The 115,343-nt window shown below is 37.0% G+C and carries 100 protein-coding genes, 2 tRNA genes, 2 rRNA genes, 1 other RNA gene, 1 pseudogene and 2 riboswitches (2 of these 108 running past the window's edge); of the genes and pseudogenes, 83 read left to right on the top strand and 23 right to left on the bottom strand.

The annotated features are described in order from the left end of the window. Positions 1–1,702, top strand: a 23S ribosomal RNA gene (locus P0092_RS07965); it begins 1,351 nt to the left of the window's first position. A gap of 176 nt (positions 1,703–1,878) precedes the next feature. After that, positions 1,879–1,995, top strand: a 5S ribosomal RNA gene (gene rrf / locus P0092_RS07970). Positions 1,996–2,123: 128 nt separating this feature from the next. Here rrf and P0092_RS07975 read toward each other — a convergent pair. From P0092_RS07975 to dapA, 3 genes are read right to left on the bottom strand one after another with little or no spacing between them, the layout of a single operon-like run. Further along, positions 2,124–2,594: an ACT domain-containing protein gene (locus tag P0092_RS07975; protein WP_004621751.1), complete on the bottom strand. Its 471-nt coding sequence runs from the start codon at positions 2,592–2,594 to the stop codon at positions 2,124–2,126. 24 nt (positions 2,595–2,618) lie between these two features. Further along, positions 2,619–3,383: a 4-hydroxy-tetrahydrodipicolinate reductase gene (gene dapB / locus P0092_RS07980; RefSeq protein WP_004621752.1), complete on the bottom strand. Its 765-nt coding sequence runs from the start codon at positions 3,381–3,383 to the stop codon at positions 2,619–2,621. A 32-nt stretch (positions 3,384–3,415) separates the two neighbouring features. Continuing rightward, positions 3,416–4,297 carry a 4-hydroxy-tetrahydrodipicolinate synthase gene (dapA, locus tag P0092_RS07985; RefSeq protein WP_004621753.1) on the bottom strand — a complete coding sequence of 294 codons (882 nt, stop codon included), beginning with the start codon at positions 4,295–4,297 and terminating at the stop codon, positions 3,416–3,418. A 91-nt stretch (positions 4,298–4,388) separates the two neighbouring features. Further along, positions 4,389–4,571, bottom strand: a riboswitch (Lysine riboswitch). Positions 4,572–4,747: 176 nt separating this feature from the next. On the opposite strand from dapA, the gene P0092_RS07990 reads away from it, so the two are divergent. After that, positions 4,748–6,388: a SpoIID/LytB domain-containing protein gene (locus tag P0092_RS07990; protein WP_004621754.1), complete on the top strand. Its 1,641-nt coding sequence runs from the start codon at positions 4,748–4,750 to the stop codon at positions 6,386–6,388. A gap of 59 nt (positions 6,389–6,447) precedes the next feature. Here the strand turns inward: P0092_RS07990 and P0092_RS07995 are convergent, their stop codons facing one another. Next, positions 6,448–7,812, bottom strand: a complete 1,365-nt coding sequence (locus P0092_RS07995; protein ID WP_004621755.1) for an aspartate kinase — start codon at positions 7,810–7,812, stop codon at positions 6,448–6,450. 263 nt (positions 7,813–8,075) lie between these two features. Here P0092_RS07995 and queA point away from each other — a divergent pair, with 263 nt between their 5' ends. The 9 genes from queA to secF all read left to right on the top strand — a co-directional run bounded on the left by queA (position 8,076) and on the right by secF (position 15,826). After that, positions 8,076–9,098, top strand: a complete 1,023-nt coding sequence (gene queA, locus P0092_RS08000) for a tRNA preQ1(34) S-adenosylmethionine ribosyltransferase-isomerase QueA (RefSeq protein ID WP_004621756.1) — start codon at positions 8,076–8,078, stop codon at positions 9,096–9,098. Positions 9,099–9,123: 25 nt separating this feature from the next. Continuing rightward, positions 9,124–10,245 (top strand): tRNA guanosine(34) transglycosylase Tgt, encoded by a 1,122-nt coding sequence (gene tgt, locus P0092_RS08005; protein ID WP_004621757.1) that lies wholly within the window; start codon positions 9,124–9,126, stop codon positions 10,243–10,245. A gap of 55 nt (positions 10,246–10,300) precedes the next feature. Continuing rightward, positions 10,301–10,576, top strand: a complete 276-nt coding sequence (gene yajC, locus P0092_RS08010) for a preprotein translocase subunit YajC (protein WP_004621758.1) — start codon at positions 10,301–10,303, stop codon at positions 10,574–10,576. 101 nt (positions 10,577–10,677) lie between these two features. After that, positions 10,678–11,082, top strand: coding sequence for a TIGR04086 family membrane protein (locus P0092_RS08015; RefSeq protein ID WP_004621759.1), 405 nt, complete (start codon positions 10,678–10,680; stop codon positions 11,080–11,082). A gap of 80 nt (positions 11,083–11,162) precedes the next feature. Beyond that, positions 11,163–11,303 carry a six-cysteine ranthipeptide SCIFF gene (scfA, locus tag P0092_RS08020; RefSeq protein WP_004621760.1) on the top strand — a complete coding sequence of 47 codons (141 nt, stop codon included), beginning with the start codon at positions 11,163–11,165 and terminating at the stop codon, positions 11,301–11,303. Between the two features lie 139 nt (positions 11,304–11,442). Continuing rightward, entirely contained in the window at positions 11,443–12,786 is a 1,344-nt protein-coding gene (gene scfB / locus P0092_RS08025; RefSeq protein WP_004621761.1) for a thioether cross-link-forming SCIFF peptide maturase, read from the top strand. A gap of 11 nt (positions 12,787–12,797) precedes the next feature. After that, complete coding sequence (locus P0092_RS08030) at positions 12,798–13,298, top strand: gamma carbonic anhydrase family protein (RefSeq protein ID WP_004621762.1); 501 nt, start codon at positions 12,798–12,800, stop codon at positions 13,296–13,298. 226 nt (positions 13,299–13,524) lie between these two features. Continuing rightward, complete coding sequence (secD, locus tag P0092_RS08035; RefSeq protein WP_004621763.1) at positions 13,525–14,853, top strand: protein translocase subunit SecD; 1,329 nt, start codon at positions 13,525–13,527, stop codon at positions 14,851–14,853. Continuing rightward, positions 14,846–15,826 carry a protein translocase subunit SecF gene (secF, locus tag P0092_RS08040; protein ID WP_004621764.1) on the top strand — a complete coding sequence of 327 codons (981 nt, stop codon included), beginning with the start codon at positions 14,846–14,848 and terminating at the stop codon, positions 15,824–15,826. Before secD ends, secF begins: the two co-directional genes overlap by 8 nt. Positions 15,827–15,940: 114 nt before the next feature. On the opposite strand, the gene P0092_RS08045 is transcribed toward secF, so the two are convergent. Further along, the gene (locus tag P0092_RS08045; RefSeq protein ID WP_004621766.1) at positions 15,941–16,225 is read right to left on the bottom strand and encodes a hypothetical protein; all 285 of its coding nucleotides are present in this window, start codon (positions 16,223–16,225) and stop codon (positions 15,941–15,943) included. 291 nt (positions 16,226–16,516) lie between these two features. Here P0092_RS08045 and P0092_RS08050 point away from each other — a divergent pair, with 291 nt between their 5' ends. The 5 genes from P0092_RS08050 (at position 16,517) to P0092_RS08070 (ending at position 20,370) form a co-directional block, all read left to right on the top strand. Further along, the gene (locus tag P0092_RS08050) at positions 16,517–16,807 is read left to right on the top strand and encodes a DUF6514 family protein (RefSeq protein ID WP_004621769.1); all 291 of its coding nucleotides are present in this window, start codon (positions 16,517–16,519) and stop codon (positions 16,805–16,807) included. A 237-nt stretch (positions 16,808–17,044) separates the two neighbouring features. After that, positions 17,045–18,862, top strand: coding sequence for a DNA primase (gene dnaG, locus P0092_RS08055; protein ID WP_004621771.1), 1,818 nt, complete (start codon positions 17,045–17,047; stop codon positions 18,860–18,862). Positions 18,863–18,887: 25 nt separating this feature from the next. Beyond that, complete coding sequence (gene rpoD, locus P0092_RS08060) at positions 18,888–19,967, top strand: RNA polymerase sigma factor RpoD (protein ID WP_004621773.1); 1,080 nt, start codon at positions 18,888–18,890, stop codon at positions 19,965–19,967. A 246-nt stretch (positions 19,968–20,213) separates the two neighbouring features. Continuing rightward, a tRNA-Asn gene (locus P0092_RS08065) sits at positions 20,214–20,289 on the top strand. 4 nt (positions 20,290–20,293) lie between these two features. Further along, positions 20,294–20,370: transfer RNA gene (locus P0092_RS08070), tRNA-Ile, on the top strand. 31 nt (positions 20,371–20,401) lie between these two features. Here P0092_RS08070 and P0092_RS08075 read toward each other — a convergent pair. Then, entirely contained in the window at positions 20,402–20,575 is a 174-nt protein-coding gene (locus P0092_RS08075; protein WP_004621774.1) for a hypothetical protein, read from the bottom strand. 131 nt (positions 20,576–20,706) lie between these two features. On the opposite strand from P0092_RS08075, the gene P0092_RS08080 reads away from it, so the two are divergent. The 6 genes from P0092_RS08080 to P0092_RS08105 all read left to right on the top strand — a co-directional run bounded on the left by P0092_RS08080 (position 20,707) and on the right by P0092_RS08105 (position 25,483). Next, the gene (locus P0092_RS08080) at positions 20,707–21,399 is read left to right on the top strand and encodes a tRNA (adenine(22)-N(1))-methyltransferase (RefSeq protein WP_004621777.1); all 693 of its coding nucleotides are present in this window, start codon (positions 20,707–20,709) and stop codon (positions 21,397–21,399) included. A 26-nt stretch (positions 21,400–21,425) separates the two neighbouring features. Then, positions 21,426–22,220 (top strand): Nif3-like dinuclear metal center hexameric protein, encoded by a 795-nt coding sequence (locus P0092_RS08085; RefSeq protein ID WP_004621778.1) that lies wholly within the window; start codon positions 21,426–21,428, stop codon positions 22,218–22,220. Positions 22,221–22,281: 61 nt separating this feature from the next. Further along, an RNA gene (gene rnpB, locus P0092_RS08090) (RNase P RNA component class A) lies at positions 22,282–22,635 on the top strand. A gap of 345 nt (positions 22,636–22,980) precedes the next feature. Continuing rightward, the gene (locus P0092_RS08095; protein WP_004621780.1) at positions 22,981–23,886 is read left to right on the top strand and encodes a tyrosine-type recombinase/integrase; all 906 of its coding nucleotides are present in this window, start codon (positions 22,981–22,983) and stop codon (positions 23,884–23,886) included. A 598-nt stretch (positions 23,887–24,484) separates the two neighbouring features. Next, entirely contained in the window at positions 24,485–24,754 is a 270-nt protein-coding gene (locus P0092_RS08100; protein ID WP_004621782.1) for a hypothetical protein, read from the top strand. Between the two features lie 3 nt (positions 24,755–24,757). Next, positions 24,758–25,483 carry an AAA family ATPase gene (locus P0092_RS08105; RefSeq protein ID WP_004621783.1) on the top strand — a complete coding sequence of 242 codons (726 nt, stop codon included), beginning with the start codon at positions 24,758–24,760 and terminating at the stop codon, positions 25,481–25,483. A 282-nt stretch (positions 25,484–25,765) separates the two neighbouring features. On the opposite strand, the gene P0092_RS08110 is transcribed toward P0092_RS08105, so the two are convergent. After that, on the bottom strand, positions 25,766–28,033 hold the full coding sequence (locus P0092_RS08110) for an AAA family ATPase (RefSeq protein ID WP_004621785.1): 2,268 nt from the start codon (positions 28,031–28,033) through the stop codon (positions 25,766–25,768). Between the two features lie 625 nt (positions 28,034–28,658). Between P0092_RS08110 and brxF the strand changes: the two genes are divergently transcribed. Genes brxF through P0092_RS08140 form a run of 6 tightly spaced genes read left to right on the top strand, consistent with a single transcriptional unit; the run spans position 28,659 to position 40,690 of the window. Beyond that, a complete protein-coding gene (gene brxF, locus P0092_RS08115; RefSeq protein WP_004621787.1) occupies positions 28,659–29,135 on the top strand; it encodes a BREX-3 system P-loop-containing protein BrxF in 477 nt (158 codons plus the stop codon). Position 29,136: 1 nt separating this feature from the next. Further along, positions 29,137–32,805, top strand: a complete 3,669-nt coding sequence (locus tag P0092_RS08120; protein WP_004621790.1) for a DUF6079 family protein — start codon at positions 29,137–29,139, stop codon at positions 32,803–32,805. A 13-nt stretch (positions 32,806–32,818) separates the two neighbouring features. Next, positions 32,819–35,371: a DNA methyltransferase gene (locus tag P0092_RS08125; RefSeq protein WP_004621791.1), complete on the top strand. Its 2,553-nt coding sequence runs from the start codon at positions 32,819–32,821 to the stop codon at positions 35,369–35,371. A gap of 1 nt (position 35,372) precedes the next feature. Then, complete coding sequence (locus P0092_RS08130) at positions 35,373–38,045, top strand: DEAD/DEAH box helicase (RefSeq protein WP_004621794.1); 2,673 nt, start codon at positions 35,373–35,375, stop codon at positions 38,043–38,045. A gap of 4 nt (positions 38,046–38,049) precedes the next feature. After that, entirely contained in the window at positions 38,050–39,990 is a 1,941-nt protein-coding gene (gene pglZ, locus P0092_RS08135; protein ID WP_004621795.1) for a BREX-3 system phosphatase PglZ, read from the top strand. Then, a complete protein-coding gene (locus P0092_RS08140; RefSeq protein WP_004621798.1) occupies positions 39,983–40,690 on the top strand; it encodes a hypothetical protein in 708 nt (235 codons plus the stop codon). The genes pglZ and P0092_RS08140 overlap by 8 nt, the downstream gene beginning before the upstream one ends. 23 nt (positions 40,691–40,713) lie before the next feature. On the opposite strand, the gene P0092_RS08145 is transcribed toward P0092_RS08140, so the two are convergent. Continuing rightward, complete coding sequence (locus P0092_RS08145) at positions 40,714–41,394, bottom strand: DNA/RNA nuclease SfsA (protein WP_004621800.1); 681 nt, start codon at positions 41,392–41,394, stop codon at positions 40,714–40,716. A 251-nt stretch (positions 41,395–41,645) separates the two neighbouring features. Here P0092_RS08145 and P0092_RS08150 point away from each other — a divergent pair, with 251 nt between their 5' ends. From P0092_RS08150 to P0092_RS08175, 6 genes are all read left to right on the top strand, one after another. Then, positions 41,646–45,182, top strand: coding sequence for an AAA family ATPase (locus tag P0092_RS08150; RefSeq protein WP_004621801.1), 3,537 nt, complete (start codon positions 41,646–41,648; stop codon positions 45,180–45,182). A 10-nt stretch (positions 45,183–45,192) separates the two neighbouring features. Continuing rightward, positions 45,193–45,972 (top strand): GIY-YIG nuclease family protein, encoded by a 780-nt coding sequence (locus P0092_RS08155; RefSeq protein ID WP_004621804.1) that lies wholly within the window; start codon positions 45,193–45,195, stop codon positions 45,970–45,972. Positions 45,973–45,987: 15 nt separating this feature from the next. Then, a complete protein-coding gene (locus P0092_RS08160) occupies positions 45,988–46,383 on the top strand; it encodes a hypothetical protein (RefSeq protein WP_004621806.1) in 396 nt (131 codons plus the stop codon). Positions 46,384–46,485: 102 nt separating this feature from the next. Then, entirely contained in the window at positions 46,486–46,608 is a 123-nt protein-coding gene (locus tag P0092_RS08165) for a hypothetical protein (protein WP_276187153.1), read from the top strand. 37 nt (positions 46,609–46,645) lie between these two features. Next, positions 46,646–46,876 (top strand): hypothetical protein, encoded by a 231-nt coding sequence (locus P0092_RS08170; RefSeq protein ID WP_004621807.1) that lies wholly within the window; start codon positions 46,646–46,648, stop codon positions 46,874–46,876. A 69-nt stretch (positions 46,877–46,945) separates the two neighbouring features. Continuing rightward, entirely contained in the window at positions 46,946–47,131 is a 186-nt protein-coding gene (locus tag P0092_RS08175) for a hypothetical protein (protein WP_040759354.1), read from the top strand. Between the two features lie 979 nt (positions 47,132–48,110). On the opposite strand, the gene P0092_RS08180 is transcribed toward P0092_RS08175, so the two are convergent. The 5 genes from P0092_RS08180 to P0092_RS08200 form a co-directional block, all read right to left on the bottom strand. Further along, a complete protein-coding gene (locus tag P0092_RS08180; protein ID WP_004621814.1) occupies positions 48,111–48,599 on the bottom strand; it encodes a hypothetical protein in 489 nt (162 codons plus the stop codon). 97 nt (positions 48,600–48,696) lie between these two features. Continuing rightward, positions 48,697–49,404: a hypothetical protein gene (locus P0092_RS08185; RefSeq protein WP_004621816.1), complete on the bottom strand. Its 708-nt coding sequence runs from the start codon at positions 49,402–49,404 to the stop codon at positions 48,697–48,699. 529 nt (positions 49,405–49,933) lie between these two features. Next, positions 49,934–50,269, bottom strand: a complete 336-nt coding sequence (locus P0092_RS08190) for a hypothetical protein (protein ID WP_004621819.1) — start codon at positions 50,267–50,269, stop codon at positions 49,934–49,936. A gap of 4 nt (positions 50,270–50,273) precedes the next feature. Further along, positions 50,274–50,684: a hypothetical protein gene (locus P0092_RS08195; protein ID WP_004621821.1), complete on the bottom strand. Its 411-nt coding sequence runs from the start codon at positions 50,682–50,684 to the stop codon at positions 50,274–50,276. A 49-nt stretch (positions 50,685–50,733) separates the two neighbouring features. After that, positions 50,734–51,420 (bottom strand): ATP-binding protein, encoded by a 687-nt coding sequence (locus tag P0092_RS08200; RefSeq protein ID WP_004621823.1) that lies wholly within the window; start codon positions 51,418–51,420, stop codon positions 50,734–50,736. A gap of 482 nt (positions 51,421–51,902) precedes the next feature. Here P0092_RS08200 and P0092_RS08205 point away from each other — a divergent pair, with 482 nt between their 5' ends. Both P0092_RS08205 and P0092_RS08210 read left to right on the top strand, forming a co-directional pair. Beyond that, positions 51,903–53,696 carry a helix-turn-helix domain-containing protein gene (locus tag P0092_RS08205; protein ID WP_004621825.1) on the top strand — a complete coding sequence of 598 codons (1,794 nt, stop codon included), beginning with the start codon at positions 51,903–51,905 and terminating at the stop codon, positions 53,694–53,696. Between the two features lie 1,074 nt (positions 53,697–54,770). Beyond that, on the top strand, positions 54,771–54,980 hold the full coding sequence (locus tag P0092_RS08210; protein WP_004621826.1) for a helix-turn-helix domain-containing protein: 210 nt from the start codon (positions 54,771–54,773) through the stop codon (positions 54,978–54,980). 564 nt (positions 54,981–55,544) lie between these two features. Here P0092_RS08210 and P0092_RS08215 read toward each other — a convergent pair. Next, positions 55,545–55,760 (bottom strand): hypothetical protein, encoded by a 216-nt coding sequence (locus P0092_RS08215; RefSeq protein ID WP_004621829.1) that lies wholly within the window; start codon positions 55,758–55,760, stop codon positions 55,545–55,547. A 165-nt stretch (positions 55,761–55,925) separates the two neighbouring features. On the opposite strand from P0092_RS08215, the gene P0092_RS08220 reads away from it, so the two are divergent. From P0092_RS08220 to P0092_RS08240, 5 genes are all read left to right on the top strand, one after another. Next, the gene (locus P0092_RS08220) at positions 55,926–56,186 is read left to right on the top strand and encodes a hypothetical protein (protein ID WP_004621830.1); all 261 of its coding nucleotides are present in this window, start codon (positions 55,926–55,928) and stop codon (positions 56,184–56,186) included. A 111-nt stretch (positions 56,187–56,297) separates the two neighbouring features. Beyond that, positions 56,298–56,825, top strand: coding sequence for a hypothetical protein (locus tag P0092_RS08225; RefSeq protein WP_276187156.1), 528 nt, complete (start codon positions 56,298–56,300; stop codon positions 56,823–56,825). 107 nt (positions 56,826–56,932) lie between these two features. Next, positions 56,933–57,967 carry a hypothetical protein gene (locus tag P0092_RS08230; RefSeq protein WP_004621834.1) on the top strand — a complete coding sequence of 345 codons (1,035 nt, stop codon included), beginning with the start codon at positions 56,933–56,935 and terminating at the stop codon, positions 57,965–57,967. A gap of 592 nt (positions 57,968–58,559) precedes the next feature. After that, a riboswitch (cyclic di-GMP riboswitch) is annotated at positions 58,560–58,643 on the top strand. A gap of 70 nt (positions 58,644–58,713) precedes the next feature. Further along, positions 58,714–59,856, top strand: a complete 1,143-nt coding sequence (locus tag P0092_RS08235; RefSeq protein ID WP_004621840.1) for a stalk domain-containing protein — start codon at positions 58,714–58,716, stop codon at positions 59,854–59,856. 160 nt (positions 59,857–60,016) lie between these two features. Continuing rightward, positions 60,017–65,422 (top strand): PKD domain-containing protein, encoded by a 5,406-nt coding sequence (locus tag P0092_RS08240; protein ID WP_081580292.1) that lies wholly within the window; start codon positions 60,017–60,019, stop codon positions 65,420–65,422. Between the two features lie 339 nt (positions 65,423–65,761). On the opposite strand, the gene P0092_RS08245 is transcribed toward P0092_RS08240, so the two are convergent. The 4 genes from P0092_RS08245 to P0092_RS08260 form a co-directional block, all read right to left on the bottom strand. Beyond that, the gene (locus P0092_RS08245; protein ID WP_004621847.1) at positions 65,762–66,421 is read right to left on the bottom strand and encodes a suppressor of fused domain protein; all 660 of its coding nucleotides are present in this window, start codon (positions 66,419–66,421) and stop codon (positions 65,762–65,764) included. 63 nt (positions 66,422–66,484) lie between these two features. Then, complete coding sequence (locus P0092_RS08250) at positions 66,485–66,991, bottom strand: GNAT family N-acetyltransferase (RefSeq protein ID WP_004621848.1); 507 nt, start codon at positions 66,989–66,991, stop codon at positions 66,485–66,487. A gap of 75 nt (positions 66,992–67,066) precedes the next feature. Beyond that, positions 67,067–67,390: an antibiotic biosynthesis monooxygenase gene (locus P0092_RS08255; RefSeq protein ID WP_004621850.1), complete on the bottom strand. Its 324-nt coding sequence runs from the start codon at positions 67,388–67,390 to the stop codon at positions 67,067–67,069. 37 nt (positions 67,391–67,427) lie between these two features. Further along, positions 67,428–67,619, bottom strand: coding sequence for an aspartyl-phosphate phosphatase Spo0E family protein (locus tag P0092_RS08260; protein WP_004621852.1), 192 nt, complete (start codon positions 67,617–67,619; stop codon positions 67,428–67,430). Between the two features lie 329 nt (positions 67,620–67,948). On the opposite strand from P0092_RS08260, the gene P0092_RS08265 reads away from it, so the two are divergent. Further along, positions 67,949–68,284: a helix-turn-helix domain-containing protein gene (locus tag P0092_RS08265; RefSeq protein WP_004621856.1), complete on the top strand. Its 336-nt coding sequence runs from the start codon at positions 67,949–67,951 to the stop codon at positions 68,282–68,284. A gap of 529 nt (positions 68,285–68,813) precedes the next feature. Here the strand turns inward: P0092_RS08265 and P0092_RS08270 are convergent. Continuing rightward, complete coding sequence (locus tag P0092_RS08270) at positions 68,814–69,413, bottom strand: toll/interleukin-1 receptor domain-containing protein (protein WP_004621860.1); 600 nt, start codon at positions 69,411–69,413, stop codon at positions 68,814–68,816. A gap of 143 nt (positions 69,414–69,556) precedes the next feature. Here P0092_RS08270 and P0092_RS08275 point away from each other — a divergent pair, with 143 nt between their 5' ends. The 7 genes from P0092_RS08275 to P0092_RS08305 all read left to right on the top strand — a co-directional run bounded on the left by P0092_RS08275 (position 69,557) and on the right by P0092_RS08305 (position 74,174). Further along, positions 69,557–70,096, top strand: a complete 540-nt coding sequence (locus tag P0092_RS08275) for a TIR domain-containing protein (RefSeq protein ID WP_004621862.1) — start codon at positions 69,557–69,559, stop codon at positions 70,094–70,096. Between the two features lie 2 nt (positions 70,097–70,098). Then, on the top strand, positions 70,099–70,773 hold the full coding sequence (locus tag P0092_RS08280; RefSeq protein ID WP_004621864.1) for a hypothetical protein: 675 nt from the start codon (positions 70,099–70,101) through the stop codon (positions 70,771–70,773). A 163-nt stretch (positions 70,774–70,936) separates the two neighbouring features. Further along, the gene (locus P0092_RS08285) at positions 70,937–71,095 is read left to right on the top strand and encodes a hypothetical protein (protein ID WP_004621866.1); all 159 of its coding nucleotides are present in this window, start codon (positions 70,937–70,939) and stop codon (positions 71,093–71,095) included. 87 nt (positions 71,096–71,182) lie between these two features. Then, entirely contained in the window at positions 71,183–71,404 is a 222-nt protein-coding gene (locus P0092_RS08290; protein WP_004621868.1) for a hypothetical protein, read from the top strand. Positions 71,405–71,959: 555 nt separating this feature from the next. Continuing rightward, positions 71,960–72,493 (top strand): hypothetical protein, encoded by a 534-nt coding sequence (locus P0092_RS08295; protein WP_004621870.1) that lies wholly within the window; start codon positions 71,960–71,962, stop codon positions 72,491–72,493. 304 nt (positions 72,494–72,797) lie between these two features. After that, positions 72,798–73,130 carry a hypothetical protein gene (locus tag P0092_RS08300; protein WP_004621872.1) on the top strand — a complete coding sequence of 111 codons (333 nt, stop codon included), beginning with the start codon at positions 72,798–72,800 and terminating at the stop codon, positions 73,128–73,130. A gap of 174 nt (positions 73,131–73,304) precedes the next feature. Next, positions 73,305–74,174 (top strand): hypothetical protein, encoded by an 870-nt coding sequence (locus P0092_RS08305; protein ID WP_004621874.1) that lies wholly within the window; start codon positions 73,305–73,307, stop codon positions 74,172–74,174. Here the strand turns inward: P0092_RS08305 and P0092_RS08310 are convergent. Then, positions 74,169–75,008, bottom strand: a complete 840-nt coding sequence (locus tag P0092_RS08310) for a tyrosine-type recombinase/integrase (protein ID WP_004621876.1) — start codon at positions 75,006–75,008, stop codon at positions 74,169–74,171. The genes P0092_RS08305 and P0092_RS08310 overlap by 6 nt on opposite strands. Before the next feature lie 323 nt (positions 75,009–75,331). Between P0092_RS08310 and P0092_RS08315 the strand changes: the two genes are divergently transcribed. From P0092_RS08315 to avs2, 8 genes are all read left to right on the top strand, one after another. After that, positions 75,332–75,601 carry a hypothetical protein gene (locus P0092_RS08315; protein ID WP_004621878.1) on the top strand — a complete coding sequence of 90 codons (270 nt, stop codon included), beginning with the start codon at positions 75,332–75,334 and terminating at the stop codon, positions 75,599–75,601. A gap of 123 nt (positions 75,602–75,724) precedes the next feature. After that, a complete protein-coding gene (locus P0092_RS08320; RefSeq protein ID WP_004621880.1) occupies positions 75,725–76,480 on the top strand; it encodes a hypothetical protein in 756 nt (251 codons plus the stop codon). 414 nt (positions 76,481–76,894) lie between these two features. After that, positions 76,895–77,425: a hypothetical protein gene (locus P0092_RS08325; RefSeq protein ID WP_004621882.1), complete on the top strand. Its 531-nt coding sequence runs from the start codon at positions 76,895–76,897 to the stop codon at positions 77,423–77,425. A gap of 161 nt (positions 77,426–77,586) precedes the next feature. After that, positions 77,587–78,237, top strand: a complete 651-nt coding sequence (locus P0092_RS08330) for a Vat family streptogramin A O-acetyltransferase (protein WP_040759365.1) — start codon at positions 77,587–77,589, stop codon at positions 78,235–78,237. 11 nt (positions 78,238–78,248) lie between these two features. Further along, positions 78,249–78,743, top strand: a complete 495-nt coding sequence (locus P0092_RS08335; RefSeq protein WP_158498425.1) for an HD domain-containing protein — start codon at positions 78,249–78,251, stop codon at positions 78,741–78,743. A gap of 11 nt (positions 78,744–78,754) precedes the next feature. After that, positions 78,755–79,396: a lactate utilization protein gene (locus P0092_RS08340; RefSeq protein ID WP_004621887.1), complete on the top strand. Its 642-nt coding sequence runs from the start codon at positions 78,755–78,757 to the stop codon at positions 79,394–79,396. Between the two features lie 235 nt (positions 79,397–79,631). Next, the gene (locus P0092_RS08345; RefSeq protein ID WP_276187160.1) at positions 79,632–80,180 is read left to right on the top strand and encodes a hypothetical protein; all 549 of its coding nucleotides are present in this window, start codon (positions 79,632–79,634) and stop codon (positions 80,178–80,180) included. A gap of 309 nt (positions 80,181–80,489) precedes the next feature. Further along, complete coding sequence (gene avs2, locus P0092_RS08350) at positions 80,490–85,001, top strand: AVAST type 2 anti-phage system protein Avs2 (protein ID WP_276187161.1); 4,512 nt, start codon at positions 80,490–80,492, stop codon at positions 84,999–85,001. A gap of 45 nt (positions 85,002–85,046) precedes the next feature. Here avs2 and P0092_RS08355 read toward each other — a convergent pair whose 3' ends face one another. Continuing rightward, a complete protein-coding gene (locus tag P0092_RS08355; protein ID WP_004621891.1) occupies positions 85,047–85,940 on the bottom strand; it encodes a tyrosine-type recombinase/integrase in 894 nt (297 codons plus the stop codon). Between the two features lie 456 nt (positions 85,941–86,396). Here P0092_RS08355 and P0092_RS08360 point away from each other — a divergent pair, with 456 nt between their 5' ends. From P0092_RS08360 to P0092_RS08410, 11 genes are all read left to right on the top strand, one after another. Beyond that, positions 86,397–87,368: a sugar-binding transcriptional regulator gene (locus P0092_RS08360; RefSeq protein ID WP_004621892.1), complete on the top strand. Its 972-nt coding sequence runs from the start codon at positions 86,397–86,399 to the stop codon at positions 87,366–87,368. Between the two features lie 42 nt (positions 87,369–87,410). Then, on the top strand, positions 87,411–88,199 hold the full coding sequence (locus P0092_RS08365; protein ID WP_004621893.1) for an SDR family NAD(P)-dependent oxidoreductase: 789 nt from the start codon (positions 87,411–87,413) through the stop codon (positions 88,197–88,199). A gap of 52 nt (positions 88,200–88,251) precedes the next feature. Then, positions 88,252–89,769, top strand: a complete 1,518-nt coding sequence (locus tag P0092_RS08370) for a xylulokinase (RefSeq protein ID WP_004621894.1) — start codon at positions 88,252–88,254, stop codon at positions 89,767–89,769. A gap of 72 nt (positions 89,770–89,841) precedes the next feature. After that, positions 89,842–90,828, top strand: a complete 987-nt coding sequence (locus P0092_RS08375) for a DMT family transporter (RefSeq protein WP_004621895.1) — start codon at positions 89,842–89,844, stop codon at positions 90,826–90,828. A gap of 265 nt (positions 90,829–91,093) precedes the next feature. Further along, positions 91,094–91,876 carry a tryptophan synthase subunit alpha gene (gene trpA, locus P0092_RS08380; RefSeq protein ID WP_276187164.1) on the top strand — a complete coding sequence of 261 codons (783 nt, stop codon included), beginning with the start codon at positions 91,094–91,096 and terminating at the stop codon, positions 91,874–91,876. Positions 91,877–92,143: 267 nt separating this feature from the next. Next, on the top strand, positions 92,144–93,478 hold the full coding sequence (locus P0092_RS08385) for an ABC transporter substrate-binding protein (RefSeq protein ID WP_004621897.1): 1,335 nt from the start codon (positions 92,144–92,146) through the stop codon (positions 93,476–93,478). 79 nt (positions 93,479–93,557) lie between these two features. Further along, on the top strand, positions 93,558–94,499 hold the full coding sequence (locus tag P0092_RS08390; RefSeq protein ID WP_004621898.1) for a carbohydrate ABC transporter permease: 942 nt from the start codon (positions 93,558–93,560) through the stop codon (positions 94,497–94,499). Further along, on the top strand, positions 94,500–95,348 hold the full coding sequence (locus P0092_RS08395; protein ID WP_004621899.1) for a carbohydrate ABC transporter permease: 849 nt from the start codon (positions 94,500–94,502) through the stop codon (positions 95,346–95,348). A gap of 131 nt (positions 95,349–95,479) precedes the next feature. Beyond that, positions 95,480–97,330, top strand: a complete 1,851-nt coding sequence (locus tag P0092_RS08400) for a sensor histidine kinase (RefSeq protein WP_199398959.1) — start codon at positions 95,480–95,482, stop codon at positions 97,328–97,330. Positions 97,331–97,343: 13 nt separating this feature from the next. After that, complete coding sequence (locus P0092_RS08405; RefSeq protein WP_004621901.1) at positions 97,344–98,981, top strand: response regulator transcription factor; 1,638 nt, start codon at positions 97,344–97,346, stop codon at positions 98,979–98,981. A 152-nt stretch (positions 98,982–99,133) separates the two neighbouring features. After that, positions 99,134–99,811, top strand: a complete 678-nt coding sequence (locus P0092_RS08410; protein WP_004621902.1) for a cell division protein ZapA — start codon at positions 99,134–99,136, stop codon at positions 99,809–99,811. A 32-nt stretch (positions 99,812–99,843) separates the two neighbouring features. On the opposite strand, the gene P0092_RS08415 is transcribed toward P0092_RS08410, so the two are convergent. After that, on the bottom strand, positions 99,844–100,035 hold the full coding sequence (locus P0092_RS08415) for a ferredoxin (RefSeq protein ID WP_004621903.1): 192 nt from the start codon (positions 100,033–100,035) through the stop codon (positions 99,844–99,846). Positions 100,036–100,211: 176 nt separating this feature from the next. Here P0092_RS08415 and P0092_RS08420 point away from each other — a divergent pair, with 176 nt between their 5' ends. From P0092_RS08420 to P0092_RS08485, 14 genes and pseudogenes are all read left to right on the top strand, one after another. Next, positions 100,212–101,069 (top strand): amidohydrolase family protein, encoded by an 858-nt coding sequence (locus P0092_RS08420; protein WP_004621904.1) that lies wholly within the window; start codon positions 100,212–100,214, stop codon positions 101,067–101,069. A 144-nt stretch (positions 101,070–101,213) separates the two neighbouring features. Further along, positions 101,214–102,074, top strand: coding sequence for a hypothetical protein (locus tag P0092_RS08425; RefSeq protein WP_004621905.1), 861 nt, complete (start codon positions 101,214–101,216; stop codon positions 102,072–102,074). A gap of 139 nt (positions 102,075–102,213) precedes the next feature. Beyond that, the gene (locus P0092_RS08430; protein ID WP_004621906.1) at positions 102,214–102,813 is read left to right on the top strand and encodes a flavodoxin family protein; all 600 of its coding nucleotides are present in this window, start codon (positions 102,214–102,216) and stop codon (positions 102,811–102,813) included. Positions 102,814–102,867: 54 nt separating this feature from the next. Further along, on the top strand, positions 102,868–103,644 hold the full coding sequence (locus tag P0092_RS08435; protein ID WP_004621907.1) for a tRNA threonylcarbamoyladenosine dehydratase: 777 nt from the start codon (positions 102,868–102,870) through the stop codon (positions 103,642–103,644). Positions 103,645–103,663: 19 nt separating this feature from the next. Next, a complete protein-coding gene (locus P0092_RS08440) occupies positions 103,664–104,344 on the top strand; it encodes a P-loop NTPase (RefSeq protein WP_004621908.1) in 681 nt (226 codons plus the stop codon). 11 nt (positions 104,345–104,355) lie between these two features. After that, positions 104,356–106,023, top strand: coding sequence for a MutS-related protein (locus tag P0092_RS08445; protein ID WP_004621909.1), 1,668 nt, complete (start codon positions 104,356–104,358; stop codon positions 106,021–106,023). 129 nt (positions 106,024–106,152) lie between these two features. Continuing rightward, entirely contained in the window at positions 106,153–106,359 is a 207-nt protein-coding gene (locus tag P0092_RS08450) for a 4Fe-4S dicluster domain-containing protein (RefSeq protein ID WP_004621910.1), read from the top strand. Positions 106,360–106,474: 115 nt separating this feature from the next. Further along, a pseudogene (locus P0092_RS08455) lies at positions 106,475–107,533 on the top strand (3-methyl-2-oxobutanoate dehydrogenase subunit VorB). Between the two features lie 21 nt (positions 107,534–107,554). After that, entirely contained in the window at positions 107,555–108,301 is a 747-nt protein-coding gene (locus tag P0092_RS08460) for a thiamine pyrophosphate-dependent enzyme (RefSeq protein WP_004621912.1), read from the top strand. Positions 108,302–108,303: 2 nt separating this feature from the next. Beyond that, a complete protein-coding gene (locus tag P0092_RS08465) occupies positions 108,304–108,837 on the top strand; it encodes a 2-oxoacid:acceptor oxidoreductase family protein (protein WP_004621913.1) in 534 nt (177 codons plus the stop codon). A 127-nt stretch (positions 108,838–108,964) separates the two neighbouring features. Continuing rightward, positions 108,965–109,642 carry an ABC transporter ATP-binding protein gene (locus tag P0092_RS08470; protein WP_004621914.1) on the top strand — a complete coding sequence of 226 codons (678 nt, stop codon included), beginning with the start codon at positions 108,965–108,967 and terminating at the stop codon, positions 109,640–109,642. Continuing rightward, entirely contained in the window at positions 109,639–112,134 is a 2,496-nt protein-coding gene (locus P0092_RS08475) for an ABC transporter permease (protein WP_004621915.1), read from the top strand. Before P0092_RS08470 ends, P0092_RS08475 begins: the two co-directional genes overlap by 4 nt. A 48-nt stretch (positions 112,135–112,182) precedes the next feature. Then, complete coding sequence (locus P0092_RS08480; protein WP_004621916.1) at positions 112,183–112,869, top strand: response regulator transcription factor; 687 nt, start codon at positions 112,183–112,185, stop codon at positions 112,867–112,869. Beyond that, the gene (locus P0092_RS08485; RefSeq protein ID WP_004621917.1) at positions 112,869–113,894 is read left to right on the top strand and encodes a sensor histidine kinase; all 1,026 of its coding nucleotides are present in this window, start codon (positions 112,869–112,871) and stop codon (positions 113,892–113,894) included. Before P0092_RS08480 ends, P0092_RS08485 begins: the two co-directional genes overlap by 1 nt. A 71-nt stretch (positions 113,895–113,965) precedes the next feature. Here P0092_RS08485 and P0092_RS08490 read toward each other — a convergent pair whose 3' ends face one another. After that, on the bottom strand, positions 113,966–115,343 hold the 3' portion of the coding sequence (locus P0092_RS08490) for a glutamine synthetase III family protein (protein ID WP_004621918.1). It continues 716 nt past the right edge of the window; the window shows 1,378 of its 2,094 coding nt (coding positions 717–2,094); the start codon falls outside the window, past its right edge — the gene reads right to left on this strand; the stop codon is at positions 113,966–113,968.

Raw genomic sequence — 115,343 nt, forward strand, 5'->3', positions numbered from 1 at the left:
GCACGAGGGTGGTAGGGGAGCTTACTGTTGTAGGTTGAAGCAAGATCGAAAGGACTTGTGGACGAAGCAGTAGTGAGAATGCCGGAATAAGTAGCGAGAGTAAAGTGAGAATCTTTACCGTCGAAAACCTAAGGTTTCCTGGGGAAGGTTCGTCCGCCCAGGGTAAGTCTGGACCTAAGCTGAGGCCGAAAGGCGTAAGTGATGGACAACAGGTTGAAATTCCTGTACTACCGTTAATCGTTATGAGAGAGGTGGGGACGCAGGAGGATAAGTCAAGCGATCAGCTGGAAAAGATCGTGCAAGCGAGGTAGATAGTCCGGTAGGCAAATCCGCCGGATGTTTCGAAGACGTGATGCGGAGGGAAAACAAGTACCGAAGTGACAGATTCCACACTGACGAGAAAAACCACTATCCAGATTAAAGGTACCAGTACCGCAAACCGACACAGGTAGGTGAGGAGAGAATCCTAAGACGAGCGGGAGAAGCGTTGTTAAGGAACTCGGCAAATTGACCCCGTAAGTTAGCGAAAAGGGGTGCCTCAAGCAATTGAGGCCGCAGAGAATAGGCCCAAGCAACTGTTTATCAAAAACACAGGTCTCTGCTAAATCGAAAGATGAAGTATAGGGGCTGACGCCTGCCCGGTGCTGGAAGGTTACGGGAATTGCTTAGGGGAAACCCGAAGGCATGAACTTAAGCCCCAGTAAACGGCGGCCGTAACTATAACGGTCCTAAGGTAGCGAAATTCCTTGTCAGGTAAGTTCTGACCCGCACGAATGGCGTAATGACTTGGGCACTGTCTCAACAACGTACCCGGCGAAATTGTAGTACTTGTGAAGATGCAAGTTACCCGCGACTAGACGGAAAGACCCCATGGAGCTTCACTGTAGCTTGATATTGGGTTTCGGTATTTTTTGTACAGGATAGGTGGGAGACTGAGAACTGGTGGCGCCAGCCATCAAGGAGTCGACGTTGGGATACCACTCTAAAAGTACTGGAACTCTAACCTGAGACCATAAGCTGGTCTAGGGACACTGTCAGGTGGGCAGTTTGACTGGGGCGGTCGCCTCCCAAAGAGTAACGGAGGCGTCCAAAGGTTACCTCAGCGCGGTTGGAAATCGCGCAACGAGTGCAAAGGCATAAGGTAGCCTGACTGTGAGAGAAACACCTCGAGCAGGTACGAAAGTAGGGCTTAGTGATCCGGTGGTATGAAAGTGGAATTGCCATCGCTCAACGGATAAAAGCTACCCTGGGGATAACAGGCTTATCTCCCCCAAGAGTCCACATCGACGGGGAGGTTTGGCACCTCGATGTCGGCTCATCGCATCCTGGAGCTGTAGCAGGTTCCAAGGGTTTGGCTGTTCGCCAATTAAAGCGGTACGCGAGCTGGGTTCAGAACGTCGTGAGACAGTTCGGTCCCTATCTGTCGCGGGCGCAGGATATTTGAGAGGATCTGTCCTTAGTACGAGAGGACCGGGATGGACGAACCTCTAGTGCACCAGTTGTCATACCAATGGCACAGCTGGGTAGCCAAGTTCGGCAGGGATAAACGCTGAAGGCATCTAAGCGTGAAACCCACCTCAAGATGAGATATCCCACTAGCAATAGGTAAGACCCCATGTAGACTACATGGTTGATAGGTCAGGAGTGTAAGCATAGTAATGTGTTAAGCTGACTGATACTAATAGGTCGAGGGTTTGACCCAAAGAAAACAGGTATTCAAAAGTAGAAGGTCTTAACCAGACAATGAGAGCTTCACATCTTCTTAGAAGAATAACATTAATCAGTTCTGAAGGTACAAAAGTATCTTAAAAAAGTTAACAAAATTGTCAGAAGCTAGTAGTATGTAAGTAATACGAAGCTTATCACAATTTTAAATTTTCTGGTGGAAATGACGAGATGGCCACACCCGTTCCCATACCGAACACGGCAGTTAAGCATCTCAGTGCCGATAATACTTGGCTGGAAACGGCCCGGGAAAGTAGGTCTCCGCCGGATTTATATGAAAACCTCAAGCTTATAGCTTGAGGTTTTGTTTTGGTTTAAGCTATTTAAAAGTTAAACCAACTCAATAAAACCCCCATGCATTAAAACACGGGGGTTCCAGATATTTCGTTAAATAGCTTTTATATATTAAATTCTTGTCTTATAGCATTAATAGCTTTATCAGCATCCTTTTCATATATGAGATAGGATATATCAACTTCGGAGGTCGTGATAAGTTTAATTTCAATTTCATTATCAGCCATTAATGCAAAAACTTTTGCAGCTACCCCGGGTTTATCTCTCATGCCTTCTCCAAAGACACTAATTTTTGTGCTGTCTGAGTCTACTTCAATTCTCAGGTTGGGAACCTTTATTTTAAATGAGTTTAAAATAGTAATTACCTTTATTATGTTATCAGCAGGTATACTAAAATAAATATTGATTTTCCCTTTATAGGGTGGACTTTGACTAATCATATCAATATTTATATTTTCGTCTGCAATTTTATTGAAAATTCCCGCTATGAGAACCATATCATTTGGAAGATTATCTACTGCCACTAATGCTACATTGTATACTGTACTGATACTTGTAACCGGTAAAATGGTCATAATAATACCTCCTTGAAGCATTAACTAGTTGGTTTCTGAAATAAGCTCCGACATTGAATACAATCCCGGTTTTTTTGATGCAATAAAGACTGATGCCTTTAATGCACCTACAGCAAATATCTCTTTTGATAACGCAGTGTGATTTATTTCTATTATTTCATCGTTTCCTGCAAAAATAACAGAGTGATCACCCACAATTGTACCTCCGCGCACGGCGTGTATACCAATTTCCTGCTTACTGCGCTTCTTTCTTCTGGAATGTCTGTCATACATATATTCATATTTATCATCAAGTGAATCATTAATAGCGTCAGCAATGGCAAGTGCTGTTCCACTTGGTGCATCAATTTTTTGATTATGATGTTTTTCAACGATTTCTATATCAAATTGGTCTTCAAGAACCTTAGCTGCCTTTTTAACCAAGTCAATAAGTAAATTGACTCCAAGTGACATATTTGCAGAGAAGAATACCGGTATTCTTCCGGCAACAGTGGTTTTAAGAGTATTTATCTGCTCTGCTGCCAAACCTGTAGTAGCCAGTACCAGTGGTAAATGCTTTTCCTGAGCATACTCTACCAAAGGTGTAAATGCTTTCGGGTTTGAAAAATCTATTATTACATCAACATCTACATTACAGTCTGTCAATGATGTAAAAACAGGGTATGGGTTATTTATATTATTATTAATATCAAACCCTGCTGCAATCTTTAATTCAGGAAAATTATCAGAAAGTCTGGTAATTACCTGACCCATTTTTCCATTGCATCCACTTAATAGTATATTAATCATTAGCTATTCCACATCCTATGTCTGTATTTTAGTTATGGCAATAAACCATACTTTACAAGTTCCGTTTTAAGTATTTCCAGATTTTTATCTGACATTTCAACCAATGGCAGCCTGCAGCCTCCTACATTCATTCCCATAAGGTTCATGGCAGCTTTAATTGGTATAGGACTTACTTCACAGAATAAAGCCTTAATAAGGTCAAGAGCTTTCAATTGCAGATTCCTGCTTCCATCAATATCACCTGAGATATATTTAGCAACAATATCATGGGTATCTTTTGGTGCAATGTTTGCTAAAACAGAGATAACACCTTTAGCACCCATAGACAAAAATGGCACTATGGCTCCATCTTCTCCGGAATAAACCGTTATATCATCTCCGCACAGGTTAATGATGTCTCCTATCTGAGAAAGATTACATTCTTTTAAACCTACAATATTATCAATCTTTGAGAGGGCCTGTATAGTTTCAGGAGCTATATTAAGGTTTGTTCTGGACGGAACATTATAAAGCACTACAGGAATTTTTATGCTGTTTGCAACCATCTTAAAATGTTCATATAAGCCCTTTTGAGTAGTTTTATTATAATACGGGGTAACTGTGAGAATTGCGTCAGCACCGACCTCCTCAGCGTATTTACTAAGCGCCACGGCGTGAACGGTGTGATTGCTTCCTGTTCCTGCAATAACCGGAATTCTTCCGTTAACCTTCTCAACAGTAAATTTGATTGCAGCCTTATGTTCCTCATCATACATGGTAGATGCTTCACCTGTTGTACCGCAAATAATAATTGCATCAGTACCTTCTTTAATCTGATATTCAATCAGTTCTGATAATTTATTATAGTCAGTACCGTCATTTGTAAATGGGGTAATAATTGCTACACCTGAGCCCGTAAAAATTGGCTTTTTCATTGTTCCCACCCTTTCATAAACAATAATATAATTAAAAAACGTCGGCAGTAACGCCGACGTCTGTTTAACCAATTATAGTAAAATATAATTAATAACAGATAGCGCTCCACCATTTCTTGAATGATGACAGTCACAAGGCTATTGACCTTGAAACCAGGCATTACGATGTTCGGGGTACAGTACTGCCTTCGGCGTATTTTCCTTTCAGCACAAATCATTAGACCCCAGAATCCTCATTGTGCTTACTAATAAAAGACGCACCTCTATCTAGCATATATTCTTTTTTTCTATAATAACATTCGTTATATCAAGTGTCAATTTATTTACATCTGATTTTTATATTATATGAACTATATTTCAATATTGTTACAATTCAGTAAACAAGGCAGGATGTACTTTTGAACTTGTCGAAGTAAGGAGAAAATGGAAAAGTGGGGGAGTTTAGTACTAATGAAAAAAATATCCTTATTTATATGCATTGTAATGATATTTATGATGCTGACCGGTTTTAACAACTTGAATACGTCGGCGGCTGAGCTATCGTTAATAAAAATAGGTCTGTATTATGGGTCAACTGCTCAGAGCCAGATTAATGTCAGCAGCGACAAAGGAGTATCATTCTGTGCGTATGATGCAAAGACAGGAAAAAATAATAATGTTTATGAATTAGCTGTCGGTCAGACAATTACATTGAGAAAAGACAGCTACTTTCTACAAAGCGGAACGAAGTTCACACCGGTCGCTTCAACCGGAAATCCAACGAGCGGGCCTTACCATATTCGTATTAATGGTACATATAATACTTATAATGATACAGTTTCACTGAGTCAAAGCTATAATAAGAAAGGTATTACTGTATATCCTGTTTATACTGATTCAGGTTGGCAAATATGGACAGGTTTTTACGCTAGTCAATCAACTGCTCAGGCAGCCATGAATACTGTTAAGTCAAAGTTAGGAGACAATACATATAACATAATTGCCGAGGCTGGTTCAAGAATTTACGGTTCAGACCAAAATGGTAAAGTCTTATTCATGTATGCGTCATCAAATAGTGTTTTAAGAGGAAGAGCAACTTCAGCAGGTAATCCAAATACCATTAAAATAGGAACGAGCTTATATCGAGGACAAGTTGAGCTTAATAGGATATCCGGCAGCGATATGACAATTATTAATGTACTGCCTTTTGAAGAATATTTATACGGTGTGGTTCCCAATGAAATGCCTGCATATTCAAATATTGAAGCATTAAAGGCTCAGGCAATAGCAGCAAGAACTTATTCTTACAAAACAATTAATAAGCATTCTAAGTACGGTTTTAATTTGTGTGCTTCAACTGACTGCCAAGCATATAAAGGATATAGTTCGGAAAATGCTAATACAACCAAAGCCATTGATGAGACACGAAATATGGTTGTAACCTATAACGGCAATCTTGTTGAAACAGTCTATTCAGCGTCTACAGGTGGCAGAACCGAGGACGTTGTAAATGTTTGGGGTAATAGCCTGCCATACTTAAAAAGTGTTGAAGACAAATATGAATCAGCGAAATCCTATAACTACAATTGGACAATGAAGTTCACTGCAGATGAGATAAGTGCAAAGCTGAAAAGTTATGGACTGGGAACTGTAACGGGCATTAAGATTACAAAGTACTCTGAGGCAGGAAGACCGATTGAAGTTGTTATAACTGGGACATTGAAGCCTGAAGGTGTTACAATCGTAAGAGATAAGTGCAGGACTTTTCTTAGTCTTCCAAGCCAAATGTATAATATTTCTTCTGATGCAAATCTAAATGTTCAGGTTAATAAAAAAATAGAAAATGTATCGTTGAACCAAATAAAAGTAATAACAAGCAGCGGGGAAAAATCTTATAATAATTCAAACCAGAAAGTAACTATTATCGGGGCAGATGGTAAAGAATCTGTTGTCTCGGCAAATACCCAGGAATATGTTTTTACGGGCAAGGGCTGGGGACATGCGGTAGGCATGAGTCAGGAAGGTGCCATGGGTATGGCAAAAGCAGGCTTTACATATGAACAAATACTGACACACTATTACACCGGAACTAAGGTTGAGATTAAGAAATAGAAAGAAACAGTTTAGATATATAAAAAGGGACTCACTAAAAATGAGCCCCTTTTTATATATTATTTGTATAACTTGTTAAGGAAAAATTCATTGTAGAGAGATATAACAGCTTTGTGTGCTTCGTTCTCTCTTACAGCAAACATCATTGTTATTTCTGATGAACCTTGATTAATCATTTCCAAACTTATGGATGCCTTGGCTAATGCAGTTGTGGCCCTTGAAGCAGTTCCTACGGTATTCTTCATACCTTCGCCAACGATTATTATCATTGCGAGGTCGTGGTCAATGGAAACATCGTCAACCTTTAACTCATCTTTGATACGGTCAATTATTTTTTGTTCTATACCTGCCTTCAGTTGGTTCTGTTTTAGTATTATAGATATGTTGTCAATGCCTGAAGGAGTATGCTCATATGAAATACCTTCATCTTCAAGAATTTGAAGGAGCTTTCTTCCGAAGCCTACTTCTCTGTTCATCATAAATTTGCTCACATAGATACAGCAGAACCCTGCATCACTTGCTATTCCAACAACATGGTTGGGTGAATAGTCTCTGGTGAGGGAAATCTTTGTTCCCGGAGCAGATGGGTTATTAGTGTTTTTTATACAAACCGGAACACCAGCCATAAAAACCGGAACCAGTGTATCTTCATGTAATACTGAGAAACCGGCATATGATAATTCTCTCATTTCACGGTAAGTCAGTTCAGGTACTGCAACAGGATTGTGAACCAGTCCGGGATGAGCTGCATACACAGCATCTACATCAGTAAAATTCTCGTACAAATCAGCCTTTAATGCTGCTGCTAAAATGGAACCGGTTATATCTGAACCTCCACGTGGGAAAGTTGCAACTTTTCCGTCTTTAGTGTAACCAAAGAAGCCCGGAAAGATAACAATTCCTTCAATACTGTTAATCATTTTAAGGTTTTCATAGGATTCAGGCAAAACCTGTGCGTTTCCGAATTCATCACTCATGAGTAACCCTGCTTTTTTAGGGGATACATATTCTGCCTTTTCGCCTATACTGTTCAAGTATGCAGCTACCAATTTGGCACTGTTATCTTCTCCGGCAGCTTTCATGGCATCCATAAACATACCTGTGTGAGAAGTATCGAGTTTAAGTCTTTCTTCTAAATCGGACTTAATCATTTTAACAATTTCATCATCAAGCCCAAGTTCATTAGCTATATCCTTGAACCTCTTTACAACAGCCTCAAGTTCTGCGTCTGCATTTCCTGTCTGCAGGTGTTTTTGTGCACAAGCAATAAGTAAATCAGTAACCTTGGTATCTGAACTATCCCTTTTACCGGGAGCAGATACTACAATAACCTTTCTCTCGCTATCAGCAAGGACGATACTGCAAACTTTTTTAATCTGTTCTGCATTAGCTAAAGAGGTTCCTCCAAATTTTGCTACCTTCATTTTGAATCCTCCATCCATTTATATTAAAAATTTACTCTCAAAACATGGGGACTTGTTGTCCCTAAGTAAATATAAGAGCATATGGAACTTCATACGATTATCTCATAAATTATACAAAAAAAGATTATGTATGGCAATAATATTTGTAATATAAACAATTATAATGTATGATATTTATTGGTTTATTTTATGCAATAAGTTTTATGATTGTTATTTATAATAAACAGACATAATAATAGAAGAAAAATTGGAGGTTATTTTAGGTGGACTTGCACGATTTCGATTATTACCTTCCGGAGGAACTTATCGCACAGCATCCCATGGAAAAGAGGGATATGTCCAGACTGATGGTGCTGAATAAGGAAACCGGAGAGATTGAACATAAATTATTCACGGATATAGTTAACTATCTGGATGAAGGTGATTGTTTGGTTCTGAACAATACCAGAGTTATACCTGCAAGGCTTTTAGGCGAAAAAGAGGGTACAGGCGGAAAGATAGAATTTGTTTTGCTCAAAAGGGTTGAAGGAGACAAGTGGGAGGTAATTTTAAGACCCGGCAAAAAGGCAAAACCGGGAAGCAGATTTGTTTTTGGAAATGGAGAGCTAAAGGCAGAAATTCTTGAAGTACTCGATGAAGGAAACAGACTTGTCAGGTTTATATATGACGGCGTTTTTGAAGAAATACTGGACAGGGTAGGTATAATGCCATTGCCGCCATACATTACTGAAAAGCTTGAAAATCCGGAAAGATACCAGACTGTATATGCCAAGGTTAATGGCTCGGCCGCTGCGCCAACTGCCGGACTGCATTTTACAAAAGAACTTTTGGATTCTTTGACTCGAAAAGGTGTAAAAATAGCATATGTAATGCTTCATGTCGGTCTTGGTACTTTCAGACCTGTGAAAGTTGACGATATAACTCAACATAAAATGCATTCGGAATACTATTCAATAAGTCAGGAAACATGTGATATAATAAACGATACACGACAAAAAGGTAAAAAAGTTGTAGCTGTTGGTACTACCAGCTGCAGGGTACTTGAAACTGTTGGGAAAAGCGGTAGGATTGCTCCCTGCGATGGCTGGACAGATATCTTCATATATCCCGGCTACCGGTTTAAAGTGGTAGACAGACTTATTACAAACTTTCATTTGCCTGAGTCAACACTTATAATGCTGGTAAGTTCTTTAGCCGGCAGAGATAATGTGATGCATGCATACAACGTAGCTGTGGAAGAAAAATACAGATTTTTCAGCTTCGGAGATGCAATGTTTATTAAATAAACTAATTAATAGAAAGGTAATTACTATGGCAGCAGTTACTTATGAATTAATAAAAACCTGCAAGCAGACTGGGGCAAGATTAGGCAAGGTGCATACACCTCACGGCTCATTTGATACCCCTGTTTTTATGCCTGTTGGTACACTTGCAACTGTTAAAGGAATGTCTCCGGAAGAACTAAAGGAGATAGATGCGAGAATAATTTTAAGCAACACATATCATTGCTACCTTAGGCCCGGCCAGGATATAGTAAAGCAGGCAGGAGGCCTTCACGGTTTTATGAACTGGGACAGACCTATACTAACGGATAGTGGCGGATTTCAGGTATTCAGTCTTAGCGGACTCAGAAAGATTACGGAAGAAGGTGTAACCTTCAAATCTCATCTGGATGGTTCAAAACATGTGTTTACGCCGGAATCAGTAATGGGAATAGAGAATGATCTCGGTGCAGATATAATAATGGCTTTTGATGAATGTGCCCCTTATCCGGCTGAATACGATTACGTTAAGAAGTCTATGGAGCGTACAACAAGATGGGCAAAGAGATGTAAGGAAGCTCATATAGATACGGAAAAACAGTCACTTTTCGGTATAATTCAGGGTGGAATGTACAAAGAGTTGAGGATAGAGAGTGCTAACCAACTAAAGGAATTGGATTTTCCGGGTTATGCAATAGGCGGTTTAAGCGTTGGTGAGCCTGCTGAGCTTATGTACGAGGTACTGGACTATACGGCCCCTCTTATGCCGGCGGACAAACCCAGATATCTGATGGGGGTTGGTACGCCTGATTATCTTATTGAGGGAGCCATGAGAGGTATTGATATGTTTGACTGTGTTCTTCCCACAAGAATAGGAAGAAATGGTACAGTACTTACAAACAGAGGCAGAGTTATAATTCGTGATGCAAAATACTCAAGAGACTTTTCAAGGCTGGACCCTGAGTGTGATTGCTATGTCTGCCGAAATTATTCAAGAGCTTATATCAGACACCTTGTCAAATGCGGAGAACTTTTGGGTTTAAGGCTTACAACCTGGCACAACTTATATTTCTTAATAAACTTGATGAAACAAGTAAGACAAGCTATAATGGATGATAGGCTCGCCAGCTTCAGGGATGAATTTTATCTGAAATATGGCTATACTAAATAATAGGATAATACAGTTTAACTGTGTTAAATAAAAATATTTACAGGAGGCTTTAGTAATGGCGGCGTTAATTCAATTAGTATTACCTATGGCTTTAATTCTGGGACTTATGTATGTAATGCTCATTCTCCCACAGAAAAAAAAGGAAAAGAAGACCCAGCAAATGCTTAATTCACTTCAAGTTGGATGGGGTGTTACAACTATCGGAGGTATAGCAGGTAAGATTATAAACATAAAAGATGACGAAATATATATCGAATCCGGTGTTGATAAAAATAAGATACTTGTAAAGCGTTGGGCAATTAAAGATGTTGTAAAGCCTGTTGAAGGCTAATAAGCAAAATATAATTAATTATAACCAACTTGTTCTAAGTGGACTACCTCAAAAATATGATATACAAAGAAGATTTTATATTATATTTTTGGAGGTACACTATGGGCGTACAGACACCTGGGATAAAAAAAACACTGGATGAACACATAAACCTGCTGCGAGTAGTAAAAGGCTTAATGATTGCTTTTCTTATAACGCTTCCGTGTTTTTTAGGGTTCGCATTGTTTTTAACATATACGGATTTTCCTGAAAAACACACCTATATTGCAGTTCTTATTACAACTGTATTGAGTGTACTGGTGGCTTCAGCTTACTCCACAAAAAATGTTAAGAGTAAAGGCTGGATGAACGGCTGCTTTGTGGGAATCCTTTATGTGGCTTTACTATACATTGCCAGCAGTCTTGTGTTCCTGAACTTTAAAGTTGATGTTCAGGTTATGTTATCAGTGGTTATTGGTGCTATTGTGGGGTGCCTTGGTGGCATTTTTGGGATTAATTTACGATAACGGTTTTCTAAAAAATGGCTTTTCAAAACTAAATAGATATGCTATAATCGGCTAAGAAAATTGATGGGGGGGACTACATAATGAAACATATAAAGACTATTAACAATGCTACTCTTAAAAATAGCCTTGCAAAAGGTGGATGTGGCGAATGTCAGACTTCTTGCCAGTCAGCTTGCAAGACATCATGCACAGTTGCTAATCAAAGCTGCGAAAATAAGTAATATTAGATATGCATATTGATTTTTCTTAATATGTATGAATTTATAAATTAGTGAAAGGTGATTTTACACTTTTCACTTTTTTAAATGTTCTAACCCGGTGTTGTATCCAGGATTTTTTAGCTTTAGGAGGTTTCTTTAAATGATTCACAAGTATACTATGTACGATACCAATATAGTCTTGGACATAAACAGCGGTGCTGTCCATGTATTTGATGATGCTGCTTTTGATGTAGTAGATTTATATAAGAATGAAACAAGAGAACAAATAGTTGAATTACTATCAGAAAAATACTCAGGACAAGTTATTGAAGATGCCTTTGAGGAAATTGCAGAACTTGAATCCAAAGGTTTGCTTTTTAGTGAGGATGTATATTCAGATGCTTTAAATAAGTGGGAAAGAAAACCGGTAGTAAAGGCTTTATGTTTACATATTTGTCATGACTGTAACTTAAGATGTAAGTATTGTTTTGCTTCCACCGGAAGTTTTGGTGGTCACAGAACCATGATGGATCTTGAAACAGGCAGGAAAGCAATAGATTTTCTGATTGAAAAATCAGCAGGCAGACGTAATTTGGAAGTGGACTTTTTCGGAGGAGAACCGCTGATGAACTTTGACGTGGTAAAAGGTATTGTTGAATATGCCAGAATCAGAGAAAAAGAATCTGGCAAGAATTTCAGATTTACTATTACTACGAATGCTGTATTATTAAATGATGAAATAAAAGACTTCATTAATAAGAATATGCATAATGTGGTTCTCAGTATTGACGGACGTAAGGAAACAAATGACAATATGAGGCCAAGAGTTGATGGCTCAGGTACTTATGAAAGAATACTTCCTAAAATTCAGGATATGGCAGAATCTAGAAATCAGGATAATTACTATGTAAGAGGTACTTTTACAAGAGAAAATCTTGATTTTTCCGAAGATGTACTTCATCTGGCTGATCAGGGCTTCAAGCAGATATCTATAGAGCCTGTTGTTGCTGCTAAAGATTCCGGTTATGACATCCGTGAACAGGATCTCCCAAAACTTTTTGAAGAGTATGAAAACCTTGCAAGAGAATATGTAAAAAGAGATAGTGAGAATTGCGGCTTTAATTTCTTTCATTTTATGATTGATTTGCAACAGGGACCTTGTGTCATCAAGAGACTTGGGGGATGCGGTTCAGGACATGAGTATCTGGCTGTAACGCCGGAAGGCGATTTATATCCTTGCCATCAGTTTGTGGGAGATGAGAAGTTTAGAATGGGCAATGTTCATGAAGGTGTATTCAATAGTGATTTTCAGAAAGATTTTCAAAAGTCAAATGTTTACACAAAAAAGGACTGCGCTGAATGTTGGGCTAAATTTTATTGCAGTGGAGGGTGTGCTGCAAATGCGTACCAATTTAATAATGATATTAATGTTCCATACAAAATTGGTTGCGAACTTGAGAAAAAGAGAGTAGAATGTGCAATCTGGATAAAAACTCAAGAATAGAGGGGTTCATTGTGATAAAGGATTTTAACAACATCACACCTAAAATCCACGAGACTGCGTTTGTTGCACCAAACAGTACAGTTATTGGAGACGTAGTTTTGGGTGAAAATACAACTATCTGGTACAATGCGGTTTTAAGAGGAGACATCGATAGTATAGTTGTCGGTGATAATACAAATATACAGGAAGGCTGTATATTACATTGCAAAACGGGTATTGAAGTGAAATTGGGTTCTCATGTAACAATCGGGCACGGGGCAATTTTGCACAGCTGCAGCATAGGGAATAATACACTTGTGGGAATGGGTGCAATAGTGCTTGACAGCGCGGAAATAGGCAACAATTGTCTTGTAGCTGCCGGAAGTGTAGTTACACCAAGGACTAAAATACCGGATGGCTGTCTTGTTGCAGGCAGTCCGGCTGAGGTTAAAAGGACATTGTCCGACCAAGAGATTGCTGAAATCAAATGTAATGCAAATGAGTATATTAATCTGTTAAAATTTTACAAATAAATAGTTTTCAGCAAAAGTGAATATCCTATAATCACAGGATATTCATTTTAAATTCATTTTATATCTTACAAAGGATGACATGTTTAATTCATTAGTTAAAATATAAACAAAATTAATTACTTAATTTGTAAATTTATGTTTAATATTGAGACTTATTTATTGACTAGCATTTTTGTAAGTTATATAATGGCGTAAGTGGATTATAATTTAAGGGGGAATACTACAAATGAGAGGAAGCAACGCGGTTAAATTTTTCTCGATATTGCTTATCATCGGAATTTTGACCTGGATAGCAGCTTATGGTTCTATCTTAGGTTTTGAAATACCAGGTGTTAAGGAAATTAGAACGGGTATTGACATTCAGGGAGGCGTGGATGCTAGACTTTACGCAGTAACAAAGGACAAAAGCAAGGCAAAAGCTGAAGACTTGGATGCTGCAAGAATTATCATAGGTAAGAGATTGGATTCTAAAAATATCTTTGACAGAGTTATCACTGTAGATAAAGATAAGGGATACATTCTAGTACAAATACCACACAAAAAAGGCGAAGCATTCGATCCACAGAAGTCAATAGAAGAAATTGGTAAAACCGCATTATTAACCTTCCAAGAGGTTGACACAAGCAAAAAAGATGCAAATGGAAACTATCTTCCAACCAATAAGATTATTCTTGAAGGTGGAGATGTAAAAGATGCCACTCCTGAAATTGATGGCGAAAATGGTGGTTATTGTGTCGCACTGAAACTTACATCAGAGGGCGGAAAAAAGTTTTCAGAAGCAACAGGAAGACTTATTGGTAAACCTATAGCAATATTTATGGATAATGATTTAGTCAGTGCTCCAAACGTTCAGACACAGATTACCGGCACTTCCGCTAGAATTACTCTTGGTGGTACTGCCAGTGATGAACAAAGAGACGAGGCTAAAAATCTCGCCGGTCTTATTAAGTCAGGTTCATTGCCATTTAAGTTAGAAGCAAGACAGGTAAATAATATAAGCCCTACCCTTGGATCTAACGCACTTAATGTAAGTATAAATGCATTTATAGTGGCACTTATACTGATTTGTTTATTTATGATTTTCTATTACAGATTACCGGGATTAATTGCAAGTATTGCATTAATTCTCCATACGGTTATGGAGTTACTGGCATTGTCCTGGACAAATATAATTGTTACTTTACCGGGTATTGCGGGTCTTGTACTGACAATAGGTATGGCCGTTGATGCCAACGTTATAATATTTGAAAGAATTAAGGATGAAATCAAAAACGGAAAGACTCTTCATGCTGCAATTGATGTAGGATTTAAGAGAGCCTTCTCAGCTGTACTTGATTCAAACGTAACTACTCTTATATCTGCCGTAGTATTATGGAAATTTGGTACAGGCCCTATACAGAGTTTTGCATATACTCTGGGAATAGGTGTTGTATTAAGCTTTATAACTGCTGTAACAGCTTCCAGAATAATGCTGAAGTCCATACAGGATATTGAAGTTGCAAAACACCATTGGTTATATGGCGTAAGTATGAGAGGAGGAAAAGCAAATGGTTAATTTATATGCTAAGAGATACTACTTTTTTATACTCTCAGCCATAATTATTTTATCAGGTGTTGCTATGTATTTAGTTGAAGGCTTTAAACTTGATATAGAGTTTGAAGGCGGAACTATAATAGAGATGAGAGCAAATGATAAAATGTTTACTGAGAAAAACACTCAGGATTTACAGACTCAAATCGCAGATTTTGTTACAAAGACATTAAATAAACCTGCAAAGGTTCAGAAGTCAACTTCATACGATGTAAATGGTGCAAACGCTAAGAGCTTTGATATAATAAAAATAAGCATAGGAAGTCAGGATACACTTTCAAACACTGAATTGACTAAAGTTGAAGAAGCAGTTGTAAAAGAGTTTAAGCTTAATGCTAAAGACGCTGTTGTAAGTGAAGAAAGTGTTGAACCGTTCATTGGTAAGGAAATAATGAATAACGGCTTGAAGGCTATTGTTATAGCTTTTGTATTGATTATATTATATGTTTGGTACAGATTCAAAGCTATGTCAGGGTTATCGGCCGGTGTATTTGCGGTTGTAGGAGTTATTCATGATGTTTTGGTAATGCTTTCTGTATATGTTATTTTCCAGATACCATTGAATGAGTCATTTATTGCGGCAATGTTGACTGTTGTTGGGTATTCTATGAATGATACAGTTATAATTTATGACCGTATCAGAGAAAACAACAGACTGCTCAGAAAAGTGCCTCTTCCTGAATTGGTAAACAGCAGTATAATCCAGACTTTAAACAGATCAATAAACACAGTTGTTACTTCCTTAATAGCAATAACTACTGTATATATATTCTCTAAAATAAACGGTATAAATTCAATGGAACAATTCAGCTTCCCGTTGATTGTAGGTATTACAGCAGGATGTTATTCATCAATATTTATTGCAAGCCCGCTGTATGTAATGTGGAAGGAAAGTCAGAAAAAGAAGAAGATTTCAGGAAAACCAGCAAAAGCTTAATAAAAATACTAGACTGTTGGACATCAGATTTGTTCAGCAGTCTTTTTTTATAGCATTGAAAAAATACGGGTTCCAATAGGAACCCGCAGGCGATAGTTAAGTTATGTGGCGAAATCACGCTTTTTTCTTGATAACGATATCAATTACAAAGGCTGCTATGAGAAACTCACATAAAAGATAAAAGCTGTTAGTGATAAATGATTTTGCTGTGCTATCAAAAATAATGCTATAGCTATTACTTGTTCTGTTAATAATAAAAAATACCGTGCCTAATATTATCAATAAAAGTGCAGCCGGAGTGGCATATTTAATCATCTTTTTTGGTAAATCAGCCATATTACATATAGCTGAACTTAACATATTAAATTTGGCTTTTTTATCTTTTTGATTACTATTCATATATTAACCCCCTAAATATTTAGACCTCTGATTAAGTAAAGAAAACTCTATAGAACATGCATATACATAGGTTATTAGATAAAAATGATTTTACGTACAAGTAAAATAGTAACACTTATAGTTTAGAACAGCAATGTTAATAATTGATAATAATCCGTTATTCGACAAAATTCATCAAGCGAGTAAAACTTTTATGTAAAGTTGGTCGAATTAGAATAAAACTTTTGTATAGTTTAATATATCCCAATATATTATAATTACCATAAAAAGATGCGAAGGAGGAGAGCAGGAATGAGAGATTATGAAACAAATCTTATTTACTCAAAAAAAGTTGTTGTCTCCGAAGGTAAAGAAAAGGAACTATATCTCAAGTACTATCTTATCGCAAGTGAACAGACTAATTCCACTACTACGTATGGCATACAAGTTATTATGGAATACGATGTGGGAGGAATTGAAAAGGCATTTATTCCGGATGTTCTTCCATCCAAAACAGGTATAAATAACCTTATTTACTTGCTGTACTCGAATTCAGTTACTCCGGTTAGCGTTTATGATGTTATATATGATTGCATAGCATAAAGATTAGTTAATTAATTGGATTATAAAGTATGTTCTAGCAGAACATGCTTTTTTTGTGCGATTTAAGGCTTTATTGATTGAATTTGTTATTAAAAATATTATTAAAAAAGAAGGATTATTAATAATAATGTCGAACACATATTAAGTGATTTTGGCTAGGTTTAAAATAAATTATAGCAGATATGTCTATAATATTTGCATATGAGTAAAAATAAGTAGATAGGGATATTGAGCATAATGGCAAATTTATTTCCAGACGACCTTATTGAAGAGATAAGAGTAAGTAATGACATTGTCGGTGTTATATCAGAATATGTCAAGCTGGAGAAGAAAGGAAAGAATTATTTTGGAAAATGTCCTTTTCATAATGAAAAGACAGCATCATTTTCTGTTGAGCCTGTAAAACAGATATTTCATTGCTTTGGATGTGGTAAAGGCGGAAACGTTTTACACTTTATTATGTCCATTGAAAATCTGGATTTTCCGGAAGCCTTGAGATTTCTTGCTGATAGAGCTAAGATTCAGATTCCGGATATAACCGAAGGTGTTCGTAATGACGAGAAAGCTGGTTTAAAAAAGGAGCTACTGGAGATAAATCTTGAAGCAGCCAGGTTTTTTAGAGACAACCTTAACAATGAAAAAAATAATATTCCAAATTCATATTTAATGAACAGGAAGATACAGAAACAAACTATAGCCAAGTTTGGTATAGGTTATGCCGAGGACAGATATGATATACTATATAAACACTTAAAGGCAAAAGGCTTTAGTGATTCATCCATTAAACAAAGTGGGCTTGTTATATATAAGGAAGAAAGTGGTAAAATTTACGATAGATTTAGAGGTAGGATTATGTTTCCAATATTTGATATAAGAGGAAATGTAATAGCCTTTGGAGGGAGAGTTCTTGATTCGTCTCAGCCAAAATACATGAATTCTCCTGAAACTGAAGTTTATCAGAAAGGTAAACACTTGTATGCCTTGAATTTTGCAAAAAGTGCTTGTTCCAAACAATTGATTTTATCAGAAGGTTATATGGATGTTATATCATTACACCAATGTGGAATAATAAACTCAGTTGCTCCTTTAGGAACAGCATTAACAGAAAATCAGGGCAGACTTTTGAAGAAGTACACTGAAGAAATAGTTCTTTCCTTTGATTCTGATTCAGCTGGCCAGGCTGCTGCATTCAGAAGCCTTGATTTATTAAATGAAATTGGCTGTAATGTTAGGGTTTTAACAATACCATCAGGTAAGGACCCTGATGAGTTTATTAAGGCTCATGGAGTTACAGAGTTTAAACAACTTGTTGATAGATCAAAAGGTTTGCTTGATTTTAAGCTTGGTTCGCTAAAAAATGATATAGATACCTCAACAAATGAAGGAAAAGTCAGGTTTCTTGATAAAGCTGTACTTATATTGGACAAAATTGACAATAATGTAGAAAAAGAACTTTATGTAAAAAAATTATCTGATGAGTTGGGAGTAAGTACACAATCAATTTTATCAGAAATAGCAAAGCAACAAAAGGAAGCAGATTCAAATTTTAAGCAACAAGTACCTAGAAGTAATAATTTTAGCCGAAATCCAATACGAAAGAGTACAGTTGTTAAGAATCAGGAAGAATGGTTGGTAAGACTGCAATTAATGCTGTTGGCAACTATATGCATCGATAATAATGTATACTTTAGCATTAAAGATGTTATTAGTTGGGACAGTTTTGAATCAGATGAAGTAAAAAATGCATTTGATTTTGCAGTGGAAAGAATTGAAAGTAAGGCAGGGATATTAACGGGTGAAATATTAAATAAACTTTCTCCCGGGATGGCAGAAAGTTTTGCAAATATAGTGCAGTCTCAGAGTATATTTGAGGATAATAAAAAAGCGGCTTTGGATATAATTAGAAAGATAGACCTGTTTAGCTTGGAAGAAAGAAAAAATCAAATAATCGAGCTTAAAAAGAGTAGTGATCTGACAGAAGGAGATGTTGAATTATTAAATCGGGAATTAAGCAGTATTGTATCGAATATAGCTATAAAGAAAAAAGGTTTGTAATTGAGCTTGAAAGGAGGGGAAATAAGTGAAACATAGTCAGGAGAGTAGAAAGGCATTACTAAAGGAACTAATAGATAGAGGAAAGCAAAAAGGAATGCTGACCTACAAAGAGATTATAGATGCCTTTGAGGAAATCGAGCTTGAGCCGGAGCATATTGAAAAAATATACGAAACCCTTGAAACAATGGGAGTTGATGTAGTTGGCGATATGGAAGCTGAAATGGAAGAGATTCAGCTAACGGACGAGGAACTTGATATTAGTATTCCGGAGGGCATAAGTATAGATGACCCTGTACGTATGTATCTTAAAGAAATTGGTAAAGTCCCTCTTTTATCAGCAGATGAAGAAATTGATCTTGCTCATAGAATGGAAAACGGTGATATTGAAGCAAAAAGAAGATTGGCCGAGGCAAATTTAAGGCTTGTTGTCAGCATAGCCAAAAGGTATGTTGGCAGAGGTATGCAGTTCCTTGACTTGATTCAGGAAGGTAATCTTGGATTGATTAAGGCAGTTGAAAAATTTGATTATAGAAGAGGTTTTAAATTCAGTACCTATGCCACATGGTGGATAAGACAAGCTATCACAAGGGCAATTGCCGACCAGGCGAGAACTATCCGTATTCCTGTTCATATGGTAGAAACTATTAATAAATTGATTAGAGTTTCAAGACAATTGTTGCAGGAGTTGGGTAGAGAGCCACAGCCCGATGAAATTGCAAAAGAAATTGGTATGTCTGTAGACAAGGTTCGTGAAATTATGAAAATTTCACAAGAGCCAGTATCACTGGAAACTCCTATAGGAGAAGAAGAAGACAGTCATTTGGGTGACTTTATTCCAGATGATGATGCTCCGGCTCCTGCAGAAGCTGCTGCATTTACTTTGCTTAAAGAACAGCTTATTGACGTGCTGGATACTTTAACTGCACGTGAAGAAAAGGTTCTAAGGCTAAGATTTGGTTTGGATGATGGACGAGCAAGGACTCTTGAAGAAGTTGGTAAGGAGTTTAATGTAACCAGAGAGCGCATTCGTCAAATAGAGGCAAAGGCGTTAAGAAAATTGAGACATCCAAGCAGAAGCAAAAAGTTAAAGGATTATTTAGACTAATCTATGGACCCGCTATCCGAAATAAATCAAGGATAGGGGGTTTTTTTGCACCTTGATAGCCATTTTTTAGAAAACTAAAAATAATAGATATTATTCGATTGGTTTAATATAAGTAAGAAAAACGACAATAAACTATTTAAATAGTCTATTTATGGTTATTTTGGTGTTGACCAGTTTATAGTTCGTAAGTATAATAGTTTATGTGCTCGAGAGAGCAAAGCCCTCAAATGAGAGGCATAGAGATATTCCTCAATAGCTCAGTCGGTAGAGCATGCGGCTGTTAACCGCAGGGTCGTAGGTTCAAGTCCTACTTGAGGAGCCAATTCGGGCCTTTAGCTCAGTTGGTTAGAGCAACCGGCTCATAACCGGTTGGTCCGGGGTTCGAGTCCCTGAAGGCCCACCAAATAAAAAGAACACGCAGATGCGTGTTCTTTTTATTTTATTCTGTTGGTATAGTCCGTACTCAACTTTTCGTCCTGCAAATCAATAGTTGTTTTATTTAATGCAGAGTTATGTGGATTAACACCTAAAATGTCCCTTCCCAAAAGAATGCTTGATATGGGGGTTTCAATATCGCTGCCACTATTCTTATTCTTGAAAAAGCTCACAGAAGATACCTCGTTTCATATTTTATGTCCTACTTTTAAATCAAACATTGATTAATTATCTTTAGTATGTGTATAATTTAATCTGGTGATACAGAAAATGACCATATTAGTTACAATATTTGGAGGATGTTTTGATTTTAAATTTAAAGGGAAGGCTCAAATTAATTGCTGATAAAGTTCCTAAATGTAATGTGTTGGCAGATATAGGAACTGACCACGCATATATTCCTATTTATCTGGTTCAGAATGGTGTTTGCCAAAAGGCAATTGCATCAGATGTTAAAATAGGACCTGTAAAGATGGCTAGTAACAATATTTCTTTATATAAATTATCTGAAAAGATAGAAACCAGACTTGGTAATGGCTTGGATACTATAGAAATTAATGAAGCGGACTCAATAATCATTGCCGGAATGGGTGGAACGCTTTTGACGGAGCTTTTAGAGGCCAATAAGCCAAAAACAGTTAATGCTGATACTCTGGTATTACAACCTATGAATGATCTTCATGTAGTGCGAAAATGGTTGTATGACAACGCTTTTGAAATATATGATGAAGAAATGGTTGCAGAAGGTCCTAAAATATACTTTGTGCTGTCTGCTAAGTTCAGTGGAAATGAGAAACAATACTCTGATTTTGAACTTTATGTTGGACAAAGACTTATAGAAAAAAAAGATCCATTACTTGGTGCTTATTGTAGAATGAAGGTACAGCAGATTGATAAAGTACTTGAACAGTTGGAAGAAATGAAAGAAAATGATGCGCTTAAAAGTCAATATTTAAGACAAAAAATAGATTATATAAATTTGATTGAAAAACTATAAATATATTATCTGTAAGGGTGAAAAAAATGAATGCAGGAGATGTACTTAATTATTTAAATGAAATTGCACCTTGGCGATATGCTGAGGAGTGGGATAGTGTAGGGCTAATGGTTGGCAGCAGGGACAGCAATATAACAAAAATACTACTTTGTATGGATGTAACAGCTAACGTGATATCTGAAGCTGAAAGTAATGGTGCTCAAATGATTATTTCTCATCATCCTTTTATCTTTTCAAAGATGAAAGCCATAGATATGGAAACTTTCAAAGGAGCTCAGATAGCAAAGCTGATAAAAAACAATATAACAGTTGTTAGTGCACATACAAATCTCGATACAGCCCCGGGGGGAGTTAATGATACTCTGGCAGAGAACTTACAACTTAGGAATTGTAAGAATTTGAAAACGTACATTCCAAAAGGATTAAATTTTGACTTAGGAATGGGAAAGATAGGGGAATTACCGGATTATACGAGTTTTGATGAATTTGTTAGAGATATTAAGAAAAACTTAGGAATAGAGAATCTCAGAATAATCGGTAATAAACCTGAAAAAGTAAAAAACATTGCAGTGTTTTGCGGCAGCTTTGATGACGATCTGGAGAACTTAAAAAGCCGCAAGGCTGATGTCTTGGTAACAGGTGATATAAAGTACCATACTGCGTTAGATGCCGCTCAAATGGGTCTGTGCATTGTTGATGCGGGGCATTTTGCAACAGAACGAATCATTTTGCCTAAATTAAGGGATACCCTAAGCAAAAGATTTAAGGAACTTGAAATAATTTGCAGTATAGTGGAAGCTGACCCATTTAATTTTGCTTGACTTATATTAATTCAACAACTATAATTAACAGTCTTGAGAGAACTTTAACGTTCTCAATTTATGAGTAAGCCAGATGATCGCAGATACTGCCTGAAAAGGCGTAGATGAGGAAAGTCCGGGCTCCATAGGGCAATGGTGCCGGGTAACTCCCGGTGAAGGTGACTTTAAGGAAAGTGCAACAGAGATATACCGCCATATTAGGCTTGCGCCTTATGGTAAGGGTGGAAAGGCGAGGTAAGAGCTCACCAGCGACTTGGCGACTTGTCGGCTATGTAAACCCCACCTGGAGCAACACCGTGGAGGGACGCAATGACTGCCCGTCAGTCCCGGGGAGGTGGCTTGAGCCATGCAGAAATGTACGGCCTAGATAGATGATCGTCGAATACAGAACCCGGCTTATAGACTTACTCATACCTTTTATCAGAGACACTCGCTTATATGGCGGGTGTTTTTGTGGTTATGGGCTGTAAGTCTATAAGCCGTCTCAATAAAATTTCTATTATGAAAAGGATTATCGCCTTTATTAATCTATTTAATAAAATCATACTCCTCAAATTTTCTTAAGTCAATCCAAGTAAAAAGTTTTTTCTTATAAAAGGGTAGTAGAATTTGATTACGAAAAATTAACCTGATAGTATATAACCATCAGATAAGAAATGCAGTTATGGAGCAGGCTGTATCTGCTATGAAGAGTCGACCTTCAAGGAAATATAGGCTACATACAGGGAAAAAGACTATGAGAATTATGAGGTGAATATACATGAACAAAAATGACTTCCAAATAGCAGTAAATGGATTTCTAAATGATTTGGATTGCAGCCATTGTTCGGAGAGTACAATAAAAGCATATCGTTCGGATCTGACACTTCTTAATGAATTCCTTGATTTAAGGTATAAAAGTCTATTGAATAATTTGTCAGCCATGAAGACAAGCCATGTGTTACAATACAGAGACTTTTTGTTCCATAAAAAAGGATTTAAACGGAAAACGGCTGACAGGAAATATTTCTGCTTTAGAAAATTCTGCGAATATCTTGAACTTGCTGGTTTTATCGAAAAGAACCCTGCTCTTGAAGTAAAGCATAAAAAGTATAAAGACACCAAAGCACCAAACTTTCTGGAGTGGGAAGAAATATACCAGATCATTGACGTGGTTGCCCTATTTGAGACGGAAAATACAGCAAGAGATGCTGCTATGCTTTCAGTTTTGGCTTATTTAGGCTGCAGGAGGTCTGAAGTAATAGATCTGGACTGGAAGGACATTGATTTTCAAAAAAATGAAATTGCAATATACAGGAGAAAGACAAAAACCTATGATTATCTTCCAATGCATCCTAACTTGGAAAATGCCATGAGAAGGTACTATGCTGAAAACCGATTCACTCCCAAAGGACCTCTGTTTTTATCAGAGCGTGGAAATAGGCTTTCTGTAACAGCTTTTAAGCAAATGTTCGACAAGGCAGTATTATATTCTGGCATTAAGAAGGAATTTGATATAACACCGCACACCTTCCGTCATTCTTTCATAAGCAATATGATAAGAGAAGGGGCAAGTATTGCTGAAATACAAGAATATACAGGGCATAGTGATCTCGGAAGCCTGCAAGTCTACTTTCATATGGGTACTCAACACAAAAGAAATATTTTATCCAAAATACCAGCATAGCATTGAAACACTTGAGCCAGCCTGTAATGTTGACGAATACCACCAGAAGAATCCCATTGGATCACGCTTTGATCTGATTCCTATTACCGTAAATACACCCAATGTAACTTATTGCCATGATGACCGCTGCGGAGTTGTCAATAAGCTGATTGAAAATGATGGTGTTAAAATCTTTACGCATACTCTGATACGGAAGAAGTGTTTTGGGGCGGGAAATCAGGATTAAGTAAAATCAGGGATTTGGAGCAAGGGGTAGGGAAGATGTTTGGAGGGTGGGAATATAGTTAGGGGTCAGAAAAAGAGGGTAAGGGTTAAGGGGGAGAAAAGAGAGGTAAAACGGTTCTTCCGTAAGGAAAATAAAGTTCTTCCATGAGTCGGAAGGCATAAAAAAACGCTTTATGACGGCCTGCGAAAATGGAAGCTACGGTGGCTGGGATTCGGACTCCGTCAGATTGAGATAACCGAAGAATATGCTTAAGCATATCTGAATCCATAAGCTAAAGGCTTACGGACGAAAAGATTAATGCAGACATGGTTAAGAGAATACTGAATTATGATAAAATATAATAAAAAGATGCCATAAGGGGTGTTCCAAATTATGAAATGGGATGAAGTTAGAAAGTTATATCCTGACCAGTGGGTAAAACTACAAATAACAAACTCTCATACAGATGATTTTTATTTGTATATTGATGAAATGAAAGTAATTAACCCCATTGAAAACGATAAAGCGGCAACTTTAGAACTAACGAAAAGTATAGGGAACAATTTGGTCTTCCATACAAGCCATGACATAATTAAAACCAACTTAATTAAAAGTATGGGGCTGTTCAGGTTGATTAATAAATCCGTTGATTTTGGAGATTAAGTCTTGGCATACCTAAAAGAAATCAGATTCAATTGGGATAAGGTGGAAAGTAGAAACAGATACCCGTTCGATATTCCTTCGCTGAAGAGAATTAAGTCCATATATTTTAAAAGTAATGTAACATTCTTTGTCGGGGAGAACGGGAGTGGCAAATCAACACTACTTGAAGCTATTGCTCAAAACTGTGGATTTTGTGTGAAAGGCGGCAGCCGTAATAGCTTACTGACTGATGATGTTGACGATTTGTCACTTTCGTCAATATTAACCCTGGCATGGCTTCCGAAGGTTTCAAACGGATTTTTATTGAGAGCCGAGACTTTTTATGATTATGCAAGTTACATAGACAGTTTGGGACCAGAAGCATATGCATCATACGGGGGTAAATCGCTTCATATGCAGTCCCATGGAGAATCTTTTCTTTCGCTTTTGCAGAACAGGTTTGGTGGCAAAGGGATATATCTTCTGGATGAACCTGAAGCAGCATTATCTCCACAAAGGCAGCTTGTACTTCTTCGGATAATACGGCAGTTGGAGAAAGACGGAAAAGCCCAGTTTATAATAGCAACTCATTCGCCGATTCTTATGGCTTACCCAGATGCCGACATCTATAGCTTCGACCATTCTCCCATTATAAAGGTGCAATATGAGGAGACCGAGCATTACCAGGTTACGAGAGGGTTTCTTAATAATCGGGATAAGGTGCTGGAAGAGCTGTTTTCAGACGATTAGGTCATTATGTACTTTATAAATCATTAAAATTTAATATGTTGTCCAAACCTATATGTGAATGATTTTGAGAGTAGATTTCATTTTTAAAGATTCCACTTTATAGTACTGAAATCATAAGTGTAGGGTCAAACCATGGAATGTAAAATTTGTGGGAACATATTCCATTTAGGGCAGGTTAAAAATATTAAACACTCGAAATTTAACTAATGATGTTATATATTTTCAGCATACTATTTCATAACCGACAATTTTTCAATAATTTCAATATAGTTATATTTGTTTTTATGAACACAGGTTTAAAGCAGCAGTTGCAAAGCTCTTCAATTCCGTAGCATTTATCTCCAAATTGTTCGCCAGGGGGTTTGTATCATGGTGATACTGTTTTGAGTAGTCATTAACAGCTTCTATTTCTGGTAGCTTGTCCTTTAACCCGAAGTAGGGATGTTCGCAGGTTGAAGTTCTCACCATATCGATGAAATTACCAAGCCATTTATCGCACTTGAAGTGCTTGGGGTAGTGCATCCTATAATGTGCTTCGAGCAGCGGCCTGATTGCCCGTACAACTGATATTTCACTTTCGTTGGATATTCCGAGAATGTAATCGTCAAGTATAAAGTAATTGATAAAATAATCGCTCAACTGCGACTTATCAATATCAAATTTACTGAATTTTTTGTTCTTTATTTCCAGCATAACAATATCATGTGTTTTATGGGTACGGTCAAAATATTTCTTTGTGAATTTAAGGTCATGCGTAAGGACAAACATTTGCTTTACTTTGCCCAGAAGTTCAGAGAGGATACTTGCGGTCATACTAACCCTATAAAAATCCAGGCTGGAAATAGGATCATCAATAACTACTATCTTTTTATCAATATCAGAGGATTTGTTCAGTTTTGCAACAAAGAAAGCAAAAGCAAGTGTACTTTTATCACCTTCAGAAAGAGTATTTTTGAATTGAGGAACCGTATCACGATTCTTCGTATCGCATAAGCAAAATGGTTGTCCATTTATTGAGAGCTTGAACTCAAATTTTGGCCCGCTCCTATAATCAGTGTCTATATCACAGATTATAAATCCAGCTCCAAACTTTTCAAGGATTGTATTAATTTCAACTGCAAATGTACTTCTAAACGCTTCAGTGTATTGATCCAGTTTTCCTTTTGCTATAACCTTTTGATCATCAAGCCCTTGCTTTGTCTGACTATTGGTAGTGTATTCCTGACACGCTGTATCGATTTCAGGTATATACCTCTTTTTGGTAAGGTATAGTTTATCCAAATTTTCTTGAAGCTCCCTTTTATTGGCACTGCTAATCCTTTGTTTAAACACCTTTACCTTTTGGTTATTTTCTTTTACATTTTGCTGACAGGCTGCTACTTGTGCAGTAACCTGATCGAGAATACTTGTAATCTCGTCTGGAAGGCTAATGGTGGATAATATATCACTTTTTTTTGCGATAAACAAAGATTTTAATATTTCTGCCAAGCTCTCAAGAACGGCGACAACCTCTTCGTTAAAAGATACAGGAACAGTATCACCAGTTTTTTCACTCCAATATTGGGCTTCCCTAATATTGTCTGTGATAGCCTTTCTTAACCTGAAAATATTTGCCTCGCTTAATTCCTGTCCAATTTTATCAATCTGTGAAGATAACCCTTTTTTATACTCTTCATATTTTTGACTAAAATACTGTTTGTAGGCTTGTATTATCTCGCTTTCCGAAACATCACAGCCGCAGAAGGGGCATTTATCTTTCTGAATTAGGGTCAGACCTTGATTAATCCAATTTCCAGCGGCCTTGCTGTTCAGATTTTTAATGTGTTCATTAACAAGCTGTTCTGCTTCTTTTGAAATCTCACTATAACCTTTAGTGAGCAGAATTTTTATTTCATTTATGTCGGGCAGCTTAATCTCAATACTTGTGAATTCACTATGTTTTATGATATCTTCACTTTGTTCCAGGTTTTTCAAAGTCGATTCAAGTTGACTAATTTGCTCGTCGATATTATCAAGGTTTGGTAACGCAATAAATGCTTCAGTAACTATTTTTTTTGCAGTATGTGATTGTATTACTTTTTCTGCTGCCTTTAATTCACCCTGAACCTGTTTTATTTGTTCGTCTAATCCGTTTATCTGGTTTATCAAATTTACACCATCTTCACCAAGTACGAATTGGTGAAGGTTCCGCTTATGCTCTGGATTAATGGTATCACCTATGTAGAGATTTTCTGTAATAAACCTTGCATTAAATATTTCCATGTCAGGTATAAGTTCAGTCCAAGCATCATTTTCAAACTTTATTTTCTTTGTCCCAGACAAAAACTCAATTTTTTGTGTTCCTACAGAGCCAAGTGTTTTTCTACCAATCAATAGCTCTCCATTCCCTTTTGCAAGAGATTCAAAAATTATTGATAAGGTAGTTTTACCCTGACCGTTTGCCGCAAATATAAGGTTATTTCTCTTAAAGCCCCTATCCCATGAACTTGAATCTACTTGTAGATCGTTAAAAATACCGATGTTTTTTAGGGTTAACAGCTTGTCTATCATTTGTGTACCTCCAGACCAATACTAATGTTTTCGGAATTATATTATAGTCGTTGTAAGAAAATCCCACTGGTAAATTTTATCACAAAATAGGAGATTTTTAAACGTTTTTCGTATAATTTACACCACAATAAAGTTAGAAGAGCCAATAATACAAAAAGTATATTTGTTACCAAGTTTCCATGTTGTAAAACAAGAAAAAAATCTAAACTTTTAAGTAAAGGAATAATAGAACGTAGTATAGAACAGGGCGAGGCTGTGTGGACGGAAAATCCTGCGATTCATATGGGTAAGACAGCGGACGGAACACAATAGTTCCTTGAAACGAACCTCTATGCTGCTGTCACTTCGGCTCGGCAAGTCAGAATCGAAGATGTCAGCCTGTTTATCTATTATTTTATACGGGACATTCCAAAATTAAAAAACCATTTGTAAGGGATAATTAATTGATATCCTTATACGGTGTACTTTTTTAGAAAGAAACAAGGGGACCAACAGCATTCATAAAGGTAACGGTGTTGATAAAAACAAAAAGGGAGTTTTATGTACTTTTATGTATATTTCTGGATAAGATATATGCTATAATTAATATTGTATGCAGTTCAACGAAAGACAAAGGCGGGATAATATGGCTTTTATCAACGAAGTTAAAAAGATGTCGAACTCTATGTTAGACAAATATTACAAGCTCATACTCCTGATAGGGAAGAATGGGTCTGGGAAAACCAGCCTTATAAATGAATTGTGTGCTGCCAATACTTATAGTTACATTAATCTGAATTTAGCATTATCCGAGAAATTAAAGGATGTACCTATAGGAGATAGATGCTATTGTGTTCAAGATTTTATTGATGAAATAATTAGGAACGCATCTGGAGATTTTATTGTGTTGGACAATATTGAACTAATCTTCTCCAAGCATCTTCAATTAGAACCATTAGGTGTCTTGAAAAATATAGCAAAATACAGGAAAACAATTGTTGCTTGGCAAGGTAGCATAACGAATGGATATTTGACCTATGCCGAGCCTACACATGAGGATTATGTAAAATATAAAATGGATGAATTGGAATGTTTATATATAAATTTGGAGAGGGGTTTGTAAGATGAAATATAGTCAATTAGTACAATTTGATCCTATTGAAACTGTCGTTAAACTAAAAGATGCTGATTCAAAGGGAGAAGCCGAAAGACTTGTAAAGACCTATGTCATGTCCGACAGTATGGCCGATAGCCTTATAGGAGTTGTAATTCCACAGTTACAGTTTGAACAAACCGTTGATAATAAAGGAGTTTTTATTGTTGGTAATTACGGCACAGGTAAATCACACTTAATGTCTATTGTATCGACTATTGCAGAAGACGCAAGCCTTTTGGATTATATAAAACATGATAAATTTAGGGAACATGCTAAATCCATTGCAGGAAAGTTTGAAGTATTGAGGTTCGAGATTGGTGCTTCAAAGATGAATTTAAGGGACATAATCGTCAGAAAGCTGGAAAGCGACCTTAAACAAAGAGGGATTGATTATAAATTCCCACCACTTGAAGAAGTTACTGATAATAAGCAGTATCTTGTTGAAATGATGGGACTATTTGAAGAAAAGTATCCAGATAAAGGGTACCTCATTGTTGTTGATGAGCTTCTGGACTATCTTGGCAGCAGAAAAGAATTGGAGATTAAGCTCGACCTGGGCTTTTTAAGGGAGATTGGAGAAGTTAGCAAGAATACTCGCATAAGGTTCATGGCAGGCGTTCAGGAAACTCTGTTTGATAACCCTGGCTTTTCTTTTGTAGCAAAAACTATACTTAAGGTTAAAGATAGATTTGAACAGATCATTATAAGAAGAGAGGATATATCGTTTGTAGTCTCTCAAAGATTGCTGCAGAAAAATAATGAGCAGAAAGCCTGGATAAGAGAACACTTGCAGAAGGTTAGCTCAATGTATAAGAACATGGCTGATAGGATTGAGGAGTACGTTAATTTGTATCCAATACACCCAGCTTTTCTTGAGACTTTTGAAAAGGTATATATAGCAGAAAAGAGAGAGGTTTTAAAAACCATAACCTTAACCATAAAGGAAATGCTCGACAGCGAAGTACCCAATGAGGAGCCTGGGCTTGTTTCCTATGATGCATATTGGTCCTACATAAAAAACAGTCCATCAAAGAGAACAGAAACAGAAGTAAAGGATGTTATTGATAAAAGCGGCATATTGGAAGGTATTATTCAGCATTCCTTTACAAAGCCCCAATATAAGCCTATTGCTTTGAGGATTATTTACGCATTAAGTGTTCACAGGTTGACCACGGGTAATATTAATGCTCCTCTGGGTATTACAGTGCAAAATATGAAGGATGATTTGTGCATATACGATCCTCTGCTTCCAGAGAAGGAAGAAGATTTTCTTATCACAACCATTGAGACTATTATGAGAGAAATCTCTAACACTGTCAGCGGGCAATTTATTGAATATAACCAGGAAAACGAGCAGTATTACCTTGATCTTAAAAAAGATATTGATTACGGTGCAAAAATTCAGCAAAAAGCTGATCTACTTGATGAAGATAGTTTGAACGAATTCTATTATAAATTAATAAATATATCAATGGAATGGAATGCACAGGAATATATAACGGGTTTTGAAATATATGAATATGATTTAATATGGGAGGATAAAAATGTAGAGCGGGAAGGATACCGTTTTATGGGGACTCCCAATGGGCGGTCAACTGCTCAACCACCGAGGGATTTTTATATTTATTTCTTGCCACCATATGGAACTGATAATTCCGCATATATAAAGAACGAGGACGAAGTGTATTTTGAGTTCATGTGTGATGCTGGGTTTACCAATTTACTGAAGATGTATTCCGCTGCACACAAAATGGCAAGTATTTCATCAGGTGATAGTAAAAACTCTTATCTAAAGAAAGCAGAAGACTACCAAAAAGATGCTATAAAATGGATAAGACAGAATATAAATCAATGCTTTATTGTCAGTTATAGAGGTGAAAGCAAAACAATATTATCTTGGTTAAAAGGTAAAAGAATAGGAGATAAGTCGCTCAAAGAACAAGTAGACATGGCTGCGGCATCTTGTTTAGATGTATGGTTTAATGAACAATATCCTGATTATCCAAAGTTTTATATTACAGTTACTCACAATAATTATAATCAGCTGTTTAAGGCTGCTATGGACTATATCGCAGGTAAAAAAACAGATACAGGCTCAAAGATACTTGACTCCTTACAACTTTTAGATGTAGAAAATATTTCTCCCAAAAACTCTGTATATGCAAAGTATTTTATTGACCTAATCAATCATTTGCCTCAAGGAAAGGTATTAAATAGGTCAGAAATCATAGAGCGTATTAACGAAGAAGTTGAATATGATAAGAGATTTAAGTTGGAACCAATCTGGATTGCTTTGATAATGTCATCTTTAGTATACAACGGAGACATTACACTTGCTGCTGGTGGTAAGAACTTTGATGCTACGATGTTAAAGGAATTAGCAGCAGAGAATACCATGAACCTTATAGAGTTTAAGCATTGTGACAGGCCAAAGGATGTGCCTGTAGCTGTGCTGAAGAAACTATTTGAAATTCTTGGGCTGCCCCCTGGACAAATCGTTAATGCAAATACAAGGGATGTTGCTGTTGCCAGTATGCTGGTTAAGATTGATGAATATATTGATAAGGCTTTGAAGGCTACCCTTTTCTTGAATGGTGATATATCCGTTTGGGGGAAGCCCTCAATGGAATCTTATAAGGTGGATAACTATAAGGAAAGTATAAAAGAATTTAAGAATTTCCTGGATGGTTTGAAGATTTTTAATACCCAGGCAAAGCTGAAAAATTTCAGACACACCGAGGAAGAGATTGATAAGCAAGGAGCAGCATTAAGGCTGCTTGTGGACATTGATAAGATTAAGGATTTGAAATCAAAGATAGAAGCCAATACAGCTTATCTGTCTGGGGCAGAAATTGTATTGAAGGACCAGTCGTGGATTGACAAGGTAAATGCTTTGAAGCTGAAGCTGGAAACAGTTCTTAAGAACCTTGATAATATTGATGAAGATTTTATAAGAGTATTTAATAGCGAATTATCAGGTTTGAAGGATGAGTATAGAAATGTCTATATGGAACTTCATAAAAAAAATAGGCTTGATTTGAATGGCGATAATGCAAAGAAAAAAATTATGCAGAGCAAAGAGCTTAATAATCTTAAGAAATTGACGGCTATAGAAGACATACTTCCTGTAGTTAAGCTAAATGGAATCACAGAAAAAATTTCAAGGCTTCGTACTTGCTATAACCTTACCCAGCAGGATATGGAAGGTAAATTTATGTGTCCGCACTGCCAATTTAACCCTTCCGAGAATAATCAACCTGTTCATGGGGTAATTGACAGTGTAGAAGATGATATTGAGAAGATTTATAAGGAGTGGACCGAAATTATTGTTTCCAGCGTTGAGGATCCAATGGTTAAAGAGAATATTGGCTTCCTTAAAGCAGAGCAACAGAATGTGATTAGTAAACTGCTTGAAACAAGAAAACTTCCAGACGTTATAGATGGCAACTTTGTATCTGGCGTAAACACTCTGATGAAAGGGCTGGAAAAAGTCGAAGTGCTTGTAGAGGATATGAAAAAAGCAATTTCAGGTGATGGTCCTGTTACTGTTGAGGATATTAGAGCAAGATTTGAAAAGTATGTCCGTGACTTGACGAAGGGCAAGGATGAAAGCAAAGTAAGAATCATATTGAAATAACGGAGGATAGGTCATGGAGTTAAATAAAGAGACCTTGGATAAGGTAAGAAATATTGAGGGATTTCCTATTGGCAAGGATGAAGATATTATTAAGCTATCGGATCCACCGTATTATACGGCGTGTCCGAATCCATTTATAAATGAGTTTATTGAAAAGAGCGGAACACAATATGACGAAGAAAATGATAATTATAATGTAGAGCCTTATACGGCTGATGTTTCCGAAGGTAAGAATGATCCAATTTATAACGCTCATTCCTATCATACAAAAGTTCCTCATAAAGCTATTATGAGGTATATTTTGCATTATACAAAGCCTGGTGATATTGTTTTTGATGGGTTTTGTGGAACGGGAATGACTGGTGTTGCCTCACAGATGTGCGGAAATCCTGATAGCCTGTTTAAATTAAGCATAGAACAAGATATGAAAAATATTAGATGGGGAGCAAGAAGAGCAATCCTAAATGATTTATCAGTAGCTGCAACATTTATTGCATACAACTATAATAAACCACAGACTGCTGCTAAATTTAGTGCTGATTGTAGTGATTTAATTAGTGAAATTGAGAAAGAATGTCATTGGATGTACAAAACTAATCATATTATTGATGGTAGGCCGCAAATAGGAATCGATGGTCAAGTAATTAAAGGAAATATTAACTATACTGTATGGTCAGATGTTTACTTATGCCCTAATTGTAACACGGAATTAGTATTTTGGAATGTTGCAGTAGATAAAGAAAATGGAGTTGTTAAAGAACATTTTAATTGTTGCCATTGCAATAAAGATTTAACAAAAAAAGATCTTGAAAAGCTATGGATTACAAAATATGACAAAGCTATTAATGGGAAAGTTGTCCAGGCTAAACAAGCTCCAGTGCAAATTAATTATACTGTTGGCAAAAAGAGATATGATAAAGAACCTGATGAATATGATATACAATTGTTAAATAAGATAGACGAGATAGAAATTCCATATTGGTATCCTAATAATGTTCTTCCAGAGGGTTATAACACGGAGCAACCTAAAAAATCGCACGGTATTACTAATGTACATCATTTTTTTGTAAAACATAATTTGTATGTTTTGGCGAAAATATACAATGCATCAAAGAATAACCCACACATACTCTGTTTAATAGGTGATATGTTGCCAAGAGCAAGTAAAATGCACAAGATTGCTGTTAGTAGGCTTAACAGTAATCTATCTAAAACTGCTGGTATATTAACTGGAACATACTATATTCCATCGAATTCGATTGCGTATTCGCTTATTGAAATGTTAAAGTCAAGAGTTGCTGATGTAGAGAACTATATTAATAAAACAAACTATAATGATGATTGTATTATTAGTTGTCAATCAACAACATCTATGAGTAACATTAATGACAACAGTATTGATTATATTTTTACTGACCCGCCATTTGGAGAAAACTTGATGTATTCAGAGCTTAACTTTTTATGGGAAGCGTGGCTTAAAGTTTTCACAAATAATAGACACGAAGCAATAATGAACAAAGTACAAAATAAAACACTCAATGAATACCAAGACCTTATGGAGAAGTGTTTTATGGAGAATTACAGAATACTCAAACCAGGTAGATGGATGACTGTTGAATTTCATAACTCTCAAAACAGTGTTTGGAATGCTATACAGGAAGCAATTTTAAAGTCTGGTTTTGTTATCGCTAATGTTAAAACTTTAGACAAGAAACAAGGGAGTTTCAAGCAAGTCACAACTACTTCTGCTGTAAAACAGGACTTGATAATTTCGGCATATAAACCCAAGTCTTCTTTTGTTCATCGTTTTTTAATAGAAGCAGGTACAGAGGAAGGTGTGTGGGATTTTATTCGGGAGCATCTTTCTAAACTTCCAGTGGTAGTTGAATGTAGCGGAATGTTAGATACTATTCCAGAAAGACAAAATTATCTGCTTTACGATAGCATGGTTGCTTTCCATATCCAAAAAGGTGCAACAGTACCGTTAGGAGCCGCTGACTTTTACTTGGGATTAATACAAAGATTCCCAGAGAGGGATGGTATGTACTTCTTGCCTGGACAGGTAAGCATTTACGATGCCAAAAGAATTACTCAAGAGCTTAATGAGCAGATGTCATTGTTTGTTCTGGATGAAAAGACAGCGATACAGTGGCTTCATATAGAGCTTGCAACACCGCAAACATACCAGGACGTACAACCTAAATTCCTGCAGGAATTGAAGCAGCTAAAATATGAAAAAATGCCAGAACTACGGGATCTGCTTGATGAGAATTTCCTGCAGGATGAACAAGGAAAATGGTATGTACCTGACGTAAATAAACAGTCCGATCTTGAAAAATTAAGAGATAAAAAGCTCTTGAAAGAGTTCGACGAATACAGAAACAGCAAAGGAAAGCTCAAGTTATTCAGGATGGAAGCAATTAGAGCGGGTTTTAAACACTGCTGGAAGGAAAAGGACTATAAAACTATTGTTAATATTGGTGAAAGAATGCCAGAAGCCGTGGTACAAGAGGACCCGAGCATACTTATGTACTACGATAATGCTCGAACAAGAATAGGGGATTAAAATGTTCAGTATTGGGGATTGGGTTTTAGATAAAGAAAATAAGAAAACTGTTAAGGTTATTGAAAGCAATGACCTGTGGGGTTATAAGTCATACGCAGTGTTCGATCCTGGTGAGCAGAAGTCATATTTTTTATCGGAGGATAAGATTTGCAATGTGGATGCTGGAGAGGATTTCAGCATCCATTCTTTCAAATACCTTGTAACTTCGGCACGAATAAAAAATGAGCTTGCAAACGGTATACTGTCTTCTATTGGTGACAGCATAATACCATTGCCGCACCAGATTTATGCACTTAACAGAGCTTTATCGAGTAATAAAGTTCGATACATTATTGCTGACGAGGTTGGTCTTGGGAAGACTATAGAAGCAGGCTTAATCATAAAAGAGCTTAAGACAAGAGGTCTAATAAACAGAGTTCTTATTGTCTGCCCCAAAGGTCTTATGACCCAATGGCATAATGAAATGAAGATGAAGTTTAATGAAAACTTCAATATTGTACTACCCGAAGACTTTGACTCCATTAAGAGGATATATGGAGAAGGAAACATATGGGCAAATTTTTCGCAGGTCATATGTTCTCTTGACTCGATAAAACCTTTGGAACGCCGTAATGGCTGGAGCAAGGAGAAAATTGACGAGTACAATAAGGAAAGGCTCGGAAGCCTTATCTTTGCAGGTTGGGATATTATTATAATCGATGAAGCTCACAGAATTGGAGGCTCTACTTCTGATGTAGCAAGATATAAGCTGGGTAGTGCTTTAGCAGATGTAAGCCCATATCTACTTCTACTTACAGCCACACCGCATCAGGGAAAAACAGAACCTTTCTTAAGGTTGATCCGTCTTTTAGATCAAGATGCTTTCCCAGACAGCAATGCTATTGTCAAAGAGCAGGTAAGCCCCTATGTTATTAGGACAGAGAAAAGAGAAGCTGTGGACAGCGAGGGGAATCGGCTGTTTAAGAATAGGGTTACTAAAGCTGTAAATATTGAATGGGAACAGAGACATAGCCTTCAAAAGCAGCTCTACGAGATGGTTACAAAATATGTGACAGAAGGCTATAACAAGGCAAGAAAGGAGAAAAAGAATTATATTGGCTTCCTTATGGTGCTGATGCAAAGGCTTGTTACAAGCAGTACCAGAGCCATAAGAGAGAACTTGGAGAGAAGGCTTGAAATACTTCAAAACAGTTCAACCAGACTTGTAAACTTGAGCGAAGCCGATTTAATGGAAGCAGATGCAGAAGAGACTGTTGAGGAACTGATCGCAGTCCAGTCCATTAATATGAAGAAAGAGATTGAAGAAATAAAAGATATGCTGGTGGTTGCCAATCAGGCAGAGTATCAGTATGTCGATACCAAAGCTGAAAAACTGCTGGAATTCATTTATAAGATACAGATGGAGTATGAAGATTTTAAAGTAATCATTTTTACTGAATTTGTAGCCACACAGCAGTTTTTAAAGGAGTATCTTGAAAGCAAAGGTTTTAAGATAGCGACTTTAAATGGTTCTATGGATATTGAAGAAAGAAATACAACCTTGAAAGAGTTCAAGGAAAGAGCAGACATACTTATTTCTACCGATGCTGGCGGAGAAGGTTTAAATTTGCAGTTTTCAAACATAGTAATTAATTATGACCTGCCCTGGAATCCAATGAAAATAGAGCAGCGTATCGGTAGGGTGGACAGAATTGGGCAGCAGAGAGATGTATATGTATTTAACTTCATGCTTTCAGAAACGGTAGAATTCAGAATCAGAGAGGTTCTGGAAGAAAAGCTGGCCACTATTTTTGAGCAGTTCGGTGTGGATAAGATGGAAGATGTTCTTGACTGTACCGACGCAGAGTTTGACTTTACAGACATCTTTGTAAGAGGCATTACCGATCCTAAAAATGCAGATTATTATATTGAAAAGTTAGAGAAGGAAGTAAGAGATAAAACAGAAAGAATTAATGAAATCAAAGGCTTGTTGCGGGACGAAAAAGTAATAGATAAGAGCTTGGTTGCAGGAATTAGTAACCTTCCCATAAAGAGCTGGCTGAAACAAATGTATAGTAATTTCCAATTGTCCCAGGGAAAAGAGGTAAATCTGATTGAGCTTGCCATGATAGATTTGAATAACCAGCAAGTAAAAAAGATGCTGAAAAATATGCCCGTATGGGCAAGAGGTCATAAAGTACCAGCCCTTGAGCTTGCAGGGGTATCTAACGAAAAAGGCTATTGGTCTTTATGGGATGTAAGCATCAATGATAGTGACGTAAATAAACAGATATTCCCTTTGTTTGTCAATGAAAGCGGAGTTATGCGGGCAGCTTCTTCAAAAATATTGTGGGAAGCCTTTTTGAAGGAGAATGCAAATCCAGCGTTAAAGGGGTATAGGGAGTTTGAAGACACCACCTATACTATGCTTTGTGAAAAAGCCAAAGACTATGCTTACAATCTGTTTGAGAATATGAGAGAAGGTTATTTAAACAAGCTGTCCAAAGAACAGGCAAAATATGAGTATGCTTTCAAACTGCGAAGAGAAGCGGCCCAGAGGATAGGACTTGAAAGCGTAAGAAGCTACAGAGCAAAGTCCATAGGCAAGGAAGAAGAAGCATGGCGATTTAAGATCGAAAAAGAAAAAGCGATAATTCCAATTCTTAAACCTCTATGTATTGTATACCTGGAGTGATTGCATGATTAATGAAATTATTTTAGAAAAGCTATATCTAAAAGAAAATGAATTTATTCTGGTCTTTGATCCTGATAACCTACTTGGTGCGGAGGCTATTGTAGAGCATGTAAACCAGGCTGGGTTTTCTATTGTCAATTATGAGGACCCAGAGGTCTTTCGGTATTATTATGAGGAGAATATCCGCAGTTTTCTGGATCGGGGAAAACCTCTTGATAATAAGGTTCTGATAAGGTATACAGTGGAACAGTCTATCCCTTATGATATAAGGGCTAAATGCTTCTTTGTTGAAGTAACCTTGCGGGAGCTGTTCCCTAAATTGAGCTATACCGTAATAAAAGAGCTTTACAGTGAGGTGTTTGACAAACTGTATAAGGTATACTCACGATATAGCGGACCGATTTTGGGAGACAAAGGAACAAAAGATTTTATATTGAAAAATGCGTATGGTGTAATACCAGAGGTTATTGCCGATTTTCAAGAGTTGGTTAAGACCTTTATTCCGCTATATTATAGAGGGGAAGAGCTGCCTCGACTAATTGCAGATTATGCAGCAGAAGCTATAAGTAGTAATGGTCAGCTTAAACAATATCCAGTTAAGACTATAGTGAGTGGTAAGGTGTCCTGTTTCCACTTTATTCAGGAACAGTGGGAACTGTATATCAGGAAAACAAATGGAGAAGCTGTTGAAACAGTTATTGATTTCGGAAATTACGAGATTAGAGCGTATATAGATAATCTTTTCCAGGAAAACTATTTGACTCCAGTAAAACAGCTTAAGCTACGGGAATACCCTACCTGGATGCAATCAGGTGTTGTATATGATATAGCAGGAAATATAGAACGCAAGTTTGATAACTATATTGATAAAATTATAAATAATGTCCAGAGTGTAAAATCGTATAAAGACTGGTTCGGTATTGCGGCCTTGTGGGCGGAAGTTCTTACGCTTAAATACGATCAGAGCAAAAGTTACTCACTTGATAACAAAAAATTCAAAGACACTGGCAGTTTACTAAAAGAATGCTTTAAGGATTGGCTGCTTGCAAACTACAATATGCTGGCATCGTTGTCATATGCTAAAGCTCCAGTAATGGTTCATAAAATACCCTGGCACATAAATCACCGTTTTCCCAAACAGGAAAATAAAAAGGTTGCTCTGCTTGTTATCGATGGAATGTCGCTGGACGATTGGTTTGTTATTAAAGAAGCTATAAATGAAAACAATAAATACATATTTGAAGAGACCCTATGTTTTGCATGGATTCCCACTATGACATCAGTATCCAGGCAAGCAATATTTTCAGGAGAGATACCTACAAATTATGCAGATACTCTTTTGTCTACCAACCACGACGATAAACAGTGGAAGAAATTCTGGCGTAATATCGGCTATAATAATAACAGTGTTGCATTTAAGCGTAATATAAAAGAGTTCAGGGAAGACGGACTTGACGATATTTTGAATGATAACGGGCTACGGGTATTGGGATTGGTAGTAAATATGGTAGATGATATTATGCATGGCCAGCAGCTTTCAATTGAAGGTATGCACCAGGATATAAGATTATGGGCAAATAAAGGTAGCCTTGTAAGGTTTATTGATAGGCTGTATTCAAAAGACTTTGAAGTTTTTATAACTTCTGATCATGGTAATATCGGTGCTGTTGGACAAGGAACCCTCCAAGAAGGGTTAGCTGTCGAAAGCCCAGGGGAAAGAGTACGCTTCTATAATAGTGATATAAATTGTGATACAATTATGTCGAAATATAAGGCACTAAAGTGGGAAGCATCAGGGTTGCCTAAAAAATATAATTATGTTGTGTCGGAAGAAAATCTGGCGTTTGTAAAAGAAGGAAAGAAGATTGTTGCTCATGGAGGCTTGGCTATAGAAGAAGTAATTGTACCATTTATACATATGAGAAAGGAAAATCAGAATGCTTGATAGGATTGGTTTTGATAGAGTTGTAAAGTTGAATTGGCTTAATAAAACAGTGGAAATTTATAATCAGGAAAAAGATTTTAAAAAGGTAAAGTTAGATCTTGACTATTACTTAAGGGACGATGTTGGCGGCGATAATAGAAGAAAGACAATAAACATACTTATAAGGACATGGGTAAACGTTGATCCAGTACATGTGGCAATTAGAGACAAAGCTCTCGACCTCTTTAAAATGGCTGATGCAAATGAGAGAATTGCTATTCAGTGGTCTATGCTGCTATTGGCATATCCTATTTTTGATAACTTAACTGCTGTTGCGGGTAAGCTGCTTAATTTACAGGACGAATTTTTATTAAGCATGGTAAGAAGAAGAATCTATGAGCTGTGGGGCGAGCGTTCCACGCTTCAATATGCCATAGATAAGATGATACGCTCACAAATTGACTGGGGAGTTCTTTCAGATGGAGAAAAGCCAGGAGAATATAAGCGGATACAACCATTGGAGATCAAAAATAAGGAAGTGAAATTACTTTTGATTGAAGCATACCTTCTTGCTTCAGGGAAGCCTCATCTCCAATTTGTTGAGGTTAATAAGCTGGATGAATTGTTTCCTTTTAAGTTGGATATAGGGTTAGACGATTTTCATACAGTTGACAAGTTTAAACTTAACAAAATGGGTGGGGAAGTTGTTATTGGGCTATAATAGGAGTTGCATCTAATATAAGTTTAGATTATTACTTTGAGTTTATGAGTTATGTTAACTTCATTGTTATTAAAAGTGCAACCCAATCCCTCCACCTTCATACCTTTTTCAAGGCATTTTTTTAATTGCTCAAGGTAGGTTTCGTATTGAAGATTGATCGATATTGTTTTTACATAAGGGCTTAAGGCAATAAAGCAATATTTTACATTCCAACCTAAATCTAAAAGAGCCTCAATTTTTTGCAATTGTTCGATGGCTCTTTGAGGATATACAGACGGAAATAGAGCAGCTTTTTTTGTTGAAATTATACTTTTAGCTTCAAATAAAGTTTTATGATCAGGCAAAATAAGATCAGCCTTATAGCCCTCAATAGTTTTTTCCTTTAAAATAATATCGGAGGGCTTACACAATTTGTAATTTTTTCTTATATCCTCTTCAAGTATTCGATTTGTTATATTCAGATTTAAGAGGATGTAATTGCGGTAATATTGGACAGCAAAAACACTATATTTTGTTCTAATATCAGTACCTCTGTTTAAAGTAAGTAGCACCCTTTTTCCTTTAAGGTTAATCAAAGGAGATAGTTTTGAAGAGCTTGGCAGATAGCATTCAAGCTCATTTCCCATAATAAGGACTTTACACAAGAATCTATTTTTACTTTCCGATTTGAAAATACCTTCGATTAACTCGCCCACAATTTTCATAGACTCTCCATATTTGATAAAATGTTTAAATCAAGCCTTTATAGTGTAAACCATTCTTAAGAATGTTGCAAGAACTGGAATAATTGAGCTAAAAACTTGTTATTAGAAAAATGTACAATTTTCAGTTTCTGTGAAGGATTTATGCATTAATAGTAGAAATTGTATATTTGATAAGATAGTTTTGATTTATATAATCATTATTCAAGAAAAATTATTGAAAAAATATAATTAGTAATCAAGGAGAAGCAGCTATGCAGCATCTTTCCGCCAGGTTAGCCTGGCATGATAACGGTTGGAATGGTCATTTGTGTAAGGAGCCAAAAAAGAATATATATTGTTCAGGAAGGTACTCTTTTCCTGGAGATATGATTGGAGAATATAAAGATGTGGATTTGGAGGAGGGAAATAATTGTAAAAACTGCAACAGTATAGATTTTATTCCTCCCTGCTGCTACAGCATTAATGCTTTTGGAAAAGAAAGCGTAGAGTGTTATGCAACTCCGCCTGAATTTTTTAGGGACGACACTGAAGAAAAACATTGGGAGCTGCCGCCTGCATCAGTATGTACCTGGTGCTATGAGGAGATGTATAAAGATGAGGTAAAGCTAAATGGGAAGTATTATGATCCTAAAAAGAGAAGTCAGGCTATGGAAGAATACTATTCCCAGTTTGAAAAAGATAAATCCTTAATATTCTACTATACAAACTATGATAATCCTTTTAGCGGGGAAGAGAAAAAGTATGTTCTTGTTGGCGTTTCAAGGCTCAAAGAAATCCTCCCCACTCTGAAGTGGGAAAACCAGGGCGATGAATCCTACGAAAAGTATGGAAACCTTGTTTGGGCAAGGGTTGTTCAGTCCACATATCCAGATGAAGGTTTTAGGATACCCTATGAAAATTACATGGACAACGAGGAAGTCCTTTCCAAGCTGGTATTCACACCAGAGAACTCAAGAAATTTCAAGTATGCTACAAGAGCCTTCGGAGACGATGATGCTTTAGAGCTTATTGAAAGGCTGATAGAGGTTGTAAACTACTTGAGCGAGCTTGATGACAAAACAGAGGATTGGGGCATTCGACTAAACTGGCTGTCTTCAATCATGGCAGAACTATGGGGAAATAGAGGGATTTACCCAGGAATAAACAGTGTAGCAGATTATTTGGGTGGAAGCAGGCTTATCCCACTAATTAAGAAAGAACTGGACAAGGGAACTTCGGAAGAAACCATATATAAAGAAGTTAATAAACTCTTTGAAGGGGACGCTACCTCTATTTTTGTCGCCAAACTTGATAGTGACTACATAAAAAAGCTGCAAAAACAATGGAAGTATAAAGAGGATATTGAGCAAGAGCTTTTAGCCAATGTATTTCCAAGGTTTGCTTTAACTTCCCAGCAGATTTCAAAAATATTAGATGAGGAGCGTAGCAAGAACGGGATATACTCAAGTCTCGAAGACATAGCGGAAAATCCGTATATAATTTGTGAAGAATATATTGGGGATGAACCAGATGATACAATATCATTTTCCAAGATAGATCACGGTATATTCCCAAGCCCAGACTTTGGGGTGGAAGCATTGATGGACACTGATGATGCAAGGCGATTAAGGGCATTGCTCGTAGACGCTTTGAAAAAGACGGCACAGCATTCATTTGTTAATGCTAAAGTGCTATTAGGTACAATTAACAGGAAACTCGAATATATGCCTGACTGGAAAAAGGCCAAATTCACTCAAAAATACATAGAGGTTGAAGAAGATGTTCTGGATAAGCAACTTGAACTTAAACGGAAAGATAAAGAAATCTACATTTATTTGAAGGAAATATATAAGCTGGAAGACGTTATCGGGTCTGCAGTCAAAGAACTTGCTGCAAGGCCAAATTTAAAACTTAAATATCCTGTTGCAGAGAAAGACTGGGAGAATTATATATATAAAAAGGACAGTATCATTGAAAAGCGTGATCCCGCAAAATATCGGAAGATTGTTGATGATCGGATAGAAATGTGCAAAAGGATATTTCAGAAACCGATATGTGTCATCACGGGAGAGGCTGGTACAGGAAAAACTACTATTGTTAATGCCATAATTAATGCGGTTGAGAAATCAACAGGGGAGGGAACCACATTTCAACTACTTGCTCCTACGGGAAAGGCTGCAGAGCGGTTAAGGCTTGCCACAGGGAAAAATGCTGCTACCATTCACTCATTCCTCGTGCAAAGGGGTTGGATGAATGACAACTTTACCTTTAAAAGAGAAGGTGGAGTGGCGGACGAGACCAAAAAGACAATTATCATTGATGAATGTTCGATGTTGGATACTGTTATACTGGGAACCCTTTTCAAAAGCATTAACTTCAACTGTGTCCAGAGGATCATTTTTGTAGGGGATCATAACCAATTGCCACCAATAGGCACGGGAAAGCCTTTTGCAGAGATAATTGACTATCTTAAGAAATACTATCCCGATTATATAGGTATTCTGACACCAAATATTAGACTTATTGAAGAAGGCGGAATATCTCTGGAGCTTGCACAGATATTTACTGAAAACGGAAATGAAAATGAAGAAGGAATACTTCAGAAGCTGCAGTATGGTGGGGAAATTGATAAGGATTTAAAGGTTATATTCTGGAAGAATGAAAGTGAGCTTAAAGAGAAAGTTGTAAGCGAAATTATAAGCAAAGTAAGAAAGGATGGGGAGGAAACAGAGGAGACAGTCAGGTACACCTTTGACAGGCTTTTCGAGAACCAAAAGAGTAAATTCGACCGTAATCCTGACAACTTCCAAATAATTTCACCATATAGGAACGAAGAGTATGGCACGGAATCCGTAAACCAACTTATGCAGCAAACCTTTAACAACTATAATTATGAGAAACATGGGAAACTTGGTGGAGTCACTTACTTCGATAAAATTATTCAGTATATCAACAGACCCAAATCCTACCCATATTATGCCTATAATTTCAGCAGCAGGCAAGTGGAAAGGTTGGAAGTCTATAATGGAGAAATTGGCTTTATGGTTCCTCATGCGGCGGATAAACTGTGGAGTAAGCCATTTTTCAGATTGTCCAAGTTCCAGGCAAAGTTTAAGGGAAAAGAGACCTTTGGCATTGAGTTCAATTCCGATAATATGGTGACGGAGAATGTTGAGCTGGCGTATGCTATATCCGTCCATAAAGCTCAAGGCTCGGATTTTGATAATGTTTACTTTATACTGCCCAAGAAGAAATCCAGATTGCTCTCAAAAGAACTTTTTTATACGGGCATTACAAGGGCGAAAAAGCATACTACTCTATTTATAGAGGATGATATTGGAGCTTTGTTGAGCTTGAGGCGTAAAGAAGCATCAGAAGTATCAAAAATAAATTCTTCTATTATGGAATTTAACCCAATCCCCGAAGAGCTTCTCAATATAAACGAGTGGTATGAGGAAGGGAAAATTCATAGAACTCTGGCCGATTTCATGGTACGGTCGAAATCGGAGGTAATAATTTCCAATATGCTTTTTGAAGAAAACATACCATTTTGGTATGAGAAACCCTTGTATGCTGATGACGGAACTATGTATTTGCCTGACTTTACTATTGAATACAACGGACAGACCTGGTACTGGGAGCATCTTGGTTTTAAAGGTAATAAAGGTTACGACCAGCATTGGAACAAGAAGGAAAAATGGTATAAGAATAATGGCTTCTTCGACAACCTGATCGTTTCTGATGAGCAAACTGGGGCAGATACAGTTAGTTGGAAACAAACCCTTTACAAGAAACTCGGGAAAGCGTGAGGTGGCTGCTATGACGTTAAACATTGGTGGTCATAAATTCCAGTTTGTTTGCAACATATTACCAGAAACTGATAGTAGAGGGGTTATTAGCGAACTATTTCCTCAAGATTTATATGAAAAAAAGGATAGTGTTAAATTGCATAAATACGGCAATGGACCATTTTGTAAGTTTAAAATTCCTGATTGTTGGTTGGGAAGGCAAGGCGTTTATGCGATCCTTATAGATGATAATATGGTATATATTGGAGAATGTGAGGACTTACTTGTCAGGTACAATTCTGGTTACGGTAATATTTCTCCCCGAAATTGTTATATAGGCGGGCAGTCGACGAACTGTAAGATAAACTCTAACATTCTACAGGAAATCAAGAACGGCAAAGTTATTAAGCTATTTTTCTACGAGACTTCTGAAATGTTTGCTGTGGAAGACGACATTATTTCCAGACTTCACCCCGCTTGGAACTCCAAGTCTGGAAATAAGCGTAAGCACACAGAATTGCCAAAGTCATCTGCAAAAACAAAATCAGTGGAGCGGAACAGAAGTAATAACTCACCCCAATATAGCCTGCTTACGCAATATTTATTGAACTTGAGCGGTAATGAATATAAACTGACATATGATCAGTTGGAGCAAATTGTTGAGGGAGAATTACCCAATTCGGCATATAAACATAGAGCTTGGTGGGGAAATGGCGGACATTCTCACGCTAACTATTGGCTGGATGCAGGTTGGCAAGTCGGAACTGTTAATCTTGGGAAGTATGTTGTGTTTGTTAAAGCTGGATGTTAGCCATTTGGAGGAATTATGGGAATCGGAATAACAGTAACCTGTAAAAGCTGCTCATATAATAAAAGTTTCCTTTTAGGTATTGGAATGGACTATCCGTATCTTCTGGGGGTTGTAAAGGAATTAAACAAGAAAGCAAGATTACAGGTAGAAGAATTAATTGCTGATAATAAAATTGAGAGTCATGAATACAGCAGGGCGTTATACAGATGCCCCAAATGCGGAACTCTGGCTGAAAAGGGAAGCCTAACATTGTTTTGCAATGATGGATCGGTCGTTGAAGCTCCATATTTTTGTCGTAGGTGTAAAAGTAAATTCGAGATTGTTGACAATCTTGAAACTATCAGAAATATAGAGTGTCCTAAATGCAAGAGTGTTTCCCTGGACTATGTAGAAAACATATTGTGGGATTAACGGGGGAATGTTTATCGCTTTAAAACCTTTATATATGCCAAGTTTCATCGATGAGTAAAGGAATGAGAATTCAGCTTTGCGATGTATTTATTGGAGGGTTACATGGTAAAAAAGAATACTTGTGATTATAATGATATTATTGAGGTCGAGAGCAGCGTCGGAGGCTTTTCAGGACCATCATATTGTGTGCAAATAAACCTCAAGGACAGAACAGCCCACTTCTGAATACGGCTACCGAGACCAGGAATTCCAGGAGATCAGCTTGGACGAACAGGAAATTAGTGAATTTATAAGCGAGTTAGAAATCATAAGAATTTTGAATTGGAAGAAACACTACCGCCCAAAGGTTGATATATGTGACGAAACCCAGTGGTCTATAACTGTTAGGATTGCCGAGATTGTATTTGAAAAATATGGCGATAACAGCTATCCTAAAAGTTGGGAAATATACTGTAATGCGATAGAAAAGTTGATTAATAAGCCTTTTACATGATTAAGCATGATTTTAAAAAGGAAATGTCAGATACTATTTGCAGTGATAAGGCTGTAATATAAGATTTTGATGTTTTCATGTTGCCAAAACAAGAAACAAAATCTGAACTTTTTATGTGAAGGAGTAATAGAAAGTAGTACGGAACAGGGCGGAGCTGTGTGGACGGAAAATCCTGCGGTTTCTATGGGTAAGACAGCGGATGGTAGCAGAAACGCCTCAAAAAAGCTTGAAATATGTATGAAGATTTTTGTATAATACAAGTGCGAAGGACTCCTTCGTCATAATAAAATTTAGTTAGTTTAGATGGAACGAAAGGATGTCGCAAGATGTCCTTTTTTTCCGTCCTTTTTTGTTTGGACATAAATAGAATGGAAAAAAGAATAATGATAATGAGGAAAAACGGGGATGGACGGAACCCTCCCCTATGATTACATCATTCGCTCGTATACTGGGTTGGCAGGCAGAATGATGCGGTCGTATGGACACAGAGCCAAGACAGAAAAAGATTCTGGAACCGATTATAGGCAAATATCTGCTGTTATATCAGATGAGATGCAGATAGAAAAAATGACCGATGAGTCCAGTCGACGGACTGTTAGGCGTTGTTGTAGCAGGAGAAGCGGTCAGTTTTGAGAAGGAAAGTGCGTTTTTGACCTCTTTTAATGCATCTGTGATTGTGGCATGATGGTTGCTTCGCAATCTTTAGCTGGCCGAAATGGTAGGCAAAGAAAACAAGAAAAACGCAGTTAGGATCGTTTTGTATACCAATAGCTCGTCGGTACTGCGTTTATCTCCTGTTTTCTGTTTTGAGCGAATTGCCCCAGCTAAAGACTGTTGGGATTTTAAAAACGCAATACGTTTTTTAGTTATATGTATTCAGAATCTTGGGATTAGGACAGAATACGACAGACTATTTTCTCGTAATTTGTCATAAGACAAATTAGTTTAGATTAAGCGGAATTCCACTAAAATTTACCAATGTGTATGTGTGCAGGCATCCGAAGCTGCCAGTCCCGCCATCATGTCTGTGTTGTACGTCTTCTGCGTCTGCTGATTAACTGTTGTCTGTATATCTTTTTCATTTTCGTTCATGTCCCCCCACATCCTTTGTGTGTATTGTTTTGCTTTGTATCTCTCATAAACAGTACTTCTTCCAGGAGCCTATTTTTTAAGAGATATATTTTTTAAAAAAGGCAAGAAAAAAGACCGCTGGGAGCGGTCTCATAAAAAATGGCTAACTACTTTTTTCGTTATATTTAATCCAGTCGTCTGCGAGGATAGTTGTGCGATCATATTCTGACATCATGGCATATGACGAAAGGTTATTTTCGCATAAATCACGAAACTCTTTTAGCCTTTTTCTAATTCGTTCAAGTATGGACAATTCCTTCGGCGATAAATTTCTTATTTCGATTTCCTTGGTAAATGCATCGATATAAACATCTATTTCAAGAATATGTGTACACATTGGCACTTCTGGAGCTGCCAGAAATGATTCTGATGTTTCTTCTGAAATAATATCCTCAATAGCTTCTGATAAAGCTCCAAAGGCAATCCATTTGACAGTGTATTCTTCATTCACTGGTTTGTATTTTTCACAAACTCGATGTACAACATCAAGTTCATTTGTATAGAACATAACTTGTATAAAATTACCGTCTACAGCATTATTGTCTGCTAATTTACGCTTGGATATATCTCCAAACTGAATTATTTCTCCCATTGTATTCTCCTTGCTATTTGTAATTACATACTACAACTACTGCATTAAGGATGCAAGTTTTACTAAAGAATGCAATAATTCTTCATCCTTTATTATTTTATGGCTTTTGTGCTTCAAAATCATCCATATCGGTCTTTGCAAGCCTAATCTTCTCGTCGTCTGACATATGTTGCAAAGTCACTGCATCTCTTGCAACTATTGTTCTTCTGATGCTGATGGATGATAATCTTGTCCGTATCCGATCCAGTATTAAGCGTTTTTTGCGTGGGGTGTTATTGTTGTTGAGTTTATCATCTATTACATATATTATAGGATCGAGATACAAAACATGAGTATCGATTACACAATCCTCGCCAATATCGACAGTATCAAGGATACAATCAATAGTCGATGCAGCCTCGTGTGCAAAGGATTTTGCGTCATATTTTATCATGCAATCCTTGCATATCGATTGTAATATGTTGGTTTCTGCGTTGTTTAGATATAAAGTAATGACATTTAGATGTTTTTTCCTCATACTTATCTTTTGTTTGTTTACCTTAAATCCTAATTCGGACACAACACGTACTGCCCTGGGAGATATTGCATAATAATAATCCTGTATATCAGCAGCTATCTCTACAGCATCTCGGCAATCGTTGTCATCCAATGTGACATCAGCTGTATCCTCGTAGGGTTTTTCGTTAACTGCATCCCGTATCATTTGTGCAAGTATGTATTTATATGGATTGTCTTTTTCGTAGACTTCTTCGAGTAGCTCGACGAAATCTATCCAATACTCTTTTTTTAACGTTATTGTTTTCATTTTTGCCTCCATTAACGCAAGTTACATAAATATGATACGATGACTTTATTAAGGTTGCAAGTGTTATTCGTGAGTGGGATAGCAGTTATTGGTCGTAGCAGAGCGGCTGCTCCACGGTGGGTTTTACGCCCTGCTCTTAAAAGAAAATTGCCCAAGTCCTGAAAAAGTTGAGAAGCAAAAAAGGAAGTTTCTGCTTCCTTTTCATATCACAGTCCCACATAAGAACTATGGCTCGTTCCTGCCAAAATCGAACGGTAGGAACCAGAAATCTAATATTCCTATTAATGATGAACCCTTGTGCCGAGGAATTGAAGGCGGTACATTTATTTTAAAATTCTCTTCGCATCAAGTCTTACCTATAGAATTTTCCATTCCCTTATTTGGAATGATTGGTTCTTTATATCCTCGACTCTCGACTGATGTAATTCAATATTTATATTTTTTATTTGTTCTGCCGATTATAAACGCCTGCATAAAGATTTCGAGAGGTGTCTCCCCATAGATTTCAGAAGATTGGTACCGAGGTATTCTATTTTGCTTTACTCTGAAATCCTTTTTCTTTACAATACAAAATAGTGAGTTTGGGATATTTCTTCTTAAATTGGCTCACTTTTTCTGAAAGAGTATTGTAATCGTTTTTGAATTGAACAAATTTATATAAAAGATACATTTCGCCTGATAAAAATTTACCGTATATGTCTACAGCATCTGTGATGGAGTAATTTGATTGTAGATTAAGCACCTTTACTTTAAAGTCACCCGAAAAATCAGCTAAATTAAATATGAGCTTTTCCATTTCCAGGCATAATAGGGCCTCTTGTTTTAAATAGTCGTTTAATACTTTTTTAAACTCGATATAATCCATATTATCAATTCTCCTTTTTGACTGCTGAACCTACACCGCTTAAACAATAATAAAACATTGCTTCCTTTAGTAAATTTAACGAAATATCCTCATCCAAGGTAATGGGACCGAAACTATGCATTAGCATCAATAAAATATCACCAGCCTTATTATAGTTACCGCAAACAATGCCTTCCGCAATCCAAATTGAATCAGATGTGAAAGAAGACCACCGCACAATCTGTTCTTGGGTTGGGGTTCGTTGAAGCAAATCTTCAAGGTATAAGACATTTAGTAGGCCGAGGTTATAAGTCAAAAGCAGCATAAACTGCTGTACTTGGACGTGTTCGCCACAGTGCATCTTAAAATCTTTCGGCATGAATTTATCACATTTGAAATGAATAAGCTGTGGCCCAAGATTGAATTTGAGTTTCATATCCTGATTTCTCCCGTTTAATATTTTTCCAGTAGCTGATTTCAATGTATCAATCCAGTTCCAAATATTGTTTAATCTCCTCTGTTGTGATATCCTTCAATTCATTCTGTCCGATAATTCCTCGGATTTTTTCACATATCGAATCAATGTATTTAGGGACCCCGCCAGAAGCAGAATGTATGAGGTCTATGTGCTTAACCAAAATATCAATTGTATGTTGCGGGTAGCATTGAGCTGCCATTTTAAACAGGGTATAATTTTGGGTTTCCTCTTGATCAAAAGGCTCCAAAATACGTATGTTGGATTCATTTACTATGTTTTTTATCTTTTCCTTTAATTCATTTCTGCCCAAAAGAACCAGCGAAACATTGCTCTGAACAATTTTAACAGTGCTTATGAACTGGTGGATCTGTTGTATTACTTCTTCTTCATATAAATGGCAATCGTCAATAATTAAGGCAACATGTATTCTACCTTTTTCTGCCTCTTTTAAAGTATTTAAAAAATCCTGCTCCAAACCAGCAATATTGTCTGATGTTTTAAAGTTTAGATTATTTACGACTTCTTCCAATACTTCCTCATAACTGTCATGTTTGCCATGCAAATGTACTGTCGTACCACCTAAATCCAATACTTTACTTTTAAACATTTCGGCAGTCATTGTTTTTCCGATTCCTTCTACACCAATAATCGCACGTGTACCTTCTCCCCAAATTTGATACCACTTATTATTCATAGTCTACATCCTCCCAATATTATAATTTTTGTAAGAGCTGTCAGCATAGATAATAATTGTTTTCATTTCCAGTCATCTCACCTCCCTTATTTTCAAAGAAAAATCTGTCACTTACTTATAATCCATATGGTTATAAGAAAATTCAGAATAACACGGAATAATTCGATATTTTCTCATTTAAAACGAATGGAGCAATTTGCACACCTGATTCTGCAAATTGCTCCAAATAAATATCTACTATTCTGTTTTTCTATAGTTATAGTATATCATTCATATTATTTTTTCTCAACATGATTTCAAATCTCAATAGTAAAATTTGATTTTGGTAGAACTAATGTTCTAAAATGTATGGTAAAAGTACACATATTCATAACGTCAATTCAGAATTAGCATCTGCTATCGTGGTTCACCTGATAACAAAAAGAAGATACATAATCAGGTTGAAACCCCTGGTTATGAAACAGATAGGGGGTCGATAGCGTATGATTGAACAAAATGAAAAAGGATTATATCAATTTAACGACAGACAAATTGAAGAACAGGCGAGAAAACAGCAGGATTTCCTGCGGATTATTCATCCGTTCTTGAACGAAACCGACATAATGAGACAAGAATGTGTAGAATTGAGACCACTGCCACGGCAAAAGGATATAAAATATATCAGGTCATTAAATCTTTGGAGGTTGGATCAAAGGGGACTGGAAAGGCATATTGAGTTTCTTAAAGGGCTAAACGGAATTCCTGCGTGCTTGTATTACTCCGTATATGCTTATGATTACAGCAAGGAAACCTACAGAAAGGACGGCAAACCATATGCCAAAGGGAAGATAAACAATCAAAATGCCCGCTTTACTTCTATTGCCATTTGCGATCTGGACAAAATATCCGAGGAGCGGCATAGCGATGTTGTTGGTATGTTTGAGAACTGCGGCATAGCACCACTGACGGTTTTCAGTGGCCACGGATTTCAGGATATCGTGCTTCTCAATGAACGAGTGTATGACATTGAATTACTCAAGAGGTTTAATTATATTCTCAAATTAAAGGGATTTCCCATTGACGAGACCATAGTGGACCCCGCCCGAATTATGAGAATGCCTTTCTCATTCAACTGCAAAGCCTTTTGCCAGGAGGATAAATACCATGATGCAGAAAGTCCTGTGGCTATTCCCACAAAGCTGGTAAGGTTTACTGATAAAAGATATTCCGTGGAGGAGGTGTTTGACAGGCTTAATACTCTTCCCGACATAAAAAACGATTTCAGCATACAGGTTAATATGCCAGAGAAAGAGCAGGAAAACATACCTACAAAGGACGCTGTAGCAAAGGAAGCAGAACCCATTGAAGCTCCAATAAGGGTATTCCAGGAATTGAGTGAGGAACAGGTTGAGGAACTATCCAGCATATATAATATAATACGGTTCAAAGAGCTGCCTGACGCAGTACAAAGAATGCTCTATGGCACCAGGGAAGGCTTCAGAAACAAAACCCTTATATTCCTGACTATGTTTTTTGCAAACAAGCTGGGATTACCGCTCCCAAAGATAATCCAATCCCTTGTCATCTGGGGGGCAAGGTGTAATCCAATGCTTGACGAGGAATATATTATTGCCAATGTCACCAGGATTTACAGGCGTAAGTTTAAGGGAAATGGCAAGTATGACAGTCAAATGGTCAAGGAGTTTGGATATATTGATTTCAAAATGTATCGGAGGGACAACAAAATTTTGTTCAACAATGAATTCTTTGATATGTTCCACCTATTGTCAGACGGGGCTGTGAGGGTATATCTTGCTGCAAAACTCTACGAAAAGATGACTGGGGAAAAGCTCTGGACAATTGACCGCCTGGTTGAGTTAACGGGGTATAGTGCCAGAACTCTGTACAGGCATTTACAGCAGCTTACAGACTACAGTTTGGTAGATAAAAAACGGTGCTGCAGGCCAAAGGGTGAACAATACAGGTATTGCATAAATAAATTCTTCGATGTAACAAAAGGTTTCCTTTCCTTTGAAACAGCAACATTGGAATACCTGCTTAAACAAGGGCTATTGACTGATGGGGAATTGAAACTCTATATATATCTCTGCCAGAAGATAAACCAGTCAACAGGCAATGAATGCTGGTTAAGCCAAAAGAGCTTGGGAAAGGATATTGCAAAAAAGCGGAATTCGATCTCCGAAATGACCACTTCTCTGCATAAAAAAGGACTTATTAAAAAGACAGCAGAAAGCTACGGCAAGATAACTTACTGCTATTATTCACTTATCTATTAGGACTGGGGCTTGAAGCCCCTTTTCTTTTTAAAAATAGCAGATATGGATACGCTGTATCAATTATTCCCAGCATAGTACACTTGTTGGGCCTAAATGACAGCTATCGACTATCCTTTGTGCCCTGAAACTGGCTTGGTTAGCGGGATGTTTTCCCTAAATGCCAACTACCGACACTATTAATAAATACAGGGAGAGAAGGAGAAGGGGGGCTTTTTCAGTACCAGTCAAATTAAAAAAACGGAAGCAGTAAATCTTTGTATTCCGATATAAGAGAGCATATCCTATTACCATGTCGGTTGCTGTCCATTAAACAAATGGTACAGTTCTTTTCCCAGCATAAAAGGATTATCGTCTCTTTACTACGTCGATACGTGTCAATTAAGGAAATAGGTTATATATTTCGGGCTATGCTCTAATGACAACTACCGACTCCATCTTGCAGGCTGAATGCCTTACTATACAGCCGTTGTATTTCATAATTGCCAGCTACCGACACTATTAATAAATACAGGAGAGGAGGGAGAGAGAGGGGCTTCACTGCTCGGAGCATATAATGGGCAACAGAAATTACATACAACTTGATGTAGGGAGCAGTTGAAGTCTATAGAGTTACATTATGGGAGTGAGCCAAAGATAAGTACCTTCGGTGAATAATCCAAACGGAACAAAGCCTGCATTCTTCCGTTACGAATAATTGTTGCTTTGCCGATTTTTTTACTCTTCATCCAGAGAACCGAAATAAGGGATTAACCTTTATACCGATAGCTGTTCTTATGTCGGAAAAGCCCGTCCTACTGGCTAAAAAAATACATGTGTTTTGATCCGTTGCCGTTTCCATATGCTATAAATGACAGGGATGTTTTTGTTTCAAAAATCTTGAAAACTACACTATGACTGCTGTTAAAGACACAATTTCTACACTTTTGATAAGCAAAATGAAATAACCTCCCCCTGTCGATAGTTGGCAATTATTAAAAAGAGAGTGTGGTATGTGAATTGTGATAAGTAAAAATTGACTTTTACTATAAGAATTAGTTACCATAAGAATAGAACATTACGATTGGAGGCGATGTTATGATGCAATGTTGCGAAAAATATAACGGAGACAAAATCCGACTTGAGCGTGCCCGCTGCGGTTTAAGTATGTCGGAGCTTGCTAAAGCAGCTGATATACATCTTAAAACTGTGGAACGGATTGAAAAAGGCAAAACAGTGCCGAGAGTGCAGACCCTGGGGCGTATTGCCAAATCTCTAAACAGGGAACTGGAATACTTCCTGGCTTAAGAGTTAAGAAGCAAAGTGGTAAAAATAAAACTTTGCGATGTCCTTGAAAAAAATCTTGATTTCTCAACGAATCATACAATAATATCAAAACATGGCAACCTCTTATTTTTAAATTTCCGCAACAGCGAAATGCATGGCTGCGGAAATTTACATAAAATTGTTTCCCACGGCTTAAAAGCCGTTTTTCATAATAAAAATTACTTTCGTCATGCTCCAGGTGGATTAACTGCCACCTGGGGTAACATTTTTTAAGATGCAGGCATTTGACTTCAATGAGCGATGGCTCCTTGAATACATAAATTTATGCTGTCGGTTTAGTGCCGTTCAAATAGAAAACCACGCATCAAATAGCAGAAGCGTGGTTTTTAGCATTTTCAACAGGCTTTTAACATAAAATCGTTAATGAAAATATGATCTAAAAATTGCCCAAAACCTTTTCAGAGTAGCCTTAAAGCCCTTGGGCTGCTCGGACAAAAAGTATGTATATCCGTTTTTATGCTTGATAGGTTTAGCATTAGTGACTGCAATATATAATGGTTGTTGCATCCTACATCACTCATCCTCTCAAATCGTTGGAATTACGGTCTCTAAAAACATCTGAAGTGGACAGCCCAAAGGAGATATTATACTGCGGCTTATCGTCTTCAGGCCGCTTTTTACTGGATATGTAAGCGAAATAGTGTCTATAATACCTTTCCTTTTCCTGCACAGCTGGTACATAAACCCGTCCCTGCACCAGACCATCTTTGTATCAATTACATTGCCTATATTATTATTCAATATTATCATCCTCCATATTGCACTTGTATGCTAAATGCACTAAAATTAAGTATACAATAAGTATACCATAATGTTTGGTAACACAAAAGTAAAAATAAAAACTTGAAAAGCCGATGAATCTTTCCCTAAAATCAATTCATCAATAAAGGGAAGGGGTTTTTTAAGATGATGGTAGGTTGCGAAGTATTACAAGATGAGCGGTTTGTGTCTCTCAAAATCGGCATTGACATTTACAAAGTAATGGCAGGTAAAAGGAGTCCATACGGCCCTCAAAAACTAAAAAAGGTTTATAAAAAGATGACGGGTGTTGAAGGTGGTAGCTATGTCAATCACATGATTTCAGGTGGATACCTTTACATTGTCCCAGGGACTGGGCAGGGGATTGAAGAGGATTGCAGGATTATGAGTTCGGTATTAAAGCAATAAAAGGGTATACGGGGGACAGAAGTCCCCTGTTACATATAAATAAAGGAGTCGATCAAGATGAAAAAGGCTATCAAAATAATTTCGCTTCTATGCGTTCTAATAATCACAATTATGATGTTGGGAGGCTGTGGAACTGAACCTGGTGTTTCTAAAAACCAGACTGACTTTACTGTTGTTGATGAACAGGGTACTGTTACAAAGTTCCTCACTGTTGATAATTCGGAAGTGGTTAAGATGAAAGAGACAGTGGAAGGATTCGTGAAGGCTCTGAATAACAGAAGCTACAAGACCATAAACGGTTCAGAAGAATATGGATATTATACTCAAGGAATAATTGATATCGCAAACAAACAAGGTGACATAGCCGCAACTATAAAGGTTTACAAGGACAATCAACTCGAAAATAGCTATGTGGGTCTTGATGGATTAAAAATGGCTTTTAACAAAGACTTTACCAAGTGTGATATCACCGTTGTTGGCAAGCTGAAGGTCACAAGTGCATCTGCCGCACACCTTTCTTCGTTAAAGATTGGTAAAGATGTGGTGTTCGGATACGATTACACTTTCAAGTGGCTCAAGCAAAATGATGTGTGGAAAATCCATTCTGTCACAGCAGCAAATCCACATGAAATCAAGTAGTTTGTGCCTAATGAAAAGATAGTCAGCAATGCTGGCTATTTTTTTGTACATAAAACTTGAAATCCCATGAAATGATTTTATAGAGTGAACATAAGGAGGTGATTGCCATGAAAAAAATTGTATCTATTTTAATGATTTGTGCATTGGTATTGAGCATAAACGTACAGGCTGTATTTGCTTTTAATGGTGAGTATACAGCTACTGGCACACAAGCACTGACAAGTGATAGTGGCATTTCTGGACAGGGAGGCTCCGATCATGCAACAGTAACTCTTGATGGAACAACTAAAGTCAAACCGCAGCCAAAGCCATCGGGAAGTTCAACGCCATCAACAGATTCAAGCGGCAGTAAAACAACGACTCCAGCCAAAGAATCGACAAACGAAACTCCGACATATATACCAACGACCACCATTGAACAGACTCCAGATATATATATTCCAAGTACTCCTGACACACCAGCAACTCCTGATACACCAGGAACGGACGACCAGGTAATCAAACTGGAAGGCGAAATTACTGATGGATTCTCGTTAAATTGGGGTCAGCTCAAGTCCAGAGGTTCATATGTTGACTTGACGATTATTAAAGGGAAACCTGGAACAAAAGGCACTCCAGCTAAAGAGGGAACCCTTGGAAAAGTAATCGATGGTATATCCATTCTTTTGTTCGGTCTTACTCCTGGAGAACCTGATGTCACAACCGTTATGACTCCAGAAGAAATTGAGGCTCGTGAAGCAGCTGCGACTTATCAGGAACCAATTGACATCTCTGGTGAATGGCATCATGTCATGTACGTTAAATACTGGGATTGGAACCTTCATCAAACCAAGGATGCAAGCATTGCCGATATTACAGCACAGACTCCGACATGCTTCCTTAAGCAGACATTCACGAAGACTGGCCCGTACAGAGCTACTGCAAAAGCATGGTGCAGATGGGAATATGGCCACTACGAACTCCGCACGGATTCAGAAGGTCATTCTTATAAAGTCGCTGTAAAAGATGGAGAATATGACGAATACGACCTTTCCAGAACAAAGATTTATACGTTCACTATCGGCTATAACGACCTTGGTAAGTCAGTTGAAATTCCGAACAGTCAAGCAACCGTAGTTCCAGTTGATGAACTGGTAGAGTAATGAAATAAACCTCAACGGAATCGTTGGGGTTGTTACATATCAGAGAAAATGGTTAAAGGATTAAGGGGAAAGAGAAAAATGTTTCAATACCCTTTAATCCTTGTTCCGTATCTCTTATGAAAATAAGCGAAGACGAAGGAGTGAATTGAAATGTTGTTGAACGTTACTTTTATTATTTGCCCAGTATTAGCGGTTTGCGTTACCGTTGGTGGAATTGTCCATTGCTACAGGAGTTTTACATCAGCAAAACCGCAGAAATCTTTAGATGGGGATCTTTGGCGGTATCAAGCCACCAATGGTTGGTTCAAGGGGATGTTAGAATATTTGGGTTTAAAACTGCAATTGAAATACAAGAGTGAGAAGGTTTAACCAACCTTCTTTTTCTTTCTAATTTATGTAAATCGGAGGCTAACCAGCTTCCGATTATTGCTATTTGTCCAACAGCCGTTTTAATATCCCAATGTCCCGATTATGGTGTGCTTTCAAGTTGAATATGCTAATTGCAAACGAATAAAGTTTGCAATTAGAGTAGAATTATTGTAAAATAATGTACATTAAGGGACATTTGCGGTATGGGACAAAGGAAAAAAGATAATGTTAAGGGCAAACTTGCTGAAAAGCAAGGACGCAAAGCTACGAGTCTAAAGCGTAATGCCAGGATGGTCGGGTTGCCAAAAAGGCTAATAAACCGTGGCACTCGTTGCTGCGGTTTTTATTTTACAGAAAAACAAAGGAGAGTGGTATAAATGAAAAAGAAGATTATGAGAGGGATTCTTGCTTTAATCATGGTTTGTGCGGTGGTGTTTACCGCAGCAAATGCAACTAATGTAAGTGCTGCAAGTGAAGATACGCCGACTGCCAAGTACACTAACTGGGCATTCAATGATGATTTTACCAAGGTGACAATTGACGGTAAAGTATATAATAATTGTGTTGTCTTGACGAGATCGGGAACGGAATTAAGTGTCGTAAATTTATGGGCTTCATACTTAACCAACCCATATAGTCAATTGGATATGACACCAGATGAATTTGCGTTTGGAAGTGACGCAGGTTCTCTTCAAAATGAATTGGGATCTCTTATGACTGGAAGTGAATCAAAATATCCGTATGGATTTGAGTTGATAGCTATCAATTGGATTCCTTGGCAAGAGACAGAATATAAAGATAAATTTATTGAAAAATTCAAGATGTTTTATGATCCGTATCACAAAGATGTTTTTAAGAGCGAAGACGTTATGATTTCTTATCTTGAAGATAAAAGCAACAATGGTCTTGCTTTAGGTATTCTTAAAGAAAAACTTACAAAAGAGCAGGCGGCTGAAAAGTATGATTTATTAAAAATGAAGGTTACGATTCAAGAAAACGAAATTTTAAAGACTTCTGATGAATACTTGGCAGTCAGTGGCGGTGGTAAACCATGGTTCGGAAATGAGCTTTCATTTGACAATATCAGCGACATCAAGGCTAAAATGGCCTCCAATGCCAAAGTTTCTACTAAAACGACGGTTGTTCTTCATCTGAATGACCCGACAATGTCTGTGACAAAAGGTTCTGAAACCAAGCTTGTGACGCTTGAAGCGGCCCCCGTTGCCCCGAACGGAACAACACTGGTTCCTATCAGAGCCATTACTGAAGCTTTTGGTTCCAAGGTGGATTGGCTTGGGGAAACCAAGGAGGTTGTCATTACCAAGGGCAACACGACTATTAAACTCAAAATAGGCTCCAAAACAGCATATGTCAACGGACAAGCCGTCCAGATGCTTGAGGAAGCCCAGACTATAAACAGCAAAACGGCCGTCCCATTAAGGTTTGTGAGTGAGAACATGGGGTACAAGGTTGAGTGGGAAGGCTCCACTCAAAAGATTACAATGACAGAACAAAGATGAAACTATTTCTAATATGAGTAAAACTTGATTTTCAGATAATGAACATAATACAATAGTAGTGTCAGGTTAATGCTGCTTTTTATTTTTAAAGGAATCTTGCACGGATTAAGAAATGCCCGTGCAGGATTCTTTTTAAATTTTTAAAAAAATAGGAGGTGGCATGATGAAAAAAATGAATAAAATCTTAAGCAGTGTTCTGGTTTTGTGTCTTTGCTTTAACATTATAATTCCAATAACCTCGAATGAGAACTCTACGATACCGTTTTCGTCCGAAAAGGTGTATGCGATTTCAGAGTCCGATTCAAACTATTGGAAGTATGGTGGGGCAGGATGGACTCTGACCTCTCCTCTTTGGAAAGACAAGGACGGTGAAACAGACGGCCTTTGGACTTGGTATGTGGATGGTGTTAATAAAGGGACCATGTGGTGTATTGACGCTCCTGCTGGGGGCGGTGGATATAACACCATTGGCCCGAACGAACTATCCGCATGGGTTTCCGCATTTAACGGCGAATATTCCTATGTACAAAGCCGCATTTCATCGTCGGTATTTACCGTAAAGGGACCGAGAGATATTGGTACAAGATTCAATCGTTACTACACTCGTGACGTAGCTGCTCTTTGCGGTGCTACGGTTCCGAGCTGGGATAGTAAAACGAAAAGTGCCAAGGTTCTCACTACAAAGTCTCCTTTTGCGAATATAAATAAACCTTATTCCTTAAAGGCAGGAGCTACGGGGTCGTTTACGATCATCGGTAATGCGTTTGCAGGTTCTTCGCTTACGTACAATTTTGAGATCGACGGTACATCTGTTAGCAGCGGCTCTTCGGGAGTAAACCTTAACAAAGTTGTAACCAAGTCTCTGACAGCAGGTACGCATACGTTGACCCTGGAATTGACTGATGCTTATCAGAGAACGACTACAAAAACAGACTCGATCACTGTTACAGCAGTGACAACCCCAACCACACCGCCAATTGGTGGTAACAACCCTCCGTCCGCCAAATTTTCAATGGCATCTTCAGCTGACACTGGAGATACAGTTAACGTGACAGATTCCTCCTCGGATTCCGATGGCACAATTGCGAGCCGTACCTGGACAGTCTCTCCGACTTCTGGCGTGACAAACAGTTTGAGTACCAGTGGAAGCGGAGGAACGCTGAAATTCAGTTCAACTGGTTCTTATGATGTTACACTGAAAGTCACGGACAATAAGGGAGCAACGGACTCAATGACAAGAACCATAGTCATTGGTGAAGGATATACGCCGCCGCCACCACCGCCACCAGCACCTAAATATGAACCTATTGCCAGCTTCGGAATGACATCTGCTGCTGGTCAAGGGACATCAGTTTCGGTGTCAAACTGGTCTACGGACATTGACGGTACAATCGTATCTGCTGACTGGTCTGTTTCCCCTAACGGCGGAACACAAAAATCCCTTGGACTTAATGGTGGTACAATTACGTTCAACCAGACAGGCACTTTTACCGTTACTCTTACTGTAACGGATAATGATGGCTTGACGGGAACAACGTCAAAGCAAATCACCATTACGAACCAACCACCTGTCGCAAAGATGTATATCCCAGACAAAGTGGTTCAGGGTAACGACTTCACGATTTCAAGCGGATCTTACGATCCCGATGGAATCATTCAAAAGACTACTTGGACCGTTTCTCCAAACACAGGTTTGGTGGGAACACTCAACGGAACAAGTAATACCGTTTACTTCGATACAGAAGGTACGTATACCATTACGCTGACTGTCGAAGATAAATGGGGGTTATCTGCATCAGAAACAAAAACGATCACTGTTGAACCTGCTATTCCGAATGCAGCGTTCGACGCACTGGGGACCTACAAGCAGAATCGTAAAGTGACGTTGGATTCAACTTTCAGTAACTCTCCGAGCAGGTATCCGATTGATGTCTCCAAGACAGAATGGGTTATCACTCCTCTTACAGCAGGTGTGACAGCCTCCGACATCAAGATTGATACAACCACCGCCCTTAACAAACGTGATATTTTGTTTAAGCAGCCTGGTGTCTACAACATCAAGTTGAGAGTTTGGAACGAAAAACATTGTTCCGAATGGGTGGAAAAGCAGATTACCATCGGTAAGGATGAAAAGCCTGTTGCCAATTTCTTTATCACATCTATTGTGAACAGAGATCCAAATAACGGCAATATCGCAACTATTCCTCTGACAGACATGTCTTATTCGACAGATGGTGACTCGATTGTTCAGAGAATCTGGAAGTACAAGTTCGACAGCAACAATGATGGCAGCTTCGGTGACGAAACCTGGGTCACTATTGACTCTGAAAACAAATCGAGCCTTTCCCTCCAGGTTACGAAGGTAGGTAACTATCTGGTTGAACTTGAAGTTGTTGAAGAATTTGCAGAGCCGACTATCGCAGCTTTTGTTACGGCTGCTGATAGACAAAGGGCCGATACTTCTTTGAATCCAATTGACAGCAAGAAGTCAAATGTAGCAAACATTAACCCGTTTGTTGACTTCGATGTTTCGGCAAAGAAAAAGGTGGATATTGTATTCACCGTTGGTCAAGCAGATGCTTCAAAAGTAGCGGATTTGAGCAGCAAGATTGCGAGCTATGTCACAAGTAAACTTGCGGCTAATAACATTGACGTGAAAATCTCTACCATTGAAACTGCTGGAATGGACGTACAAAACTCTTTCTCGTGGATTAACAACGTCCACAGCGGAATCGGGTCTATCTCCTTCCAGAATGGCGGCTCTACCGTCTATATGAATGGTAACACCAGTAACGCTGGTTACAACAGCATCTACACCAACAGCCAGGACCCCAACACAAACAAACAGGTGTTGAGCTTCTCCTACAGTCTGAACTACGGAGATAGTTTCGATGCCGCAGGTGTTCTTTTGAACACAAATCTCGATACCGTCGGTAATATGAACGGTTATGCTCTTATGTTCCCACGAAGTGGTACTGCCGAACTTTACAGAATCACAAACTGGTCAAACAGTGCATATGAGGAAATCTATGGCGGCAACTACACTGGTCAGAAAACTCTTGTTGGAACGATTCCAATGGGTAGCTCTGGTTCGTATATCATCGAAACAACCAAGACCCAAATGACGGTCAAGTACAGCAATGGTTCAGTAATTAAAACAATCGATCTTCCGACACACTATGGTTGGGGCTTCGGTTTTTGTTCTGACCACTATAGCCATGGGTGTGATCAGATAGGTCAGTTCTCATTGTCTGGTATTAGTATGCATGTCACAAAGGGTAAAACTCTTGATGAAGTTCTGAAAGAGCCAAGTTGGAGAGATGGAGCAAGCCACTTCCTGGTAAACATCAATGATGTTCAGCTTGGGGAGTTAAATGATCCTGATAAGGTAGCAGTGCTTCTGACAAAGATGGCATCTGACAGCCTTGACTTCGACGTTCTTGGAACCTCGGCCAACCAGTCACAAGTTCAGACATTCATCGCCAAAAATTCTGGAAACGGTGTCTTCTATGACAATACGAACATGAACACGGCAATGGATAACCTCGGCACATATATTTTGAATAAAGTATTGGCGGCAGCCAAGAACAATATCAAGTATGTGTTGCTGGGTGAGGAAGTTGAGTATTCGTTATATACTAACGACTATGAAAACGACCCTGAATACGCAAGACGCTGGATTTATCAGCACGATGCGGACTATTTCCAAAATGGCCTTGGAGTAGCGGCCTATAACAACACCTACCTGGCTACGCCAGTAACGACGTTTGACAAGGTCGGTGCGTTCGTCGCACAGTTCCAAATCAGAGATAACCCTGTCGGAACAGACAATCGCTTCGATGAGTACAGATTATGGTCAGGTATGCCGCTCAACGGTATGACTATCTATGTACACCGTAAGCCTATTGCCAAATTCACTATATCGGCAGTCCCGAACGCTTCAACTGGACAGTTTGATGTTTCTTACACGGAATCGTCCTATGACCTTGACCATCAATACGATGCGGGCAAGGGAATTATGACGAAGGAATGGAAATGGAAGAATACCAATGATTCTTCTTGGACATATGGACCTCCTCCTTCATCCCTTCCACCGAACAATAACTATATTGTTCAGCTGCGTGTTAGAGACATAGACGGACCAGAAGGCGTGGGTGCATGGAGTGATCCAGAAGTTCAGTACGTTACCACAAAGAACCTGAACATCGCACCTATCGCTTTGTTTGAAGTTTCGCCAAATCCGCTGCCACTTGGAAAAGCCGTGACATTTACGGATAACTCTTACGACCCGAACGGTGATGCCATCGCCACAAGAAGCTGGGTGGTTGAAAAGAACAACCTGACGATTTATTCGTCTACAGTTGCTCCTACGACAGCTAACTTTACTTCCTGGGGCATTGGAGATTACAAAATCACCCTCAAGGTTTATGATACTCCGAAAGCAGGAAGCGGTCTTCCGATGTGGTCAGAACCTTACAGCCAGACTCTCTTGGTTGTAGCGGCTAACCAGAAGCCAGTTGCAGCATTCTCTGTCAGCCCGAACCCTGTTCCGCTGGATTATAACGTGACCTATACGGACACATCCAGTGACCCTGACGGCGATCCGCTCGTTCTTCGTGAATGGCGTTGGAAGTACACGACGGATGCAACCTGGACCAATGGTTCTACGCCTCCGACGAATTTCACAGGCTACCATACAGGTGTCCTCCAGATTCAGTTGAGAGTCAAAGACCAGCCAGTTCTTCCGCAACAGGATGCATTGTATTCCGATTGGACAGAGCGTCAGCTCACTCTGATCGAAGGCAACAAGAAGCCGATTGCACAGTTCACCGTGACTCCGAACCCTGCTCCTGCAGATGAACCTGTCGTTTACAACGACACATCCTATGACCCTGAAGGCAAAGCAATTACCAACAGGACGTGGACAGTAAAATGCAACGAGACAGGTCAGACCTACCAGTTCGATAATGTAACTCCTCCGACAGTCTTCGAGACAACAGGATGGGGAGCAAATGCGGACGGTGTCGGAACGTACACCATCACCCTCAAGGTAAAGGATACGTCCCCGAACGGTTTATCACCAGCTCTTTGGTCCGACGTGGCAACTCAAACCCTTGTGGTAGAGGATGCATTGAGAATCACGGGCCTCAAGATGACAAATATCGTCAATGGTCCCGCAGGGACAGTGGTTCCAATCACTTATCCTGTGGCTCTTCCAACCAGTATTAAGGCAGGTTACAAAATGACCTTTGTTCTTAATACGAACGGCGGAGATACGGCGGCCATCAAGATGTTCGCAAACGGTCAGAGACTGACGGTCTACACGGATTCTGGTTCAACGCAACAGATCAATGTAGCAACGACCAGAAAGAACTCGGTATCGACATTCACCTTCTGGGTGGATAAGGATTTGCCTGTCGGAACAGTTCTGGACATGAAGATCGAACTGACAAAAACGAAGCTGGACGGTACAACGAAAACTCTGGTTGATTCCGCTCTTGGAAACCAGTTCGGGGTAATCGTTGGATCATCCAAACAAGACAGTAGCATTAACCTGACGAATTAATGCAGGAAAAGGGGTAGGGATAAAAGGATAAGGGAGACCTTGGACTTAAATCCTTATCCCTTTTTTATACTTTCAAAATCAAAAGGTTTATTGCCAACCTTTCTAAAGAGTGACTCTTCTATCTTCTAAAAAGCCATACCCAGATATTTGCTTCTTTTCGTTTGCAGCGGGGGAGAGAATTTTTCCCATTATGGTACGCAATGCATTCTTGGCAGCGACCATGCCTTATGCACTTTATCTTTTTGCAACTGCAAACTTCACTCCCATTTTCCAGCATACAAATACCTCCAGCCTTCATAGTCAAATGAAAATCAACGATAATTTTTTTGTGATTTTTGCTTATAAATAAGATTTTTCCCGTTTCATATCTGTAACCAAATACGGATTCTCTTTCTTCATATTTTCAACAAGAACCCCTGCTTGAGCGTGATCCTCTTTCAGCACTTCCAGTTCTCGCTGTGTAATTCCAACCAATTGCATGAATTCCACTCTACCGTGAACAGTATCAATTCCTTCGGATTCAGTATCATTTACTATAAATAAAGCTGTAATAGCAGATTCCACACCGATATGAAGAGACGTACCATTTCCTGCAACAAATTGCATTGGTTCAAAAAATCTTTTCTTTGTATAGGTATAGCGAGCAAGATTAGATAGCATATTTATTGCCCACATACAGTCCTCATTTGAGTCTTCTTTCAATTTTATAGTCATTTCATACCCCCAACGGCTCCATTCACCACCAAAAGATTCTTCATCTGTGTAAAGTTCCGTCATTCCGTATGTCAATAGATGCTTGTAACCATTTGGAGATTGGTAAATACTATAACCATCCAGATATTCGTCCCCGCCGAAAATGGAACGTTTATGTAAATCTGTTCCATAATGTGCAGGTTTCTGATTTGGATAAAGCTTATCAAATACTTCATCAATGGCTTCCCAACCTGGTGCCCAATCTTCCTGTTCAGATGCACGCTTTTTATATTCTTCTAAAGTCATATAATACTGCCTCCAGAAATTGTTGATAATTTCTTCATCATAAAAAACTGATACATGACATGTTTATAATAAGGGGTTAGTGTCCTTAACATTGCAGACATATAAAGCAGTATCATGCTTTTCAAAAAAAGTCTTCTCTTCCACACATATAAACCCTTCATTTTCATATACTGCCCTTAATTTATTCCGATGCTGATTACAATTAAGGCGAATTGCATTAATACTATAACTACGGGCTAATTTTTTTGCAAAATTGATTAATTCTTTTGAAAATCCTTTTCCAGCAAATGCACGTTTAACAGCAACCTTATGCAAATATAAAGATTCGCCTTTTGGAATGTTAGGCCAATAAGTTGGGTCATAATCTGTTAAAGCCATACAAGCAGTTGGTAATCCATTTTGATATGCAATAAAAAAGTTATTTATTTTGTAGAACTTTGATAAATTAGACCACTTCACATTTGACTCATTCCATTGGTTTTGCAGTCCACTTTTAGACATCCAGTTTACTGCATCCAATAATATTTCTTCAATGATTGGTATATCATATTCATCAGCTTGCTTAACCATAATATTAACCCCGTTTTTTATAAAGTAATCTTTAGTTTGCACTTTAAAACAAGTGTATTGTACCGATATACAAAATTATGGACAGGGAAATCCATTCGGAATGCTCTGAATCTCATGCTGGAGTACAATTGGATCGGAAACCAACCCGAATTTCGAGTCTTCTGGGTATGTTACTGCTATTTGTGGTTTATCTCCTGCGAAAGCTTTTATGGATTCCATGTCTTGCCAATACGATACCATGAAAAAATGTTCATATTCACTTTGAGTCTGACTATGTATGTATGCGGCAAGGTTCCCAGGGGTTGCCTTCGCCTCTGCAACACCTGTAACAAGTAGGTATTCCCGAAAGGCTTCTGCCTTTTTGATCGGTACGATTCCATGCCATGAACGTACTATCATTTGCGACTTCCTTCCTTTACCTTATATTGTAATTAAATTATAGCATATTAATGTCATTTGTTGGTTCAGCTTTTTTCATTTCTTCTGATTTTTCCATGTACCTGACAATATATTTATCTATTTGCTGGCTCATCTCAAGAACTTTTATATGATCCATATTGTCTTTATCCAGCAAAATCATCTCATGCAACTTTTGCCGAAGCTCTTCAATTTTTTCTTCCGTTTTCAAAATGATACCCCCTGCCTTTATATCAATGCTTCTTGCTAAATTTTTTGTCCCAAACCAGTAAGCCTACAGTAACTATTACAAGTAAAATAAAAACTATCCTGCCCTCTCTTGTCTGCATCAGTTCGTAGCCCATGCTTCCCATTCATTTCCCTCCGTTCGATTAACAAAATTGTAATTCTTTGTCACTTTATAGTATAGCATAAATCATATGTGTGCAATTAGCAAACAAAATAATGGAGTAAATAGTAAGTTTATCAATTGTCTCCATCCATATAAAGTTAAATAGGAGCTATTTGCTCCAATTATAGTGAAGAAAGAGTGAATGAATAGTGGAGAAAAAGCTGGATTTAAAAGGGATTGGTTTGCGTATAAGGTCAGAGAGGGAGAAGATTGGACTTACACGGGAACAGTTTGCGGAGCAAGTGGGTATATCACCGCTTTACGTGGGGCAGATTGAAAGGGGCCAGAGAGCGATGAGCCTCAAAACTTTTGTGAAGATTGCGGATAGCTTACACGCAAATACAGACTTTTTGATTTATGGTATTGAAGAAAGGGCTTCGGGTACTGATAAGGATGGAGTATTAAACCTTTTGGAGAAGTGTTCAGTGCGGGAACTCAAATTGGCGGAGGAAATGCTAAAGCTGTTATTAACGTATATTAAATAAGTCTGAATGTTTTTACCCCGTCGATAACTGTCTATTTTAAAATGAGACTCACCTATTCTGTTTGTTCTGGTTAGAGGTTTATAAATGACAACTATCGACTATCCCATAAAAGCTGAAAGCGGCATAGATTAAGGGTTTCGTTTCATAAATGTCATCTATCGGTGCTATAAATATAATGGGGAGATAGAAGAGAGAGAGGGCTTTCGGTGTATACTTTCATTATATCCTGAAATAATGTTTCAAATGGCGAATGAAAATGTGGTATAATAGTATACAATAAAATGAAGAGGTGAGCATACATGAGTGATAAAGAGCAGGTATTGTTAAATGCCGTTCAGGAGATTATCTATACTGCAAAGAGCGGAAATGACATTTTAAAATTTGGAGCGGAAGCTGCCGATATATTGGAAAAGTAATGGCCTAATTAATGTACTGACGGGTAAGTTTTAAGTATAATGACATATCCTGGCTTGACGGGATTTGAGGTTTTCTCCATTTGTAGATAAAGCTGTCTTTTTAGAAGGACCTATTATAACTGATTCAGGTGTGTACAAAGCGGATGATATAGTGTTGATTCAGTAAGTATACTTGCGTTGCTAAACGACTTATATGCACTTTCTTGATAGGAAGCAAAAGTAGTCGGTGACGTACCAGTTTTTTCTCTTAAAATCTCGACTAAATAAGCATTAAATGACTTAATGCCTGTCAATTGTCTTGTAATCTTCAAATATGAAGGATGTTCACTGGCAAGAAGCTCTTTTAGTGGTAGTGTAGAAATTTCATTTCCGTTCTTCTTTCCGTACCCTATTTCATATGGAACCCACCATGAAGATTTTGTAGCCCGTGATATTATGCACATAACGTGAGTTGAGTTTTTTATCCCTTTTTCTATACATTCGGTAATAGCAAGGTCATTATTTGTTCTATTTGCGTTTTGAAGGTCCCTGTCATATATGTCCAAATAAATATCAATTCCTGCATTCGTAATATAGTCTCCTATTTTTTTGACAAGTTCTTTATCTAAACTCTGATGGGACAAAAAAATACAAGGTGTCTTTGAAGCCGTTTCTATACTACTATAGGACTTTATTACTGATTGGTTTACCGCCCTATTTATTCCTTTAGCCATAATCCTTCCCCCTATAAATAGCAGATTTCTACATAAAAAACTCTTTTCCTGCAAGTATTATATCATTATTGAAAAAATTTACAACGATGATATAATAATCTTAATATATTTGTCTGATTATAGGAAACAAGGGGGTAAGGTCAATGCCTATATATAATGATACAAGACATAAAGTTTTCATTAGTTACTACCACTATGATGACCAATGGTATAAAAATAGGTTCGAGGAGCTATTCGGTAACGTATTAATAAATAAATCTGTTATGGATGGGGACATCAATACTGATTTGAGTACAGATTATATAAAGCGACTTATACAGAGTGGGTATCTTACCGACACCTCTGTTTTAGCGGTATTGGTAGGACCGAATACTTGGAAGAGAAAACATGTCGATTGGGAAATTTCCGCTGCTTTGAGTAAAAAAGTGGGCGGCTATTCTGGATTGGTAGGTATCCTTCTGCCTGAATTTCCTTTAAGCAATAACCGATATAATTACGATGATCTACCACCAAGATTAGCTGATAATGTCAAAAGCGGGTATGCAGAGATATATACATGGAACGATGCTTGTAGCAGTTCAACTACAATAAAAAGTATTATAGAAACGGCTTTCAATAACAGGGTAAACAAAGCTCACCTAATAGATAATACCAGAACTCAATATGTAAACAACAGGGGATAGGTATGGGTAATAATACAATAGATCTGATAAAGGTATATTTAAAAGACTTTAAACTATCATTAGATGTAAATTGGGCTTTCTTGGCATTGTTAACTGTGGTGCTTATTGCAGTTATAATTATTCGGAATCGAATAATGAAGAGTAAGGGAGTACAGTTTGAGGTAGAGAAGGTAGAGGTTAATATCGGTAATCAAAAAGTAACCATAAAACCTAACTATGAGGATATGCAGATTGCTTATAGACTGTGGACTGAATTGAGTACAAGGAAAATCGGGCTGGAAATTGACTTCGATAACGATGTTATTGATGAAGTATACGAATCTTGGTATTCGTTTTTTCAGATTACAAGGGGAATGATCGGTGATATTCCAGTTTCACAGATTAGGAAAAATGATAGTACAAGGCAGATCGTTAGGATGTCATTGTCCATTCTAAATGATGGGTTAAGGCCGCATCTTACTAAATGGCAAGCAAATTTCAGGGGATGGTATGCTTTTAAAATTAAGCAGAGTGAGCAAAAAAATGAGTATTGCTCCCCACAAGAACTTCAAAAGGAATTTTCACATTATAATGATCTCGTTGAGGATATGAGAGAAGTAAACAAAAGACTTGTACAGTATAGGAATGAACTGAAAGCTGTATTTATGAGTAGCGTTTCTGAAGGTGAGTTACAATAGAATCATGTTAAAATGGGCTAAAAAGCGGCTGTGACCGCCTTTCGTGTTTGTTCATATACTTTAAGGAAACTTCTTTACCTCATACTTTAATTGCTTAATATTAACTAATCCTTTTAATATGTTATAATTGACTATATTGCATAAACCGAAAGGAGCTGGGTGCATGGACAACCAAAAAGCAGAGAGTATCCTACAACAGATAATATACGCAGCCCAAGAAACTAACAATGCCCTGGACTTTGGCAAAGAGACAGCTGACATCCTGGCCGACAACATGTTAATAGACCCCGCAATTTACGACATACTGGCGGGAAAGATATAATAGGCAGCCGCCCGTTCCGTCCTCCGCTGCTACATATTACAGTATATTACAGCTTCAATACAGAAAAAAAATAGAGGGATGATATAATTGAAAAACTTGACAGATGAGGAATGCTTCGCATTGATTTGCTACGCAATCCAGCTCACAGATTATAACAGCGATGTAAAAAAGCAGATTTACGAATGGTTCGGGCAGGAGCCGATTACCGAGGTGGAAATTAAACGGATTCTTGGAGCCTCCGAGGCCGAACAGAAGGAAAAATATGGACGGATTATTCAGTTCCCAACTAAAAAAGACCTGCCGAGATAGCAGGTTTTTTTACTTCTTATTTCTTTTATGCAGTTTTGCATCGGATGATGTGGGTTTTCCGTTCTTTTTATATTTCTCTGTGATAAATTTTTAGAGGAATCGATTATTCTTAAGCGGGACAATGAGGTGTGGCTGATTTCGTCAAACCTGTTCCCATTAAAATGGCATAAAATTGAAGGTAGCAAAGACAACGGAAAAGTATAAAAAAGCTTGAGTAAAATTTGAAAAACGAATAAAAAGATTATAGAATAGAATCAAGAGGTACAGGAAGAGCGGGTGGCAAGGAAATAGAAGAAAAAGGAATTTTATTGGTACATGGTTGAATGTGAAGGAGGTGATACGGGAGACAGGATAGCGGTATAAGTTTTCGAGTAAAAGTGAATAGTAATTGTAATAAAAGTGGACATTTCTGATGGATTCACAATTCCTGAATAACAATCTTTTTACAATCCCAATTTGCATAGGGTAACAAATAAAATAAAACTGTGTTAATACCCGTTATCAAAGGCTTGATTTCTTATTGCCAAAAACAAGTTAAAAGGAGATGGTTTTGTTATGAGAAAAGATATACCATGTTATTATGATGTAACATTTAAATGCGGTTGCACAAAAGCAATTCCCATTTACGGTAAGAATGGAACTGAAAGGGAGGAGAAGGTTGAAGAATTAGCAAAAAAAATTTGTCGGGATTGTGATCCAAATATAAAATGGCATACACCAGAAAGATTTGATGACGATCTGCCAGAGCTTGTTGGTACTCCAAAACAGATAGAATGGGCAAAACTATTACGAAATGAAAAAGCCAGAATGCTAAAAGAACAGTATGATTCTATAGCAGAGGACCGCTTAAATACAGGTGTTGAAATTGAGTATACAGAAGAAGAAAAGGTACTTAAAGAAGAACACAGATTTAAGAAACTGGCTATCTATAAAGCAATTATGGATAGGGTATTGACAAATAGAGATTCTAAATATTGGATAGATAATAGATTTTCAAATGAAAGGCTTATAGATATGCCTACCCCAGAAGAGAAAGCATTGTTGAGGCAATATTTCAACGAATATAAAGAAAGAAAAAAGATGCTATGAGCCTTTCTCAATTTTTCGGACAGGTTTAAATAGTGCAGTTGTCTGAAATTGCAGAATATCTTCAAATATCTATATCAAGCCACTAACTTTTCATAATATCAATGTCTAAATTCGCATGGCAGAATATTACCAATCGCTGTATTACTGCGTTATTGGTCGATATATTCAAATATTGCTGATGCAATTCAGGTTAAGTATGGCTTGATAAAAGTGTGTAAACTCAACACAACACACTTTCTGGAGGGTTAACCTCCAGCTTACATAGAATAATCCCATCAAATCCTTCATAGCGGAGGGATGTCCAATGTATATATCCAATATTGAATCAGATACGAAGCAGTGGGAAAAACAGGGGTTTTATTGCCACTTCGAGCGTGATGCCGATAATAAAGTACAAGTAAATTACCACACTCACGGCATTTTACACAGCAGGGGTAAAAGCGATTTTTGCATTACCCAACCCATTAAACCCATAATAGGAAAAGCAATTTTTACTGAATTGGTTGATAAGCTGGATAAGGGCATAGAAATATTTGATGGTACAGAGCTTGCCGATGTTTTTGATGGTTTTACTCTTAAATTTCGACAATCGGAAAAATGCATTTCGGTTCTGAAAATTGATATTAGGTGCGAATAAAACGTTTCTGTATCCACTTTCCTTTATCAAGGACATATTGGCACCAATGAAACGAAAATATGGCTCGGCGTATATCGCAAGAATTGAGATCTCAATTCTTTTCTTTATTTTTGTTAAATAAAAAGATAAAATTAGAAGTGCATAGTTATTAAATTATAAATTGAGGGACTGCTAATGAACCAATATGCTATACCGATATATAAAGATTTTTTTAAGGAAGAACAAATATTGAGTGTTGTTCAAGAGTTGTCGGCTTGGGATGAAAGTATTTTAAAGAGTCACAATGACTCAAACCACCTCATACATAAATTAACTTTTCTTGCCGATGTTGGAGTCAAAGCAGATCAACCATATATGCAAAGCAGCATAGAGATGATTACAAACCATATATCGTCCGAAGGTTTGTTTCAAATACAAGCAAACATCTCACCTTCCTACGGAGGCACTGGACAGAATCAATGGACTTGGATGTTGTGTGATGCTCCATTAATTCTTTACAGTCTAACAAAAATGGGGCTTCAGGACTCACGAATTAAAACTGCTGTTAATTTTCTTGTCGACTTAAATAGTGAAGTCGGTTGGAAGTGTGTTGTATCACCAGATCTGGGGAAATTTCATGGTCCTGGCCGCAAGTCAGATCCTTGTCCATATGCAACACTTTTAATGCTCAAGTTATTAGCCTTATTTCCCGAATGGAATGAAAGTGATATATGTAAAGTAGGGGCAGAGGCATTATTAAGTTTATGGGAGCAACGTAAGGAACGTAGACCTTATATGTTTGCGATGGGTTCGACCTTTGTAAAACTCAAGGCTCCGTTGATTTGGTATGATATTCTTCATGTTGTTCATGTGTTGACTCAATTTGAATGGTTAAAGAAAGATAATAGATTAAAAGAAATGGTCGAATTGATTAAATCTAAAGCGGATAAACAGGGAAACTACACCGCCGAGTCAGTTTATAAAGCGTGGAGTGCTTGGGAATTTGGTCAAAAAAAAGTTCCTTCACGTTGGATTACAGTTTTGGTTGAAGATATTTTATCATAGTTTATTCATTTTCTCCTTTAACTTCTGTTTGCTCGGATTTGTATATAAAAGTATGGTATGTATATTACTGTGTCCTGCGATAGAAGCAATTTCAGCAACCGTAAAATCATTTTCCAAAGCATTGCTGCACCAATGATGACGTAGCTGGTGAGGGGTAAGGCTATCAGAAGTTTTATTTTTATATTTTGCAAATACCTTGTTAACCACGGTTCTGTTCAGGGGGCCTTTCCTTCCAGGGAAAAGCCAGGAATCAGGCTGGTATAATTTGATGTAGTCTTTTAGGATGTCAGCGAGCTGGTCATTAATATAGACAATCCTTTGTTTGTTTCCCTTGCCGTTCCGTACCCGTAATTCTCGTGCAGTGAGATTTACGTCGGAGATTTTGAGGGATAAAGCCTCTGAAATTCGCAGAGCGGTCATTTCTAAAACTGATATGACGGTGTAATACTTTTTATTTTCATGTTCCAGGATCAGTTGTCGGAATTTCTTTACATCTTCCTTTTGAATTTTGGCAGGACTGGCATAGTTGAGCTGCACCTTGATAAAATCTTGCTTCGTAACGGCTGTATTGTCCTGAATTCCGTTATGAATCAGGAATTCGTTAAACTTTGCGAGGGCAGATAGCTTATTATTTATAGTTTTAGCATCCAATTGCAGGATGTTTTTTAAATAGCTTTTGTATTCCAGAATATTTTCATGGTGAATACGACTAAATTCAAGGCCATAGGTTTGCGAAAACCATTCAAGGTAAGCTTTCACGTTTCGGCAGTATCCGTTCACCGTATTTACACTTTTTCCATGAAGAACAAGGTAATCCTTAAATCCATCCAACAATGGTATTTCGCCTCCTGTAAATTGTGTTGCATTCGGTTTGCTGTACCTTTTAATAAATTGTGTTGCAATGAGTTCCATAATCATACAACTTTCAGAGGCTTAAGTCAACAGGTTTGCAACACAATTGATCTTGTGTTGCAATTCAACTTGATGCTTTAACTGCATAGATTTTTATATGAAATACTGCCATTAAGTGATAAAATGATTTAGAAACTGTTTCCAGAAAACTGTGTTAATTATAATAGAGTACTGCAAATGAAGCGGTTAGAGAGAATACACCCGAAGGCAGTATTTATATAAGAAAGTCAAGGGGAGCTTGAAGAATGAGTTTTGCAATTATCATTATTTTTGTTGTCTTTGGAGTAGCTTTGTATTTTCTACAGACATCAAATCACGAGAAAAAGATTTATGAGCAGGTTGAGGCTATTGGGGGGAAGGTTATTACCATTGAGAGGAGAGCCTTAAGGACTGGTCCATTCATTCTTGCTGGAAAAGGAAGGACTGTATATAAGATAGAGTATGAAGCAGAAGGACAATTAAAGGAAGGCTGGGTCAAATTTGGCGGACTGTTTGGGGCTGACTGGCGGTTGTAAAGTAACTGTATTATAGAATAGGTTAAAACTACGAATTATCGATTATTTATATAATCTTGCCGATAAACAGGGATTTATATGTTTTATTGAATCATCATTTACTATGTAGAAAGGAGTATACCAATGCGTATAGAAAAATGGGGGTTTCTGCTATCGTATGCAATATATTTGGGTTTTTGTATCATTTTCTCAATTATTAGCAAAGATACTTCTGCTATTAATACAATGATTTTTGCGATTACTATTGCCAGTACGGCCTTTTCCATATCCGACCTTATGTTTACAAAATTAGATATTGATAAAAAGGAAAGAGAATCTTTATATTCCTTATATCATTTAACTAAATATGCAAAGAATTTTTATATAAATAAAATAATGGAAAAATACAAAGATGAAGCAGATAAGATGGTTTCTGTATTGATGGAACTATTTGATGAAGCTGAAATAGATAAAATCATTTCTGGTAGCCTCACGGCAGAGGAGAAAGAAAATTACTTGGATAAGATAAAAGAATATTCAAATGATGGTGTTAAAGACTGTTTAAAAAAGCTCTTGGAGTCGGATGATGAAATGTCTATAGAAGATGATGAAAACGATGAAAAAATGATTCCTGAAGTGCTAATATTTAGCAAACGGAATGAGAAAATTAAATACATACTGGCTTCAAGTATAGCAGTTATGGGACTTATTGCCTTATTGGTAATATTGACTGTAAGAATTGAAGCAATACCATATATAATTAATGCACTCACTGGGCTGGCATTTCTTGCAGTGATACTTAATTTGTTATTGAAAGAGTATTATAAAGCAAACTCTTTAAAAAAGCTGACTGAAGAAAAAAACAAGCTAATTAGAGATATAAGTAGTAGGAGATCATAAATAAAATAATTTAACTTAAAAGCTATGATAAATTCCAATTTATAGTTGAGCATAATGTGGTTGAGTTATTTTATCTACTTAATGTTTCAAAGAACGTATGGTCACACATCCAATGGAGTTACGGAGTTCTATTGCCTTGTCCCCTATCAGGAATGGGTATTTGGCAATAACTTAAGAAAGGAATGCAGTATTTTGACAGTTATTCTATGCTGTAACTCCTTGATGAGATATAAATAGATTTTTATCCCTTTAAAGAAAAAACTTTGAATAAGGTGCATTAAAAAATGTAATAAAAACGGTAAAATACTGGATGTGAAAACGTATGCATTGGCAAAAGCTTAACTGTAATGAGTATATAGTTTATAATATATAATCTTACCGATAAATAGGAGTGTATAAAGGAGCTGCATCAAGATGGGAAAACATTTGCCATTAGCAAATAATTTTACAGTATATAAAGATGAGATTGAATTAATACAAGCTCAAAATCGAGTAGAATGCGATTTATACTCAATAATTGCTAATATTATTAGAATAAGCAAGCAGGGTGGAAATATTTCTTTAAGAGATGTTTCTGTACGACGGACAACTGATTTTTCGAGATCGTTTAAAGGAGACGTAGGATTTCCTGACTTTGTGATAAGGACAAGAGAAAAAAGTGAGAATGCAGCTATTCTTGGGGCGGTTGAAATAAAGTATATAGGTTTAAATTTGGAAGACTATATAGAACAATTAAACGGGCATATTGATTTTTACAAACAGGTTATTTACACTAATGGTATCGAATGGAGATTTTATCATTTAGACCAATTAGGAAATAAAAAGCTTATATGGGAAGTATCTCTCGGAGAATCAAATGGAGAAGCAATTATTTGGAATGATGAGGAGAAATGGTGGGATTTGTTAGTAAAAATAGACAATATTACATGGGCAAAGCAGAAATAGATTAACAAATTCCAATTTGAAGTGCCCATTTGTCAGGAGTTGAGGATAGGATTGTGTGTGATCTGACGGAATAGCCTTATGCCGTTCTTTTTGCATAGTATATAATCATAGTCTCTCCATAACTTGACATGGGGAGATTTTTATTGGAAGGGGACTTGAGTATGCAAAAAACAAAGAAGTATGGACCGAACCCGAATACTGTTTACCCTATGGAGGGGTTTACAAGGATTGTCTTTCTAAAGAATATTATCAAAAATCCAAATATAATTGTTGGTGATTACACCTACTATGATGATAATGATAACAACCCAGAAAAATTTGAGAAGAATGTTTTATATCACTATGACTTTCTGGGGGATAAGCTGATTGTCGGAAAGTTCTGTGCCATTGCATCCGATGTAAAATTTATAATGAACGGAGCAAACCATAAAATGAAGGCATTCACAACTTACCCCTTTGGAATCTTCCGAAACGGGTGGGAGGCAGGAATTCCTGAACTCAAGGATTTGCCTTACAAGGGGGATACCATAATTGGAAACGATGTTTGGATCGGGTATGACTCCATAATTATGCCTGGAGCTAAAATCGGAGATGGTGCGATTGTTGCCGCAAAATCAGTAGTTACAAAGGATGTACCGCCATATACCATCGTCGGTGGAAATCCTGCAAAGATCATAAGAAAGCGGTTCAGTGATGAAGTCATAGAATATTTGTTGCGGATCAAATGGTGGAACTGGAGCATTGAGAAGATTACAGAAAGTATACCAGATCTCTGTAGTGAAGATATTCAAAGATTGAGAGAGATTATATGAAGGAGAGAAAAATGGACTGTAACAGGGCTTTAGAATATGCAACAAATAAGCATAAAGGGCAGAAGCGTATTGGCGGAGACGAATATATCAGCCATCCTGTGGCAGTATCGAATATACTCAAGGACTTGGGATATTCATCTGATGTCCAGATTGCAGGTTTATTTCACGATTTGCTTGAAGATACGGATGCTGCAAAAGAAGAGATTTTAGAGTTAAGCAATGCAGAGGTTCTTGAGGTTGTGACACTTCTTACCAAAGAAGAAGGTTATGACATGAATCAATATATGATAAGGATTAGAGCAAACGAAATAGCTCTTGTGGTTAAGCTGGCGGATCGGCTGCATAACCTTATTTGTGCTGTTTATGCGGATGAAAAATTTAAGAAAAAGTATATTGTTGAAACACAGAAATATTATATTGACCTCGCTGCGGGAACATCTTTTGAGAATCCAATTAAGAGAGCATTGCAGGGACTTATTGACAGTGTTGAAAAAGAAAAGGTATGAGGTTTAGTAAAATGGATAAGAATGTTGATTGGTTTCTCCAGAAGCAGATTGAAAGAACGATGGAGAATTTTGAAAAGCACAATATAGCAGCTTTCTATGTTGAAAATGAAGGACAATTGCTGCAAATGGTAAAGGAATTGATTTCAGAGGGGTCTACGGTTGGCGTTGGGGATTCTATGACCTTGTTTGAAACGGGAGTTATTGACTTTTTGAGGAGTGGAAACTACAGGTTTTTAGATAAATACCGAGAGGATATTACCAGCGAAGAGAAGAAAAAACTATACAGAGAATGCTTTTCGGCAGATACATATTTGTGCAGTACCAATGCACTTACCGAGGATGGAGAACTGTACAACATTGATGGAAATGGGAATAGGGTAGCAGCCATGTTATACGGCCCCGACCAGGTTATTATTGTTGCAGGTATCAACAAGATAGTCAAAAGTGTGGAGGAAGCAGAAAAGAGGGTAAGGAATTATGCTGCACCAATAGATGCAAAGCGGCTCAATAAAAATACACCTTGTGCGATCACAGGTTGCTGTATCGACTGTAAGAGCAAGGATAGGATTTGTAACGACTTTGTTGTCATAAAGGGGCAGTTTAATAAGGAGAGAATAAAGGTAATTATTATTGGAAAGCCTTTGGGATACTGATACTTAAATGTTTTAGATTGATGAAATAGGTTGAAAAATCCTGTATAATGAAACCAGTTTAATATTATAATTGATGACCAACACAATAATGTGGATTTCATTGCCACAGACACACAATGTCATTGCATTTAAGCGGATGGGTTAAGCCCGTTTGTTTATTTCAATGGCTTTTTTTATTTTTAAAATTGGATAATATATGTTGAGGTCTAAAAACATGGGTTACATAGGGCGAAGAATGAGTGAAAATGCAAACGAGGCATATAAAAAAGGATTATTACCGAGAAGCAAGTTTACTAAAAAGTTATTGAAAGAAAACGGCTGGTCATATTCTGTTTCTTTTTTCAATTGGCTCTGTAAAGAAGGTTATATAGTGCCTTTGGAGTACCATCACACCACGCCAATGATGATATGTACTCCTTTTTATGCTTTGGATACTATCAGTTATGTTTCCAATAATTATGATTTGGAATCCTTATATGAAATATATCTTCAGAGGTGTACTATGAGAGATATTTTAAGAAAAAAAGGAGTCCAGCGTGTAAAAATTCTTGTCAGCAGAGCGGTAATGGGGACTAAATCTGATGTATATTTAGATTGTCTGCTATATAATAAACTGTACTGGTGGGCAAAGGATAAATGCTTTAAAGCCAATTCTAATGAAGTTGCTCTCATAAAGACATTTGATTTGGACGATTTTGCAGATTGGTATAACCCAAACCGAGAGAAAATAGAACGACAAATTTGTATCCGTAAAATTTATTACAGAAAACCTCAAAACGGGTAGATTACTATATATTGCTTTGTAGGTAACCGATCAACAAAATAACTCTTTCTTTTCAGTGGGGTCTTTAAATCAAAGTAAAATAGAAATGCTTTTGCCCGTACCAGTTACAATCTGGTCACGGTCCTTATGATATCAAATCTGCATGTACTCCATTTACCGTTCTTACCATACCGCCGTATATAAAGCTGACTTTTTTGAGAGGCTTCTGCGAATCAAAAAAAACATATGGCTAAACTATAGAATTATTTGGTAAAATTATGTCAATAGGTGTTTAAAACTAAAAGATATATAAGGTGAGGTGGATTGCACTTGTCTATAGATTGGAATGCTTTGAGGATATGGGACGGGTCACAGCAAACTGCATTTGAAGAATTATGCTGTCAGCTTGCAAGACATGAAGATATTCCGCATGGGTTAGAATTTGTTAGGAAAGGTACTCCTGATGCAGGCGTTGAATGTTACTGGAAACTAAAAAATGAAGACGAATGGGGCTGGCAATCAAAGTTTTTTACAAAAACGCCTGAAGCTACCCAATGGAAGGAACTTGATGAATCTATTACGACAGTTTTAAGAAAGCATCCGAAACTTAAGAAATATTATATTTGCATACCTTTAGATAGAGCTGACCCAAGGATTGAAAAGCAAAAGTGGTTTATGGATAAATGGGATGAAAAAGTTGCTTTGTGGAAGAAACAGGCTCAAGATTGCGGTATGGAAGTCGGCTTTGAATATTGGGGGACTTCAGAAATATTTGACCGACTTTCTAAAGAAGAACACAGGGGAAGGTATCTTTTTTGGTTCAATAAAGAGCAGTTTAGTCTGGAATGGTTTAAGAGTAGATTGCAAGAGACGATTGCAAATGTAGGTCCAAGATATACACCTGAACTTAACGTAAAACTTCCTATAGCTAAAATATTTGGTGCATTAGGTTGCACTGATGAATTCATAAATGAAGTGAAAAACTTATGCGGTAATTGTTTAAAACAATTTCATAAATTATCATCAACAAAAGTTAGAACTCTCTGTCCCCAAAAGTATGATGAGTTAACCGCAAAAGCAGGAAAAATAGTTGAAGTAAAAGATAAGATTGATAGAATTAAAGCAAATGCTATAGATTGGACAACCTTTACTACAACACTTGAAGAAATGATAGAGCTTGTTGATAGCACGAACAGAGATATTCAGCTCTTGGAAATAGAAGAGAAAAAAGCTGAAGAAAAAAAAGGCACTGTCCAAAAATATGATTCTGAATATCATTACGTATATCAATTTAGAAAAAAGTTATATGAATTTTCAGATTTCATTACAGACTGTAAAGCAAATCTCACAAACTTAAGAACGTTGCTGTTGCTCGGTGATGCAGGTTCAGGCAAAACCCATTTACTTTGTGATGTCGCAGAAAGTAGACTTTTAGTAGGACTGCCATCAATTTTACTATTAGGGGGACATTTTTTCAATGAGGAACCTTGGTCGCAGGTATTAAAGCTACTGGATGTAAAGAGTAGTAAAGACGAATTTTTATCGATTCTCAATACAGTAGGAGAAACAAGACAATGCAAGGTCCTTTTAATAATTGATGCCCTTAATGAGGGGGAAGGACGGAAATTTTGGCAGAAGCATATTGCTGGATTCATTGAGAGTATAAAAAAATACGAATGGCTATGTTTGGCAGTCAGTGTAAGAAGTACTTACGAGATGGCAATTATTCCTGATCACCTTGACATGAAAAGCCTTATAAGAGTTTATCATAATGGCTTTAGTGATATTGAGTATGAGGCAACAAACCAATTTTTTGCTTACTATGGCATCCACAAACCCTCAATGCCGTTATTGGTACCTGAATTCAAGAATCCGCTTTTTCTCAAGTTATTCTGTATAAGCATAAAGAACAGAGGAGCGGATACAGTTCCAAATGGTATAGAAGGCTTGAATAGGATTTTTAACTTTTATATCGATTCTGTAAATTTGAAGCTTTCAAAAGAAGAATATCTAAATGTAAACCCGAAATCAAATTTTATAAGGAAAGCTATTGATAAGATAGCTGATGCAATGGCTGATACAAACTTGTATTATCTACCAATAGAATCTGCTATGGATATAGCCGATAGCATATGCCATAAGGAGGAATTTGAACGGTCGCTTTATAGGTACTTAATAAGTGAAGGAGTATTAAGTGAAGACAGGGTAAGAACAAAGGATAAGGATTGGATTGATGTTACGAGGTTTTCATATGAGAGGTTTACGGACTTTATGGTAGTTAAGCGTCTCATAGAAAAGCTGTATAAAAAAGAGTCAGGAGAATTTGATACAGAAGTATTAAAGGAACGGTATCTAAAAGATGAATATGCCGCCTGGAGGCATAAAGGTATAGTTGAGTCGTTGTTTGTACAATTGCCTGAAGCTACTGGAAAGGAGTTAATTGAATTATTACCAGAGTGCAGCAGCTATGAATCCGTAGTGGATGCGTTTATAGAAAGTTTTATATGGAGAAACCCCGATTATTTTAGTGATAAAACAACTGACTACATAAATAAATACATAATGTGCTATAAAGAAAGCAGAAACAACTTTATCAACTCCTTGCTATTAATTTCTTCAAATGAAACACACCCATTCAACGCAGAAAGACTACATGGATTCTTATGGGACATGGATATGGCAGTTAGGGATAGCTGGTGGACAATTTTTCTTTATGACCATTATGGTGAAAAGAAAGCGGTAGATAGACTTTTAGACTGGGGTCTCTCCAATGCTGATAAATCTTACATAAGTGATAAATCTATAGAATTAATTAGTGTAAGTCTTTCGTGGTTTCTTACTTCTTCTAATAGGTTTTTACGGGACAATGCAACAAAAGCTCTTGTAAATATACTGACTGATAGAATAAATGTAGTCAACAATCTTTTGAAAAGGTTTAATGGAGTTAATGATCCATATGTGCTTGAACGACTGTATGCTGTTGCTTATGGCTGTGCCTTAAGGAGTAATAATCCTGAACAAATATCGGTTCTTGCAAAATGTATTTATGAATTAGTTTTCAATAATAAGGAAGAAGTATATCCGAATGTTTTGTTAAGAGATTATGCAAGAGGAATTGTTGAATGTGCTATTACTAAAGGAGATTTAGAAGGTGTAGTCGCAGAAGAAATTAGACCTCCTTATAAAAGTAAATTATCCCTTAAGATGCCTTCTAATAAGATATTCTCAAAATATACAGAAACAGACGAATTTAAGTCACAAGAAGACTGGACAAAACATAGCTTATATGATTCAATAATGGGATTTGGAGACTTTGCAAGGTATGTAATCGGAACTAACAACAATTTGTCAAACTGGTCAAAAATTAAAATTAGTGAACCAGACCCAGTAACCTTAAAAGATAAGTACAATGATTTTGTAAAGTCACTTGATGAATGTGAAATAGCGGCATGGGAGAAGTTTGAAAAGGCAAGGCATGAGCTTGATTTGGATGACATTTTTGAGAAATATTTAGGTGAGAAAAAGAAACACAAAGTACCGAAAAAAACATTAAAGCAAAACTATATTGCGGCTGGAAAAGACTTCATAGGGATATTAAGCACAGAAAAACTGAAAGTTTATAATGAATATATAAAATCATATCTTGATACTGGAGAGGCAGAGAAAGTTGCGTATATAGGTTTAGAGTTTATTCAGGCATGGATTTTCAAAAAAGTGTTAGAAATGGGTTGGAGTGTTGAAAAATTTGGGCAATTTGATAGTTATGTTAACCGATACAGCAATAATGGAAGAGGAGCAAACAAACCAGAACGAATAGGAAAAAAGTATCAGTGGATTGCATTGTATGAAATTTTGGCTCGTTTGTCAGATAACTATAAATACATAGATGAATGGGATGAAGCTAAACGAAGATATGAAGGTCCCTGGCAACTATCTTATATTAGAAATATTGATCCTTCATGTACCTTAAAGAAAACTTACAGAAATTCGAGAAAAAATTGTTGGGCTATGCCAATACAATACAATTCATGGCAAGAAAGCGAAAGTGATGAATCTTGGTTAAAAGATATAAAGGACTTACCCGATGAAAAAATGGCTATAGAAGTTACAAACCTTGACGAGAATTCTGATTGGTTTGTTTTAGATAATCATTTTAACTGGGAAGAAGAAACTCCTCTGGACAAGGAACGATACGAAAAACCAACAAAACAGCTTTGGTATATGATAAAAAGTTATATTATAAAAAAGGAAGATTCAGAGAAGTTCTATGAATGGGCAACGCAGCAGAACTTTATGGGAAGATGGATGCCTGAACCAAGAGACGTTACTGATTTATTCTTGGGCGAATTTTATAGGTCACCAGCATACAATTATTTAATCCGTAATGAACAAGAGATTTGGGTAGAAAACTATAGGAAAGAACTTCCGTGTAAAGTTATGGTTCCTGTAATTGACTATCTCCATGAAGAAGGTGTATATGATTGCTCTTTAGAAGAAAGCATACGAATAACTCTTCCAACAAGGGAGATTGCAGAAAAGATGGAATTGAAATGGAATGGAAAAGACTATAAATATTATAGTAATGAAGGTAAAGTAATATTTCAAGATCCTTCAGTTGATAATGAAGCCCCAAACTCTCTTTTGGTAAGAAAGGAGGATTTCCTGAAATTCCTTGATCAAAATGGTTATGATGTTATTTGGACACTACTCGGAGAAAAAAATATCATACACTCACATAATCGAAATGAAATCGGCAGGTTAGAGATTAGCGGCGTTTATAGGTATATCGATGGAAAGGTTGAAGGAAATAGGAATGTTGTATTTAATGATTTTAGAAAATAAACTATGCAGGTGGTTTTCACCACCTGCAATTTTCTTATTTACAGACTATATACTTAACGGAAACTTCTTTACTTCTTGCTTCAAGTGCTTCATATCGACATGAGTATAAATCTTTGTAGTATTGAGATCATTATGCCCCATTAAGCTTTGTATGCTGATAAGGTCAGCTCCATTTTGCAGCAGCAAAGTACCATAGCTGTGTCGTAACTTATGGATAGTATAGCCCTTGCCAGTAAGACCTGCCAATTTTAAGTAACGTCTAAAGAGCTGGTTAAGTGGGGTAGTGGATAGGCGAGTACCATTGCCAGAAATAAATACGGCATTGTCATGTAATGGAAGCCTGGTTTGAAGATATGCCCATAAATCCGATATAAGCGGTTCTGTAATAGGAACCACTCTTTGTTTTTTACCTTTTCCATTTAGGACAGTTATTGTGTTGCTGCCAAAATCAATATTCTGCCAGTTTAGTGATAGTAGCTCACTACGCCGAAGCCCTGTAAAAACAAGGGTTTCGATAATACATTTATCCCGTAGCTTATTATCACGGGAATGCTTCATAGGCATTGAAATCAATAGTTTTATTTCGTCAGGCTTGAGGTAGATGGGGAGACGATCAGGTTTCTTTGGTGCTGTAATTGGAGCCATCGGGTTCTTATCTATGTATTCCTGGCTGATTAGAAAGCTGAAAAAAGAACGTAGAGAATTGATCTTTCTGCGGATAGTTTCAACTTCATATTTCTTGTCAATCTTTAGAAAAGTAGTGTATTTTCTTAACAGCGGAGTCGTAATGGCATCAACCGTAGGTTTTATGCCTTGAGACTCAACAAAACTTGAAAAGATGCTGAAGTCAGAGGTATAATTTGCGATAGTAAAAGCGGAGGCATCCTTTTCAGCCTTAAGAAAATTGATAAAGTCCTCGAAATAGTCATGGATAGTCATATATTTTCCTCCCAATTTGAGATAAAAATATAGATTAAAGATATGGATTCTGATAGCCTATAACCTGGATAATAGACTGCTATTTGAAGCCTTTATTGAAAAGAAGGCTTGAAACCCAGTATCCATGCCGAAAAATCCTATCCATAATTTATAGTCTATATCCCGGCTTATAGACTTACTCATAAAAATAATAGCCCTGAGAAATCAGGGCTATTATTTTTATGCTCCAAATTGCATATAATATGTTTTCTAGCACATACATAAAAGTAAAAAAGGAGACAGACCAGAGAATTTAGCTGGTCTTATTAGTGTACTCAAAATAGTATATGAAAGAAATATAAAACTTACGAATTTTTACGCTGAATTATTGCTATTGACATTTAAAAATTGAATTGATATACTTTGTGTGAACATATGTCGGTAGTTGAACAAATGTGTAGGATGAAGGAGTAAAAAATGACAAATATTGCTGATGAACGCAAAAGGCTTTTAATAAAAGTCTGTAACTATTATTATATTGATGGTTTGAATCAACAAGAAATATCTGACAAGCTGGGAATCTCAAGGCCTCAAATTAGTAGGATGTTAAGTCAGGCAAAGACTGAAGGAATAGTGAATATAACAATAAAAAATCCTTACTCAGAAGAAGAAAAATATGAGAAGGAATTAATTAAAACTTTTGGAATACAGGCGGCTGTGGTTATTGACACGGCTGAAGCCAAGCAAGAGGAAGTTAATCGTTGTCTGGGTGATTCTGCGACAGTCTTGCTGGAATCTATGCTGAAAGACAACAGTGTCTTAGGCATTATGGCCGGAATATCAATGAATTCAGTTAGCGAAGAAATGGTTTATTTTCAGCGTAAAAATCTGAGTATTGTTCCTCTGGTTGGCGGATGGGGTCCTGATGGAGAACGGTGGCAGGCAAATTTAAATGTAAGTAATATTGGTGAAAAACTCAGATGTAAATATCTGCAACTAAATGCACCTGCATTTGTTGCGTCAAAAAAGACAAGAGATGCTTTGTTGGAAGAACCAATAATTTCTAATGTATTGGATGTTGCAAGGAATTCTACTGTTGCGTTAGTTGGTATTGGACAAATATCAGAAAATGCAACCATTATGAGAGCTGGTTTTTTTGATAATTGTGAGTTTAATGAGTTAAAGAAAAATGGTGCTGTGGCAAGTTTGTGTAACTCATTTATAAATGAAAGAGGAGAATGTATTGATTTCACTGCTTCTTCAAGAATGATAGGGATTACGGCGGAAGAATTGAAAAAAATCACTCAAGTCATTGCTATTGCTTCTGGAGATGAAAAAATCAGTGCTATAACAGCAGTTTTAAGAGGTGGGTGGATAGATGTATTAATAACTAATCTATCAACTGCAAAGGAAATATTAAAATGGCACAAACTAAATCCTGCCAAATAGAACAGGATTAGTGCAAATATAAATACTATGGAGGAAAATATCATGTTAGAACAACCAGTGAATTGGGGCAAAATGAAGGCTCAATTAGAAGGAAAGGTAGCGGTGCTTTTTGGCGCAAGCGTTGGAATTGGTGCTGCAACTGGCAGAATCTTAGCAGAATCAGGAGCTAAGGTTGTTCTTGCCAGCAGAAATGAGGAATCTTTGAATTCTTTAGTTAAAGAAATTCGAAGTGCCGGTGGAACAGCAGTTGCAGCAAAAACAGATGTACAAAGTTATGAAGAGGTAAGTGCTGCCGTACAAATGGCTGTTGACTGTTTTGGAGGTGTAGATATTATAGTTAATAATGCCGGCATCAATATTGCACCACAACCGGTTGAATTACAGGAAGATGCAGAGTTTGACCGTGTCATCAATGTAAACCTCAAAGGGGTTTGGTATGGAATGAAAGCAGGAATACCTGAGATTCGCAAACGTGGTGGTGGAGCCATTGTTAATGTTTCTTCGGTAGGAGGCCTTGTGGGAGCCCCCGGATTAACTCCTTACTGTGCAAGCAAACATGGTGTTATCGGTCTTTCAAAAGCAGCTGCACTCGATTGTGCTTCTTCAGGCATCAGGGTTAATGTTATTGCACCTGGAGCAGTGGATACGGCAATGTTTAATGACTGGCAAAAAGATGAAGAACAACGGGCGAACTTTATAAGTCTGCATCCTTTAGGAAGAGTAGGAAAACCTTATGAAATTGGCGCAGCAATTGCATGGCTTGCATCTGATGCCGCAGCTTATATTACCGGAGCGATTCTTCCAATCGACGGCGGATATATTATTCCGTAAGTTTAGGCTGAATGAATACAACACAATATCTTGAAAATTCGGAGTGTGATTCATGGATACATTCTATCAAAAATCAATAAAATGCCAATATGTAGTAGGTATTGACCTTGGAACAACAAATCTTAAAGCCGGACTCTTTAATACTGAGGGAGCACTTATTGCACAAAGCGAAGCGGAGTTTTCCATCAGCCGTCCTACAAATGGATTAGCAGAACAAGACACGGAAGAATGGTGGAATGCCCTGAAAAAAGTTTTAAAAAATCTAGTTTCAGAGGTGCCTGATGTATGCGTTTCAGCTATAGGTATATGCAGTCAGGTAGGCAGTCATATTTTTGTTGATGAAAATGGTCAAGCTCTAACAAAGGTGATTCTTTGGCAGGATCAGAGATGTTCAGAATTTGTTAATCAACTCAATGAAAAGGCTGTAAACTATAAAGACTGCTTATCGACGGGTTATTTTGTTGATACGACAGCAATTGTAGCAAGGGCAGAGTGGGCGAGAATCAAAGAACCTGAGATTTGGAATAAGACGAGGTATATACTATCACCAAAGGATTACCTTAATTCACGACTTACAGGTAATTTTGCAACAGATGCATTAAGTCAGTACGGGATTGTTGATGATAGTGGTGTTTATTATAAAGGAATACTTGAACTTGTTCCTAATATAGCAAATGTATTGCCACCAGTACTGGACTTTCGCAGTAAACTCGGAAAAATGCGCAAGATGAATGATGAAAAGTTAGATGCGGCATTTGGAAATGCAATAGTTGCAGTTGGGACTATGGATGCATATGGAAACCTGTATGGTTCAGGTGCTACTTCTCATGGCGATGGTATAGAGGTTTCGGGAACGTGTGAAATTGTTGGAGTATTATCTGAGGAAGTACATCCAACAGCGGGTGTTGTTACATTTCCGCCTGTTGATAACCTTTATTTTCATGCCGGACCTACAAAATCAGGAGGTTCTGCAATGCAATGGTTTGCCGGAGAGATGGGAATAACTGTGGCAGAAATGGTTAAATTAGCTGAGCTGGCACCTGCAGGCAGTAATGGATTGATTTTTTTGCCTTACCTCGAAGGAGAGCGAGCTCCAATTTGGGATGATGAAGTACGCGGTGTATTTTTTGGAGTTTCGGCAGAGCATAAACGTGAGCATTTTTGTCGGGCGGTAATTGAAGGTATCGCTTATTCCGCAAGGCACCTTTTAGAAGAAATTGAAAAATCTTGCGGCTTTAATACTAATTCCTTAAGAATCAGCGGCGGGTCTTCGCGAGATGCTCTTTGCTGCCAAATACGCGCAGATATTAGTAACAGGACGATTGAAAAGATTCATGTCAGGCAAAGCGGTGTATTAGGGGCGGCATTAATTGCTACGGTAGCTTCTGGACTTGCAGGTGATATAAGAACTGCTGCGGCAGATTTGGTTCATATTGAGCAAGCATATATACCTGACAGTGAAGTAAGAACATTATATGATCATCTATACTCAATTTATCGTAAGTTATATCCGATGTTAAAACCTGCTTTTTCTGAATTAGCTAAATTTAGAAATTTTAAGCAGAGTTAATTAACATAAAACCAAACAAGTCTTATTTAGTTAATACTTCTGAATATTAAACAAATTTATATGGAGGCTTTTATGAATAGTGAAGGTAGCAAAAAAATGAGTAAGTCAACACTCAAGGGAGCAATTGTCATTTTATTTGCATCAGCTTTGTTTGGAACATTAGGTACGGTTACAGGGCTTGCATATCAAAATGGCATGGCTCCGGCATCATTTGCCGCATGGAGAGAAGCAATAGGTACAATTATGATGTTTATATTACTTGCTTTAGGCATAGGACGTCCGGCAAAAGAAGAACGAATCCCCTTTAGCAAAGTATCCGGAAGAGAAAAACGCAATGTTTGTATAGCAGCGGTAGCCTTCATGACCTTTAGTCTGGCAATTTTTTATGCTTTTGGATTGGTTACGGTAGCACTTGCACTACTAATCTTTTATACTTATCCTGCATTTGTAACTATAATTGGAGGTATAACGGGAAAAGAGACTATTACAGCATCAAAAATCGGAGCTCTGATTATGGCTCTGGGCGGCGGAGTGTTAGTTGTAGTTGGACAATTAATTGGTAGTCCAGTTCAAGTAAGAGTATTAGGTATTATTCTTGCAATTGTTGCTGCTTTAGCAGACACGGTTTATTTTACTGTTGGACGTGATGGATACCCCAGTATTCCACCGGCGTACGCAACTATCTTTTTTCTCTTTGCCGGTGCTATCGTATTTGGGATAATTGCATTAGTTACAGGAGGTATAGAGTCATTGACAGTACCATTTCATAAGCCATCTCTTTTGCCAATTCTTGCTTTTGCAGGGGTTTTCGGGGCAGCTATACCTACAATTATGATTCTGTCGGGAATAAGAATGATTGGTGCATCAAGAGCATCCATCCTGGCTCTGTTTGAACCTGTTGTTGGAGTTGTACTTGCATCTATTGTACTTGGTCAAAAAATGTTTTTGATTCAGATAATAGGAGGAGTGCTGGTATTAGGTGCTGCCGTTGTTTTACAGCTTGCTCCAGAACCCAAGGCGATTGAGAAATCAACTCAACCCAAATCGCCAAAGGTCTAGATGTTCACCTCCTAAGTAAAGCCAATAAAAATCAGTTTTGCAAAGGAAAGCTTTAAAAAGTATTGGAGTACTCTTTAAAGCAGCATTTAGTGAACTATAGACTAACCCTAAGTTATCTATTTATAAATAGCACAAATAATTATATGAGTCAAGGGAAATGAAAAAGGGAAAATAGTATTTCTACCATTATTTTTCCCTTGACTTTTTCATTTGACAAGAAATGAGTGATTTTATAACTGACTTATATAAGAAAGAGGATGAATAAATGAATTTACTTGATGTAAAATTTAGCAAATTAAAGAAAAAAAATGAAGGAGCTTTGATAGCATATTTCCCTTTGGGAGAAGTTGGTTTTAATACGATAGAACTGGCCAGAACATATATTGACAATGGTGTGGATATACTGGAAATAGGTTTTCCTGTTGAAACCCCATATCTTGATGGAAAAGTTGTATCTGATTCTATGAAAAGGATATTAAACAACGACTTCGAAGTACAGGGGTTTTTTGATGAGATTAAAAAAATTAGAAGAGAATTTAAGGATCAACCATTAGAAGTGTTTGCGTATACAAGTGTATTTGAGCAAATCAGTATGGAGGATTTTCTTTCATTGTGTGAAAATAGTGGTGTTGACTCAGTGCTGTTTGTAGGTGCGGATAATTTAAAAATGAAGGAGTTGAGTACTGTTATACCTCCTTCGATATATAATTTATGGTTTGTTCCATATAACTATTCTGAGGACTATATAAATGAGGTAAAGGATTCAGCAAAAGGATATATTTTTTTACAGGCGACTGATGGTGTAACTGGTGCAAGAAATGAATTGGAATCGGGGTTAAAGGATATAATACGAGAAACAAAGAAAAAACTGGATAATATTCCTATTTGTCCGGGATTTGGAATTTCAAATGCTGATCATTGCAAACAAATAAAAGAGATGGGAGCAGATGGTGTCATTATCGGTAGTTCATTATTAAAGTTTCTTGTTACGCATTCATTAGAAGAAACAGGAAGTTTTATTAAAGAATTAAAAAGCGCGTTGAAATAAATAGAGAATTTAGATTATTCCTGTGATACGCATAATTCATCAAAAACACTGGCTTTTTAGCCGGTGTTTTTGTGCTTTTTATCTAAAATTAAAGTAAAAATAATTAAGTAAATGTAAAAATATTTAATACGTAAATTATATACTATAGATTTATAATAACCTTATTAAAAACAATTCATTGCAGCAATTTTTGAATTATTTTTTTGAGTTTACATAATAGATTCAAAAAAGCCATTAGAATTGTAAAAGAAAAAGGAGGAATTAACATTGAAAAAAACTATTTCATTGTGTCTGGCACTTGCTATGACAACATCAATTGCTCTAACAGGATGTGGTTCAGGAAGTACATCAAAGGACTCCACAGGCGGTTCTACATCAACAGCAGGCTCAGGAACTGTAAAAACCACAAGCTTAAATTTCTGGACGTTTCAGGAATTACACAAGGGCTTCTTTGATGATGCAGCAGCTACTTGGAACAAAAAACATACTGATAAGCCGGTAGAGCTTAAGATTGACGTATACCCGATTGATGAAATGCATAATAAGCTTCTGATTGCATTACAGTCCGGAACAGGAGCACCGGATATTGTTGATATTGAATGTGGAAAGTTTCCTAATTTTCTAAAGGGCAGCAAACCGGGACTGGCTGAGTTAAACAGAGTTGTTGAACCGGTGAAAGACAAATTGATAATGGGTAGAATGGAAAACTATGCGAAAAACGGTAAATACTACGGTATAGACTACCATGTTGGCGCACAGGTTATGTTTTACAATAAAGAGATTCTAGGTAAAGCAGGGGTAAATCCTGATAACATAAAAACTTGGGATGATTATATTGCAGCAGGAAAAACTGTAATGGAAAAAACAGGTAAGCCAATGACTACCATAGAAGCAACAGATCACTGGTCTTACTATCCTATACTGACAATGCAAGGGTCAGATTACTTAACAAAAGATGGAAAACCACAATTAAATAATGAAACTAATGTTAAATCGTTGCAGTTCTTAAATGATATGCTGAACAAAGACAAGATTGCAGTTTTAGCTCCCGGAGGCTTTCATCATGCCGAAGAATACTGGTCATGGATGAACAAGGGTAATGCTGCTTCCGTTTGGATGCCAATGTGGTATATGGGTAGATTTACACAATATATGCCTGACTTGAAAGACAAAATAGTAATCCGACCTATGCCTACTTTCCCGGGAGGAAAGAAGTCAGCCGGTATGGGTGGTACAGGAACAGCGGTTACAGCACAAAGCAAAAATGTAGAGCTTTCTGTAGATTTCCTTGCAGAAGCAAAACTTTCATTGGAAGGTAGTATCAAGACTTGGACTATTCTTGGCTTTGATCCTATAAGAAGCGATGCATGGGCAGACCCTGCTATGAAATCTGACAATCAATACACACAATATTTTGGTAATGATATATTTAGTACACTTCAAGGCATAGTGTCCGATGTTGGACCAATAAACTATGGGGATCTTTATCCTACAGCTTTATCACTGGTACAGAAGAACGTATTGTTCAAAGTATTGCAGGAAAAGAGTGAGACTCCGGAGCAGGCATTGAAAGAGGCTAACGAAGAACTCGTTAAGAAATAAAACTATATTTAGTTAGGAGTAAAGATTCAACTGGTGCTCTAGGTTGAATCTTTTCTTCCTAATTAGGGGGGGGAATAAGATGACTGTCAACACGACAAATACTATGAAATTGCAGCCTGAAAAACCAAGGAGAAAAGTTCATCTTAAACAAGAAAAAATTGCTCCTTATATCTTTGTTTTACCATTTATCCTTACCTTTTTAGTTTTTTTCCTATATCCGATAATTTCAACGGTATTAACAAGCTTTCAGGAAGTGCTGGGCCCCGGTGATGCCAAGTTTATAGGTCTTAAAAACTATAGAAATATGATAAATGAACACTTCTTTAATGCATTATGGGTAACCACAAGATATACTTTTTGGACTATTCTTGTATTGGTACCGATACCAATGCTGCTCTCTATAGTCTTAAACCGTAAAAATATTTTAGGCAGGAACATTTTTCGTTCAGCTTTTTTTCTACCTGCGCTAACATCAGTAATAGTTGCGGGATTATTTTTCAGATTGGCTTTTGGTGAGCAGGATACTACATTAGTTAATATGATATTAGGGTTTTTTGGAATCCCTAAAACGACCTGGCTTCAACGAGGACATACAGCAATGTTTGTTATGGTTGTTCTTAGTACTTGGAGATGGTTGGGCGTTAATGTAATCTATTTCTTATCTGGACTTCAGAATATACCTGTGGAGCAGTATGAATCAGCATCAATAGACGGTGCAAGTGAATGGAGAAAGTTCCTGAGCATAACTGTTCCCGGATTAAAGCCGGTTATTACTTATGTAGTTACTATAAGTATTTACGGCGGTTACTCAATGTTTGCCGAATCATATACTTTATTTGGTCCAAGATCACCGGGTGACATAGGTCTTACTATGGTAAGTTTGATTTATCAGCAGGGATTTAATGAGAATAACTTTGGAGCGGGTTCAGCTATCGGAATAACCTTATTGATTATACTGATGGCTGTAAACATGATACAACTTGCACTAACAGGTTTCTTCAAGAAGGAGGGGGATGATTAAATGGCAGCAAATAAATTAAAAAACAATATTTTAACAGTAGCAATAATTATATTGATGCTTGCAGTTGCGATATTTTGCCTAGCACCTTTTTTCTTCTTATTCTTGTCCTCATTTAAACCCGGTTCTGAAATGATTAGGAATGGTATAAGCATTAAACCTGATTTCGGTAACATGAATTTAAATAATTACAAATTGTTGTGGGAAGGTAAAGAGGGCATATACCTATATTGGTACAGAAACAGTTTAGTTATTACTGTACTTGGAACTGTCATTTCACTGTTTATGACATCCATGGTTGGCTATGGTCTGGCTGTATATAAATTCAAGGGAAGAAACCTTATTTTTGTTCTTGTGCTTATAATTATGATGATTCCCGTTGAGATACTAATCTTACCGTTGTACAAAATGTCAATTTCACTTAAACTCATTGATTCGTATCTGGGCGTTATACTTCCGTTTGCAGTATCACCGTTTGCAGTGTTCTTCTTCAGACAATACGCCATAGGGCTTCCCAAGGCCTTTTTAGATGCAGGAAGAATTGACGGCTGCAGTGAGTTTGGAATGTATTTTAAAATAATGATGCCTCTAATGCTGCCCGCTTTTGGTGCAATGACAATACTACTTGCAATGAACAACTGGAATAGTTTTGTTTGGCCGTTAATAGTACTTCGTTCAAATGAAATGCTTACTTTGCCCATAGGACTTCAGTCTCTGATTACACCTTATGGAAACAATTACGACTTATTACTCTCCGGAGCAGTAATGTCAATTATTCCAATTATGATTGTATTTTTCTGTAACCAAAAGGCATTTATTGAAGGCCTTACAGTTGGTGGTGTAAAAGGTTAACATCTAGCTTGGATAATTATACTATATGTTATATATTAGTCTTAATATATAATGTATAGTATATTATTTATTTTCTAAATAATTGCGAAAGTTGGTTGTTTATGTATTCCTTTTTTGCATTTCTTAGGAGATTGAAGAAAATATTCAATTCGGTTTTAATTAATATCGTTTCGATAATCAGAAACATAAAGATTCAGCAGAGGTTAATTCTTATATTAATTATGCTCTCAGTTGTACCCCTTGTTATTACAAGTATTTTTTCATATAACCAATCAAGCTCTGCAATAAGAAGCAAAACCAGTACATATTCATCTCAGGTAATGAACCAGGTTGGTGTTAATATTGAAAGAGAACTTAACAGATTGGAAAATGACAGCATAGAAATTGAATTCTCCTCATTAACCCAAAACGTTTTGACGAATATCAAAAATATGTCTGCTTGGGAAATAGAAATCGTACAGCTCACTATGAAAGAAAACTTGGTAAAAAAGTTTTCTTTTTTGCATGATGTTTCAGATGTTCTGCTATATACAAACGACCGCAGAAGGATAGTAGCTTATGGTGACAGGAGTTTTAAGCTAAATCTTAAAAAAGAATTTTTAGATACCTATTTGAAAGAGCTGGAAGAAAAAGAGGGCACCCCGGTTTGGAAAAGTTCCAACATTGATGTTGAAGAAAGATTAGTAAAGTTTGCAACAAGTGCTGAACAGATGAATAAAAGCGATTGTATATTACTTGGAAGAGCAGTTCTTTCTCTGGAGACACGAGAGATAATAGGAACACTGCTTATTCGCACAAATGAGAGATATTTTTCAAACATATACAGAAATATTGACATGGGAAAAAATGCCGATATCTTTGTTGTTGACTCTGATGGAATTGTTGTTTCAAGCAGAAATACAAAAATACCTGTGGCAAAGCAATACAAGGATCAAATGCTGATAAAGGAGCTGCTGAACAGAACAGGTAGCCAAGATAAGACATTCAATATGTCTATTGATGGCAAAAAGTATATGATTGCTTTTTCGTATCTGAAAGACGCCGACTGGTTTGTGGTAAGTACAATACCGTACTCATATCTGAACGCAGAGGTAAAGGGTATACTTACTAACATTATGTTGCTGGTTATGGGATGTTCCGTTCTGGCAGTATTATTGTCCTACATATTTACACTGACTTTATCAAAACCGCTGAAGCGTCTTATTAATACTATGAATGAAGTGAAAAGAGGCAATCTTTCTGTTAGTATAATAGATAACAGCACCGATGAAATAGGTGAAGTAGTAGGCAATTTTAATACAATGCTTAATGAGATAAAAAATCTCATGGAGAGTGTGAAGCTTAACGAGAAACAGAAAAGAGAAGCAGAAATAAAAATTTTACAAGCACAGATAAATCCGCATTTTTTATCTAATACTCTCAATACTGTCAAGTGGCTTGCAGGGGCCCAAAAAGCACATAATATCGAAGCTCTGGTTTCATCTCTGATTAAACTGCTGCATGTCAGTATGGGTAAGGGCGACGATTTTATAACTATGGGTGAAGAGGTTGAATATATAAAAAGTTATATCAATATTCAGGAATACAGATATTATGATAAATTCAGAGTTGTATTTGAAATTGAAGAGGATATCCTTGATTATAAGGTTTTAAGATTCCTGATACAGCCTGTTGTTGAGAACGCTATAATTCATGGTATCGGGCCTATGACGGAACAAGGTCTGATTTCTATAAAGGGATTTAAATATAATGATGTTTTAAAAATTCGTGTAACTGATAATGGTGAAGGAATACCGAGAGAAAGACTATGTAAAATTTTAACAGTGGATGATTATGAGAATAAATCTAAATTCAGTGGTATCGGAATAAATAATGTAAATGAACGAATACAAATTAATTTTGGAGATGAATTCGGTTTACATATAGAAAGTGTTCCTAAATTGTACACTACTGTTGAATTGACTCTACCCATTATTTCTTAAGGAGTGTTAAACAATGATCAAAGTTTTGATAGTAGATGATGATTCGATAGCAAGAACTAATATTAAAATAATGATTGACTGGGAAAATGACGGCTTTGAGATATGTGGAGAGGCGTCAAATGGACAGGAGGCCATAAACCTGATAAATGAAACCATTCCTGAAATTGTTATTACCGATATGAGTATGCCTATAATTGATGGGATAGCATTAATTGAGCATTTGAATTTTAATTTTCCTCAAATAAAAGTTATTGCCCTCAGCGGATATGAAGATTTTGAATATGTAAGAAGGAGTTTAAAAAACGGTGCTTTAGACTATATATTGAAGCATTCTCTTGACGGCAAATCATTGATGGAAGCCCTTAAAGCAGCAAGAATAAAAATAATGGCTGAAATATTTGAGCATAACAAAAATGCAATGCTTGAAATGCAGATAAATGAAAGCAGAACTGTGCTTAGGCAGAAATTCATTAAACAGCTGGTGCTGGCTGACATAATTGAACTGACGGAAATTGAGCAGAAGATAGCGGATTTAAAACTTGATATTGAGACAAAAAATATCTCCTTGGTATTATTTGAGGTGGATGATTTTGGAAGTATCTGCGAAAAGTTTTCTCCAAAAGAATTAAACAAGTTAATATCCTCGGTAGAAGAAATTACAGCGGAAATATTGAAGGGCTCGGTAAAAGGAGTTATATCTCATATTAGTGACGGCAAGTTTGTAATTATATTCTCTTTTGGAAATATGCGCAGTGATTTATATATTTATAACTTAATTGTAACAACCATAAACAGAATTAAATCAAGTATAAAAAGATATTTGAATATTACTGCTTGCTTTAGTTACAGTAAAGTTTTCAGTGATATTACCTTTATACATAAATATTATAAAGAGGCTGAACTTTTACTAAAAGACAGATTTTTTATGGGAAAAGACAGGATAATTAAAGAAGCTTCTCGTAACAGTACTTCCAACGAATATCTGAACCTTGAAATCAGCGAAGAAAAGACAATAATTGAGGCCTTAAAAACTCAGGATAACGATAATATTGAGAAATGTCTGACTAAAGTATTTGCAAGACTTACGAATAATAGTGCAAGTTACAATTCAATTCAGATGATATGTGCAGAGCTGATAAATATTGTTAATCGGGTAGCCAGAGAGACCGGAATAGATATTAAAAATGTTTATAATGATAAGGATATTCCGTATTCAAGTATGAAAAAGATTGAAACCTTAATAGAAATGAGGGAGTGGATTTTAAAGTCATATACTAAGCTGACAGAACTTATTGGGGATATAAAATTTGACCCCAACTATTCAGAGTATACTAAAAAAGCCATTAGTTATATTCATAAGAATTATAAAAATAATGTATCACTAAATGAAGCTGCAGAACATATAGGCGTTAATAGCTCATATCTTAGCAGAATTTTTAAGGAAGACTGCGGAATGGGGTTTGTAGAATATCTGAATAAAATTCGTGTAGGATATGCAAAGCAGGTAATAGAGTCAGGAAGAATGAAGCTTAAGGATGTCGTAAAAGAGGCAGGGTTTAATAACTATACATACTTTTTCAAGGTGTTTAAAGATGTGTTAAATATGACCCCTGTTGAATATGAAAAGAGGTACAGAGTAAATAAAAATTAGTTGAGTCTTAATTTTGCAGCCCCTGATATTTTTACTGACATTAAATTTAGTATTGAGTTTAATTTGCGAATAATGTAATATTAAATCCAAGTGTTTTTCTCATTCATTTTGTTATGGTAACTTATATATCTATTATATTGGGGAGACGGGTAATGACAAACAGGAATAAAACTGAAGTTTACATATATGGAAGCAAGTACACGATTTCAGGAGCAGAATCCGAAGAATATATGCATAAACTTTCTCTGTACGTTGATAAAAAAATGAGGGAGTTTTCTGAAGTTAATAATGCACTTAGTTCCGGGATGATTTCAGTATTGGCTTCAATAAATATTGCAGATGACTATTTTAAGACATTAGGTAAATTACAAAATATCACAGAAAACCAAAATACCAAAGCTGAATTAATTGAAAAAGAATACAAACAAAAAATTGAAGAACTGACCTTAGAAATCCAAAAGTTTAAGTCTGATGCAGTTATCATGGAAGAAGCTATGACTTCTCAGACCAACGATTTGGAAGTTTTAAAATATGAGTATGAAAAGAAAGAAAAAAGTCTTAAAGATCAAATCGAATTATTGATGGTTGAAGCCGACTACAAGGATGAAGCTATTGCAAATCAGTTGGAAGAACTGTCAAATGAGCATACTCAAAATAGAGAAGAACTAAAAGAGCAGATATTTAAGTTGAAGGATGACAATGCTGCCAAAGAACAGACAATTGCCGATTTAACAAAAAAGTTTGAGCAATTGGAGTCTGAATACAAGGAAATGGAAGAATTATATCAGGAAGAGTATAACCGAATTAAAAATGAAAAGACATCCCTTTAATTACTTTACTTAGGGGATGTCTTTAATATGTTCTATTCCTCCAGGTCAATAACGCTTACAGGACAGGCATCTCTGGCATCCTCGGCTTCCTGAAGATTTTCTTCTTGTATATCTTCTTCAATAGCTTCGGCCTTATTGTCCTCGTTCATACTAAATACTGCGGGGCATATAGAAGTACATAATTCACAACTTATACAACCGTCCTGATCTACAGATGCTTTCATTTGCAGTCCTCCTTAAAATTATTAATCCATAACTATAGACTATTATTCTCCCAAAACAAATAAATATACAAAAAATGTAAGAGGAAATCAGATGTAATATTATGAAGTTTGATTATTGATTTTACATGGGACATGAGTTATATTAAATACAAATATAAATGGAGAAACATAAAAATATGAATGATAATTTTGAGATAATAGACTGCCATGTTCATACATTTGCCAATGATGATATAGCAGCTAAAATTATGGCTTCCTTTAATAAATTATATGATATAGAGTTTAGAAATCCCGGTAACGGAACCATACCAAATGTATTAAAAAATATGAACGAGGTTGGGATAGACCGTACGGTAATGGCAAATTTTGCACCGCCAAAAATTTTAGACGGCAATAATTTATGGACTATAGATACTGCAAATTCCTCAGAAGGTAGACTTGTACCACTGGTGAACTTTCACCCTGACATGGAAGGGCGGCTGGCTGAGAATTTTGAAAAGTATGTGGAGCTTGGAGCAAAAGGCATAAAACTTCATCCAATGGCTCAAGGGTTTGATATAAATGATTCCAGAATGGACGAACTATATAAAAAGTGCAGTGAGTCCAAGTTTACTATCCTTATACATTGCGGCAGAGTTTCAAATGCGAGACTAAACGAATTTTCAGACTTTGAGTCCATAGTTCCTATAATAGATAAATATCCTGATATACCAATAATTCTTGCTCACATGGCAGATGGAGACAAGGAATGTGTACTTAAAGTGTCAAAACAATATGAAAATGTATACTTTGACACATCCATAGTTATAACAGGCTACCCTGAAATAGCCCGTGTCAATGAACCAAGCTGGTTGGATGACAGTGAAGTGGTTGATATTATAAATGAAGCAGGAGCGGAAAAAATACTTTTTGGGTCTGATTTTCCATGGGGAAGCTCAGTCCATGACGTAAAAAGGTTTATGAAATTAAAACTGACTGACAGTCAGAAAAAAACTATTCTAAGTGAAAATGCTAAACGTCTTTTTAGGATATAATGTTTAAATTTTAACAAAAAACAAATATGTAACATTACCCACCTCGCTTAATATAATAAAAAGCGAGGTTTTTTTGTCAAAAGGTATACAAGAAACTTTTTTGTACAAAATATCATAAAATGGTATTCAAAGAGGAGGCAGTATATGAAGAACAAAAAGCTATTTCTTTCAATTTCATATGTAGTATTGCTTTCGCTGTTGATAGCAGGTGCAATTTTATTTAGCAAGCCATCAAATAACAGTAATAATATACCTAAAAAAAACCCTCGGACTGAGGAAAAACTTAATAATGGTATTCTTGCATATAAAAGTGAAATCAACTGTAAAGAAGATGTAAAAATTGTAAATAACCAGAAAAAACTGGATTTACAAGCGAGCCTCATTGAAAATATGAACGGTGAGGTAACTATAGATATTTCATACAAAATTGAAGGGAAAAAAATAAATAAAACAATAGATACATCAAAAGTTCCCGAAATCAGAAATCTCCTGAGATTCAGGAAAAATTTTAAAAAAGGCTACCAAATTGACAAGATACTGGTAAATGATAAGGCAAATAAATTGTACTTTTATGTTAGCGGAAGAGAAGACAGCAGTCTAACTCAAACTTGGCTGTACGCATATAATTTGAAAACTTTCAGAACCCATAAGTTATTTTATGATGTAGGTAAATTTAGTGATTTTCAACTATCACCGAATGGTAAATATAATGCTTTTGCATATCAGAGTAATTCGGAAAGTTCTAAGAGCAAAGGTACAAAAAATAAGGTAGTAATAATACGCTGTGAAGATGATAAGATTATTTTAAATGGGGATAAGGATATTGACGGTAAAACCATTGGTCAGGACAGTGGACTATATATTTACAAATACGATTTTATTAAATGGGAAAATCCTCAAAGCTGTTTGTTGAAGCAGATTTCAGAAATAAAGGATGGTTCTTGTAAAATACATGTACAAAATGTTTATTACAATATAGCAGAAAACAAAATAAAAGTTAAATAGTAATTGGTTTGGTGTTAAGGCGGCAGGCATTTCAAGATGCTTACCGTCTTTTTTTGAATTTCTCTTCGTCTTGTTTTAATAGTACATTTAGTGTATCCTTTTAGTAATATTAATTTTTAAAAGTTGTGGAGTGATGAGCATGTATATAGTAGGTTTGAATGGAAGTCCAAATGTGGAAGGAAACACAGGTTTCCTGGTTAAAAAGGTTCTGGAGGAATGTGAGGCAAGAGGTGCTAAAACCATTCTTTTGAATGTGGGAAAAATAATGCAGGAGCAAAAGTGCGGTTTCTGTACCGTTTGCTCAAATCCATGTACTGGAAATTGCTATAAGGGTACAAAGCTTGAAGAAGCTTTTGAAATATTAAGAAATGCAGATGGTGTAGTAGTTGCCAGTCCTGTTTATTTTGGCAGTGTTTCCGCACAGCTAAAGGCAATGTTTGATAAAACAAGAAAGGTCAGGGCAAACAAAGGTCTGTACAATAAAGTAGGACTTTGTATGGCAGTAGGAGCCTCTCAATACGGAGGAGAAGAAACAACAATAAAAGCCATGCATGATATGATGCTTATAAATGGAATGATAATAGTAGGTGACGGATATATTGACGACAATTGCGGACATCAGGGTGTATGTGCTACCCGTCCTGCCAAAGATGATGAAGAGGCAGTAAAAAGAGCAGTAATGTCTGCAAAACGGCTTATAGAAGTATGTAGCGCAACTGAAAACATTAGACAGAGCTGATTTTAATTTAAATTTTACACCGCAGGTGCGGATTACGGAGGATATGACAATAATATGTTGCACGAGTTTTCCAGAAGCGAATTAATTATAGGATTAGAAGGACTAGAAAAACTGCAAGACAGCAAGGTAGCAGTATTTGGTGTCGGGGGAGTAGGTTCGTTTACTGTAGAGGCACTTACCAGAACAGGGGTGGGCCATCTTGTACTAATCGATGATGACTGCGTATGCCTTACAAACCTCAACAGGCAGCTTCATGCTACCAGAAAAACCGTTGGAAAGCCCAAAGTTGAAGCTATGAGAGACAGAGTTCTTGAAATAAATCCAAAATGTGATGTTACTATAATTCAGAAGTTTTATATGCCGGATGTAGCTGAAGAAATATTAGATAGCAGCTTTGACTATATTGTAGATGCAATTGATACTGTAACCGCAAAAATTGACTTGGTCGTAAGGGCTAATGAGTTGGGGATACCCATAATAAGTGCAATGGGAGCGGGCAATAAGACTGACCCGACACGGTTTCAGGTATCGGATATATTTAAGACAACAGTTGATCCACTTGCAAAAGTGGTTAGAAAAGAACTTAGAAACAGGGGAATCAAAAAGTTAAAGGTAGTATACTCTACGGAAGAACCTGTAAAACCTGTTGAAACAGAGACTTCCAGTTGCAGTGCGGGCTGTATATGTCCTAAAGGAACAGCCAGAAAGTGTACTGTAAAGCATCAGATACCGGGAAGTCTTTCCTTTGTTCCTTCAGTAATGGGTTTAATTATTGGAGGAGAAGTTATAAAAGATTTGATTGGATTCAATAAGGATTCAAAGAGTATTTAATTAAGAGGAGATTTTACAAATGTTTGATAAACGTATCAACATATTTACCGGGCACTTCGGAAGTGGGAAAACAGAGGTGGCAGTCAATTATGCCATGAAAATGGCAGAAGCCGGGTATAGAACAGCTATAGTAGATTTTGACATAATAAACCCCTATTTCAGAACAGCAGATGCAAAAGATGCGCTGGAAGAGCAAAATATTAAAGTAATACTTCCTATGTATGCCAACACCAATGTTGATATACCTGCCATACCGCCTGAAATATACTCTTTGTTTGAAGACAAAGATATAAAAGTGGTTCTGGATGTAGGAGGAGACGACCTTGGCGCTAAAGCTGTATCAAGGTTCAGGGAAGAAATAGTAAGCGACGACTACGAAATGTTTTTTGTAGTAAATACAAAAAGAATTATGACAGATTCACCTGAGAAGATAGCTGAGATGATTGCCATTATTGAAGACGGAGCAAACATAAAGGTCACAAAATTGGTGAATAACAGCAACCTGTTAGAGGAAACAACCCCTGAAATAATTCAAGAAGGAAACCGCATTATAGCTCAGGTTTCAGAAAAAACAGGAATACCCATTGCTATCACTGCCGGCATGGAAGAAGTTGTAAATAAAATGAAAAACAGTGATATGGGTAATACAGAAATATTATCCATGAGGAAACAGATACATCTTCCGTGGAATAGAGGTTAGGTGGTGACATTATGACATTTTTTTATATTATTCTGGCCATAGCTGCGGGATGTATAATTATGAGTATAACAGGTAAAATATCCCGTACAAATAAAAACAGAAAACAAATAAGAGCCCAATGGGGTAAAGCACCTGATATAAAGTATACAGAGGATATATATAACTCTGTTAGAAATTATTTTGATAACCATAAAAATCAGGGGAAAAACTTTTTTATAGACGACATAACCTGGAATGATTTAGATATGAACAGGATATTTTCAAGGTTAAACATAACCCGAACAGATGTAGGAGAAGAGTATCTATACAATATGCTCAGGGAATTACTCTATGAGCAGAGTGAGCTGGCAGAGAGGGACAGGCTGATAGAGTACTTTAGAAAAAACCCCTCAGAACGTGAAAAGATTCAGTTAATCTTATCAGATTTGGGAAAACTCAGGTTTTTAAGTATATCAGAATACATAAACGGTAAAAGAAGCGGTGGCGGCATAAATGGAATGTACTATAAGTTTTTGTCGTTATTCTTTATAGCATCAATGGTTACCACAATATTTTATCCCCCGGCCATAGCCGTATTTATGATATCACTTGCTGTTAATGTAACAGTTTATTTTAAGGCAAGGGATCAGATAATAGGCCACTTGCAATCTCTCGGTTATATTGTGAATTTGCTTGGAATTTCACGAAAAATATCAAGGCTCAATATAAAAGAACTGGATACATATTTAACTGAATTGAGAAAATGTACTGCTAAAGTAAAGGGCGTTAGTCTAAATGCTTTTTACTTTTTATTCTATACAAGTGAGAACTATTTATTTGAACTGATAAAAATATTTCTTCTTGGAGAACCCGTTGCGTTTCACAGTATCTTTAATATTGTAAAAAAGCACAGTGAGGAAATAGAATCTATAATTAAAACAGTTGGGCTTCTTGACAGTCTGATATCAGTGGCTTCCTACAGAGATAGTCTGGATTACTATGTAACTCCTGTTCTTGAAAAAGGAAATATCAATAGCAAAAAGGTTGAGTTTACAGATATGTATCATCCTTTGATAAAAAATCCTGTTACAAACTCCTTTTCTTTAGCAGGAGGGGCATTGATAACAGGCTCAAATGCTAGCGGAAAATCAACCTTTCTAAAGTCTGTAGCAATAAATGCCCTTTTTGCTCAGACAATTTACACATGTCTGGCAAAGGAGTATTCTTCCTGTTACTTTAATATATACAGTTCTATGGCTCTGAGTGACAACCTTGAAATGAATGAGAGCTACTATATTGTCGAAATAAAATCGCTTAAACGTATTTTGAAGGGTCTAAATGACGATATTCCTTGTCTCTGTGTCATAGATGAAGTACTGAGGGGTACAAATACCATTGAAAGAATTGCAGCATCCTCTGAAATACTGAACTATATTGCAGGTAACAATTGTATATCTCTTTGTGCTTCCCATGATATAGAGCTTACTCAAATATTGGCAGACAAAGTTGACAATTACCATTTCCAGGAATTCTTTGAGGATGACAACATAAAGTTCGATTATAAAATATATAAAGGTAAATCAACTACCCGAAATGCCATAAAACTATTAAAAATACTTGGCTATGATGAAAGCATTGTTGACAGTGCCGAACAAAGAGCTTGTGAATTTACTCAAAACGGATATTGGCCAAAGGTGTAAAAATTGAAGTTTTTGGTTACACAACTTGCAAATAAATACAAAGAGTTTTATAATAAACAATAGTTTTAGTTCACTAAATTACTAAAAATCATAAGAATAAAGTTAATAAAATAAAGTGAGGTTTTGATAATGGCAAAAGTTATATTCCATGAGGAAAGATGCAAAGGCTGTAAACTGTGTGTTACAGTTTGTCCTAAAAAAATTGTCATAATGAAATCTGATAAATTAAATCAGAAGGGTTTTCATCCTGCAGGGGTCGAAGAAATGGACAAATGCATAGGATGTGCATTCTGTGCTACGATTTGTCCTGATTGCGTTATAGAGGTTGAGAAGTAATAGCATCCGTAAGTTATAACTGAAGTGCAAAATATAATGAGGCAAAAATTTTTCTCTTAATTGATGCGTTATAATAAAAATTTTGGAGCCGCTTTTGTGGCTCATGGAGGTTAATATGGCAGAAAAATTATTAATGAAGGGTAATGAGGTAATAGCAGAAGCTGCCTTATGAGCCGGCTGTAGGCATTATTTTGGATATCCTATCACACCACAGACTGAAGTGGCACATTATATGGCAAAAGCAATGCCAAAAATAAACGGTACATTTGTTCAGGCTGAGAGCGAGGTTGCAGCAATCAATATGGTTTATGGTGCAGCAGCAGCAGGAGCACGTGTTCTGACATCATCTTCAAGCCCCGGAGTAAGCTTGAAGCAGGAGGGTATTTCATACATAGCCGGAGCAGAGTTACCGGCAGTAATGGTAAATATCGTTCGCTGCGGTCCCGGTCTTGGCGGTATACTTCCTGCACAGTGCGACTATTTTCAGTCAGTCAAGGGCGGAGGACACGGAGATTACAAAAACGTAGTTCTGGCTCCGTCAAGTGTTCAAGAACTGTACGAGTTGACAGTAGAAGCTTTCAATATATCAGATAAATACAGAATACTCACCATAATTTTGGGTGACGGTATGCTGGGACAGATGATGGAGGCAGTTGAATTCAAGGATAAAGAAGATATTTATCAGGATGATAAAAAGTGGGCCTGTACAGGAACAAAGATGGAGAGGGAAAGTAATGATGTTACCTCCATATATATTCAACCGGAAATCCTTGAAAATCATAACCTGAAGCTTCAGGCTAAATATAAGAAGATTGAAGAGAATGAAACAAGAGTAGAATCATATAATTGCGAAAATGCAGATATAATTGTAACAGCATACGGAACTGTAGCGAGAATAGTAAAGAACGTAATAAAAATGGCTGAGAAAGAAGGCATAAAGGTAGGCTTGATAAGACCTATCTCATTGTGGCCATTCCCAAATGCTGAATTTGAAAAGTATGCGGAAACACCAAAGGCTTTCCTCAGTGTAGAACTGAGTGCAGGACAAATGGTTGAGGATGTTCGCCTTGCTGTTAACGGAAAACGACCTGTTCATTTCTATGGACGTATGGGCGGTATGGTTCCAAGCCAAAAAGAAGTTCTTGATAAAATAAAGGAAATCTTAAATAAATAAGATTCAGACGGAGGGGAAAAAATGGCAACTGTGTTTAAAAAACCACATGCTTTAAAGGATTTATCTCTTCACTATTGTCCCGGTTGTACTCACGGTATTATTCATAGGATAATAGCTGAAGTAATTGACGAATTAGATATTGAAGGCACTACCATAGGAGTATCACCTGTAGGATGTGCATACAATAATTATGAGTATTTTCATGTAGATATGGTACAGGCTGCACATGGTAGAGCTCCTGCGGTTGCAACCGGAATAAAAAGAGTTCATCCTGACAGTAACGTATTTACTTACCAAGGAGACGGAGACCTTGCTGCTATTGGTACAGCTGAAATAATTCATGCTGCTACAAGAGGAGAAAAAATAACGACTGTATTTGTAAATAATGCAATATACGGTATGACATCAGGCCAGATGGCTCCGACAACACTTATGAATCAGGTTACAACTACTTCACCATTTGGTAGAAAACCTGAGATTCATGGATTTCCCATAAAGGTTTGTGAACTGCTTTCACAATTGGAAGGTGCTGTTTATGTTGAAAGAACATCAGTACATGATGTTAAAAATATCAGAAATACCAAGGAAGCCATTAAAAAGGCTTTTAAGGTTCAACAGGCAAACAAAGGATTTTCAATAGTTGAGGTCTTGTCAACATGTCCCACAAACTGGGGATTGAATCCGGTAGACTCACTAAAATGGCTTGAAAGTAACATGTTGCCCTTCTATCCTTTGGGTAATTTCAAAGGAAAGGATTTGGAGGTGTAGAAATGAAGCAGCTTGAATTGATAATTGCAGGTTTCGGCGGACAAGGTATACTATCCGCAGGAAGATTGTTAGCATATGCTGGAATGCTTGAAGGGAAAAATGTTTCATGGTTGCCGTCATACGGACCGGAAATGAGAGGCGGTACTGCAAACTGCAGTGTTGTTATTTCTGATGAGCCTGTAGGTTCTCCTATATTGGATACAGCCAATGTACTCGTTGTAATGAATGGCCCTTCTCTTGAGAAGTTTGAGAAAGCAGTAGTAAGCGGAGGCTTAATCATATCTGACAGTTCTTTGGTAGAATCCAAGCCAAAGAGAGAGGACGTTGACTTTGTAGGCGTTCCTGCAACACAGATAGCCTCTGATATGGGTAATCTTACTTATGCCAACATTGTAATTCTGGGTAAACTGTTAGCCAAGACCGGAATTATTTCAAAGGAAAGCTTTGAGGCTGCTTTGAAGAAAGTTCTTCCTCAAAAGAAGCATCACATGATTCCTGACGAAATGAAAGCCCTTGATATGGGACATGATTATTAAGATTAAAATGTGTATTAACTTTATAGGTTTTGTCACAAGATTGTAAGAAGTATGCTTTATAATTCAAGCTATAGACTATCTGATTGATTAGTGTATAGCTTGAATTTTTTAGTTTGGAGATGATTTAATGAGTATATTGAAAACAGAGGGATTAAGAAAATACTATGGCAAGGAGGAAAACCTTGTTAAAGCACTTGATGGAATAAATATGGAAATCTTAGAAGGCGAGTTTGTAGCAATTGTCGGTACATCAGGAAGTGGTAAATCAACGCTTTTACATATGCTGGGTGGGCTTGACAAGGCTACTGAGGGCAAAGTAACGGTGGCAGGTAAGGAAATTTTTAATTTGAATGATGAGCAGAAAACTGTTTTTCGCAGAAGGAATATTGGCTTTATATTCCAGAACTATAATCTGGTGCCCATACTTAATGTTTATGAAAATGTCACTCTTCCTGTTGAACTCGATGGAGGAACCCTTGATAAAGCCTTTATAGACGATATAATAAAAACTCTTGGCCTTGGGGGCAAACTTACAAGCCTTCCAAACAATCTTTCGGGAGGTCAGCAACAGAGGGTAGCCATAGCAAGAGCTCTGGCAACAAAACCTGCCATAGTTCTTGCAGATGAACCAACAGGAAATCTTGACAGCAAAACAGGACTGGAGGTAATGGGCTTACTTAAAATGACCAGTAAAAGATTTCAGCAGACAATTGTTATGATTACACATAACGAAGAAATTGCTCAACTGGCGGATAGAGTCATCCGTATTGAAGACGGTAAAATAGTCGGAGGTGAGGCCAAATGATGTTCCCTACCGATAACAAGCTTGTAATAAAAAAATTAACTGTAAGAACTATAAAAGCAAACAAAGTCAGAAATATATTTGTTATTATTGCAATAGCATTAACTGCTTTACTTCTGTCAACCATTTTCAGCATAGGCATAAGCGGTACAGAGTCCATTCAATTACAGAAAATAAGAACAATGGGAACAATAGAGCATGGAGGATTGACTTGTCCTACGGCTGAACAGATAAAAAAGCTTAAATCGTTGGATTATATTAAAGATGTAGGAATAATGGCACATGCCGGTGAAATAACAGAAACCTCTGAAATGGGAAATTTATCTCTGTCATTGTTCTGGTTTGACAAAACTGAATGGGAAAAACTCAGAATTCCCGCCATGAGTAATATTAAAGGAAAATATCCTCAGGCGTATAATGAGATAATGATACCGGAATGGATTCTAAAAAGGATGGGAATAACCAATCCTAAAATAGGAATGGATATACAAATAAAATATGTAAAGCCCAACCGACCTGAATCTGAAGCTTCAAGTGAAAACTTTAAACTCTCTGCATATTACACTGAATACTCCAATCTACGCTCAGGAAATGTGGGAATGATGTATGTCTCAAAAGCTTTTGTTGACAGTAAGGAGATTACTCCGGAGAAATCAGGAACTGCTACTGTCCATTTTAAAAGCAATAAGAATATTGAGGAGCAGTTTGAAAAACTTAGCAGGGAGGTCCCATCATACAAAACTCAGAAGTGGAAAACGGTTCCGCTTTATGAAACAGACAATGGAGGCAGGCTGTCAACAATAGTGGGTCTGTCAGGGCTTATACTGTTTATAATGCTCAGCAGCTATCTGCTGATATATAATGTATTATATATTTCGGTGTCAAAGGACGTACGCTTTTACGGGTTATTAAAAACGGTGGGTACTACACCAAGGCAGATAAGAAAGATAGTAACCGGTCAGGCAACGAGGCTTACTGCCGTGGGAGTCCCTCTCGGACTTGCGCTTGGGGCAGTAGTATCCTTTGTTGCCGTTCCCTTTGCACTAAGCGGTGCATCAATAGAGACAGGTATAAAAGTTTCCTTCAATCCTATTATTTATGTTGGAGCAGCAATTTTTTCACTGGTAACTACACTTATCAGCAGTATAAAACCTGCCGGAATGGCTGCTTCTATTTCACCAATTGAGGCGGTAAGATATACAGGAACAACCGTGTCCCGAAAACTAATAAAAGGGTCAACGGGTGGTAAGGTACAAAAAATGGCTTTCAGAAACGTTTTTAGAAACAGAAGAAGGGCAGCAGTTGTTTTCTTATCACTGTTTATGGGACTAACCACCTTTATGCTTGTAAATACACTTGTGCTGAGTATGGATACGGAAAATTATGTAAACAGCTATGTGGAAAATGATTTTACACTAACCAATAATACATTTTTTCAAAATGGCACAGGAGTAAAACAAAAGTTTGATAATGATTTTATGTCAACACTTAAAAGCATAGAAGGAATTACAGAAATAAGAAAGGTATCCCAAAAGATAGTTACTCTCAAATACGATGAAACACTCTATAAAAGACATGTTGAAGAATTTGTGAAAAGATTTAATTCTCCAATGCCTACAAGTGAGGAAATGAAAAAAAACCCAAGGATTTTTTGGTCAAGTCTGGTAGGCCTTGACACCGAATATATAAAGAAGCTGAATAAGACACTCAAAGAGCCTATTGATGAGGAAGCTTTTGAAGACGGACGGATAGCTCTATTTTCTACAAATAATCCAAAGCTTTTTAAAATGGATTCTGATGTTGTTTTTACAGCAGATAAAAAAGAATATTCCCTCAAGCTGGGAGGGTTTTTGCCTGAAAGAACTGCATTTAACGGAGGTACGGGGCTCGCACCAATTGTTTATATTAGTAATGACTACATGAAAAAGTTATTCACGGACCCTGTATTGTGTTCTATAACAATAAATTCTAAAGGTGAAAAAGAGGCAAATGTGTTAAAGCAGCTAAAGGGTATGACAGCAAACGATAATGAAATATCAATTGAATCAAGGCTGGAGACTTTGGAGCAGTTTAAAAGTTCAAAATCAATGCTATATATTTTGGGCGGTGGAATATCCTTGATATTGGCACTTATAGGTATTCTCAATTTTGTGAACGTTATGGTTACGGGAGTAAATACAAGACGTCATGAGCTTGCCGTTTTAGAGAGTATCGGTATGACTTCTAAACAGGTAAAACATATGCTGTCTCTTGAAGGACTCACATATGCGATTATTTCCTGTGGACTGGTTGCTACTATGGGAACTGCGCTAAATGTTTGGATATTTGAACTATTTAAGAAGCAAGCTGACTATGCCATTTTTACCTTTCCTGCAATTCCTCTAATTTTATTTGTAGCTATAGTTTTTGCAGTGTGTTCTTTAGTTCCGGTGGCTGCATACGTTTCAACTACAAAAGCTACAGTTACTGAGAGGTTGAGAAGCGTTGACGGTTAGGATAAAATAAATATATACATGGATATAAATTTCTTTCGGAGAGGTAATATGGCCAGAATACTTATTGTTGAAGATGATAAGCTTATCAATGACGGGATATCAATTGCGCTAAAAAAGGGCGGACATATGGTTTTGTCAGGGTTTTCCTACAATGAAGCATTGTGTTTGTTTTTGAATAACAGCTTTGAATTAATATTGCTGGATATAAATCTTCCTGACAGAAGTGGTCTTGAGCTTTGTAATGAAATCCGCAAAAAATCTGATATTCCCATTATATTCATCACGGCAAATGACACTGAGCAGGATATTGTTAATGGTTTTGTGATTGGCTGTGACGACTATATTGCAAAACCCTTTTCTCTGGAAGTAATGAACCGGCGTATCCATGCGGTACTCAGACGGACCACACCTGAAGACAAAAACACTTTCCGCTCCGGTGAAATATCAATAAATTATGATAAAATGGTGGTTTCAAAGAGGGAAGTATTAATTAAACTCACCGCAACAGAGTACAAGTTGCTGGCACTACTTACACAAAACAGCGGGCAGGTGCTGACCAGAGATATTATTCTTCAGAGACTTTGGGACACGGATGAAGCCTTTGTTGATGAAAATGCAGTAAGTGTTAACATGAGGAGACTTAGACAAAAAATTGAGGATGACCCTAAAAATCCAAAATATATAAAAACTGTTTTCGGGATAGGCTATACCTGGGGAGAGGAGTCCTGCAGGTGATGAAGGGGATAAAAAAAAGAGAAGCTGTTTTAATAGCAGCGATATACTGTGTTTGTATTGCTTTTATGACATACCAACTGTTGATTGCGAAAAATATTCAGGCGGTTATATTCTGTATTATATTTACAGTATTGTTAGTCGGTATGATTACAGCACATATATTATTGCTTCAAAGGGAAATAAAAAGTGTATTGGTTCGGCTTTCAGACATGGTAGCGTCACTTATAGACATGAGGGAAACAGAAGTGTTTTCAGTACTCAACGATGATTTACTGTCAAAGTTGCAATCACAAGTGCTTAAACTTTCAAGAATGCTGAAGCTGCAAAACACAAAGCTGCAGAATGAGAAAAATGAAATAAAATCCTTGATTTCAGACATATCCCATCAGTTAAAGAACCCACTTGCAAACCTAAAAATATATGTATCACTCATAATGGACGAAGATATTGAGCCGTTAATGAGAATGGAATATCTGAAAAATATAGACAACCAATTGGATAAGCTGAATTGGTTAATGGAAAGTATGATAAAAATGACCAGGCTTGAAAGCGGCATTATCCAGTTGATACGAGAAGAGAACAGTTTGAATGATGTGCTGATGACATCTTTAAAACAGATATACCAAAAAGCATTAAAAAAGAATATAGATATAGTGTTTATTCCCTCTGAAAAGGATATGAGGCTGCCTATTGACCTTAGATGGACGGCGGAGGCTATAATGAATATTCTGGATAATTCTGTAAAGTACACACAGGAATCCGGGAAAATAAAAATACAAGTCCATAAATACGAGTTATTTGCCAGAATTGACATAGAAGATAATGGACCAGGATTTGACGAACAGGAAGTTAATGATATATTCAAGCGTTTCTACCGGGGGAATAATTCTAAAGGGATAGACGGGGTTGGCATTGGTCTCTATCTCACAAGAGAGATAATATCAATGCAGGACGGATATATAAAAGCATTGTCCGAATCAGGAAAGGGAAGTACTTTTTCGATTTTTTTGCCTCTGGAAAGCTGAAAAATTTAAGAACCCGGCATACCAATGTTACAATCGGTATGCCGGGTTCTTCTTTATAGTGTCTGTTTAGATTATATATTGAACAGAATATCCGCATAAGTTGGGATAGGCCAGATGTTTGAATCTACTATACGCTCCAGTTCATCAACAACCCCTCTTAATGCTTCCATTCTTGCAAATACATCATTTCTGTAGAACATAGCTTGCTCAAATGTATCTTCAAAAGAGTTCTGAGCTTTGCTCAGACTATTTTCCAACAGAGAAATTTCTTTTTTAAATTGAGAAACAAAGGAAGCCGTTTCTTTTAACAAGTCTGTATTAGCACTTAAATCTGCTTCAATTCCGCTGTTCTTAATCTCGTTTATTGATTTTGCAATATCAGTTTCAAATTTGATGCAAGCCGGGAGAAACTGTCTTTTTGCCATTTCAAGCATAGTCATGGCTTCTATATTAATAGTCTTAATATATTTCTCAAGAGAAATTTCATATCTGGAATGCATTTCAACTCTGGAGAAGACCTTGTGCTTTTCCATGACAGCAATATTTTTTTCCTTTAACAGGCAAGCAATAGCTTCAACATAACTTTTAATGTTTGGAAGGCCTCTTTTTTCAGCTTCTTTTACCCAATCATCAGAATATCCGTTACCATTGAATATTATTCGTCCGTTTTCTTTTACAACATCTTTTATAATGCTGTTTATTTCTTTTGAGAAATCCTTTGCATTTTCAAGTCTGTCGGCAAACTGCTCCAACACATGGGCAACTATTGTATTGAGGAAGAAGTTCGGTGATGCAATGGAGGCAGAAGAACCCACCATTCTGAACTCAAATTTATTTCCGGTAAAGGCGAAGGGGGAAGTTCTGTTCCTGTCCGTTGTATCTTTTCTTAAGGCCGGAAGAGTTTTAACACCGACCATGAGTTTTTCAATACCATTTGCTTCAATATCTTCTCCCGATACAATCTGCTCAAGAATTCTTGTAAGTTCATCACCAAGGAAAATGGAAATTATAGCAGGAGGAGCTTCATTTGCACCTAATCTGTGATCATTTCCGGGGTTGGCGGCAGATAACCTTATAAGATCCGCATACTCGTCTACAGCTTTTATAACGGCACTCAGGAAAATCAGAAATTGAACATTTTCATGAGGGGTCTTACCGGGGTCAAAAAGGTTCTGCCCGTCATTTGTGGATAGTGACCAATTATTATGTTTACCGGAACCGTTAACTCCTGCGAAGGGTTTTTCATGAAGCAGGCACACCAAGTCATGTCTTAGAGCAACTGTTTTCAGAAGTTCCATAACAAGCTGGTTATGGTCGGTTGCAATATTGGAAGTCGTAAAAATTGGAGCAAGCTCATGCTGTGCAGGAGCAACTTCGTTATGCTCGGTTTTTGCTGAAATACCAAGCTTCCATAATTCAAGGTCAAGATCCTCCATAAATGCTGAAACA

The organism is Ruminiclostridium papyrosolvens DSM 2782 (assembly GCF_029318685.1).
In the GTDB taxonomy this organism is placed as follows: domain Bacteria; phylum Bacillota; class Clostridia; order Acetivibrionales; family DSM-1351; genus Ruminiclostridium; species Ruminiclostridium papyrosolvens.

Coding starts and splice junctions, on each gene's coding strand:
- P0092_RS07975 (WP_004621751.1), bottom strand. CDS start 2,594: ATGACCATTTTACCGGTTACAAGTATCAGTACAGTATACAATGTAGCA.
- dapB (WP_004621752.1), bottom strand. CDS start 3,383: ATGATTAATATACTATTAAGTGGATGCAATGGAAAAATGGGTCAGGTA.
- dapA (WP_004621753.1), bottom strand. CDS start 4,297: ATGAAAAAGCCAATTTTTACGGGCTCAGGTGTAGCAATTATTACCCCA.
- P0092_RS07990 (WP_004621754.1), top strand. CDS start 4,748: ATGAAAAAAATATCCTTATTTATATGCATTGTAATGATATTTATGATG.
- P0092_RS07995 (WP_004621755.1), bottom strand. CDS start 7,812: ATGAAGGTAGCAAAATTTGGAGGAACCTCTTTAGCTAATGCAGAACAG.
- tgt (WP_004621757.1), top strand. CDS start 9,124: ATGGCAGCAGTTACTTATGAATTAATAAAAACCTGCAAGCAGACTGGG.
- yajC (WP_004621758.1), top strand. CDS start 10,301: ATGGCGGCGTTAATTCAATTAGTATTACCTATGGCTTTAATTCTGGGA.
- P0092_RS08015 (WP_004621759.1), top strand. CDS start 10,678: ATGGGCGTACAGACACCTGGGATAAAAAAAACACTGGATGAACACATA.
- scfA (WP_004621760.1), top strand. CDS start 11,163: ATGAAACATATAAAGACTATTAACAATGCTACTCTTAAAAATAGCCTT.
- scfB (WP_004621761.1), top strand. CDS start 11,443: ATGATTCACAAGTATACTATGTACGATACCAATATAGTCTTGGACATA.
- secD (WP_004621763.1), top strand. CDS start 13,525: ATGAGAGGAAGCAACGCGGTTAAATTTTTCTCGATATTGCTTATCATC.
- secF (WP_004621764.1), top strand. CDS start 14,846: ATGGTTAATTTATATGCTAAGAGATACTACTTTTTTATACTCTCAGCC.
- P0092_RS08045 (WP_004621766.1), bottom strand. CDS start 16,225: ATGAATAGTAATCAAAAAGATAAAAAAGCCAAATTTAATATGTTAAGT.
- P0092_RS08050 (WP_004621769.1), top strand. CDS start 16,517: ATGAGAGATTATGAAACAAATCTTATTTACTCAAAAAAAGTTGTTGTC.
- dnaG (WP_004621771.1), top strand. CDS start 17,045: ATGGCAAATTTATTTCCAGACGACCTTATTGAAGAGATAAGAGTAAGT.
- P0092_RS08085 (WP_004621778.1), top strand. CDS start 21,426: ATGAATGCAGGAGATGTACTTAATTATTTAAATGAAATTGCACCTTGG.
- P0092_RS08095 (WP_004621780.1), top strand. CDS start 22,981: ATGAACAAAAATGACTTCCAAATAGCAGTAAATGGATTTCTAAATGAT.
- P0092_RS08100 (WP_004621782.1), top strand. CDS start 24,485: ATGAAATGGGATGAAGTTAGAAAGTTATATCCTGACCAGTGGGTAAAA.
- P0092_RS08110 (WP_004621785.1), bottom strand. CDS start 28,033: ATGATAGACAAGCTGTTAACCCTAAAAAACATCGGTATTTTTAACGAT.
- brxF (WP_004621787.1), top strand. CDS start 28,659: ATGGCTTTTATCAACGAAGTTAAAAAGATGTCGAACTCTATGTTAGAC.
- P0092_RS08120 (WP_004621790.1), top strand. CDS start 29,137: ATGAAATATAGTCAATTAGTACAATTTGATCCTATTGAAACTGTCGTT.
- P0092_RS08125 (WP_004621791.1), top strand. CDS start 32,819: ATGGAGTTAAATAAAGAGACCTTGGATAAGGTAAGAAATATTGAGGGA.
- P0092_RS08130 (WP_004621794.1), top strand. CDS start 35,373: ATGTTCAGTATTGGGGATTGGGTTTTAGATAAAGAAAATAAGAAAACT.
- pglZ (WP_004621795.1), top strand. CDS start 38,050: ATGATTAATGAAATTATTTTAGAAAAGCTATATCTAAAAGAAAATGAA.
- P0092_RS08140 (WP_004621798.1), top strand. CDS start 39,983: ATGCTTGATAGGATTGGTTTTGATAGAGTTGTAAAGTTGAATTGGCTT.
- P0092_RS08145 (WP_004621800.1), bottom strand. CDS start 41,394: ATGAAAATTGTGGGCGAGTTAATCGAAGGTATTTTCAAATCGGAAAGT.
- P0092_RS08150 (WP_004621801.1), top strand. CDS start 41,646: ATGCAGCATCTTTCCGCCAGGTTAGCCTGGCATGATAACGGTTGGAAT.
- P0092_RS08155 (WP_004621804.1), top strand. CDS start 45,193: ATGACGTTAAACATTGGTGGTCATAAATTCCAGTTTGTTTGCAACATA.
- P0092_RS08160 (WP_004621806.1), top strand. CDS start 45,988: ATGGGAATCGGAATAACAGTAACCTGTAAAAGCTGCTCATATAATAAA.
- P0092_RS08165 (WP_276187153.1), top strand. CDS start 46,486: ATGGTAAAAAAGAATACTTGTGATTATAATGATATTATTGAGGTCGAG.
- P0092_RS08175 (WP_040759354.1), top strand. CDS start 46,946: ATGTTTTCATGTTGCCAAAACAAGAAACAAAATCTGAACTTTTTATGT.
- P0092_RS08180 (WP_004621814.1), bottom strand. CDS start 48,599: ATGGGAGAAATAATTCAGTTTGGAGATATATCCAAGCGTAAATTAGCA.
- P0092_RS08185 (WP_004621816.1), bottom strand. CDS start 49,404: ATGAAAACAATAACGTTAAAAAAAGAGTATTGGATAGATTTCGTCGAG.
- P0092_RS08190 (WP_004621819.1), bottom strand. CDS start 50,269: ATGGATTATATCGAGTTTAAAAAAGTATTAAACGACTATTTAAAACAA.
- P0092_RS08195 (WP_004621821.1), bottom strand. CDS start 50,684: ATGAAACTCAAATTCAATCTTGGGCCACAGCTTATTCATTTCAAATGT.
- P0092_RS08200 (WP_004621823.1), bottom strand. CDS start 51,420: ATGAATAATAAGTGGTATCAAATTTGGGGAGAAGGTACACGTGCGATT.
- P0092_RS08205 (WP_004621825.1), top strand. CDS start 51,903: ATGATTGAACAAAATGAAAAAGGATTATATCAATTTAACGACAGACAA.
- P0092_RS08210 (WP_004621826.1), top strand. CDS start 54,771: ATGATGCAATGTTGCGAAAAATATAACGGAGACAAAATCCGACTTGAG.
- P0092_RS08220 (WP_004621830.1), top strand. CDS start 55,926: ATGATGGTAGGTTGCGAAGTATTACAAGATGAGCGGTTTGTGTCTCTC.
- P0092_RS08225 (WP_276187156.1), top strand. CDS start 56,298: ATGATGTTGGGAGGCTGTGGAACTGAACCTGGTGTTTCTAAAAACCAG.
- P0092_RS08230 (WP_004621834.1), top strand. CDS start 56,933: ATGAAAAAAATTGTATCTATTTTAATGATTTGTGCATTGGTATTGAGC.
- P0092_RS08235 (WP_004621840.1), top strand. CDS start 58,714: ATGAAAAAGAAGATTATGAGAGGGATTCTTGCTTTAATCATGGTTTGT.
- P0092_RS08240 (WP_081580292.1), top strand. CDS start 60,017: ATGATGAAAAAAATGAATAAAATCTTAAGCAGTGTTCTGGTTTTGTGT.
- P0092_RS08245 (WP_004621847.1), bottom strand. CDS start 66,421: ATGACTTTAGAAGAATATAAAAAGCGTGCATCTGAACAGGAAGATTGG.
- P0092_RS08250 (WP_004621848.1), bottom strand. CDS start 66,991: ATGGTTAAGCAAGCTGATGAATATGATATACCAATCATTGAAGAAATA.
- P0092_RS08255 (WP_004621850.1), bottom strand. CDS start 67,390: ATGATAGTACGTTCATGGCATGGAATCGTACCGATCAAAAAGGCAGAA.
- P0092_RS08270 (WP_004621860.1), bottom strand. CDS start 69,413: ATGGCTAAAGGAATAAATAGGGCGGTAAACCAATCAGTAATAAAGTCC.
- P0092_RS08275 (WP_004621862.1), top strand. CDS start 69,557: ATGCCTATATATAATGATACAAGACATAAAGTTTTCATTAGTTACTAC.
- P0092_RS08280 (WP_004621864.1), top strand. CDS start 70,099: ATGGGTAATAATACAATAGATCTGATAAAGGTATATTTAAAAGACTTT.
- P0092_RS08285 (WP_004621866.1), top strand. CDS start 70,937: ATGGACAACCAAAAAGCAGAGAGTATCCTACAACAGATAATATACGCA.
- P0092_RS08295 (WP_004621870.1), top strand. CDS start 71,960: ATGAGAAAAGATATACCATGTTATTATGATGTAACATTTAAATGCGGT.
- P0092_RS08300 (WP_004621872.1), top strand. CDS start 72,798: ATGTATATATCCAATATTGAATCAGATACGAAGCAGTGGGAAAAACAG.
- P0092_RS08305 (WP_004621874.1), top strand. CDS start 73,305: ATGAACCAATATGCTATACCGATATATAAAGATTTTTTTAAGGAAGAA.
- P0092_RS08315 (WP_004621878.1), top strand. CDS start 75,332: ATGAGTTTTGCAATTATCATTATTTTTGTTGTCTTTGGAGTAGCTTTG.
- P0092_RS08320 (WP_004621880.1), top strand. CDS start 75,725: ATGCGTATAGAAAAATGGGGGTTTCTGCTATCGTATGCAATATATTTG.
- P0092_RS08325 (WP_004621882.1), top strand. CDS start 76,895: ATGGGAAAACATTTGCCATTAGCAAATAATTTTACAGTATATAAAGAT.
- P0092_RS08330 (WP_040759365.1), top strand. CDS start 77,587: ATGCAAAAAACAAAGAAGTATGGACCGAACCCGAATACTGTTTACCCT.
- P0092_RS08335 (WP_158498425.1), top strand. CDS start 78,249: ATGGACTGTAACAGGGCTTTAGAATATGCAACAAATAAGCATAAAGGG.
- P0092_RS08340 (WP_004621887.1), top strand. CDS start 78,755: ATGGATAAGAATGTTGATTGGTTTCTCCAGAAGCAGATTGAAAGAACG.
- P0092_RS08345 (WP_276187160.1), top strand. CDS start 79,632: ATGAGTGAAAATGCAAACGAGGCATATAAAAAAGGATTATTACCGAGA.
- P0092_RS08355 (WP_004621891.1), bottom strand. CDS start 85,940: ATGACTATCCATGACTATTTCGAGGACTTTATCAATTTTCTTAAGGCT.
- P0092_RS08360 (WP_004621892.1), top strand. CDS start 86,397: ATGACAAATATTGCTGATGAACGCAAAAGGCTTTTAATAAAAGTCTGT.
- P0092_RS08365 (WP_004621893.1), top strand. CDS start 87,411: ATGTTAGAACAACCAGTGAATTGGGGCAAAATGAAGGCTCAATTAGAA.
- P0092_RS08370 (WP_004621894.1), top strand. CDS start 88,252: ATGGATACATTCTATCAAAAATCAATAAAATGCCAATATGTAGTAGGT.
- P0092_RS08375 (WP_004621895.1), top strand. CDS start 89,842: ATGAATAGTGAAGGTAGCAAAAAAATGAGTAAGTCAACACTCAAGGGA.
- trpA (WP_276187164.1), top strand. CDS start 91,094: ATGAATTTACTTGATGTAAAATTTAGCAAATTAAAGAAAAAAAATGAA.
- P0092_RS08390 (WP_004621898.1), top strand. CDS start 93,558: ATGACTGTCAACACGACAAATACTATGAAATTGCAGCCTGAAAAACCA.
- P0092_RS08395 (WP_004621899.1), top strand. CDS start 94,500: ATGGCAGCAAATAAATTAAAAAACAATATTTTAACAGTAGCAATAATT.
- P0092_RS08405 (WP_004621901.1), top strand. CDS start 97,344: ATGATCAAAGTTTTGATAGTAGATGATGATTCGATAGCAAGAACTAAT.
- P0092_RS08410 (WP_004621902.1), top strand. CDS start 99,134: ATGACAAACAGGAATAAAACTGAAGTTTACATATATGGAAGCAAGTAC.
- P0092_RS08415 (WP_004621903.1), bottom strand. CDS start 100,035: ATGAAAGCATCTGTAGATCAGGACGGTTGTATAAGTTGTGAATTATGT.
- P0092_RS08420 (WP_004621904.1), top strand. CDS start 100,212: ATGAATGATAATTTTGAGATAATAGACTGCCATGTTCATACATTTGCC.
- P0092_RS08425 (WP_004621905.1), top strand. CDS start 101,214: ATGAAGAACAAAAAGCTATTTCTTTCAATTTCATATGTAGTATTGCTT.
- P0092_RS08430 (WP_004621906.1), top strand. CDS start 102,214: ATGTATATAGTAGGTTTGAATGGAAGTCCAAATGTGGAAGGAAACACA.
- P0092_RS08435 (WP_004621907.1), top strand. CDS start 102,868: ATGTTGCACGAGTTTTCCAGAAGCGAATTAATTATAGGATTAGAAGGA.
- P0092_RS08440 (WP_004621908.1), top strand. CDS start 103,664: ATGTTTGATAAACGTATCAACATATTTACCGGGCACTTCGGAAGTGGG.
- P0092_RS08445 (WP_004621909.1), top strand. CDS start 104,356: ATGACATTTTTTTATATTATTCTGGCCATAGCTGCGGGATGTATAATT.
- P0092_RS08450 (WP_004621910.1), top strand. CDS start 106,153: ATGGCAAAAGTTATATTCCATGAGGAAAGATGCAAAGGCTGTAAACTG.
- P0092_RS08460 (WP_004621912.1), top strand. CDS start 107,555: ATGGCAACTGTGTTTAAAAAACCACATGCTTTAAAGGATTTATCTCTT.
- P0092_RS08465 (WP_004621913.1), top strand. CDS start 108,304: ATGAAGCAGCTTGAATTGATAATTGCAGGTTTCGGCGGACAAGGTATA.
- P0092_RS08470 (WP_004621914.1), top strand. CDS start 108,965: ATGAGTATATTGAAAACAGAGGGATTAAGAAAATACTATGGCAAGGAG.
- P0092_RS08475 (WP_004621915.1), top strand. CDS start 109,639: ATGATGTTCCCTACCGATAACAAGCTTGTAATAAAAAAATTAACTGTA.
- P0092_RS08480 (WP_004621916.1), top strand. CDS start 112,183: ATGGCCAGAATACTTATTGTTGAAGATGATAAGCTTATCAATGACGGG.
- P0092_RS08485 (WP_004621917.1), top strand. CDS start 112,869: ATGAAGGGGATAAAAAAAAGAGAAGCTGTTTTAATAGCAGCGATATAC.